Source organism: Streptomyces sp. LaBMicrA B280 (assembly GCF_049222185.1).
In the GTDB taxonomy this organism is placed as follows: Bacteria; Actinomycetota; Actinomycetes; order Streptomycetales; family Streptomycetaceae; genus Streptomyces; species Streptomyces murinus.
This window is the reverse complement of the sequence record NZ_JBMJCT010000003.1, coordinates 57,672-173,014: the sequence shown is the minus strand read 5'-3', so window position 1 is coordinate 173,014 and position 115,343 is coordinate 57,672. Positions and strand designations below refer to the sequence as shown.

Sequence of the window (115,343 nt, the reverse complement as noted above, 5' to 3'; positions counted from 1 at the left end):
CAGGCTGCCCGCGTCCGGCAGCCGCAGCTCGTCGAAGAGTTCGGCTACCGCGTCGACCACCAGCTCGTTCTTGCCGGCCCAGCGGCGGTACAGCGTGGTCTTCGCGACCCCCGCGCGCATCGCCACGTCCTGGAGCGTGAGCTTGGACCAGCCCAGCTCCACCAGCGCCTCCCGGGTCGCGGCCAGGATCGCGGCGTCCGCGGTGGCGCTGCGCGGGCGCCCGGGACGGCTGGCGGGGGTGCGGCTCTGCATCCCCCGACCATAACCGGCCGGTGGCGGCCGGATCCGTGGCGTCGTGAGGGAGATCACCGGAACGCGGTGTCGCGTGACCCCTCATTGCCATTACGCTACGGGTCGTAGCGAAAGCTCGCGACGGACGTACGCGGGCGGACGCGACGGACGTACACGGGCAGAACGGCACGGCGCGGGTGGGGACCCGGCGCCGGACATCGACGCTTTTTTCTTCAGGCGCGGGATCAGGGGAGGATAGACGCATGCAGCCACGGAACATGTCCATGAGCGGCGTGGTCGACCTCGCCGCGGTGAAGGCGGCCCAGGAGGCCAAGGCCAAGGCCGAGCAGGCGCGCGCCGAAGCGGCCCGGCAGGGCGGCACGGGTGCCGTCTCCCCGGCCGATCTCGTCATCGACGTCGATGAGGCGGGCTTCGAGCGGGAGGTCCTCCAGCGCTCCGCCGAGGTGCCCGTCGTCATCGACTTCTGGGCCGAGTGGTGTCAGCCCTGCAAGCAGCTGAGCCCGGTCCTGGAGCGACTGGCCGTCGAGTACGCCGGTCGCTTCCTCCTCGCCAAGATCGACGTCGACGCCAACCAGATGCTGATGCAGCAGTTCGGGGTGCAGGGCATCCCGGCGGTGTTCGCCGTCGTGGCGGGCCAGGCACTGCCCCTGTTCCAGGGGGCGGCCACTGAGGAGCAGATCCGCGGGACCCTCGACCAGCTGGTGCAGGTCGCCGAGGAGCGCTTCGGTCTGACCGGCCTGACCGTCGACCCGGACGCGCAGCCGGGCGGCGTCCCCGGCGCGGGCGCCGAGGCCCCGGTCGGCCCGTACGAGGCGCTGCTGAACGCGGCCGCCGAGGCGCTGGACGCCGGCGATCTGGACGGCGCGGTCACCGCGTACCAGAATGTGCTGGCCGACGACCCGGCCCACCCCGAGGCCAAACTCGGTCTCGCGCAGGCCGAGTTGCTGCGCCGGGTGCAGGGCATGGACCCGCAGAAGGTGCGCCGGGAGGCGGCCGAGAAGCCCAAGGACGCGGACGCGCAGATCGCCGCCGCGGACCTGGATCTGGTGGGCGGTCATGTCGAGGACGCCTTCGGGCGGTTGATCGAGACCGTGCAGCGCACGGCGGGCGACGACCGGGACGCGGTACGCCGTCGGCTCCTGGAGCTCTTCGAGGTCGTGGGCTCCGAGGACCCCCGGGTGATCGGCGCTCGCAGGGCGCTCGCGCGGGCGCTTTTCTGACCAGTCCCTAAACGCCACGGCCTGTGACGCCGGGGTGAAAGGTTTGCCGACAAGGCGTTGAGGCCGCTCCGCTTTACCAAATCTTGGCAATCGGGGCGGCTGTTACTCCGAGTAAATCAAAGCCGTTGATCTGTCTGGTTTCGTACAGAGATCAACGGCTTTGCTCTGCCCTGTGTTGCGACTGAGTGTCGCCCTCTGAGATCACCCGGTCGTTTCTCGGTTATCCGCCCGTTACTAGCCAGTAACGAACCCCCTTGTGCGGGCGGCCAATTTGCACCACGATCGGCGACGCTCGGTCCATTCCCGTACCCCGGCATCCGGTCGGGGCGAGGGAGACTCTGGGTCCCCACCGAGCAGAGCCGGCGGCAGTGGCGCCGGCTCTCGGGCAGGGGGGTCTTCGCCGGCCGGCGAAGCCTGCCCAGCAAGGTTGTGCGTGATGTGTGTCAGGCGCGACCAGTGGTTGTCGCTCGGGGGTGATCGCCGGTGATTCGGGCGCGTAGGCGCCTCCGAGGACGGGCGCTCTCCTTCCCGAGGACGTAGCACTTCTCCCATCCCTGCCCGGCTGGGCCGCCGTACGTGGGCGAGTCCGGGCCAGGAGATGTACGTCCGAGAAGGAGGAAATATGGAGTCCCAGGTGCGTGGCGGGACCAGATGGAAGCGGTTCGCTGTGGTCATGGTGCCCAGCGTCGCCGCCACGGCGTGTATAGGTGTCGCCCTCGCTCAGGGTGCGCTGGCCGCTTCGTTCAGCGTGTCCGGGCAGTCCTTCAAGGTGTCCGCCGACAAGCTGGTCGGTAAGGGCTTCGAGCAGTACGGCGCGCTCGACAACGGCTACACCCTCAGTGGTGACCAGACGACCCACCCGGTCGCGGTCTCGGCCTTCAACTCGGCCGAGATCACGAACATGTGCCAGTCGGTCGTCACGCCGAACATCCCGGTGCTGGGTTCGGTCAGCCTCGTGCTGAAGGCCGGCGCGGACAAGCCGGTCGAGGCCAGCCAGCTGTACATCGACGTCGACGACCTGAGCGCCGACGCCACCTTCAACAACATCGACATCGGTGTTGCCGCCAAGGACGCCGGCAAGGGTCCTGGCATGAAGGGTGGCAAGGAGCAGGCCAACCCGTTCGGCTTCGCGCAGCAGGCCGACTCGGCCACGCTGACCGGTGTGAAGCAGACGGCGTGGGCGACCACGGCCGGCACCTTCAAGCTCAGTGGTCTGCACATGTCCGTGCAGGCGGGCACACACGAGTGCTACTAGGCACTCGTTGACGGGCGGGGGAGCCGACGGCGCCCCCGCCCGCGCCACATCCGCCGCGTCTTCACACGTGGCACACGTCATCACCACAGCAATGCCGCACCAGGGAGCTGTTTTCCATGAGCGCCGAGACCCCTGCCGCCGACCCCGGCCAGTTCAACGTCCGGAGGCAGCAGTTCCGCGCCTGGCGGGGCGCGCGGCCGTTCTGGGCAGGTCTGTTCGTCTTGCTCGGCGGCTTTCCGATCATGTACTTCCCGTACGCCCACCTCCAGCTGGGACACCTCACGCTGGCGATGGCGACCACCGCGGGAGCGGGATCCCTGATCATCGGTGTGCTGCTCGTCGTGCTGGGCGTCAGCCTCTGGTTCCAGAAGCATGTACGGACCTTCGCGGGAGTCGCCGCGATCCTGCTGGCACTGGTGTCCCTCCCCGTATCCAACTTCGGTGGATTCGTCCTCGGCTTCCTGTTCTCCCTCATCGGCGGGGCGATGGCCGTGGCGTGGGCACCGGGCGAGCCCGGCGGTCCGGAGTCGGCGGCCGGTGAGGCCGCACCGGGCGCGGGCGGCGCACCCGATGCCGCGCCGCTGCCCGGCCAGCGCGCGGACGGTACGTACGAGCCGAACGACCTGTCAGGAACGAGCCCGGCCAACGGGGCGAACGGGAGGCACAGTGCCGGCTGACGAGGTGAGCCGCGGGAGTGACGCGGACGAGTCCCGCGGGAGAACCGGAGCCCGCCACGCGGCCCCCAGGAAGCCGCTGTTCACCAGGTTCCATATGCCGGCCGGCAAGGCGATAGCCACCGTGGCGATGCCGACGGCCGTGCTCATGGGCATGGGCTTCACCTCCACGCTCGCCCTCGCGGCGGGCAACGGCGGCGGCCCGGCCTCCTCGCCCGCGGCCAAGAGCCTGACGGCGGACGAGTACAAGGACTGCGTCAAGGCGCTGGACGACAGCAAGGACCCCTCGTCCTCGCCGTCGCCCTCGGCCACCAAGTCCAGCGAGGCGCCGACGCCGACGCCGACGTCCTCGCCGAGCGGCGACGCGACGAAGGACACCGGCAAGGACTCCTCCAAGGACACGTCCGACCCGTCGTCCAAGGACTCGGGCTCGGGCTCCGGCTCGGGTTCGGGCTCGGGTTCGGGCTCTGACTCGGGTTCCGCGGGCAAGACCGCGCCGAAGCCGACCGAGACCTCCGGCTCCGGATCCGGTACGACGACGCCGAGCGCGTCGGCGAGCCAGGGCGGCGGCGGACTCCTCGGCACCATCGGCGACACCCTCGGGAACATCCTCACCGGCGGCAAGCAGGACACCGCCACGCCGTCCGCGAGCGCCACGCCCTCGGCGAGCCCGTCGCCGTCCGCGTCCGGCTCCACGGCGTCGTCGTCCGGCAAGAAACTGTCCGACACCGTCAAGGACACCACCTCCAAGGCCGCCAAGACGGTCGGGGACACGGTGAAGAACACCACCGGCACGGTCTCCAAGACGGTCGACGGCGCGGGCAAGGCCGTCAAGGACACGGCGGACTCGGCGACCCCGGACCCGTCCACCAGCGCGAGCCCCTCGGCGAAGGACTGCCCGGCGGCCACCACCGACGAGGGCGGCGTCGACAACCCGGTGCCGGTGGCGAACGACCCCTGGTACCTCCAGGCCAGCTCGCTGCTGCTCAAGGGCGCCGACTACCAGGGCATCGTCGAGGTGAGGACGGCGGGCGGCACCACCAAGAAGGTGCTGAAGTACGTCATCTCCGACGGCACCGACATCGGCGACCTGCACCAGACGGTGCACGACTCGCTGTCCGGCAAGACGTACCACGTCCAGGCGTCCAAGGGCTCGACGTCGACCATCCGCGACGGCAAGACCGTGATGTACACCGAGTCGATCTCGGGCAACCTGTTCGGTCTGATCCCGATGACGTTCACCCCCGACAGCCCGCCCCCGCTGAACCTCCCGCTGATCTACTTCACCAATGTGAAGGTGACCCAGGCCGCCCAGTTCGGCGGCAGCCTGCACGTGCCCGGGATGCATGTGTACACGACCGGCTGACCGGTCCCCCAGACCCGTCCGGGAGCCGCGACACCGCAGAGGGCGCCCCCTGTTCGCAGGGGGCGCCCTCAGCGCCGTACAAAGCCCGTGCGGGCAGCGTCAGTTGTCGGTGCCCAGGTGGTGCACCCGGATCATGTTGGTGGTGCCCGGGACGCCGGGGGGCGAGCCGGCCGTGATGACCACGGTGGCGCCCTTCTCGAACCGGCCCAGCCTGTCCAGCTCCTGGTCCACCTGGACCACCATGTCGTCGGTGGTGTCCACGAACGGCACCACGTACGGCTCCACGCCCCAGCTCAGCGTGAGCTGGTTGCGGGTGGCCTCCTCGGTGGTGAAGGCGAGGATCGGCTGGGCGGCGCGATAGCGCGAGAGGCGGCGCGCGGTGTCACCGGACTGGGTGAACGCGACCAGGCCGCGGGCGCCGAGGAAGTCGGCGATCTCGCAGGCCGCGCGGGCCACCGAACCGCCCTGGGTGCGCGGCTTCTTGCCCGGCACCAGCGGCTGCAGGCCCTTGGAAAGCAGCTCCTGTTCGGCGGCCTGGACGATCTTCGACATCGTCTTGACCGTCTCGACCGGGTAGGCGCCCACCGAGGACTCGGCGGACAGCATCACCGCGTCGGCGCCGTCCAGGATCGCGTTGGCCACGTCGGAGGCCTCGGCGCGGGTCGGCCGGGAGTTGGTGATCATCGACTCCATCATCTGGGTCGCGACGATCACCGGCTTGGCGTTGCGCCGGCACAGCTCGATCAGGCGCTTCTGCACCATCGGGACCTTTTCGAGCGGGTACTCCACCGCGAGGTCGCCGCGGGCCACCATCACCGCGTCGAACGCGTTGACGACGTCCTGCATGTTCTCCACCGCCTGGGGCTTCTCCACCTTGGCGATGACCGGGACCCGGCGGCCCTCCTCGTCCATGACGCGGTGCACGTCCTGGACGTCCTTGGCGTCCCGCACGAAGGACAGCGCGACCATGTCGCAGCCCATGCGCAGCGCGAACCGCAGGTCCTCGACGTCCTTCTCGCTCAGCGCGGGCACGTTGACGGCCGCGCCGGGCAGGTTGATGCCCTTGTGGTCGGAGACGACACCGCCCTCGATCACGATCGTCCGGACCTGGGGGCCCGCCACGTCCACGACCTTCAGCTCGACATTGCCGTCGTTGATCAGGATCTGGTCGCCGCGCGAGACATCGCCCGGCAGCCCCTTGTACGTCGTCCCGCAGATGTGCCGGTCGCCGGGCACGTCCTCGGTGGTGATGACGAACTCGTCGCCGCGCTCCAGCTCGACCGGGCCCTCGGCGAACGTCTCCAGGCGGATCTTCGGACCCTGGAGGTCGGCGAGGACGCCGATGGGCCGGCCGGTCTCCTTGGACGCGGCCCGGACGCGGTCGTACCGCGCCTGGTGCTCGGCGTGGGAGCCGTGGCTGAAGTTGAAGCGGGCCACGTTCATGCCCGCCTCGATCATGGCGACGAGCTTCTCGTGGGAGTCGACCGCGGGGCCGAGAGTACAGACGATTTTCGAACGGCGCATGGGGCGATCCTATCGGTTTGTTTCGCTACGGAATATTCCGTCTGGCGGAAGATACAAATGAGAGGACTCCTGCTCAGGTGCTGCTCAATTGCTCTTTCCGACCAGTGCGTAGGTCTGCGTCGCGATCTCCAGTTCTTCATCCGTCGGCACCACGGCCACGGCCACTCGCGCGGACGCGGGCGAAATCAGCCGCGCCCCGTCGCCGCGTACGGAGTTCAGCTCCGGGTCGACCGCCGCGCCCAGCCCCTCCAGGCCCGCGATCGCCGCCTGCCGCACGGGCGCCGCGTTCTCCCCGACCCCGGCGGTGAACACGATCGCGTCCACCTTCCCGAGGACGGCGTAATAGGCGCCGATGTACTTCTTGAGCCGGTGAATGTAAATGTCGAAGGCGAGAGCGGCTTCCTGGTCGCCCTCGTCGATCCGGCGGCGGATCTCCCGCATGTCGTTGTCCCCGCACAGACCGAACAGGCCGCTCCTCTTGTTGAGAAGAGTGTCGATCTCGTCCATGGACATTCCGCCAACCCGGGCCAAATGGAAGATGACCGCGGGATCCAGATCACCGGAGCGCGTACCCATCACCAGCCCCTCCAAAGGCGTGAGCCCCATGGAGGTGTCCACGCACCGGCCCCCCTCCACCGCGGACGCGGAGGCGCCGTTGCCGAGGTGCAGCACGATCACATTGACCTCGGCGGGGTCCCTGCCCAGCAGCCGGGCCGTCTCGCGGGACACATAGGCGTGCGAGGTGCCGTGGAAGCCGTAGCGGCGCACCCGGTAGCGGTCCGCGATCTTCGGGTCGATCGCGTAGCGCGCGGCGGACTCCGGCATCGTGGTGTGGAACGCGGTGTCGAACACGGCGACCTGCGGCAGATCGGGGCGCAGCGCGCGGGCGGTGCGGATGCCGGTCAGGTTGGCCGGGTTGTGCAGCGGGGCGACCGGGATCAGCCGCTCGATCTCGGTGATCACCCCGTCGTCGACGACGGTGGGCTCGGTGAAGAACATCCCGCCGTGCACCACCCGGTGCCCGATCGCCAGCAGGTCGGGCGAGTCGAGGCCGATGCCGTCCCGGGCCAGCTCCTCGGCGACCGCCTTGAGCGCGGCGTCGTGGTCGGCGATCGGGCCGTTCTGCTCACGGGTCTCACCGGTGCCGACACAGGTGTGCTTGAGCCGGGAGGTCTGCTCGCCGATCCGCTCGACCAGGCCGAGCGCGAGGCGGCTGGTGTCCCGCATGTCGAGCAGCTGGTACTTCAGCGACGAGGAGCCGGAGTTGAGGACGAGGACACGGGTCGCGGTCACGATGCGGGCACGCTTTCTGCTCGGTCTGCGGAGGTCTGGGCCTGGATGGCGGTGATGGCGACGGTGGTCACGATGTCCGGCACCAGGGCGCCCCGGGACAGGTCGTTGACCGGCTTGTTCAGCCCCTGGAGGACCGGGCCGACGGCGATCGCGCCGGCCGAGCGCTGCACGGCCTTGTAGGTGTTGTTGCCGGTGTTGAGGTCCGGGAAGATCAGCACCGTGGCCTGCCCGGCGACCTCGGAGCCCGGCAGCTTGGTCGCGGCGACCGTGGGCTCCACGGCGGCGTCGTACTGGATCGGCCCCTCGATCTTCAGGTCGGGGCGGCGGGCGCGCACCAGCTCGGTGGCCGCGCGCACCTTGTCCACATCGGCGCCGGTGCCGGAGGTGCCGGTGGAGTACGACAGCATCGCGATCCGCGGCTCCACCCCGAACCGGGCCGCCGTACCGGCCGACTGGACGGCGATGTCGGCGAGCTGCTCGGCGTCCGGGTCGGGGTTGACCGCGCAGTCGCCGTAGACCAGCACCTTGTCGGCCAGGCACATGAAGAACACCGAGGAGACGATCGCGGCCTCCGGGCGGGTCTTGATGATCTCGAAGGCCGGGCGGATGGTGGCCGCCGTGGAGTGCACCGAGCCGGAGACCATGCCGTCGGCGAGGCCCTCCTCGACCATCAGGGTGCCGAAGTAGTTCACGTCCGTGACCACGTCGTACGCCAGCTCCACCGTGACGCCCTTGTGGGCGCGCAGGGCCGCGTACTTCTCGGCGAAGCCGTCGCGCAGCTCGGAGGTGGCCGGGTCGATCAGCTGGGTGTCGCCGAGGTCGATGCCCAGGTCGGCGGCCTTCTTGCGGATCTGGTCGACGGGCCCGAGCAGGGTCAGGTCGCACACGCCCCGGCGCATCAGCACCTCGGCCGCGTGCAGCACCCGCTCCTCGGTGCCCTCCGGGAGCACCACCCGGCGCCGGTCGGCGCGCGCCCGGTCGAGCAGCTTGTGCTCGAACATCATCGGGGTGACGCGGTCGCCGCTGGTCGCCGAGACGCGGCTCGCCAGCTCGGCGGTGTCGACATGGCGCTCGAACAGGCCGAGCGCGGTCTCGGCCTTGCGCGGGGTGGCCGCCGTCATCCGGCCCTCCAGCGAGAACAGCCGCTCGGCGGTGGGGAAGCTGTTGCCGCGCACCGAAAGGACCGGGGTGCCCGGGGCGAGCCGGGCGGCCAGCGTGAGGATCTCCTGGCTCGGCACCTCGTCCAGGGTGAGCAGCATGCCGGCTATCGGCGGGGTGCCGGCGCTGTGCGCGGCCAGGGCGCCGACGACCAGGTCCGCGCGGTCCCCGGGGGTGATCACCACACAGCCCGGGGTCAGGGCGGTCAGCAGGTTCGGCAGCATGGCGCCGCCGAAGACGAAGCCGAGGGCGTCGCGGGCGAGCCCGGAGTCGTCGCCGAGCACCACCCGGGCGTCCAGGGCCTGGGCGATCTGCGCGATGGTCGGCGCGGACAGGGCGGGCTCGTCGGGCAGCACGTAGCAGGGCACCGGCAGCCGGGAGGCAAGCCGCTCGGCGAGCTCGTCGCGGTCCTCGCGGGCCACCCGGTTGGCGATCATGGCGAGGACGTCGCAGCCCAGGCCGTGATAGGCGCGGTAGGCGTTGCGGACCTCCGCGCGCACCGACTCGGCGTTCTGGCCGCGACCGCCGACGACCGGCAGCACGGAGGCGCCGAACTCATTGGCCAGGCGGGCGTTGAGGGCCAGCTCGTCGGGGAGCTGGGTGGCGGCGAAGTCGGTGCCGAGGACCAGCACCACGTCGAAGGAGCGGGCCAGCTGGTGGAAGCGGTCGACCAGGGTCGAGACCAGCTCGTCGGTGCCCTGCTCGGCCTGGATCGCGGACGCCTCCCGGTAGTCCATGCCGATCACGGTCGCCGGGTCCTGGGAGAGGCGGTAGCGCGCCCGCAGCAGCTCGAACAGCCGGTCGGGGCCGTCGTGCACGAGCGGGCGGAAGACCCCCACCCGGTCGACCTGCCGGGTCAGCAGTTCCATGACCCCCAGCTCCACGACCTGGCGGCCGTCGCCGCGGTCGATGCCGGTCAGGTACACGCTGCGCGTCACGTGTCCACTCCGTTTCTCATGTCGCCGTCGATAGGGACGCCATCGATAGGGACGCCGTCGAAAGATCGTCGTCGAAGGGTCGGCATAAAAATCGCCCACCAGGGTGAGCGGAACCCTCTTGACAGTACCCCTCGGCCGGGATAAGGCGCCCGTCAGGATTGCGGGGCTCCCCGGCGGACGTGAAAGAATCGGGGCAGGCTCACGCACGGACGAGACAGCGAGCAGGAGACACAGCACGATGCGCATCGGAGTTCTCACCGCAGGCGGCGACTGCCCCGGACTGAACGCCGTGATCCGTTCGGTCGTGCACCGCGCGGTGACGCAGTACGACGACGAGGTCATCGGATTCGAGGACGGCTACCGCGGTCTGCTCGACCGCCACTACCGCGCCCTGGACCTGGACGCGGTCAGCGGCATCCTGGCCCTCGGCGGCACCATCCTCGGCTCCTCACGGCTGGAGCGGGACCGGCTGCGGGAGGCCTGCGAGCGGGCCACCGACATGGTCGGGGAGTTCGGCATCGACGCGCTGATCCCGATCGGCGGCGAGGGCACCCTGACGGCGGCCCGGATGCTCTCGGACGCGGGGCTCCCGGTCGTCGGCGTGCCCAAGACGATCGACAACGACATCTCCGCCACGGACCGCACCTTCGGCTTCGACACCGCGGTGGGCGTCGCCACCGAGGCGATGGACCGCCTCAAGACCACCGCCGAGTCCCACCAGCGGGTGATGGTGGTCGAGGTCATGGGCCGGCACGCGGGCTGGATCGCGCTGGAGTCCGGGATGGCCGCGGGAGCCCACGGCATCTGCCTGCCCGAGCGGCCCTTCGACCCCGCGGACCTGGTCAAGATGGTCGAGGAGCGCTTCTCGCGCGGCAAGAAGTTCGCCGTGGTCTGCGTCGCCGAGGGCGCGCACCCCGCCGAGGGCACCATGGACTACGGCAAGGGCGCGATCGACCAGTACGGCCATGAGCGCTTCCAGGGCATCGGCACCGCCCTCGCCTACGAGCTGGAGCGGCGCCTGGGCAAGGAGGCCAAGCCGGTCATCCTCGGCCATGTCCAGCGCGGCGGCGTGCCCACCGCCTACGACCGCGTCCTCGCCACCCGCTTCGGCTGGCACGCCGTGGAGGCCGCCCACCGCGGCGAGTTCGGCCGGATGACCGCCCTGCGCGGCACCGACATCGAGATGGTCCCGCTCGCGCAGGCGGTCACCGAGCTGAAGACGGTCCCGAAGGACCGGATGGACGAGGCGGAGTCGGTCTTCTAGACCGCCCCGTCTCCCGGAAGTGGCCCTGTCCCGGCGGGAGTTCTACGGCTCCCGCCGCACGGCCGCCCAGAAGTTCTCCACGATCCGCTCCAGGAACTCCTCCCCGGCGGCCCCGGCCGTGCCCCCGCCGCCCCAGCCCAGGGTGGCGGTCATCCGGCCCTGGTAGTCCCGGTGCAGCCGGCGCAGCGCCTCCTCAAGCACGGGACGCTCCAGGGCCACCAGCTCCCCGACCTGACGCACATACGCCTGCCAGCGGGTCGTCACGGCCCCGCGCAGCAGCGCGGCGAGCGGCTCCGTACGGCCGGTGACGGCCACGACGTCCGGCGGTTCGAGGCGCAGCACCCGCACGAGCTCCAGGACCTGCCGCTCGGTGCCGCGCCAGACGCCGTCCTCCTCCATCCGCAGATACCCGGGCAGGTCCATGCCGACGGCGCGGGCGACGTCCTGCGGTGCGACGCCGCGGGCGATGCGGTGCTCGCGCAGGGTGCGGGGGCGGTCCAGGAGTTCCCCCGGGTCGCACCACAACGCCCCGGCGAGCGCGGCGAGTTCGGTGTGGTCCGGGGCGGCGGTGCCGCGCTCCCAGGCGAGTACGTGTCCGGGCGTGACGTAGGGCAGCCCGTACGCGGACCGCAGGGCGTGGGCGACATGCTCGGGCCCCATGCCGAGGGCGCCGCGCAGCCGCCGGGCGGCCTGGGCGTCGAACGGGGGCGGCGGCGGGGGAGAGGAGGGTGGGCGCACCCCGCACAAGGTAGGCCCGGCGGGGCGCGGGGGATACGGTCCGTTCCGCCAGGATCACGTATTGTCCGAACGCACAGCCCCCGCCCCCTCGCCCGCCTCTTCGTCGGCCCTTGATCGCGTCGTCAGCCCTTGACCGCGCCCCCGAGCGCGAAGCCGTTCCCGAGGCGGCGGGAGACCAGGACGTACAGCAGGATCACCGGGGTCGAGTAGATGACCGAGAACGCGGCGAGCTGGCCGTAGGCGACCATGCCGCGGTTGCCGAAGAAGTCGTTGACGCTGACCGAGGCGGGCATGCGGTCGGGGGTGAGCAGGAGCATGAAGGGGACGAAGAAGTTGCCCCACATCATGACGAACGAGAAGACGGTCACCACGGCGAGGCCCGGCCCCATCAGCGGCAGGACGATGCGCAGCAGCGACTGCAGGGACGAGGCGCCGTCGGTCCAGGCGGCCTCCTCCAGCTCCTTCGGGACGCCGTCCATGAAGTTCTTCATCAGCCAGATGGCGAACGGGAGTTGGGTCGCCGCGAAGAACAGGATCGTGCCCTGGAGGGTGTCGATCAGATTCACCCGCACGAACAGGGCGTACACCGGCACCATGATCGCGGTGATGGGCAGGCAGGTGGCGAAGAGGATGGTCAGCAGGAACGGCCGGTTGAGCCGGGACCGGAACCGGGACAGCGGATAGGCGGCGAGCGCGGCGCACCCGACCGTGAGCGCGGTGGCGCAGCCGCACAGGATCAGGCTGTTGAGCAGCGGGGTGTAGGTGATGTCCGGGGTCAGGACCGCCCGGAAGTTGCCGAGGGTGAGGCTGTCCGGGATCCGGACGCGCAGATCGGCGCCCGGGTCCACACTGGCCAGCACCACCCAGGCCAGCGGCAGCGCGAACGCCGCGGCCACCAGCAGCAGACAGGCGTCGGCGGTGTGCCGCCGTGCGGCGCGTACGCGGGCGCGGGGCCGGGCGCGGGTCCGGCGGGTCCGGGCGCGGGCGCGGGCCATCACACCTCCGTCCGCAGCAGCCGCAGATACCCGACCGAGAACAGCGCCCCCACCAGCAGCAGAAGCAGCGCGACGGCGGTGCCGTACCCGATCATGCTGTTCTGGAAGGCCTGTTCGTACATCAGCAGCGGCAGCGTCTGGCTCCTGTCGCCCGGCCCGCCCCGCGTCATCACCCAGATCAGCCCGAACACCGAGAGCGTCTGGAGGGTGTTGAGCAGCAGATTGGTGCCGATGGACCGGCGGATCATCGGCAGCGTGATGTGCCACAGCCGCCGCCAGCCGCCCGCCCCGTCCACCTCGGCCGCCTCGCTGATCTCGGCCGGGATCTCGTCCAGCGCGGCGGAGTACACCAGCATCGAGAACGCCGTGCCGCGCCATACGTTGGCGAAGGACACCGCGAGGATCGGCAGCGTGTACAGCCAGTTCTGGCGCGGCAGTTGGAGCCAGCCGAGGATCGCGTCCAGGGTTCCCTCCCGGCGGAAGAACGCGTACAGCAGGAACCCGGCCACCACCTCCGGCAGCACCCACGCCGTGACCACCACCGCGCCGGCCACCGCACGCACCGGCCGGGAGGCCCGCTTCAGCAGCGCGGCGAGCGCCAGCCCCAGGGTGTTCTGCCCGACGATCGAGGACAGCACGGTGAACACCAGGGTCAGCCATACGGCGTTGAGGAACGCCGGATCCCCGAACGCCCGGCGGAAGTTGGCGAACCCCACGAAGGAGGAGTGCGCCTGACCGGTCAGCTGGAGGTCGGTGAAGGAGATGAGGACGCAGTAGGCGATGGGCCCGGCGAGGAAGAGCAGCAGCAGGACGACGGCGGGGGCGAGGGGCAGCGCCCGGGTGATCCCGGGCAGCGCGCCCCGGCTCCTCACCCGCCCACCACCCGGCCGCCGGTGACGTCCTTGAGCGCGGCGTCGTAGTCACCCGCCGCCTGCGCCACCGACCGGTCCCCGGTGGTCACGCTCTCCATGGCCTCCTGGATCGCGGTCGACACCTTCGGATAGGCGGGGAACGCGGGCCGGTAGTGCGTCGTGGCCACCAGATCGGTGAAGAACTTGATCCCGGGCTGCGCGCCCACGTACGCGGGGTCCGCCGCCACGTCCTCGCGCACCGCGATACCGGAGTTGGCGATGTACCACTTCCGCGCGTTGTCCTTGGTCTGGAGCGTCCTGATGAAGTCGAAGGCGAGATCCGGATGGGCGGCCCGCGCCGGGATCGACCAGGTCCAGCCGCCCGACATGCTCACCTTGCCCGGCGCCTGCCCGTGCTGGGTGGGCATGTAGGCCAGCCCGATCTCCTTGGACCAGTCCTTCCACGCGTGCCCGCTGCCCGGCAGCCAGTCCTGCGGCAGCCAGGAGCCGTCCAGGTCGATGCCCAGCCTGCCCTGGGGAAGCAGCTCACCGCGCACGGTGGTGGAGTAGTTGGGGTCGAGCGCGTCGGACACGTCCGGGCCCAGCTTCTCCTGGAACACGCGGTGCACGAACGCCAGCGCGTCCTTGAAACCCTGGCCGGCCGCCCTCCACTTCTTGCTCGTGCCGTCGTACAGCGGATCGCCCCGGCCGTCGTTCGTGCCGTACAGGAGTTCCTCGAAGCCCTGCATCGTGGCCTCTTCGCCCGCGGGCTTGCCGGTGTAGACGTTGAGCGGGGTGACACCGGGGACCTTCCGCTTGATGGTGCGGGCGGCGGTGAGGATGTCGTCCCAGGTCCGCGGCTGCCAGTCGGCGGGCAGCCCCGCCTTGCGGAACACCCGCTTGTCGAACCAGAGTCCGCGGGTGTCGGTGCCGTCCGGGACGCCGTACGTCTTCCCGTCCTGCCCCCGGGCCGCGGCCTTCGCGGTGCCGATGAACCGCCCCCAGTCCGGCCACTTCGCGAGATACGGGTCGAGGGGCTTCAAGTACCCGCTGGTGATGTCGGAGTTGATGAGGAAGGTGTCCTCGTAGACCAGGTCGGGCGCGGTGCGCGGGGAGCGCAGCATCTGCTGGAGCTTGGTGTAGTACTCCGAGTCCGGCGCCTTGATCGGCACGAACTCGACCTTCTTCCCCGGGTGTTGGCGCTCGAACTGCTTCTTGATCCCGGCGAGGTAGGTGTCCATCACCTTGATGGAGTTGTCGGTCGACTGCTTGTACGACACCTTCAGGGTGTTGGGCCCCTCGTCGGAGCCGCTGCCGCACGCGGTGAGGGCGGTGGCGGCGAGGGCGGTGGTGAGCAGGGCGGTGAGAGCGGCGGTGGGGCGCACGGGCATGACCTCCTGCGGGCACACGTGGGGGTGGCCTCGGTGGTGTCCGTGAAGGTAAGAGCGGCGGTCCGCTCAGGTCAATGCGTGTGCGGTGAAAGGGAGTTGGCGATCACCGCAGGCTCACGGCGTTTGCGACACCCAGCGGTAGACCAGTTCCGGCCGCCCCACCTGGCCGTACAGCGGGCTGCGGGCGGCCCGGCCGGTGTCCACCAGGTGCTCCAGATAACGGCGCCCGGTGATCCTCGATATGCCCACCGCCTCGGCGACCTTGGCCGCGGTGAGCCCGTCGGCCGCCACCCGCAGCGCGCCGGTCACCCGCTGGAGCGTCGGCCCGCTGAGCCCCTTGGGCAGCGCGGCCGGGGCGGGCGCCCGGAGCGCCGCGAGCGCCCGGTCCACCTCGTCCTGCCCGCTCGCCTCGCCCGCGGCGCCCCGGAACTCCGCGTAGCGCACCAGCCGGTCGCGCAGCGTGGCGAAGGTGAACGGCTTGAGCACGTACTGCACGACACCCAGCGAGACCCCCTCGCGCACCATCGCCAGATCCCGCGCCGAGGTCACCGCGATCACATCCGCGTGATGGCCGGCGGCGCGCAGCGAGCGGGCGAACTGGAGCCCGTGCACATCGGGCAGATGCAGATCGAGGAGGAGCAGATCCACCTCCGTGCGGTCCAGGACGCGCCGCGCCTGCGCGCCCGTGCGGGCCTTGGCGACCGCGACGAAGCCCGGCACCCGGCCCACGTACAGCTCGTGCGCGTCGGCGGCGACCGGGTCGTCCTCCACGATCAGCACTCTGATCGGGTCCGTCATCCGGCACCGCCCTTCGCCGCCACCGGCGCCGGGCGCAGCGGCAACCGCACCTCGAACACCGCGCCGCCCCCGGGGGCCGCGTCCGTGACCGTGAGCGTGCCCTCGTGCCGGGTCACCGCCTGCCGTACGAGCGCGAGCCCGAGGCCCCGGCCACCGGGCCCGGCCGGTTTGGTCGTGAAGCCGCGCTGGAACACCAGGTCGGCGTGGTCGGGGTCGACGCCGGGGCCGGTGTCCGCGACCCGCAGCACCAGCTCGTCCGCCGGGGCGTACGCCGTCACGGTCACCCGCGCCCGCGCGGGGCCCTGCGCCGCGTCCACCGCGTTGTCGATCAGATTGCCGAGGATGGTCACCAGGTCCCGCGCGGGCGGACCGCCGGACAGCAGCTCGTCGTCGAGCCGGCTGTCGGGCGACACCACCAGCTCCACGCCCCGCTCGTTGGCCTGTGCGGTCTTGCCCAGCAGCAGCGCCGCGAGGACCGGTTCGCCGACCGCCGCCACCACCTGGTCGGTCAGCGCCTGCGCCAGCTCCAGTTCGGCGGTGGCGAACTGGACGGCCTCCTCGGAGCGGCCCAGTTCGATCAGCGAGACCACGGTGTGCAGCCGGTTCGCCGCCTCGTGCGCCTGCGAGCGCAGCGCCTGGCTGAAGCCCCGCTCGGTGTCCAACTCGCCCATCAGCGACTGGAGTTCGGTGACATCGCGCAGGGTGACGACCGTACCCCTGCGTTCCCCGCCGGAGACCGGGGAGGTGTTCACCACCAGCACCCGGGAGGCCGTCGGATGCACCTCGTCCACCCGGGGCCGGGAGGACAGCAGCGCGCCCGTCAGCGGCGCGGGCAGGCCCAGCTCGGCCACCGACCGTCCCATCACCCCGTCCTCCTCGCCGACCCCGAGCAGCTCCCGCCCGCCGTCGTTGATCAGCGCCACCCTGTACTGCCCGTCCAGCATCAGCAGCCCCTCGCGGACCGCGTGCAGCGCCGCCTGATGGTAGTCGTGCATCCGGCTCAGCTCGGCGGCGTTCATGTTGTGGGTGTGCCGGCGCAGCCGGGCGTTGACGACGTACGTGCCCACCGCGCCCAGGAGCAGCGCCCCGCCGGCCACCCCGAGCAGCGCCGTGACCTGGTCCTGGAGCCGCTCGCTGATCCGGTCCACGGTGATCCCGGCGCTGACCAGGCCGACGATCCGGCCGCCGTCCGTCACCGGGGTCACCGCCCGCACGGAGGGGCCGAGGGTGCCGGTGTAGGTCTCGGTGAAGGTGCGGCCCGCGCGGGCGGGGGCGGTGGTGCCGAGGAAGCGCTTGCCGATCTGCCGGGGGTCCGGGTGTGTCCAGCGGATGCCGTCCGGGCTCATGATCGTGACGAAGTCGACGTTGGTGTCCCGGGTGACCTTCAGGGCGTACGGCTGGAGCGGCGCGGTCGGGTCCGGGGTGCGGATCGCGGCGCGGACCGCGGGGGAGTCGGCGATCGAGCGGGCCACCCCGGTCGCCTGCCGGGCGGCCGCGTCCTCCGCCTGCCGCCGGTCGCTGACGTACGTGAACAGCGCGTATCCGGCCACGACCACGGCGATCAGCACCGCCTGCATGGCGAACAGCTGGCCCGCCAGGCTGCGCGGGCGGGTCAGGGACGGAAGGCGCATGCCAGCCAGTGTGCCCCTGGTTCTGGCGTGAACTAAATGAACGCAAGCGTGACCGCCCTCACAGGACGGGAGATAGTCACCGCGTTCCCCAGCACCACCCGGACGTGAGCCGCACGCCGGTCGTGCACCGACGACGACGTCGACGAAGACGTCAAGGAGGGCAGTCGTGGCCGCCACCACCCCCGATACGGCAGCTGCCGCACCCCGCGAGCGGCGGGACCGGACCCATTACCTGTACATCGCCGTCATCGTGGCCGTCGCGCTCGGCATCGCCGTCGGACTCATCTGGCCGGATGCCGCCGTCCAGCTCCAGCCACTGGGCACCGGGTTCGTCAATCTGATCAAGATGATGATCTCGCCGATCATCTTCTGCACGATCGTGCTCGGCATCGGCTCGGTGCGCAAGGCGGCCAAGGTGGGCGCCGTCGGCGGTATCGCCCTCGGCTACTTCCTCGTGATGTCGCTGGTCGCGCTCGCCATCGGGCTCGTCGTCGGCAATGTGCTGCACCCCGGCGCCGGGCTCCATCTGACCGGCGCCCTCAAGCAGACCGGACACGCGCAGGTCAGCAGCGACGCGCTGCCGCCCGTCGACTTCGTCCTGTCGATCATCCCGCAGACCTTCGTGTCCGCCTTCACCGAGGGCCAGGTGCTCCAGACCCTGCTGGTCGCCCTGCTCGCCGGGTTCGCCCTCCAGGCCATGGGCACGGCCGGGCAGCCGGTGCTGCGCGGCATCGAGCACATCCAGCGGCTCGTCTTCCGCGTCCTGTCCATGGTCATGTGGGCCGCGCCGATCGGCGCGTTCGGCGCGATCGCCGCGGTCACCGGCTCGGCGGGACTGGACGCGCTGAAGAGCCTCGCCGTGCTGATGCTCGGCTTCTACATCACCTGTGTGCTGTTCGTCTTCGTGGTGCTCGGCGCGGTGCTGCGGATCTTCGCCGGGGTCAACGTCTTCTCCCTGTGCCGCTACCTGGCCCGCGAATTCCTGCTGATCCTGTCCACCTCCTCCTCCGAGTCCGCGCTGCCGCGCCTGATCGCGAAGATGGAGCACCTCGGCGTCAGCAAGCCGGTCGTCGGCATCACCGTGCCGACCGGGTACTCCTTCAACCTCGACGGCACGATGATCTACATGACCATGGCGTCGCTGTACATCGCGGACGCGCTGGGCACCCCGATGTCGGTCGGCGAGCAGATCCCGCTGCTGCTCTTCCTGCTGCTGGCGTCGAAGGGCGCGGCGGGGGTCAGCGGCGCGGGCCTCGCCACGCTGGCCGGTGGTCTCCAGTCGCACAAGCCCGCGCTGGTGGACGGCGTCGGACTGATCGTCGGCATCGACCGGTTCATGAGCGAGGCGCGGGCGCTGACGAACTTCGCGGGCAACGCGATCGCCACGGTGCTGGTGGGCACCTGGACCAAGGAGATCGACCAGGCGCGGGTGGCGCGGGTGCTCTCCGGTGAGCTGCCGTTCGACGAGACGGTGATGGACGTGACGGCGGGTACCGTGGCGGAGGTTCCCGAGCCCCGGGAGGAGCGGCTGGCCAAGGCCTAGTCCCTGGCCGCCCCCAGCTGTCCCGGCCTCCTTCTCCGGATGTCCGGCTCCGCCTGAACCGGGGCCGGGCATCCGGCTGTTCGCGCTACGGGTGCGAACTCACCCTGGTCACCAGGGCGGTGGCCAGCGAGGCGGGTACGCCCGCCGCGGTCAGGACGGTGACCGTGGCGGCGCGGCCCGCCTCCTCTGCCGCCAGGAGCCCGTCGTTGACCGCCTCCATCACCGCGAACAGCGTCTGCTCGTGCACATAGGCGAGCGCGGGGGCGGGCAGCGGCGAGGTGAACACGCCCTCGTCCAGGCCCTGTTGGAGCACCCGGATCTTGGCCGCGCGCACCGGGGCGAGCCGTTCGCGGATGCCCTGCACGGTGACCGTGCGCTGGGCGAGGGCGATCAGCAGCCGGTAGCGGTCGGCGGTCGCCCAGAGCGCCAGCACCGAGCGGGCCAGCGCCTCCGCCGGGTCCGTGACCCCGGTGCGCCCCGCCGCGTCCGCGTCCGCGAGCGCCTGCACGGCCTCGTCGGTCAGGGTGCTGATCAGCGCCTCCCGGCTGGGGAAGTGGCCGTACACGGTCCGTCGTACGACTCCGGCGGCGCGCGCGATCTGGTCCATCGACGCGTCCGGGTCGCGCAGCAGCTCGGCGAGGGCGACGTCGAGGATGCGGCGGCGGTTGGCGTCGGCGCGGCTGGGGTTACCCGTGGTCATGCGGGCCATTCTGCACTTCCTCACCCAACTTGCACAGCACTGTGTAACGGCGTACATTGCACATCGTTGTGCAATTGCACGATGATGTGCAAGTTCCGTCGCGAACCCCGAGGAAGGCAAACCCCTGCCATGCGACTCGTCATGACCGAACCGGTCGAGAAGATGGAGCGCCCCTACGCCCGGCGCTGGTGGGCCCTGCTGGTGCTCTGCCTGAGCCTGCTGATCATCGTGATGGCCAACACCGCCCTCACGGTCGCCGCGCCCGACATGACGAAGGACCTCGGCCTCTCCAGCGCCGATCTCCAGTGGGTGATCGACGGCTACACCGTGCCCTACGCGGCGCTGATGCTGCTGCTCGGCGCGATCGGCGACAAGTACAGCCGGCGCGGGGCGCTCGTGCTCGGCCTGCTGGTCTTCGGCGGCGGCGCCGTCTTCGGCTACCTCGCGGACAGCGCGGCGACCGTGATCGCGGCGCGCGCGGTGATGGGCGTCGGCGCGGCGCTGATCATGCCGGCCACGCTGTCGCTGCTCGCGGCGACCTTCCCGCGGGCCGAGCGGGCCAAGGCGATCGTGCTGTGGACGGCCACCGCGGGCCTCGCCATCGCCGCGGGCCCGGTGGTCGCCGGTGCGCTGCTGCGCGACCACGGCTGGTCCTCGACCTTCCTGATCAACGTGCCGATCGCGCTCGTCGCCCTCGTCGCCGCCTTCGTCCTGGTCCCGCCGTCCAAGGCCGGCCACCACGACCGCATCGACTACGTCGGCGGCCTGCTGTCCGTGATCTGGACCGGCTCGCTGGTCTACATGATCATCCAGGGCCCGCACTTCGGCTGGAGCGGCAAGGCCGTCGCCGCCGCCGTGATCGCGGGCGTGGGCCTGATCGCCTTCGTCCTGTGGGAGCTGCGCCACCCGCGCCCGATCCTGGACGTCCGCCGCTTCGCGCACCGCCGCTTCGCCGGCTCCAACCTGGCCGTCGCCCTGTTCTTCCTGGCCGTGTTCGGCGCGTTCTACTTCCTCACCCAGCACCTCCAGTTCGTCCTCGGCTACGACGCCCTGCAGACCGGTGTGCGGATGCTGCCGCTGGCCGGTGCCGTGTTCGTCGGCTCGGGCCTCACCGGCTGGCTCACCCCGCGCGTCGGCATGAAGTGGACCGTCAGCGCGGGCATGGTCCTCGGCACGGTGGCGCTCGCGCTGCTCACCCAGGTGGACGCGGGCTCGACGTACGGCGACTTCGTGGCCCCGCTGATCATCCTCGGCCTCGCCATCGGCCTCGCCCTCTCGCCCTGCACCGACGCGATCATGGGCGCGTTCCCCGAGTCCGAACTGGGCGTCGGCGGCGCGGTCAACGACACCTCGCTGGAGCTGGGCGGCTCGCTCGGCATCGCCATCCTCGGCTCGCTGCTGGCCACGTCGTACGGCAACCACCTCTCCGACGCCACCGCCCACAGCAAGCTCCCGCCGAGCGCCCTGGAGACCGCCCAGGACTCGGTCGGCGCCGGGTACGCCGTCGCCCAGGGCATCGCCGACAAGGCCCACCAGGTCGCCGCCCAGGCCGCCCACGCGAGCAGCCCCCAGCAGGCCGCCGCGCTCAAGCAGCAGGCGACCGAACTCGCCGCGGGCGCCCGCCAGATGGCCGACGCCGTCGGCTCCTCCTTCTCCTCCGCCGTCGCCCACACCAGCCTGGTCGGCGCGGTCGTCCTCGGCGTCGGCACGGTCCTGGTGGCGTTCCTGCTGCCGCGCCACGCGACGACCGAAGAGGTGAAGGAAGCGGAGAAGGAACTGGCGGAGACCACCACCGGCTGACGCTTTCCCGCCGACATCCATTAGCGTGCCGTTCCGGACGACCGGAACGGCACGCTCGTGCGTGGCGTCTGTACCTGCATGGAGGCACGGGGGACATGAAGATCGACTGGGACCGGCGGACCTGCGCGCGCAAGGGGCATGTGACCTACGCGCCCGACGATCCGCGACTGCGGGTACGGCTGCACGCGCAGACCGGGCTCGGGGACGCGTGGCGCTGTCTGCGCTGCGGGGACTTCGCGCTCGGGGAGCCGCACGGCTCGGGACCGGCGCAGGACGCGCCGCTGGTGCCGCGCGGGAAGGTGCTGCGGGACCTGTTCATCCTGCGGTTCCTCGCCATCGAGCGGGCCGTGCGCGGGGTGTTCATAGTGCTGGTCGCGGTGGCCGTGTGGAAGTTCAGCAACAGCCAGGACGCGGTACGGCGGCTCTTCAACGAGTACCTGACCGTGCTGCGCCCCGTCTTCCGGCACTTCCACTACGACCTCGACCACTCACCCGTGGTCGGCTCCATCCAGAAGGCGTTCGGCTACCAGCACTCCACGCTTCTCCTGGTCGCCGGGCTGCTCCTCGCCTACGCCCTGATCGAACTGGTCGAGGCGGTCGGCCTGTGGCGCGCGAGGCGCTGGGCGGAGTACCTCACGGTGGTCGCCACCGCCGCGTTCCTGCCGCTGGAGATCTACGAGCTGACCGAGAAGATCAGCTACCTCAAGATCGCCACCCTCGCGCTCAACATCCTCGCCGTCCTCTACATCGCCCTCGCCAAACGCCTCTTCGGCCTCCGCGGCGGCCGCCGTAAATTCGACGAGGAACGCCACAGCGCGTCCCTGCTGGAGGTGGAGGAGTCGGCGGGGGTGCTGGTCTGAGGGGGCCGGTCCGCGAGAAGCGGGATGCGCCGGGGCGGGGCGGCAGGCCCCGCCCGTCGGCGCGGTGTTCAGGTACGGCGGAGAAACCGGCCGCCCGCAGGACGCCGATCAACGCCGTCCGCATGAGCAGCACGACCTCGGCATGGTGTTCCCGTTCCGGCGCCGCCGGGTCAGCTCGCTGCGTCACCGCCTTTACGGCTGCCGCCGCCAGACCCGGTGCGCTCCAGCGGACGTAGAGGCCGCCGACATGCTCGCCCTGGCTGTCGTCGGCCTCCACCCGGGCACCGGGCCGTCCCGTCGCCTCCGGACGCATGACGTACGCGGGAATACCGGCGCGGCACAGTTCCCGGCCGACCAGGTCACCGAGTTCGGGCCCGGCGTACGGGATCGTAACCCTGGCAGGCGAAGCCGAGCCCCGCTCTCCGTGCCCGGCGGATGACCGGCGGCGCCCGGCTTGCCCTGACGTCCGCGTCAAGGCCTACCGTCGTGTTCATGCGAATCGGCGAGTTGGCCGCTCGGGCCGGGACCACGGCGCGGGCCCTGCGGTATTACGAGGCGCGCGGGCTGCTTTCGGCGCGGCGGGACGAGAAGGGGTATCGGGAGTACGGCGAGTCGGACCTCAGGCTGCTGGCGCAGATCAGGACGCTCCAGGACTTCGGGTTCGAGCTGGAGGAGACGCGGCCGTTCGTGGAATGTCTGCGGGCGGGGCATCCCGAGGGGGACTCCTGTCCGGCGTCGCTCGCGGTGTACCGGCGCAAGCTGGCCGAGCTGGACGCGCTCGTCGGGCAGCTGACGGCGGTGCGCGAGACGGTCGCCGAGCAGTTGCGGCGGGCCGAGCGGGCCATGGGCGAGCTGGCCGCCGAGGCATCGGTTCCGGGGGGCCCGGAGCCGGGATGCGAACTGGGAGGGCAGCTGTCATGAGCGTGCTGAGCGGACTTGCCGAGGTGACGGACGCGGACTTCGCGGCGAGGTGATCGACGCCGGAGTGCCGGTCCTGGTGCAGTTCACGGCCGAGTGGTGCGGGCCGTGCCGGCAGCTGGCGCCGGTGCTCCGGGACATCGCCAGGGAGGAGGGGGACCGGCTGAAGGTCGTCCAGCTCGATGTCGACCGCAATCCCGGCACGACCCTCGCCTACGGGGTGCTGGCCACGCCGACCCTGATGGTCTTCCGGGGCGGCGAGCCGGTGCGGTCCATGGTGGGCGCCCGGCCCAAGCGGCGGCTCCTGGAGGAACTCGCCGACCTGCTGTAAGTCCACGCCCGCACACAAGAAATCCCCCGGACAATTGCGTCCGGGGGATTTCTGCGCGTATATTCAATGGTTCGTGACTTCACATGACCGCGGTCACGGAAAAGCTTTGTGGGCACAGTATATCCGGGCGGGAGCGGAATTGTCAAACACCGAATTTCCAGACGATGAATTGCGTCAGGAGCAGGAATTCATCGACGGACTGTACGCGCGCGTCGACGTGCTGCGCGGTGACGCCGAGACCTCGGTCGGGGACGCGCTCGCGCAGGGCGACAAGCCCATGCAGGCCCGGCTGGAGCGGGACATCCTGGTCGCGGAGCGCTCGGGGCTGCTCGCCGCGCTGAACGCCGTCGACGGCTCGCTCTGCTTCGGCCGGATCGATCTCGCGAGCGGCGTGACGCACCACATCGGCCGGATCGGACTGCGCGCGGACGACACCGAGCACACACCGGTGCTGATCGACTGGCGCGCCGAGGTCGCCCGGCCCTTCTACCTGGCCACCGGGCACACCCCGATGGGACTGCGGCGGCGCCGGCACATCGCCACCGAGGGCCGTACCGTCACCCATCTGCACGACGAGATCCTGGACCTCGGCGACGCCACCCGCACCGGGCACGAGGACCACAACGGCGACGCCGTGCTGCTGGCCGCGCTGAACTCGGCCCGCACCGGCCGGATGGGCGACATCGTGCGCACCATCCAGGCCGACCAGGACCGGATCATCCGGGCACCGCACCGGGGCGTGCTGGTCGTGGAGGGCGGACCCGGCACCGGCAAGACCGCCGTGGCGCTGCACCGGGCGGCGTACCTCCTCTACGAGCACCGCGAGCTGCTGGCCCGCCGTGCCGTGCTGATCGTCGGGCCCAACCCGGCCTTCCTCGGCTACATCGGCGAGGTGCTGCCCGCCCTCGGCGAGACCGGCGTCCTGCTGGCCACGGTCGGCGAGCTGTTCCCCGGGGTGCGGGCCACCGCCGCCGACACCCCCGAGGCGGCCGCGGTCAAGGGCCGCGCGGACATGGCGGACGTGCTCGCCGAGGTGGTCCGCGACCGGCAGGCGCTGCCCGACCCGGTCCTCACGATCGCGCACGACCGTGAGGTGCTGATGCTCGACGACGGCCTGGTGGGCGTCGCCCGCGAACGCACCCGCGCCGCGAAGCTGCCGCACAACGCGGCCCGCGAGTACTTCGAGGGCCACATCCTCAACACGCTCACCGAGCTGTACGCCGAGCGGGTCGGCACCGACCCCTACGACGGCAGCAGCCTGCTCGACGCCTCCGACATCACGCAGATCCGCGACGAACTCGCCGAGAACCCCGAAGTCTGGTCCGCCATCGACCAGTTGTGGCCCCGGATCACCCCGAAGCGGCTGGTCGCCGACTTCCTCGCCGAGCCCGAGGGGTATCTGAGCGACGCCGATGCCGCAGCGATCCGCCGCCCGGTGACCCGCGCCTGGACCGTCGCCGACGTGCCGCTCCTGGACGAGGCCGCCGAACTCCTCGGCGAGGACGACCGGTTGGCCCGCTCCCGCGCCGATCGCGAGCGCGCGACGCAGATCGCGTACGCGCAGGGCGTGCTGGACGTGTCGTACGCGTCGCGGACGTACGAGTTCGAGGACAAGGAGGACGGCGACCCGGACGGCTCGGAGGTGCTGTCCGCGCACGACATCATCGACGCGGAGCGGTTCGCCGAGCGGCAGGAGGAGGCGGACCACCGCAGCGCGGCCGAGCGGGCGGCGGCCGACCGGACCTGGGCGTTCGGGCACATCATCGTGGACGAGGCGCAGGAGTTGTCACCGATGGCCTGGCGGCTGCTGATGCGGCGCTGCCCGACCCGCTCGATGACCCTGGTCGGCGACCCCGCGCAGACCGCCGAGGCGGCCGGGGTCGGCTCCTGGTCGAAGATCCTCGCGCCGTATGTCGAGGACCGGTACGAGCACACCCGCCTCGGCGTGAACTACCGCACCCCGTCCGAGATCATGGACCTCGCCGCGGCCGTGGTCCGCGCCGAGCAGCCGGACTTCCTGCCGCCCAGCTCGGTGCGCTCCACCGGGGTACGGCCCTGGGTGCGCCGGGAGGACGACGACCTGCCCGGCGCGGTGGCCAAGGCGGCCGCCGAACTCGCGCCGGTGGAGGGCAGGTTGGCGATCATCGCGCCGCGTCGGCTGCACCGCGCGATCGCCGCGCGCCTGGACGGTGTCACCGCCGGTGCCGAACCCGACCTCACCCGGGCGGTCGTCCTCCTCGACCCCCGCCAGTCCAAGGGCCTGGAGTTCGACTCGGTCCTGGTCGTCGAACCGGCCGAGTACGGCACCAGCGACCTCTACGTCGCCCTGACCCGCGCCACCCAGCGACTGGGTGTCCTGCACACCGGGAACCTGCCGCGGGCGCTGGCCCAGCGGGACGAGTAGCGCGGCCGCCGGGCGCTCCCTAGGCCGGTCGCAGCCACACCGTGGCCAAGGGGGGCAGGGTCAGGCGGACGGCGGCCGGGCGGCCGTGGGCGCCGCGGGGCTCGGGTTTCAGCGGGCCCGGGTTGGTCACGCCGCTGCCGCCGTAGCGTTCCGCGTCCGTGTTCAGCAGCTCCGACCAGGCCGGGACGTCCTCGGGGACGCCGATGAGGTAGTCGGCGCGGACCACGGGGGAGAAGTGGCAGACGGCCAGCAGGGGCGAGCCGTCGGCGTCGTGGCGCAGAAAGGCGAGCACGTTGTCGGACGCCGAGTCACCGGTGATCCACTCGAAGCCCGAGGGGTCGGTGTCGCGCTGCCACAGCGCCGGGGTGGCCCGGTAGCGGGCGTTCAGATCGCGGACCAGGTCACGGACGCCCCGGTGCTCGGGGGCGGCGGGGTACGAGGGGTCGAGCAGCCACCAATCGGGCCCGGCCGCCTCGGACCACTCCGCGCCCTGGGCGAACTCCTGCCCCATGAAAAGGAGTTGCTTGCCGGGGTGGGCCCACATGAAGGCCAGGTAGGCGCGCAGATCGGCGCGCCGCCGCCACCAGTCGCCCGGCATCTTGGAGACCAGGGATCCCTTGCCGTGCACCACCTCGTCGTGGGATATCGGCAGGACGTAGTTCTCGCTGTACGCGTACACCATGGAGAAGGTCAGCTCGCCGTGGTGGTAGGAGCGGTGCACGGGGTCGTGGGCCATGTACTGGAGCGAGTCGTGCATCCAGCCCATGTTCCACTTCAGGCCGAAGCCGAGGCCGCCGAACCCGCTCGGACCCTGCACATGGGTCGGCCGCGTCACCCCGTCCCAGGCCGTGGACTCCTCGGCGACGGTCACGACACCCGGGCAGCGCCGGTAGACGGTGGCGTTCATCTCCTGGAGGAAGGCCACCGCGTCCAGGTTCTCCCGGCCGCCGCGCTCGTTCGGCCGCCAGCCCCCCGGCTCGCGCGAGTAGTCGAGGTAGAGCATGGAGGCCACGGCGTCCACCCGCAGCCCGTCCACATGGAACTCCTCGCACCAGTACACGGCGTTCGCCACGAGGAAGTTGCGCACCTCGCGGCGGCCGAGGTCGAACTCCAGCGTGCCCCAGTCGGGATGCGCGGCCCGCAGCGGGTCGGGGTGCTCGTACAGCGGCCGCCCGTCGAACTCGGCCAACGCCCACGCGTCGCGCGGGAAATGGGCCGGTACCCAGTCCATCAGCACCCCGATCCCGGCCTGGTGCAGCCGGTCCACCAGGTACTTGAAGTCGTCCGGGGTGCCCAGCCGGGCCGTCGGCGCGTAGAACCCGGTGACCTGGTAGCCCCACGAGCCGCCGAAGGGGTGCTCGGCGACCGGCATCAGCTCCACATGGGTGAATCCCATCTCCGTGACGTAGGAGGTGAGTTGGTCGGCCAGTTCGCGGTAGGTCGAGCCGGGGCGCCAGGACGGGAGATGGACCTCGTACACCGAGAACGGCGCCTCGTGCACCGGGGTGTCCCCGCGGTGCGCCATCCACTCCGCGTCCTGCCACACATGGTGCGAGACCTGCACGATCGACGAGGTCGCGGGCGGCGCCTCGGTGCGGCGGGCCAGCGGGTCGGCGCGCTGGGTGTGCGAGCCGTCCGGGCGGGTGATCTCGAACTTGTACAGCTCGCCCTCGCCGACGCCCGGCACGAACAGCTCCCAGACCCCCGAGGAGCCCAGCGAGCGCATCGGGAAACCGGTGCCGTCCCAGAAGCCGAAGCTCCCGGTCACCCGGACGCCCCGCGCGTTCGGCGCCCACACCGCGAACCGGGTTCCGCGCACGCCCTGATGCACAAGGACGTGCGCGCCGAGCGCCCGCCACAGCTCCTCGTGCCGGCCCTCGCCGATCAGATGCAGGTCCAGTTCGCCGAGCGCGGGCAGGAAACGGTAGGCGTCCGCCGTCTCGTGGACCGTGTCGCCGTACGCCACCCGTAGTCGGCTCGCCTGCGGTACGGCGTCCGAGGGGAGCAGTCCGGAGAAGAAACCGTCGCCGTCGTCGCGCAGTTCGGTGCGCAGCGGACCGGAGACGACGGTGACCGAGCGGGCGCCCGGGCGCAGGGCGCGGTAGGCCACCCGGCCCGGCACCGGGTGGGCGCCCAGCACGGAGTGCGGGTCGTGGTGGGTGCCGGCCAGCAGCCGTGCGCGGTCCTCGGCTGCCACGGCGGGATCGGTCTGGTGCTTCTTCGACGTCACGAGCGAGTCTCCCGGGGCGAGAGTCGGGTCAGTGAGGGTCGGACACGGCGAGGCGGCGGATCGCCGACAGCGGCACGGGCAGCCAGTCGGGGCGGTGGCGGGCCTCGTACACCACCTCGTAGACGGCCTTGTCGGTCTCGAAGGCGCGCAGCAGCACCGGATCGGTGCGCGGATCGCGGCCGGACACCTCCGCGTACCCGGAGCAGTAGGCCGCCCGGCAGTCGTGCGCCCACCGCGCCGGGGCCGAACTCACCGAGCAGGCCGCGTAGTCGAAGGAGCGGAGCATCCCCGCGATGTCCCGCTCGGTCGGCTGCGGCAGCCGCCGCTCGGCGGGGGGCCGGGCCGGTTCCCCCTCGAAGTCGATCAGCGACCAGTCGCCGGACGGCGCGCGCAGGCACTGCCCGAGATGGAGGTCTCCGTGGATGCGCTGGGCGGTCCAGGTGCGGCCCCCGGCGGCCAGTTCGGCGAGCGCGGTGTAGGCCGACCGCAGCCCCCGCTCGTACGGCCCCAGCGCCGGTACGGCCTGCACCGCCGCCGCCAGCCGCTCGGTCATCCCGTCCACCAGCGGGCCGAGTCCGGCGGGGCCGAGGGTGACGGTCGGCAGGGCGCGGGCCAGCGCGGTGTGCACCTCGGCCGTGGCCCGGCCCAGCGCCCGCGCCTCGGCGCTGAAGTCCTCGCCCTTGGCCAGCTCCCGCAGCGCCAGCTCCCAGCCGTCGGCGGCACCGCTCACAAAGGGCTGCAACACCGCCAGTACGTACGGCTGTTGGTCCAGCTCGGCGCTCAGCCACGCGGTCGGCGCGGGCACCCGGGGGCAGCCCTCGCGGGCCAGCGCCCGCGGCAGCTCCAGATCGGGGTTGACGCCCGGGACGACCCGGCGGAACAGCTTGAGAATAAACGTATCTCCATAGACCACCGAGGAGTTGGACTGCTCGGCGGCCAGCATCCGGGCCACCAGATGGGGCCGGATCTCCTGGCGCGGGTCCCGCTCGAAGCGCAGCCCGCCGACGCGGGCCCGGGTGCGCAGGGCCTCCAGCAGCACCTCGGCGGGCCGGCGGTCGTACAGGGCGTCGTACACCGTGCGTCCGGCGAGCGGGCCCCGGGTCACATGGCCGATCAGCGCGGGCGCCAGCCGGGGTGGCAGCGCCTCGCGCGCGCCTATGAGGAGCTGGTAGCAGTCGCCGGGATGCGCGGGCTCCGGTGGCTGATGGACGCGCAGGAGGACGTGGTACAGGTCCAACCCACCGCCCCGTGGCAGGAGTTGGGTCACGGCCACGGGGGTGAACCCGGTGACCGGGCGGCCCTTGCCCGCGAACCAGCGCTGCCGGGGCAGCCAGGCGCGCAGCAGCGGGGCCAGTGAGTCGAGGGTGGTGCTCGCCGAAGGGGTGACCGCTTCCGTCACGGGCGTCACGTCCTTTCCCCGGATCTGTTCGGGGTGTCACTGATGGGTGCCCGGGGCGGGGCGGCGAAAACGCTCCGCCGCCCCGCGTGGCGGTATTACGCCGGGTCGCGGCGCAGCCGGAACCAGTAGAAGCCGTGTCCCGCCAGGGTCAACAGATACGGCAGTTCGCCCACCGCGGGGAAGCGCACCCCGCCGAACAGCTCGACCGGGTGCCGGCCGCCGAAGCGGCTCAGGTCCAGCTCGGTGGGCTGGGCGAAGCGGGAGAAGTTGTGCACGCACAGCACCAGGTCGTCCTCGTACTCGCGCAGGAAGGCGAGCACCGCCGGGTTGGAGGACGGGAGTTCGTTGTACGAGCCGAGTCCGAAGGCGGGGTTCTGCTTGCGGATCTCGATCATGCGCCGGGTCCAGTGCAGCAGCGAGGACGGCGAGGACATCGACGCCTCGACATTGGTGACCTGGTAGCCGTAGACCGGGTCCATGATCGTGGGCAGGAAGAGCCGCCCCGGATCGCTGGAGGAGAAGCCCGCGTTGCGGTCGGGGGTCCACTGCATGGGGGTGCGGACGGCGTCGCGGTCGCCGAGCCAGATGTTGTCGCCCATGCCGATCTCGTCGCCGTAGTAGAGGATCGGCGAGCCGGGCAGGGACAGCAGCAGGGCGGTGAACAGCTCGATCTGGTTGCGGTCGTTGTCGAGCAGCGGCGCGAGACGGCGGCGGATGCCGATGTTGGCCCGCATCCGCGGGTCCTTGGCGTACTCCGCCCACATGTAGTCGCGTTCCTCGTCGGTGACCATCTCCAGGGTCAGCTCGTCGTGGTTGCGCAGGAAGATCCCCCACTGGCAACGCGAGGGAATAGCGGGCGTCTTGGCGAGGATCTCCGAGACCGGGTGGCGCGATTCCCGCCGCACCGCCATGAAGATGCGCGGCATGACCGGGAAGTGGAACGCCATGTGGCACTCGTCGCCGCCGCTCGGGAAGTCCCCGAAGTAGTCGACCACGTCCTCGGGCCACTGATTGGCCTCGGCCAGCAGCACGGTGTCCGGGTACTGGGTGTCGATCTCCTTGCGGACCCGCTTGAGGAACTGGTGGGTCGCGGGCAGGTTCTCGCAGTTGGTGCCCTCGCGCTGGTACAGGTACGGCACCGCGTCGAGGCGGAACCCGTCGATGCCGAGGTCCAGCCAGAACTTCAGCGCGGAGATCATCTCCTCCTGCACCGCCGGGTTCTCGTAGTTGAGGTCCGGCTGGTGCGAGAAGAAGCGGTGCCAGTAGTACTGCTTGCGTACCGGGTCGTACGTCCAGTTGGACGCCTCGGTGTCCACGAAGATGATGCGGGCGCCCTGGTACTGCTTGTCGTCGTCGGCCCAGACGTAGTAGTCCCCGTAGGGGCCGTCGGGGTCCTTGCGGGACTCCTGGAACCACGGGTGCTGGTCGCTGGTGTGGTTCATGACGAAGTCGATGATCACGCGCATGCCGCGCTGGTGGGCGGCGTCCACGAACTCCACGAAGTCGGCGAGGTCACCGAACTCCGGCAGCACCGCGGTGTAGTCCGAGACGTCGTAACCGCCGTCTCTCAGCGGGGACTTGAAGAAGGGCGGCAGCCACAGGCAGTCCACGCCGAGCCACTGGAGGTAGTCGAGTTTGGCGGTCAGGCCCTTGAGGTCGCCGACGCCGTCGCCGTTGCTGTCCTGGAAGGAGCGCACCAGGACCTCGTAGAAGACGGCACGCTTGAACCAGTCCGGGTCCCGGTCCCGGGCGGGAGTGTCCGCGAAGGTGTCCGGGACGGGCTCGTTGACGATCATATGGTGGGTGACCCTCCGATCTGCGGGTTGGACGGTCGCAGGACGGTGAGGACGTGCGCGGGGCGTCGGCCCGGTTCGAGGCGCACGTAGTTGGCCCTGCCCCAGTGGTAGGTCTCGCCGGTCAGCTCGTCGCGGACCGGCACCGACTCGTGCCAGTCCAGGCCGAGTTGCGGCATGTCCAACGAGACCGTGGCCTCCTGGGTGTGGTGGGGGTCGAGGTTGGCGACGACCAGAACCGTGTTCGATCCGGCACGCTTGGAGTAGGCGATCACCGCGTCCTGGTCGGCGTGGTGGAAGTGCAGGTCGCGTAGCTGCCGCAGGGCGGGGCTGCGCCTTCTGACGGCGTTGAGACGGGTGAGGAGCGGCGCGATCGTACGGCCCTCACGCGCGGCCGACTCCCAGTACCGGGGCCGGAGTTGGTACTTCTCCGAGTCGCGGTACTCCTCGCCGCCCTGGCACAGCGGGGTGTTCTCGCACAGTTCGTAGCCGCTGTAGACACCCCAGGCGGGGGAGAGGGTGGCCGCGAGCACGGCACGCACCTCGAAGGCGGGACGGCCGCCGTGCTGGAGGTAGGCGTGCAGGATGTCCGGGGTGTTGGGGAACAGGTTGGGCCGCATGTAGGCCGCGGTCTCGCCCGCCAACTCGGTGAGGTACTCGGTGAGTTCCCGCTTGGTGTTGCGCCAGGTGAAGTAGGTGTACGACTGCTGGAAGCCGATCTGCGCCAGGGTGCGCATCATCGCCGGGCGGGTGAACGCCTCCGCCAGGAAGATCACATCGGGGTCCCGGTGGTTGATCTCGGCGATGACCCGCTCCCAGAACACCACCGGCTTGGTGTGCGGGTTGTCCACGCGGAAGATCCGCACCCCGTGGTCCATCCAGTGCCGCAGCACCCGGACCGTCTCCGCGATCAGCCCGTCCATGTCGGCGTCGAAGGCGATCGGATAGATGTCCTGGTACTTCTTCGGCGGGTTCTCGGCGTAGGCGATCGTCCCGTCCGGGCGGTGGTGGAACCACTCCGGATGCTTCTGCACCCAGGGGTGGTCGGGGGAGCACTGGAGGGCGAAGTCCAGTGCGATCTCCAGGCCCAACTCCCGTGCCTCGCCCACGAAGTGGTCGAAGTCCTCGATGGTGCCGAGGTCGGGGTGGACCGCGTCGTGCCCGCCCTCGTGGGAGCCGATCGCCCAGGGCACCCCGACGTCGTCGGGACCGGCGGTGAGGGCGTTGTTCGGGCCCTTGCGGAAGGTGCCGCCGATCGGGTGGATCGGCGGCAGATAGACGACGTCGAAACCCATCTCCGCGATCGGCTTCAGACGGCGGGCCGCCGTACGGAACGTGCCGTGCGGCCGGTTCGCCGTGCCCTCGCTGCGCGGGAAGAACTCGTACCAGGAGCCGTACAGCGCCCGCTCCCGCTCCACCAGCAGCGGCATCGGATCGGACGCGGTCACCAACTCCCGCAGCGGGTAACGGTCCAGGACCTCCCGCACGGGGGGCCGTAGCGCCTCCGCGAGCCGCCAGGCGGCCGGGCGGTCCTCGTCGCGCAGCGCGGCCGCCGCGTCCAGGACCTTGCGCCGCCGCGTCTTCGGGATCCCGGCGGCGGCGCGTTCGTACAGCCGCGCGCCCTCCTCCAGCACCAGTTCGGTGTCCAGACCGGCGGGGATCTTGATCCCGGCGTGGTGCCGCCAGGTGGTGAGCGGATCGGCCCACGCCTCGACCGTATACGTCCAGCGGCCGGGCGACCCCGCCGTGACGGTGGCGCCCCAGCGGTCGGTGCCCGGGGCGAGTTCCCGCATCGGCGTCCGGGGTCCCGGCCGGCCCCGGGGATCGCGCAGCACCACATCGGCCGCCACCGCGTCGTGCCCCTCGCGGAACACGGTGGCCGAGACCTCGAACGCCTCCCCGGTCACCGCCTTGGCGGGCCGGCGCCCGTGCTGGACCACGGGGTGTACATCGAGGACCGGGATACGGCCGACGGCGGTGGCCCGCCTGGGTGGAGTCCCGGTGGGGGACTTGGCGCGCTTTCTGGCCGCTGTCTTCTTCGCCGCCGCCGAGGGCGCGCCGCCCGGGGGCGGGGCGTCACCCGGGGGCGGGGCGTCGCCCGGCGGGGAGGACGACGCGGCGCGCGCGGCGGCCGTCGGGGTGTGCGGTGCGGCTGACGAGTGGTGCGTGGCGGGCATGACCGCTCCTGTCCGCGTCAACGTGGGATGACCAGGGGAGGTGGGTCCTGCGGGCGGTGCCGGGTACTGCCTGTGGGGTGGGTACCGGTGGAGCCTTCCCACCCTTTTCGGGTGGGCAATCCGGAACTTTGTTAACTACTCGCGCGTATGTCCACCCACCAGACCGGCCCACTTGTACGGGTGCCCCGGGCCCGTCTCCCCACGCCCGACACCCCCGCCGGCACGTCCCCACCGACGCTCCGGTAACCACTACCGTCGGCAGGGACGACGAGACGTGCGCCGCCGTACGTCTCACCCCGTAACGCGCCCGCCGAGGTGGCATGTGAAGGCGATCCGTCGGTTCACCGTCCGTCCCGTTCTCCCCGAACCCCTCCGGCCGCTGAGCGAGCTGGCGCACAATCTGCGCTGGTCATGGCATGCGGAGACGCGCGATCTCTTCCAGTCCGTGGACCCGGAGGCATGGGCCGGTGCCGGGTGCGACCCGGTGCGGCTGCTGGGCCGGGTGCGGCCCGCGCGACTGGCCGAACTCTCCGGGGACCGGCGCTTCCGGCGCCGTCTGAACGCGGTCGCGGACGATCTGGACGACTATCTGACCGGTGACCGCTGGTATCAGGCGCAGCCCGAGGGACTGCCCCGCGCCGTGGCTTATTTCTCCCCCGAGTTCGGCATCACGGCCGCCCTGCCGCAGTACTCCGGGGGTCTCGGCATCCTCGCGGGCGACCATCTGAAGGCGGCCAGCGATCTCGGCGTCCCCCTCATCGGCGTCGGGCTGCTGTACCGGCACGGGTACTTCCGGCAGACCCTCTCCCGCGACGGCTGGCAGCAGGAGCACTACCCGGTGCTCGACCCCAACGAGCTGCCCCTCACCCCGTTGGCGGAGCCCGACGGGACGCCCGCGCGCGTCTCGCTCGCCCTGCCCGGCGGGCGGGCCCTGCACGCCCGGATCTGGCTGGCGCAGGTCGGCCGGGTGCCGCTGCTGCTGCTCGACTCGGACGTGGAGGAGAACGACCTCGGCGCCCGCTCCGTCACCGACCGGCTCTACGGCGGCGGCAGCGAGCACCGGCTGCTCCAGGAGATGCTGCTGGGCATAGGAGGTGTCCGGGCGGTGCGCGCGTACGGCCGGCTCACCGGGCACCCGGAGCCGGAGGTGTTCCACACCAACGAGGGGCACGCGGGCTTTCTCGGCCTGGAGCGGATCGCCGAACTGTGCGCGCGGGGGCTGGACTTCGACGCCGCGCTCGAATCGGTGCGCGGCGGCACGGTGTTCACCACCCACACCCCGGTCCCCGCCGGTATCGACCGCTTCGAACGGGACCTGATCGCCCGGCACTTCGGCCCGGACGCCGAGCTGCCCGGCATCGAGACGCCCCGGATCCTCGCGCTCGGCATGGAGACGTACCCGGGCGGCGAGCCGAACCTGTTCAACATGGCCGTGATGGGACTGAGACTGGCCCAGCGCGCCAACGGGGTCTCGCTGCTGCACGGACAGGTCAGCCGGGAGATGTTCGCCGGACTGTGGCCGGGGTTCGACACCGAGGAGGTGCCGATCACCTCCGTGACCAACGGGGTGCACGCCCCCACCTGGGTGGCCCCCGAGGTGCTGCGGCTCGGCGCCCGGAAGCTCGGCACCCAGCGGGCCGAGGACGCGCTCGCCGTCGGCGGCTTCGAGCGCTGGGACTCGGTGGCGGACATCCCGGACCAGGAGATCTGGGAGCTGCGCCGCACCCTGCGCGAACAGCTGGTGCTGGAGGTGCGTGAGCGGCTCAGCGCGTCCTGGCGGCAACGCGGGGCGGGGAACGCCGAGTTGGGCTGGATCGACGGGGTGCTCGACCCGGACGTCCTCACCATCGGGTTCGCGCGGCGGGTGCCGTCGTACAAGCGGCTGACGCTGATGCTCCGCGACCAGGGCCGGCTGCGGGAGCTGCTGCTGCATCCCGAGCGGCCGGTGCAGATCGTGGTGGCGGGCAAGGCGCATCCGGCCGACGACAGCGGCAAGCGGCTGGTGCAGGAGCTGGTCCGGTTCGCGGACGACCCCCGGGTGCGGCACCGGATCGTCTTCCTGCCCGACTACGGCATGGCGATGGCGCAGCGGCTCTACCCCGGCTGCGACGTCTGGCTGAACAACCCGCTGCGCCCGCTGGAGGCGTGCGGCACCTCCGGGATGAAGGCGGCGCTGAACGGCTGTCTCAACCTCTCGGTGCGGGACGGCTGGTGGGACGAGTGGTTCCGGCCGGACTTCGGCTGGGCCATCCCGACCGCGGACGGCACCGGCCTTGACGTGGAGCGGCGCGACGACATCGAGGCGGCCGCCCTGTACGACCTGCTGGAGCAGCGGATCGCCCCGCGCTTCTACGAGCGCGGCCGGGGCGGGCTGCCCGACCGCTGGATCCAGATGGTCCGCCAGACCCTCACCCTGCTCGGCCCCAAGGTGCTGGCGGGCCGCATGGTCCGCGAGTACGTCGAGCGGCTGTACGCCCCGGCCGCCCGCTCCCATCGCGCGCTGACCCCGGACACCGCGGGGGAGCTGGCCGGGTGGAAGGCGCGGGTGCGGGGCGCCTGGCACTCGGTGAGCGTCGACCATGTGGAGACGACCGAGACGACGGCCACGGCGGAGCTGGGTACGACGATCGGGCTGCGGGTGCGGGTCGGGCTCGGCGCGCTGACCCCCGACGACGTCGAGGTCCAGGCGGTCTCCGGGCGGGTGGACGCGCAGGACCGCATCACCGACGCCACGATCGTCCCGCTGAAACCGGCCGGGACCCCCGATCTGGAGGGCCACCGTCTCTACGAGGGCCAGCTCTCCCTGGACCGCACTGGCCCGTACGGCTGCACGGTCCGCATCCTCCCCGCCCACCGCCTGCTCGCCTCGACGGCGGAGGTGGGCGTGGTGGCCCTGCCGACGGAGGACGCGGGGCAGGGGGCGGGGGTGCTGCTGCGGTAGCCGACCCGAGGCCCCCGGGTGCGACGGCCGGGGGCCTCGGCGCCGGTTCAGTCCGCGTCGTAGGCCGCGCACATCTTCTTCAGCACGGCCCCGCAGCGCCGCGCGTACGCGTGCTGGAGTCCGCGGGTGGCCGGGCCGCCCGCCCTGGCGTACCACTTGGCCGGTCTGCTGAAGGCGGCGACGGTGAGCCAGACCGTGCCGTCGCCGGTGCGGTCGATCAGGAAGACCTCCTCGCCGCATTCGGGGTGGCTCTCCAGGGTGCCGTAGGCCCAGCCCGCGCGGCGGGGTTCCTCGGCGGTCCATATGATCCGGCAGGGCGCCTTGACCACGCCGGCCAGCGTGACCGTGACGTCCACGCCGGGGGCGGCGCGGTCGGCGGTGGCCTCTATGCCCACGCCGAGCGCGCGGTGCATCTCCCAGGTGAGGACCGCCTCGGCGGCCCGGCTGAAGACCTTGTGGCCCTCGCCGAGACGTGTGCGCACCAGCAGCGGGCGGAACCCGGGCGGGCAGAAGGTCAGGTCGTCGCGGGTCGCTCCGACCGGTTCGTACGTGAAGGGTGCCGAGGACATGGGGCACAAGGGTAGGGCGGCACCCGGAGGAGATCCGCTCCGGGTGCCGCCCTCTTCACATCCCTGCCCTCGTCACCGCCGTACGGGGGTCAGCTGACGTTGACCGCCGACCAGGCCGCCGCCACCGCCTTGTACTCGGCGCTGGAGGAGCCGTACAGGGCGGACGCCGCGGACAGCGTGCCCGTGCGGGCAGACTTGTAGTTGGTGGTCGACGTGAAGTACGTCGTCAGCGCCTTGTACCAGATCTGGAGCGCCTTGTCCCGGCCGATGCCGGTGACCGTGGAGCCGTTGGACGTCGGGGAGTTGTACGACACCCCGTTGATCGTCTTCGCGCCGCTGCCCTCGGACAGCAGGTAGAAGAAGTGGTTGGCGACGCCGGACGAGTAGTGGACGTCCAGGTTGCCGACGGAGGAGGACCAGTAGTCCGCCGAACCGCCGTCCTTGCTGGGCTTGTCCATGTAGCGCAGCGGGGTGCCGTCGCCGTTGATGTCGATCTTCTCGCCGATGAGGTAGTCGCCCTTGTCGGACGCGTTGTTCGCGAAGAACTCCACACCGGTGCCGAAGATGTCCGAGGTGGCCTCGTTCAGACCGCCGGACTCGCCGCTGTAGTTGAGGCCCGCGGTGTTGGAGGTGACACCGTGGCTCATCTCGTGGCCGGCCACGTCCAGCGCGGTGAGCGGGTGGTTGTTGCCCGAGCCGTCGCCGTACGTCATGCAGAAGCAGCTGTCGTCCCAGAACGCGTTCACGTACTGGCTGCCGTAGTGCACCCGGGAGTACGCGCCGACACCGTTGTTCTTGATGCCGCTGCGCCCGAACGTGCTCTTGTAGAAGTCCCAGGTCTCCTGGGCGCCGTAGGCGGCGTCCGCGGCGGCCGTCTGGTCCGTGGTCGAGCTGGAGGCCGCGCCGGTGCCCCAGACGTTGTCCGCGTCGGTGAACAGCGTGCCCTTGCCCGACGTCTTGTGCGCCAGGTTGTAGGTGCTGTGGCCGCCGCGGCTGGCGTCGGTGAGCTGGTACGACGAGCCCGACTGGGTGGTGGTCAGGCTGACCGAGCCCGAGTACAGGGTCTTGCCGGTGCCGGTCGCGTTCTCGATGCCCTGGTACTCGAAGAGCTTCTTGCCCGTGGCCGCGTCGGTGATGACGTGCAGCTGGTTCGGGGTGCCGTCGTCCTGGAGACCGCCGACGACCGTCTCGTAGGCGAGGACGGGGGTGCCGGAACCGGCCCAGATCACCTTGCGGGCGCCGTCCGCGGTGGACTTGGCCGAGCCGAGGGTCTTGGCGGCGGACACGGCCTGCTTCTCGGCCTTGGCCGGGGTGAGCTTCGGCGTGAGCGAGGCGACCTTGATGGTGGCCTTGTTCGCCTTGGTGACGCCCTCGGTCCTGCCGGACTTCGCGGTGTGCACGACCAGGTCGCCGCCGAGGACCGGCAGGCCCGCGTAGGTGCGCTCGTAGCGGGTGTGGACCGTGCCGTCGACGTCCTTGACGACGTCCTTGACGACCAGCTTCTCCTTGGCGCCGAGGCCTATCTGCTGCGCGGTTTCCGGGGCGTCCGCCTGCGCCTGCTTGATCAGCGAGGTGTGGGCGGCGGCGGACAGCGCGGTGGGCGCCGCGGCCAGCGGCTTGGCGGCGGCCGGGGTCTGGGCGGCCGAGGCGCTGGTGGCCAGACCGGCGGAGATGAGCGCTCCGGCGGCGACGGCGGTGGCGATGGCCAGGGTGGTGCGCTGGTGACGCGCGTAGAGGGGGCTCACGCAAGCTCCTTCGTGGGGGAGGCCGGCCAGCGTGGGGTTACTGACCGGGTAGTTCGCTGTGAAGCTGCTGTGCTGCTTGCGGCGTGGAGAGAGAGTGACACCTGGGGCGCGTACATGTCAGGACCCTGAAGTGATGTTGGCTGGAAAGCGACCTCAGGGGAAATGTTGCAGTGGTGTGAACAAGTGGCGCCTGACTGGCTTGTCCACCTCAACTGCCTTGAGTTTCATGAGGTTTGGGAGGCGATTTGCAGGAACGCCACATTCCGTTCTCCTCGGGAAGGCGCCCCATGTGTGGCTTGATGTCGGTCACGGCTGTGCGGTATCCCCGTGCCAGGTCCGCCACAGCGCCGCGTAGGCGCCGCCGGCCGCCACCAACTCGTCATGGGTGCCCAGTTCAGTCAGCCGGCCGTGTTCCATCACCGCCACGCGGTCCGCGTCATGGGCGGTGTGCAGCCGGTGCGCCACGGCGATGACGGTCCGGCCGCGCAGGACGGCGGCGAGGGCGCGTTCGGTGTGCCGGGCGGTCGTCGGGTCGAGGAGGGCGGTCGCCTCGTCCAGGATCAGGGTGTGCGGATCGGCCAGCACGACGCGGGCCAGGGCGAGTTGCTGGGCCTGGGAGCCGTCGGTCGGGTGGCCGCCGGTGCCCAGCCGGGTGCCGAGACCGTCCGGCAGCTCACGCACCCAGGCAGCGGCGCCGACAGCGGTGAGCGCGGCCCACAACTCGGCGTCGGTGGCGGCGGGTTCGGCGATGCGGAGGTTGTCGCGGAGGGTGCCGAGGAAGACGTGGTGCTCCTGGGTGACGAGGACGACCTGGCGGCGCAGCACCTCGGGCGCCAGGTCCGCGACGGGCACCCCGCCGACGGTCACCGCACCGCGGCCGGGCCGGTCGGCGCCCGCGAGGAGCCTGCTCAGGGTGGTCTTGCCGGCGCCGGACGGCCCCACCAGGGCGAGGCGTTCACCGGGGCGGACGGCGAGGTCGACGCCGCGCAGGACCTCGGCGCCGTGGTCGTAGGCGTAGTGCAGACCGCGGACCTCGATCCGGGCGTCGGCAGCGGGGGTGACACCCGCGGTCGTACGGCCGTCCGCCGGGCCGGTGTCCTTCGCCCGGGCCAGCCCCTCCACCCGGGCGAACGACGCGCCGCTGCTCTGGAGTTGCTCCACCCGCATCAGGACCTGGTCCAGCGGATCCACGAACTGCCGCAGATACAGCGCCGCCGCCACCACCGCCCCCACGCCGATCTCGCCCCGCGCGTGCAGCCAGCCGCCGAGCAGCAGCGCGGCCGCCGCCGGGACGGCGTATGTCGTCTCGATGACCGGGAAGAACACCGAGCGCAGGAACAAGGTGTGGAAGCGGGCCCGGCGGGAATGCTCCAGGCTGTCCCGGCTCGCGGCGATCCGCCGCTCGGCGAGTCCGAACGCCTCGACGGTGCGCGCGCCCTCGGCCGTCGCCGCGATGATCTCCGCCACGGCGGAACTCGCCGCGCCCTGGGCGAGGTAGGCGTCCCGGGCGCGCCGCAGATACCAGCGCAGCACCAGCCAGATCGGGGTCAGCGCGAGCAGCGCGATCCCGCCGAGCAGCGGATCGAGCGCGAACACCGCGCCCAGCACGAACAGGCCCTGCACCCCGCTGATGAGCAGCTCGGGACCGGCGTCCCGCAGGGTCGAGCCCACCATCGCCACGTCCGCGGTGCCGCGCGCGGTCAGATCGCCGGTACCGGCCCGCTCCACCACGGCGGAGGGCAGCGCGAGCACGTTCTCGACGTACCCCTCGCGCACCCGGGCGAGGGTCCGCTCGCCGAACCGGTTGCCCGCCCGGCGCGCCCAACGGGCCAGCAGCAGCTGGGCCAGTGCGCACACCAGGATGGACAGGGACAGCCGGTCGACCGCGCCGACCCCGCGGCCGGCCCGCACCTCGTCGACGATCCGGCCGAGCAGCCAGGGCCCGGCGAGCCCGGCCGCCGCGGCGAGCACGTTCAGCAGCAGGGTGCCGGTGAACCCCCACCGGTCGGCGCGCACCAGCCGCACAACGGCCCGTCGTACGCCCGCGCGGTCCGCGACGGGCAGCAGCGTCTCGGCGGCGCTCATGAGGCGGCCCCTTCCTTGTCGATGTCCGCCGCGTCCCGGGCCACCAGCGCCCGGTAGGCGGGCTGTTCGGCCAGCAGCCGGCGGTGCGGCCCGGTCGCGACGACCTTCCCCTCGGCCAGGAACACCACGGTGTCCGCGTGGTCGAGCACCAGCGGGGAGGTACTGGCCACGAGAGTGGTACGGCCGTCCCGGGCCGCCCGCAGCCGCCGGGCCACCGTCGCCTCGGTGTGCGCGTCCAGCGCGGAGGTCGGCTCGACGGCGAGCAGCACCTCGGGGTCGGCCAGCAGGGCGCGCACCAGCCGCAGCCGCTGCCGCTGACCGCCGGACAGGCTGCGGCCCTGCCCGGAAACCGCCGTGTCCAGCCCGTCCGGCAGCCCGTCCACGACATCCTCGGCGGCGGCCGTGTGCACCGCCCGCCGCACGGCGTCGACACCGGCCGGGCGCCGCGCGGCCACGGCCTCCCGCAGCGGCCCGGCGAACAGATCGGCCTCGTTGTCCGCGACGAGGATCCGCCGCCGCACCTCCGTGAGCGGTACGGCGTCCACGCGCACCTCCCCCCAGACGGCGTCGGTCGGCCCGTACCGGCCGAGGCGGTCGATCACGGCGGTGGCGTCGGCGGGCCGGGCGGCGGCCAGCGCGGTCAGCCGGCCCGGCGCCACCCGGGTCCCGGAGCGGGGGTCGCACAGCTCGGCGGGCCGCCCGGGCGCGGGCAGGGTGCCCTCGTCGGGCTCCGGGTCCAGGCGCAGCAGCCGTACGACGCGCCGCGCGGCGACGACGCCCCGGTTGAGTTCGTAGGCCATCTCCACGAAGAAGGCGACGGGGCCGACCAGTACCGCGACATATCCGTACACTGCGACCAACTGGCCGATGCTCAGCTCTCCTTGGGCGGCCATGCGGGCCGCGAGCCAGGTGACGACGGCGAGGAAGAGGGTGGGCAGGCCCACGGCGAGCGCCTGCATCCAGCTGGCCACCGAGGCCACCCGGTACCCCTGTTCGCGCAGCCGCCGCGAGTCCGCGCGGAAGGCGTCCGCGACCAGGCCCTTGCCGCCGAGCCCGCCCAGCACCCGCAGTCCGCCCGCGAGATCACCGATGCGGGCGGTGAGCACGCCCTGCCGCTGCCGGTACTCGCTCTCGACACCCTGGAGTCGCCGGCTGAGGGGCCCGGTGACCAGCGCGATCAGGGGCAGGCCGAGCAGCACGACCAGGGCGAGCGGCGGGGAGACCGAGACCAGCAGCCCGGCCACCACCCCGTAGAACACGATCGAGGCGACACCCGGTCCGACCATGGAGAGCGAGTCCGCGATGGCGTTCACATCGCCGACCCCGACCGTCACCACCTCGCCGGCCTCGGTCCGCCGGGACAGCGCGGCCCCCAGCCGCACCGTCTGCTCCACGACCAGTTTGCTCGTACGGAAACTCGCGTCCATGCGCAGCCGGGTCATCGTCCGGTGCCGCAGAAGGCTCAGCCAGGCGGTCACCGCCCCCACCAGGAACATCGCCGCGCTCCACGCGGCCAGCACCCCGAACCGCCCCGGCACCAGCCCCTCGTCCACGGCCCGCTGCGTCATGTACGGCTGCGCCGCCAGCAGCACCATCCACGCCGTACCCAGCCCGCTCGCCGCCCACGGCCGCGCCCGCTGCCGCGCCACCACCCACCACAGGTACCACCAGCCCCCACGCGTCTGTGCCGTCCCCGGCTCCTCGTACGCGTCGACCATCAAGCCCCCACCCACCGTGCTCCCGACAGAAAGCCCCGACGCTATCGGCGGGCCGCGGCACGGCTCCATCGATTAACGGCGGGGCGGGCGCGGGCGCGGGCTCAGCCCAGGATGCCCCGGTCGTACGCCGCCGCCACCGCGGCCGCGCGGTCCTTGGCGCCCAGCTTGGTGTAGAGGTGGGTGAGGTGGGTCTTGACCGTGGCCTCGCTGATGAACAGTTCGCGGGCGATCTCGCGGTTGGAGGTGCCCCTGGCGACCAGGGTGAGGACCTCGCGTTCGCGGGTGGAGAGCGGCTCGTTGCCGGGGGTGGGGGTGCGCACGGCGCGCACGAGGCGGGAGGCGACGGCGGGGGAGAGGACGGTGCGGCCCTCGGCGGCGGCGCGGACGGCGGTGAACAGCTCGTCGCGCGGGGCGTCCTTGAGGAGGTAGCCGGTGGCGCCCGCCTCGATCGCGGGCAGCGTGTCGGAGTCGGTGTCGTACGTGGTGAGCACCAGGACCTTGGCGCGGGCGCCGCGCCGGGTCAGCTCGCGGATGGCGGCGACCCCCGAGCCGCCCGGCATGCGCAGGTCCATCAGGATCACGTCGGGGTCCAGCTCGGCCGCCCCCGCGACCGCCTCGGGCCCGCTCGCGGCCTCGCCGAGCACCCGGAAGCCGGGCGCCGACTCGAACATGCCGCGCAGACCGTCCCGGACGACCGGGTGGTCGTCGACGATCAGCAGCGTGATGAGGGGTTCAGTGGACATCGCGCACCAACGGTACGCGAGCCGACACCGCGGTGCCGTGCCCCGGTTCCGACTCGACGGCGAAGGTGCCCGCGATCCGCTCGGCGCGCGCCCGCATCCCCGCCAGACCGAAGCCCCCCGCGTGGCTGCGGGCGGGGACGGCGGCCGGGTCGAAGCCGGTGCCGTCGTCGCGGATGTCCAGGATCACCTCCTCGCCCAGATAGGTCAGGGTGACGCCGAGCCGCCTCGCGCGGGCGTGCCGGGCCGCGTTGGACAGCGCCTCCTGGGCGGTCCGCAGCAGCGTCGCCGAGACCTCCTCGTGCAGCGACTCGGCGGTACCGGTGACGGTGAACTCGGCCCGGGCGCCAGTGCGTTCGCCCCAGTCGGCGACCAGCTTCTTCAGCGCCTCCGGCAGCCCGGCGGCGGCCAGTTCGACGGGGGCGAGGTTGTGCACGGAGCGGCGGGCCTCGCCGAGGCTGTGCCGGGCGAGCGAGGAGGCGCGCTCCAGATGGGTGCGGGCGGTGGCCAGGTCCGTCGCGCTGGACACCACCTGGAGCTGGGCGATGATGCCGGTCAGGCCCTGCGCGATCGTGTCGTGGATCTCCGCGGCGAGCCTGCGCCGCTCGTCGGCGACCCCCGCCTCCCGCGCCTGCACCAGCAACTGCGCGTGCAGGGCCGCGTTCTCGTCCAGTGCCTGCTGCAACGCCGCGTTGGTGCGCTCCAGTTCGTCGATGGTGTCCGCCTGGTCCTCGATGCGCCGCTGCTCCTGATCGGCGAACCGGAAGAACAGCCCGACCAGGCCGACGTTGGTGCAGAAGACCGCCGCGAAGATCACCCACATCAGCGGCCCGTGCGGCGGCATCCCGCCGATCTCGCTGCCGGCCATGGTCACCGCGGTCATGAGCAGCCCGAGCGGCATCAGCCGCCGCGCCAGATGCAGGCTTGAGCTGTAGTAGCCGACGGCCGCGTAGATCCCGAAGAACGGGTTCAGCCAGGTCAGCGCGAACGCCATCGCCCAGCGCACGAAGTAGAGGACCGTGGTGACACGGTTCGGCCCCGGTGTGTCCGATGTCACCCGCCCCCACGACAGCTGGAGCAGCAGGGCGGCGACCACCAGCGCCCCGGCCGCCTCCGTCTCGCCCCGCGACATCCCCACCGCATGGGCCGAGGCACCCGCCGTCACCAGGCCCACGGCGAGCAGCGCGTAGGGTCCCCAGCGGTCGAAGGAGGCCCTGCGCTGGGGCCCGGTCGCGTGCGTCATGCACTCAGTGTCCGGCACGGCCGTACTCACTCCCATCGGTGTCCGGCACGGCCGCGCTCACTCCCAGCGGAACCAGCGTGCCGCGCCCGCCGTGAGCAGCACCGCCCACAGCCCGAGCACCCCCAGGTGCTGCCAGCCGGGCCAGTCGCCCGCGGCCGCCTGGTTCAGGGCCTCGGCCGCCGCCCCGAAGGGGGTGCAGCCCACCACCCGGGCCAGCGTGTGCGGCATGTTCTGCACCGGCAGCCACACCCCCGCGCAGAACATCATCGGGAAGAACACCGCCGATCCGATCGCCCCCGCGATCTTCGTGGTCCGCGACAGCGCGGACAGGACGGAGCCGAGGGCGAGCGAGGCCGCCGCCGCGAGCAGCAGCGCCAGCAGATAGCCGCCCGGCTGCTTCGGCAGTCGTACGTCGAACGCCACCCGGCCCACCAGCAGCGCGAGCAGCGCCGAGGCCAGCGCTACCCCGCCCTGCACCGTCATCTGCGCGGTCAGCAGCGCGACCGGCCGCACCGGGGTCGCCGACATCCGGCGCAGGATGCCCCGCTCCCGGTATCCGGTGAGCACCTGCGGCAGCGACTGCGCCCCGCACATCAGCAGCGCGATCAGCACGGCCACCGGCACATAGGCGTCGATGGGCCGCAGCCCGCCCATCGACCGGTCGGCCTGCCGGAACGCGGGGATCGAGCCGAGGATCGCCAGCAGCAGCGTGGGGAACAGGAACATCCAGAACACGGCGGCCGGTTCGCGCCGGAACAGCCGGAACTCGGTACGCAGGACGGCGGTGTTCATGCCGTGGCCTCCTTGGTCAGATCGAGGAACGCGTCGTCCAGGGTGGCGTCCACGACACGGAGCTGATGGGCGGTGACGCGGTGCCGGGCGAGCAGGGTGAGGACCGCGTCGACGGTCTCGTCGGTGCCGGACAGGGTGAGCCGGCCGTTCTGGCGCTCGATCGAGACGAGCGCGGGGAGCGCGGCCAGCTCACGCTCGTCCAGCGGCGCCGACGGGGTGAAGCTGATGACGGTCGCGCCCGCCGAGCGGTGGATCAGCCCGGCCGGGGTGTCCAGGGCGGCCACCCGCCCCTTGTCGATCACCGCGATCCGGTCGCACAGCCGCTGCGCCTCCTCCATGAAGTGGGTGACGAGCAGCACGGTGACCCCGCTCGCGCGGACGTCCTCGATCAGCTGCCAGGTGTCCCGGCGGGCCCGCGGGTCCAGCCCGGTGGTCAGCTCGTCCAGGACCACGATCCGGGGGCCGCCGATCAGCGCCAGCGCGATGAACAGCCGCTGCTGCTGCCCGCCGGACAGCTTCGCGAACCGGGTGCCGAGCTTGTCGGTGAGGCCGAGGCGTTCGGCCAGCGGTCGCCAGTCGGCGGGCCGCGGATAGCAGGCGGCGTACAGCTCCAGCGCCTCCCGGACGGTCAACTTGGCCTGGATCTCGCTCTGTTGCAGCTGGGCACCGAGGATCGAGGCGACCTTCGCGTGGTCGGCGACCGGATCGAGCCCGGCGACCCGGATCCGGCCGCCGTCGGGGACCCGCAGGCCCTCGACGCACTCGACGGTGGTGGTCTTCCCGGCGCCGTTCGGGCCGAGGATCCCGAAGATCTCGCCCTCCTCGACGGCGAAGGAGACGCCGTCCACGACGGACCGGCCGCCGTAGGACTTGCGCAGATCGGTGACTTCGATGACGGATGGCATGCGTCGAGAATCCCGTTCGGGCGGGGTCCGGCACATCGGCCGGCCCGCTCGAAGGCGCATCAGCCGATCGGTTGATGCGGGGGTACGACTCGACGCGTGACCGGGACCGGGGCCGGGGGCGAACCGGCGCGGGACCGGGAGTCGTAGGACCAGCGGCGGAGCGGGGTCCGGCCGAAACTCGGTGGGCGGCGCCGGTGCCGGTCCGTACGCTCGCCTGTGATGCCCACGACACATGCCACCACCCAGGACCGATCCGCCGTCCGCAGCCTGCTGCGGCTGTGGCCCCATGTGCGGCCGGTGCGCGGGCGGCTGCTCACCGCGGCCCTCGTCGCGATCGTCGCCTCGTGCACGGGCCTGGTGATCCCGCTCGTCCTGAAGTGGATGGTGGACGGCCCGGTGGCCGACCGGGACCCGGCGGGGGTCTGGCTCGGCGCGCTGTACCTGCTGCTGCTCGGGATCGCCGAGGCCGCGCTGTTCGGCGTCCGGCGCTGGCTCGTGGCCCGGCCGCTGTCGCGCGTCGAGGCGGGGATGCGGGCCGATCTGTACCGGCATCTCCAGCGGCTGCCCGTCGCCTTCCACGACCGGTGGGCATCCGGTCAGCTGCTGTCGCGGGGCACCACCGATCTGATGCTGCTGCGCATGTTCCTCGCCTTCCCGCTGACGTTCCTGCTGGTCAACGGGGTCACGATCCTGGTCGGCGTGGCCATCATGCTGGCCCAGGACTGGCTGCTCGGGCTTGTCGTACTGGTGCCCGCGCTGCCGGTGCTGTGGACATGCGTGGTCTTCGAGGGCCGGTACGCGCGGGTGGCGCGGCGGGCCCAGGACCAGGTGGGGGACCTGACCACGCTGGTCGAGGAGAGCGTGCTCGGCATCCGCGTCGTCAAGGGCTTCGGCCGCCACCGCAGCCAGGCGCGGGCCTTCGACGCGCTCTGCGCCGACCTGCGCGGCACCGAGCTGCGCAAGGCGCGGCTGCTGGCGACGATCTGGGGCGTCATCGTCACCCTGCCGGAGGTGGCGATCGGGGCGGCGCTGGTGCTGGGCGTGATCCAGGTCGCCGACGGGGACCTCTCGGCGGGCACGCTGGTGGCGTTCCTCAGCACGGCCCTGGCACTGCGCTGGCCCGTGGAGTCGATCGGGTTCCTGCTGGCGATGAGCCAGGAGGCGGCCACCGCCACGGAACGGTACTTCGAGGCGATGGACGAGGCACCGGAGGGGGCGCCGGCCGGGAGCGGGCCACGCGCACCGGCACCCGGGCCGGCCCGGGCACCCGGGCCGACCGTGCTCCAGGACGCCGGGCTCCGCTTCGAGAACGTCCGCTTCCGCTACCCCGACGCCGCCCCCGACTCCCCGCCCCTCCTCCAGCACATCGACCTCCACATCCGCCCCGGCGAGTCCATGGCGCTCGTCGGCGCCACCGGCAGCGGCAAGACCACCCTCACCGCCCTCGTCCCCCGCCTCCACGAGGTCAGCGAGGGCCGGATCACCCTGAACGGCGTCGACATCACCGCCCTGCCCCGCGAGGAACTGCGCGCGAAGGTCGCCGTGGCCTTCGAGGAGCCCACCCTCTTCTCCGCCACCGTCGGCGAGAACGTCCTGATGGGCGCCCCGGACGGCACCGGCGAGGACGACCTCGACCGCGCCCTCGCCATCGCCCAGGCCGAGTTCGCGCACGCCCTCCCGGAGGGCACCGGCACCCGCGTCGGCGAGCAGGGCCTCAGCCTCTCCGGCGGGCAGCGGCAGCGGCTCGCGCTGGCCCGGGCCGTCGTCGGGCGCCCGGAGTTCCTGGTCCTCGACGATCCGCTGTCCGCGCTGGACGTGCACACCGAGGCCGCCGTGGAGGCCGCGCTGCGCCGGGTGCTCGCGGACACCACCGCCCTGATCGTGGCGCACCGCCCCTCCACCGTGCTGCTCGCCGACCGGGTGGCGCTGCTCTCCGGCGGCCGGATCGCGGCCGTGGGCACGCACCAGGAACTGCTCCGCGGCAACGCCGAGTACGCGCACCTCATGTCCGGCGAGGAGGACCCCCGTTGACCGCCCCGAGCCCCGACAACCCGTTCGACCAGGACCTCCTGCCCTCCCCGCCCGGCGCCACCGCCGCCCTGCTGCGCTCACTGCTCGCGCCGATGCGGGCCCGGGTCGCCCTGACCACCGTCCTGCTGCTCCTCCAGCAGGCGGCCGTCCAGGTCGGCCCGCTGCTGGTGGCGTACGCCATCGACCGCGCCGTACCCGCCGTCCGCGACCACCGGTACGGGCCGCTGATCGCGGTGGGCGCCGGCTATCTGGGGTGCGCGCTGCTCTCCGGCGGCCTCCAGATCGCGTTCGTACGGCAGTCCGCGCGGGTCAGCCAGGACGTGCTGCTCGACCTGCGCGGGCGGATCTTCCGGCACGCGCAGGCGCTGAGCATCGACTTCCACGAGCGGTACACCTCCGGGCGGCTGATCTCCCGCTCCACCACCGACGTGGAGTCGCTGCGGGAGCTGATGGAGGACGGGCTCCAGGAACTGGTGACGGTCGTGCTGTCCTTCGTCTACATCTCGGCCCTGCTGCTCTGGCTGGACCTCGGGCTCGGCGCGGTCGCGGTGGGCTCCTTCGTCCCGCTGTACTTCCTGATCCGGCTCTACCAGCGGCGCGCGGGACGGGTGTTCCGGGCGCGGTCCACGGCGATCGCGGCGGTGATCGTGAAGTTCGTGGAGACCATGAACGGCATCCGCCCGGTGCGCGCGTTTCGCCGGGAGGCGGCCAACGACGCCGCGTTCGCCGAGCTGAACCGCGCCCACGAGCGGACCAACGGGGACTCGCTCCTGGAGATGGCCCGCTATGTGGTGGGCTCCCGGCTGGTCGCCAACACGGCGGTCGCGGGCATCGTCCTCTGGGGCGCCTACCGGGTGGCCGACGGCTCCCTTGAGCTGGGCGTGCTGGCCGCGGCGGTGCTGTATCTGCGCCGCCTGTACGACCCGATCGACCGGCTCGGGATGTTCCTGAACTCCTACCAGTCGGCCGCCGCGTCCCTGGAGAAGATCGCCGGGCTGCTCGCCCAGACGCCGTCCGTGCCCGAACCGGTCGCGCCGGGCGAACTGCCGCCGTCCCGAGCCGGGTTCCCGGGCCGCGAGGTGCGGTTCGACGAGGTCAGCTTCGCCTACCGCACCGGCGGCGAGGTGCTGCCCCGCTTCGACCTCACCCTGCCGGCCGGGCAGACGGTGGCCGTGGTCGGCTCCACCGGCGCGGGCAAGTCCACCCTGGCCAAGCTGCTCGCCCGCTTCTACGACCCCACCGAGGGGCGCGTGCTGCTCGACGGGGTGGACCTGCGCGACCTGCCCATGGCCGAACTGCGGCGCGGGGTGGTGATGGTGACGCAGGAGGCGTTCCTGTTCTCCGGCACCGTCGCCGACAACATCGCGATCGGCCGCCCGGACGCCTCCAGGGCGGAGATCGAGCGGGCCGCGAAGGTGATCGGCGCGCACGAGTTCATCAGCACGCTGCCCGACGGCTACGACACCGACGTCCGCAAGCGCGGCGGCCGTATCTCCGCGGGCCAGCGCCAACTGGTCGCGTTCGCCCGCGCGTTGCTCGCCGACCCGGCCGTCCTCATCCTGGACGAGGCCACCAGCTCCCTGGACGTCCCCGGCGAACGGGCCGTGCAGCGCGCCATGTCCACCGTGCTGCGCGGCCGCACCGCCGTGGTCATCGCCCACCGCCTGTCCACGGTCGAGATCGCCGACCGCGTCCTGGTGATGGCCGACGGCCGCGTCATCGAGGACGGCCGTCCCGCCGAACTCATCGCGGGCACCGGCAAGTTCGCCGACCTCCACCAGGCGTGGCAGGACAGCCTCGCCTGAGCGGGGCACCCGTGACCCGGCCGGGCGTCACCCCGGCCGGGCCGGCGGGTCGCCTAGAGGGAACCCACCGAGTAGGTCTCGTAGATCTCCAGGAGATCCTCGTCCTCCGGCACGTCCGTCCGGTCGTACGTCTCCCGGCAGACCAGGGCGGTCAGCCGGACCAGCTCGCGCAGACCCGGGAAGGACGAATCCGTCACGAACCGGGTCCGGTGGCCCTCCGCCCGGCCGGGCAGCCGGGACAGGAACTGCTCCGCCGTGTCGTCGGCCGCCGCCTGCCGGACGTCGCCCCGCACGCAGTGCATGCCCAGCGTCGGCACGGACCGGCACTCCCGCACCAGCCGTCGCCGGGCGTCCGCCGGCAGCTCGAGCCAGGAGGTGAGCCGGGCCGTCCCGCCCAGCGCGGCGGCCGCCCCCCGCTCCGCCGCCTCGGCCCGCTCCCCGCTCACGGCCAGAGTCGTCAACTGACCCGGTGCGGAAGGGATCCAATCGGTGACGCAGATGATCTCGTCGGTTGCTGCCTGACGCACGCCTCGTCCTTGCCTCGTTGAGTTCGAGGCATAGTTGTACACCGTCGGAGTGATCCCGGCGGACCGCCGGGGGCGCACGGCGGCTCTACGGCACCCCCAGTTCGAACAGCGCGTACCCCGCGTACGAACCGGAGGCCAGCGCGGCGAAGGTGAGCACCGTGCACAGCATCGGCGGCGACAACCGGCGCAGGGCCGCGGCCAGCGGGAGGAACAGGGGGAAGCAGGGGAGCAGATAGCGCGAGACATTGGCGAAGATCTGCTGGCTGCCGAGGACCAGGGCCAGGGTGAGGACCGTGTACACGACCAGCACCGCGGGCGGCCGCAGCCGGATCAGCAGCGGCAGCAGCGTGCAGGCGAGCAGCACGACACCGACGCCGATCATGTCCGCGTAGGGGTAGGCGAAGAGATAGTCGCCGAACCGCCCCACCGGTACCGAGCGCAGCACGTCCAGGGTCTGGCTGCCGTAGTCGAAGCGGTGCGCCCACGCGCCCGACTGGAGCTTGAAGTAGCCGCCGAGATCGCCCATCCGGTCGCCGACCCACAGCAGATAGCCGAGCAGCCCGAGCGGGGCCAGCGCCAGCGCGAACAGCGGCCGCCCCACACCGTCCTCGCCCCGGCGCACCGCCAGCAGCGCCGCCACCGCGAGCGCGGCGATCAGCGCGGCGGCCGTGGGCCGGTTGAGCCCCGCCGCGAAGGTGAGCACCCCCGCGGCGAGCCAGCGCCGGGTCAGCACCGCGTAACAGGCCCAGACCGCCAGCGCCACGTAGAGGGAGTCGGAGTAGACCGCCCACTCCACGCCCGAGCCCGGCCACACCGCCCACAGCCCCGCCGCGGCGAACCCCGCGCGGCGGCCGCCGAAGCGTTCCGCCACCGCGTAGACGCCGAGCGCGGCGGCGAAGGACGCGAGGATCGACACCAGCAGCCCGGCGCCGTACGAGCCGAGGCCGGTCACCGCGGAGGTCATCCGGATCAGCGCCGGGTACAGCGGGAAGAACGCCGCCGAGTTGCCCTCCAGCGTGATCATCCCGGTGGCGCCCGGGACGGGGACGAGCTTCGGGTCGTAGCCGTGCAGCGCGATCTGCTGGTACCACCAGCCGTCCCAGGTCGCCAACACGTCCCAGGCGTGCGCCCCGCCGCCGAAGCGGGGGTCCTTGCCCCGGTAGTCACCGGCGGCGGACAGCAGATACATGAAGGAGCAGAAGCCGACCAGCTTCAGCGCGCCGAACACGGCGAGCACCGGGCCGTGCCGGCGGGCGGCCGCGCGCAGGCGGGAGTCGGGCGCGAGGGCCGGGGCGAGGGGCCGCGGCAGGGTGGCGGTCACGCGGTCGTACGGGGACGGCGGGCGCGCGTGCCCGTGGCGGCCAGGGTGCGCCGCATCCGGGCGATCCCGCGCAGGTCGGCCAGCGCGGTGGCGAGGATGTCGACGCTGCTGTCGGGGTCGTCCACCCAGTCCACCGGCACCTCGTGGATCCTGAGCCCGGCCCGCTCGGCGAGCACCAGCAACTCGGTGTCGAAGAACCACTCCTCGTCCCGCACCAGCGGCAGCAGCCGCTCGGCGGCCTCGCGGCGCACCGCCTTGAACCCGCACTGCGCGTCCGAGAAGCCGACGGCCAGCGCCCAGTGCAGCAGCGTGTTGTAGCAGCGCGAGATCACCTCGCGCTTGGGCCCGCGCACCACCCGGGAGCCGGACGCGAGCCGGGTGCCGATGGCCAGGTCGGAGTGGCCGGATATCAGCGGCGCCACGAGCGGCAGCAGCGCCGCGAGCCCGGTGGACAGATCGACGTCCAGATACGCCAGCACCGGCGCCCGGGACCCCGACCAGGCCGCCCGCAGCGCCCGGCCGCGGCCCTTCACCGGCAGCCGCAGCGAGGTCACCTCGGCCAGGTCCAGGGCGAGTCGGGCCGCGATGCGCGCGGTGCCGTCGGTGCTCGCGTTGTCGGCGATCGTGATCCGGAAGGGGTAGGGGAACGTGTCCCGCAGATGCGTGTGCAGCCGCCGGACGTTCGGCTCCAGGTCCTTCTCCTCGTTGAACACCGGTACGACCAGGTCCAGTACGGGCTCGTCGTGGTGGGTGGGCAGCGGGGCGCGCCGGGGCGCGGGGACTTGGGCGGGCGCGGTCGCCCGGCCCGGTCGGATGCTGATCACGAGGTTCCCCGTTCGCTGGGCTCGGTGGTGGTCGTGGTGGTCGAGGTGGTCGAGGTGGTCGCGGTGGGCGGCGGGTACGACGTGGTCGGCGTCGTACGGGGAGCGTCGGGCGGGTACGACGTGCTCGCCGCCGTACCGGGTGCGCCGGGCGGCGCCGAACTCGACGAGCTGGGATACGAGTTCGGAGTCGACGTGGGAGGGAGGGTCGCCGACGTGCTCGGCGCCGTGCGCGGTGTCGTGCTCGGCGACACCGTCGGCGAGGGCGCCGGACTGGTGCTGGGCCGGGGCCCCGGCGTGCCGGGCAGCACCTGGGTGTTCTGGTGCGGCCACAGGAACAGCCCGAGGCCGAGCCCCGCGACCACCGCCGCGGAACCGGCCGCCCGGTACGCCGCGCGCACCCTGCGCCGGGTGCGCACCCCCGCCCGCAGCCGCTCCCGGTGCCGCGGCTCGAACGGCGCGGGCTCCAGCGTCCCGTGCATCAGCCGCGTCAGCCGCTGTTCGAAAGCGTCGGCCCCCTCGGCCGCACCGGCCCCGTCGAGGCCGGTCTCGTCCACGTGATTCCCGAGCTTCATCACTCACCCCACCGGCTCGACGACGTCCGACAGCAGCTGCCGCAGCCGGGCCACCCCGCGCGCGGCATGGGACCGTGCGGTACCGACCGGGCAGCCGAGGGTCTCGGCCACCTGCCGGTCGGGCAGGTCCTGGTAGTAGCGCAGGACCACGGCCGCCCGCTGGCGCGGTGTCAGCCGCGCGAGCGCGGCCTCCAGCCGGGAGCGTTCGGCCACGGTCGCCGACAGATCGCCGCCGGCCGCCACCTCGGGCAGCTCCTCCACGGGCCGCTCGCCCCACCAGCGCCGCCGCGCCGACCGGGCCGCCGCCCGCGCCAGCACCGTGCGCACATACGCCTCCGGCGCCTCGTCGGCCACCTTCGGCCAGGCGAACCACAGCTTGACCAAGGACTCCTGCAACAGGTCCTCGGCCCGATGCCGATCGCCCCCGGTGAGCAGACGGGCCAGATGGACGAGGACCGACCAGCGGGCCGCCACGAACGCGTCGTACTCACCGGCCCGAGCCTGCTCCATTCCCACGGTCCCCGTTCTCGCCGGCGCTCTTCACAAGGGGAAAGGCCCTGGACCCCCTCGGACGCTGCACCCGCGGCACGTGATCCGCGTCACGTACAGCCGCCGCACAGGTTCGGCCCGGCGCCCGGACCCGGACGGGAAGCCGGACTCGGCGCGACCCCGGACTCAGCCGGTCCCCGGCCCCCGAAGGACCCGCAGCAGCAGCACCGACCGCCCCGGCACGGTGAGTTCCGCGCCCGCCGGGTGCGCGGTGCCGTCCGGCGCCGACTGGTCCTCGCGGGAGGTGTCCACCACCACCTCGTACCCCTCGGCCCACGGCGGGCCCGGCAGCACGAAGCCGGTCGGCTCCGCGCCCGCGTGCAGCACGGCGAGGAAGCTGTCGTCCACCACCTGCGCGCCCCGCTCGTCGCGGCCCGGGATGTCCCGCCCGGACAGATACATGCCGAGCGTGGCCGCGGGCGCGTACCAGTCGCCCTCGGTCATCTCCGCGCCCCGCGCCGTGAACCAGGCCAGGTCCCGCAGCCCGTCCGGGGCCTGCGCCCGCCCGGCGAAGAAGGCGCGCCGGCGCAGCACCGGATGCCGGTGGCGCAGCGCGATCAGCCGGGAGGTGAGGGCGAACAGCGCCCGCCAGCCCGGCTCGTCGAGGAGCGACCAGTCGAGCCAGCCGGTCGCGTTGTCCTGGCAGTACGCGTTGTTGTTGCCGCCCTGGGTGCGCCCGAACTCGTCACCGGCCACCAGCATGGGCACGCCGGTGGACAGCAGCAGGGTGGTGAGCAGATTGCGCAGCTGGCGGCGGCGCACGGCCCGCACCTCCGCGTCCGCCGTCTCGCCCTCCGCGCCGCAGTTCCAGGACCGGTTGTCGTCGGTGCCGTCCCGGTTGTCCTCGCCGTTGTCCTCGTTGTGCTTGCGCTCGTACGACACCAGGTCGCGCAGCGTGAAACCGTCGTGCGCGGTGACGAAGTTGACCGAGGCGTACGGGCGGCGCCCGCCCCAGGCGTACAGGTCGCTGGAGCCGGACAGCCGGTAGCCCATCTCGCGCACATCGGGCAGCGCGTGCCGCCAGAAGTCGCGTACGGCGTCCCGGTAGCGGTCGTTCCACTCGGCCCACAGCGGCGGGAAGGCGCCCACCTGGTAGCCGCCCGAGCCGATGTCCCAGGGCTCGGCGATCAGCTTGACCCGGCGCAGCACCGGGTCCTGGGCGATCACCGCGAGAAAGGGCGAGAGCATGTCCACGTCGTGCATCGAGCGGGCGAGCGCCGCCGCGAGGTCGAAGCGGAACCCGTCCACGCCCATCTCGGTCACCCAGTAGCGCAGCGAGTCGGTGATCAGCCGCAGCACCTGGGGCCGCACCACGTGCAGGGTGTTGCCGCAGCCGGTGTAGTCGGCGTAGCGGCGGGCGTCGTCCTGGAGCCGGTAGTAGGCGCGGTTGTCGATGCCCTTCAGGGACAGCGTCGGCCCCAGCTCTCCGGCCTCCGCGGTGTGGTTGTAGACCACGTCGAGGATGACCTCGATGCCGGCCGCGTGCAGCGCGCGCACCATCCGCTTGAACTCGCCGACCTGCTGCCCGGCCGTACCGGAGGCGGCGTAGGCGGCGTGCGGGGCGAAGTAGCCGACCGAGTTGTAGCCCCAGTAGTTGGCGAGGCCCCGGCGCAGCAGGTGGTCCTCGTGCGCGAACTGGTGGACGGGCAGCAGCTCCACGGCCGTCACGCCCAGCTCCACCAGGTGCTCGATCGCGGCCGGGTGGGCGAGCCCGGCGTAGGTGCCGCGCAGCTCTTCGGGGATGCCGGGGTGCAGCTTGGTGAAGCCGCGTACGTGCAGCTCGTAGATGACCGAGTCCGCCCAGGGCGTCTTGGGGCGGCGGTCGTCGGACCAGTCGTCGTCATCGTGGACGACGACACCCTTCGGGACGTACGGCGCCGAGTCCCGCTCGTCGCGCACCGTGTCGGCGGCATGCTGCTCCGGCCAGTCCCGCACATGGCCGTACACCTCGGCCGGCAGGGTGAACTCGCCGTCCACCGCGCGCGCGTACGGATCGAGGAGCAGCTTCGCGGGGTTCCAGCGGGCGCCGGTCCACGGGTCCCAGCGGCCGTCCACCCGGTAGCCGTAGCGCTGTCCGGGCCCCACGCCCGGCACGAAGCCGTGCCAGATCTCGTGCGTCAGCTCGGTCAGCGGGACCCGGGTCTCCCGGCCGTCCGCGTCGAACAGGCACAGCCGGACCGCCCGCGCCCCGGCCGCCCACAGCGCGAAGTTGGTGCCCGCCACCCCGTCCGGGCCGACCCGGAACCGGGCCCCCAGCGGCGTCGGCGCGCCCGGCCACACCGGCGGCCCGGGCACCGGGGAGATCCGGGCGCCGTTCGTCGAGGGCGCCGCGGCCCGCCCTCCGGCCGGTGCCCGCTGCTCGGCTGCGCTCGTCACCTGTCGGCCCCTCTTCCAGTGGCTCGGCCCGGGAGCGGCGCAGCCCGCCGCGCCGGGTCGCCGGGCGGGCCCGAAGGCACCCGGACGGACCCGGTACGGCACGGCGCCCCGGGCCGCCGGCGGACCCGGCCACCCGGTGCGGCCGCGCCCCTCGGCTCCGGTACGGGCGCGGCGATCGGCTCCCCGACGTGTCGTCCTTCCCACAGTTCTGCCCACCGCATGGCTCGCACTCACGTTTCCCCGGAGCGTGCCCGGTCGTTGAGCAGCGCGTGAGGCACGTACATGGGCGCGCACGGCGCGCGGGGGCCGCACTGGCGGCCGTACTGACATGGGCCGGACTGCTGGCCGGATGCTCCGCGGGCGGCTCGGGCCCGCTGGGCCTGGGCGGCAGACCCGGCGGAACCTCGGCACCCCGGGACGCCATCCGGGTGACCCCGAACGACGGCGGCACGGCCGTCCCGCAGAGCCGGCGGCTGCGGGTGCGGGTGCCCGACGGCCGCCTGGAGAAGGTGAAGGTCGTCAAGGAACAGGACGCGCGGGCCACCCCGGTCCCCGGGCACCTCAGCGCCGACGGGCTGACCTGGGCGCCGGACGACGACAAGCTGGCGCTCGCCGCCAGGTACACCGTGGACGCGGTGGCGCTGGACTCGGGCGGGCGCCGCTCGGCCCGGCACGCGTCCTTCACCACCTACGTCCCCGGCAAACGCTTCATCGCCTACGCCACCCCGGAGAACCGCTCCCTGGTCGGCACCGGGGAGATCGTCTCCCTGGCCTTCAGCACGGACATCGTGAACAAGGCCGCGGTCGAGCGCGCGGTGCGGGTCACGGCGCGGCCCGCGGTGGAGATCCGCCCCCACTGGTTCGGCAAGAACCGGCTCGACTTCCGCCCGGAGCGGTACTGGAAGCCGGGCACCAAGGTCACCGTCGACCTCGGGCTGCGGGACGTCGAGGCCGCCAAGGGCGTCTACGGGCTCCAGTCCAAGTCGTTCTCCTTCACCATCGGGCGCAGCCAGACCTCCCTGGTCGACGCGGCGGCGCACACCATGGAGGTGCGGCGCGACGGCCGGCTGCTGGCCACCGTCCCGATCACCGCGGGCGCCCCGGCGAACCCCACCTACAACGGCAAGATGGTGGTGATGGAGATGCTGGAGGAGACCCGGATGAACAGTCAGACGGTCGGCTTCGGCGGTGAGTACGACATCCCGGACGTCCCGCACGCCATGCGGCTCACCGACTCCGGCACCTTCCTGCACGGCAACTACTGGGACCCGACCGCCCCCGGCGTGGCCAACGTCAGCCATGGCTGTGTGGGCCTCAGGGACGTCCAGGGCGGCAGTTCGGACACCCCCGCCGGATGGTTCTTCGACCGCAGCCTCATCGGTGACGTGGTGGAGATCGTCAACAGCCAGGACAAGACCGTCGACCCCGGCAACGGGTTCGGTGGGTGGAACCTGACGTGGGGCGCATGGAAGGCGGGCACCGCGGTGAAATAACCACGTGGGAGGCCACGAAGCGGTGCGCGGGGGGCCGGTGCGGGTGCCGGGCGGAAGTTGCGACGGAACGGTGACATTCGCCTGACACCCCGCTCAAATCCGGGCAGTTAATATTCGCGCACCAACTGTGGTGGGGAGCGGGCCGAGCAGGCCCTGCGAGGGGAGAACGACGTGAACGTGCGGCCGATATCGGGGGCGTCGGTGGCGAGGCGGCGGCGCGCGGCAGGGGGGCTCATAGCCGGCTCCCTGGTGCTGTCGCTGGCGGCGTGCGGCGGGGGCGGCGGGGGTGGCAAGGACGACGGCAAGGGTGCCGCGACCCAGCAGGGCCGGCCCTCCACGGCCGCCGTCAGCATCGCCCCGGAGCAGGGGGCCACGGGCGTCGCCACCGACGGCGCCCTCAAAGTCAGCGCGGCCCGGGGAAAGTTGACCGAGGTCACCGTCAAGGACGCCAAGGGCGCGAAGGTCGACGGCAGCATCACCGGCGACGGCGGCTCCTGGACGCCGTCCGCCCATCTGGCCGCCGACACCAAGTACACGGTGCACGCCGTCGCCAAGGACACCGACGGCAAGAGCACCACCAAGGACTCCAGCTTCACCACCGTCACCCCGAAGAGCACCTTCATCGGCACCTTCACGCCCGAGGACGGCTCCACCGTCGGCGTCGGCATGCCGTTCTCCGTGAACTTCTCCCGGGGCATCACCCACCCGGGCGCCGTCGAGAAGTCCATCAAGGTCAAGACGGAACCGCCGGTCGACGTCGAGGGCCACTGGTTCGGCAACGACCGCCTCGACTTCCGCCCCGAGAACTACTGGAAGGCCGGCACCAAGGTCACCGTCGACCTCGACCTGGACGGCGTCGAGGGCCGCGACGGCGTCTACGGCAAGCAGCACAAGACGGTGTCGTTCACCATCGGCCGCAGCCAGGTCTCCGTCGTGGACGCGAGCAAGCACACGATGAAGGTCACCCGCGACGGCAAGGTGATCAAGACCCTCCCGGTGACCACCGGCAAGCCCGGTTACGACACCTGGAACGGGCGGATGGTCATCAGCGAGAAGCTGTCCGTGACCCGGATGAACGGCGACACGGTCGGCTACGGCGGCGAGTACGACATCAAGGACGTCCCGCACGCCATGCGCCTGACCGGCTCCGGCACCTTCGTGCACGGCAACTACTGGGGCGGCGGCGCCTTCGGCAACTTCAACGCCAGCCACGGCTGCATCGGCCTGCGCGACGTGAAGGGCGGCTACGACTCCTCGACGCCGGCCGCCTGGTTCTTCGACCACTCGATCCTCGGCGATGTGGTGGTCGTCAAGAACTCCCACGAGAAGACGGTGCTCCCGGGGAACGGGCTCAACGGCTGGAACATGTCCTGGGCGGACTGGAAGAAGTAGGTCCGCGCGGCGTGGGGGGGTTTTTTTTTTTCTTTCCCTTTTCCCCCCCCCCCCCCCCCCCCCCCCCCCCCCCCCCCCCCCCCCCCCCCCCCCCCCCCCCCCCCCCCCCCCCGGGGGGAGGGGGGGGGGGGGGGGGGGGGGGGGGGGGGGGGGGGGGGGGGGGGGGGGGGGGGGGGGGGGGGGGGTTGTCTCCCCCCCCCCCCCCCCCCCCGCCGCCGTTAGTCGCCGTTAACCTGAGCCGTATGACCGTCACTCTTGATGTCGCCGAAGGCGTCGGCACCCTGCGTCTCGACCGCCCCCCGATGAACGCGCTGGACGTCGCCACCCAGGACCGGCTGAGGGAACTCGCCGAGGAGGCCACGCGCCGCGACGACGTGCGCGCCGTGGTGATCTACGGCGGGGAGCGGGTGTTCGCGGCGGGCGCGGACATCAAGGAGATGCAGAACATGGACCACACCGCGATGGTCCTGCGCTCCCGCGGCCTCCAGGACGCGTTCACCGCCGTGGCCCGCATCCCCAAGCCCGTCGTGGCCGCCATCACCGGCTACGCCCTCGGCGGCGGCTGCGAACTGGCCCTGTGCGCCGACTACCGCATCGCCGCCGACAACGCCAAGCTCGGCCAGCCCGAGATCCTGCTCGGCCTGATCCCGGGCGCCGGCGGCACTCAGCGCCTGCCCCGCCTGGTCGGCCCCTCCAAGGCCAAGGACCTCATCTTCACCGGCCGGATGGTCAAGGCCGACGAGGCCCTCGCGATCGGCCTGGTGGACCGGGTCGTCCCGGCCGCCGAGGTCTACGAGCAGGCGCACACCTGGGCCGCGAAACTCGCCCAGGGCCCGGCCGTCGCGCTGCGCGCCGCCAAGGAGGCCGTCGACGTCGGCCTGGAGACCGACATCGACACCGGGCTCGCCGTCGAACGCAACTGGTTCGCGGGTCTGTTCGCCACCGAGGACCGCGAGCGCGGCATGCGCAGCTTCGTGGAGGAGGGCCCCGGAAAGGCCAAGTTCCTTTAGGCGACCCGGGGTTGGTGGGAGTCGGCTCGGATTTCCTTTAAAACGCAACTGAACTCCCTTGAGTCCACCAGCAGTTGACGTGTCGTCTCATACGGGTCCCTCGATGGGGCGGATTATGGGAGCCTTAAGGCACCCTTAAGTCTGTCTGGTCGAGGGAGCCCCGCGATTGCCCGGAACTGAGTCGTCCTCGCAGCTCAGCCGGGGTGTACCGGCCAGTGACATGCCATCGGCATATGCCGATCGTCCGGTGCACGGCGGGGGCGTACGGGGGGCGTATTCCTCCGGAACGGCCCCCAAGGCGCCGCGCGACGGCCATCATGGGGGCATGGCGGGGCTGGAGGGCATCGAACAGCCGCGGGGACACAGCCGCGCTTCCGCGGGGCGCTGGTCGCCCACGGTCGAGGACGAACAGGCGCTCAAGGCGCTCGAACTGTTCGGCAATCCGACGGAGCGTGAGGTGCAGCTGCCCTCCCGCCCGGAATCCGCCGCCACCGCCCGTCGCCTCGCCCAGGTCGTGGTCCTGCGCACCTGGCGGCTCACCCCCAAGCTGGCCGAGGATACGGTCCTGCTGGTGTCCGAACTGGTCGGCAACGCGGTACGGCACACCGGCGCCCGCGTCTTCGGGCTGCGCATGCGCTGCCGCCCCGGCTGGATGCGCGTCGAGGTGCGCGACCCCTCCCGGGGGCTGCCCTGTCTGATGCCGGTCCAGGAGCTGGACATCAGCGGCCGGGGCCTGTTCCTGGTCGACAAGCTCTCCGACCGCTGGGGCGTCGATCTGCTGCCGCGCGGCAAGACGACCTGGTTCGAGATGCGGGTGAACGAGCGGTAGCGACGCGCGACGGCGGCGGGCGCGGCACGCCTCCCGACATCAAGTCGGACAAAACGCGCTTTTCTTACCTTTCATCCCTTAAATGGCGCGGGTGACCACCACCAACCGCCGTGCCGCGCTGCGCGCGGGCGCCGGACTCGTCGCGGGCGGCGCGCTCGCCGCCGGCTGCGGCACGGGCCCGAAGACCACTGCCGCCGCGCAGTCCACCACCGCACGGACCACCCCCGACTCCGCCGTGCGGTCCCCGTCTCCCACCCGTCCGGCCCCCGCGCCCCGCGCCTACCCGGGGCAGCCGGCCCAGATCACCCACGGCCCGCGCACCCGCCCCCGGGTCGCGCTCACCTTCCACGGCCAGGGCGACCCGGCCATCGCCCACACCCTGCTGGAGACCGCCGAACGGCACGGCGCCCACCTCACCGTGCTCGCCGTCGGCACCTGGCTGGACGAACATCCCGACATCGCCCGCCGCATCCTCGACGGCGGCCACGACCTCGGCAACCACACGCAGCGGCACATCTCCGTCAACGACCTCGCCGAGGCCGACGCCCGCAAGGAGATCACCGACTGCGCCGACCGGCTCAGCAGGCTCACCGGCTCCATCGGCACCTGGTTCCGCCCGTCCCGCGCGCCCACCGCCTCCGCGCTCGTCGCCGGGCTGGCCCGCCAAGTGGGCTACCCGCACGTGCTGTCGTACGACGTCGACTCGCTCGACTACACCCGTCCCGGCGCCGCCGCCGTCACCCGCAAGGTCCTCTCGGAGGTGCGCGAGGGCTCGGTGGTGAGTTTGCATTTCGGTTATGAGGACACGGTCGCCGCTCTCCCCGGCCTCCTCACCGAACTCGACCGCCGCGAACTGCGCGCCGTCACCACCACGGAGCTGCTGAGCTGATGCGAACCACGAAAGCCGCCCGCCGGCTGGCCGCCGGTGCCGCCCTCACCGCCCTGGCCCTGGTGTCCGCGTGCAGCGGCCAGGGCGCGCACCGCGCGAACGAGGCCGTCGGCAGCAAGCCGCCGGCCCAGCCGCAGGTGGACCAGGCGCGGGTGAACGTGCTGCCCGGCATGCCCCCGGTCGAGGACCCGGCGGACATCTACGCGGCGGACCGGCCGGGGCTGCTCTCCCCGGTGGTCAAGGACTTCCCCTCCCGGGTGTACGTCCCCAACACCAACTCCGACACGGTCACCGTCATCGACCCCGCCACCTACAAGGTCATCGACACCATCCCGGTCGGCCGCCAGCCCCAGCACGTGGTGCCCTCCTGGGACCTGAAGACCCTGTGGGTCAACAACGACCTCGGCAACAGCCTCACCCCCCTCGACCCCCGCACCGGCAAGGCGGGCAAGCCGGTCGCCGTGCACGACCCGTACAACCTGTACTTCACGCCCGACGGCAAGTACGCGATCGTCATGGCCTCCATGGACCGGCAGCTGGTCTTCCGCGACGCCCACACCATGAGGACCGTCAAGGCGGTGCCGGTCAGCTGCTACGGCGTCAACCACGCGGACTTCTCCCGCGACGGCCGCTACTTCATCGTCTCCTGCGAGTTCAGCGGCGAGATCCTCAAGGTCGACACCGCGCGGATGGCGGTGGTCGGCCAGGAGAAGCTGCCCGTGCACGGCTCCATGCCGCAGGACGTCAAGGTCTCCCCGGACGGCAAGCGGTTCTACATCGCGGACATGATGGCCAACGGGGTGTGGGTGCTGGACGGCGACCGGTTCACCAAGCCGACCCTGCTCTCCACCGGCAAGGGCGCGCACGGCCTCTACATCAGCCGCGACTCCCGCGAGATGTACGTCTCCAACCGGGGCGAGGGCACCATCTCCATCTTCGACTTCGCCCGGAACAAGCTCACCAAGAAGTGGGAACTGCCCGGCGGCGGCAGCCCCGACATGGGCGGCGTCTCCGCCGACGGCAAGGTCCTGTGGCTCTCCGGCCGCTACGACGCCGAGGTGTACGCCATCGACACCCGCACCGGCAGGGAACTGGCCCGCATCCCGGTCGGCAGCGGCCCGCACGGCCTCGCGGTCTATCCCCAGCCGGGCCGCTACTCACTGGGGCACACGGGCGTCTTCCGCTGAGCCGGGGAGCAGCAGCAGCTCCGCGCCGACGGCCCCGTACCCGGCCGCCTGGAACGCCCGCAGGCTCCGGGCGTTCCCCGGCGCCACCTGCGCCCAGACGGGCTCCGCGGCGAGCCGCCTGGCCGCGTACGCGAGCCGCCGCCCCAGCCCCTGCTCCCGGGCCCCCTCGTCCACCTCCACCGAGACCTCGAGGCGTCCGGCCGTCCCGCGCCCCGTCACCAGCACCCCGCCGTCCGCCTGCCAGGCCCGCACCTCCTCGCGGCGCTCGCGCGCGTACCTGATCCGGGGATGACCGGCGTCCCGGATCTCCGTCAGCGCGAGCGGGGGGACGCCGGGGAGCGGGCCGGCCACCAGCACCGCGTCCACCGTCTCCGCCCGCCGCCCGGTGCGCTCCAGCAGCGCGGCCAGGAAGCGCGGGTGCAGGGCGGCCGCCAGCGGATCGCAGTCCAGGCCGCGCAGCGTGTCGTACACCCAGGCGGGGTCCTCGTCCGTGACGACGACGGAGTGCCCGGTGAACGCCAGTACGCCCGCATGCCGGGGCCCGGGCTGAGGCAGGACCGTCGTACGGCCGTCCGCCGGCGGGAACACGCCCCGCGCCACACCGTCGAGAATCTCCCGCACGGACTCCATGACGCCACCCCTTGAGTCTCCACCCACTGGAAGGCCCAGACTCCCAGACATGAACGACGACGGCACCGGACTTCTCACCATCGGCGAGCTGGCACGGGCCACCGGACTGACCGTGCGCACCATCCGCTACTGGTCGGACGAGGGCGTGCTCACCCCGGTGACCCGCTCACCGGGCGGCTACCGGCTGTACGACGCCCAGGGCGTCGCTCGCCTGGAGCTGATCCGGACCCTGCGCGAACTGGGGCTCGGCCTGGACGACGTGCGACGTGTGCTGGCGGGAGAGCGGACCGTGGCACAGGTCGCGGCGACGCACGTGGCCGCGCTGGACGCGCAGATCAGGTCGCTGAAGGTGACCCGTGCGGTGCTGTCGTCGGTCGCACGACGTGACTCGACCGCGAAGGAGATGACCCTGATGAACAAACTGGCCCGGCTGTCGGCGGCCGAACGGCAGCGGATCATGGCGGAGTTCGTGGCGGAGGCCCTCCAGGGGCTCGACGCCGTGGACCCCGAGGTGCGGGAGCGGCTGCGCGCCACCACGGTGGACCTGGCGCCGGACCCGACGCCCGAAGAGGTGGACGCGTGGGTGGAGCTGGCGGAGATGCTCCAGGACCCGGAGTTCCGCGCGCAGATGCGCCGGGCGATGGAGCTCAACTCGGCGGACGGGGCACCGGGGGAGGCCCGCGGCCGTTCGCTCTGGTTCGCCAGGCGGCTGGTGGAACTGGCGGCCCCGGCCCGCGAGCGCGGCATCGCCCCGGACTCACCGGAGGCGGAGCCCGTGCTGCGCGAACTCTTCGGCGACGCCCCGCGCGCGGACGTCCTGGAGCGCATGACGGCCGGCTTCAACGACCGCGTCGCCCGCTACCGCGAACTCATCGCCCTGGTCAACCGCGCCCCCGCGCCGCCGCACGCCGAGGACTTCGCCTGGGTGGTCGCGGCACTGCGCGCCCGCACGGACAGCTAATCTGACCAGCGTCAGTACGCCTGCATGGGCACAAGAAACACGAGCAAAAGGGGCGGATCGGTGGCGGACATCGAGGAAGCACGCAAGGAATTCCAGCGGATCGACGTGGACGGCGACGGTTTCATCACCGCCGCCGAATTCAAGTCCGCCCTGGCCCAGGGAGGCGACTGGAATGTCACCGACACGGTCGCCGAAGCCATCATCAAGTCCCGTGACCTCAACGGCGACCAGGTCCTGTCCTTCGACGAGTTCTGGACCTACCTGAACAAGTGACCCGGGTCGGCAGGGGTGCCCCGTTCTCCGGAGCGGGCACCCCTGCGCGCCTCAGCCGCCCGCCCACTCCTTGAGCGCCGCCGTGGAGGCGAAGTCGGCCACGTCCTTGTCATGGGGCTGGCTCGCGTATTGGTGGAAACGCCATTTGGCCTTGATCCGGGGCTTGCCCGCGGTGACGTAGTCGGCGATCCAGAGGCCGTCGCCCGCGTAAGAGGTGCGGTCGATGTTCAGCCAGAAGTCTCTGTTGGTGTAGAGCACGACCTTGTTGTGCGGCCGCAGTTGTTTCAGTTTGCGGATGAAGGAGTCCTTGTCCGCGTTGCTGGCGTGAGTGCCGTCGCTCGTGGGTTCCCAGTCGACGGCCAGGATGTCGCCGGCGCGTTCCGGAGCGTGCTGGAGGAAGTAGTCGGCCTGGGCGGTGAGATTGCCCGGCCACAGGAAGTGATAGAAACCCACGACCAGTCCGGCGTCGCGGCCGGTCTTGGTCTGCGCGGTGAGGCGGGGGTTCACATACGAACGGCCCTCGGTCGCCTTCATGAAGACGAAGGAGAGCCCGTCCGTGTCATATGACGTGGACTGGAAGGAACTTACGTCGATGCCGTGGAGCATGCAGAGTTTGTGCCCCCCGCACGGCCCCCCGGAAACTTGCCCCCGGTCGCGGGGCGGTTCAGACGCCAGATCACATCGATTCCGCAGCCGGACGGAGCCGCCGGCGGTGGCGCCTGCTCACGCCGGAGCTCGGTGAAGCCCAGCCGGCGCGGAACGGCGCGACTGGGGGCGTTCGCCAGGTCGTGCGCGATCTCCAGGTACCCCACGTCCGCCAGCGCGAACATCTCCCGGCCCAGCGCCGCCGTCGCCCTCGTGGCGATGCCCCGCCCCACGGCCGAGGGATGCAGCCAGTACCCCAGCCGGCACCCCCGGGGCTCGGCCCGATACGCCTGGCACATGCCGATGAGCTTGTCATTCTCCGCGACGACGTAGTTGTAGAGTTCGCCGCTCTCCCATTTGGAAGCGGAACTCTCCAGCAGATCCCGGGTGCTCTGCTCGTCATGGCCGTCGGCCCACGGCATCCAGGGCCGCAGATGATCCCGGGATTCCTCTATCAACGTGAACAGTTGAACGAAATCACGCTGCCCCCGTAAACGCCGAAGGAGGAATTCCCCGCACTCGATGAGCTGACTCGGTCGGTCCATGCAACCATGATCGTTCCGCGGACCGGCCAAGTAAATGTCAGCACTCGATGATATTCACCGCGAGCCCACCCCGCGCCGTCTCCTTGTACTTCACGGACATGTCCGCGCCGGTCTCCTTCATGGTCTTGATGACCTTGTCGAGGGAGACCATGTGGGAACCGTCGCCGCGCATCGCCATCTTGGCGGCGGTGACCGCCTTCACCGCGGCCATGCCGTTGCGTTCGATGCACGGGATCTGCACGAGGCCGCCGACCGGGTCGCAGGTCAGGCCCAGGTTGTGCTCCATGCCGATCTCGGCCGCGTTCTCCACCTGTTCGGGCGTGCCGCCCAGCACCTCGGCGAGCGCGCCCGCGGCCATGGAGCACGCGGAGCCGACCTCGCCCTGGCAGCCGACCTCGGCGCCGGAGATGGAGGCGTTCTCCTTGAAGAGCATGCCGATCGCGCCCGCGGACAGCAGGAAGCGGACCACGCCGTCCTCGTCCGCGCCCGGCACGAAGTTGATGTAGTAGTGCAGCACCGCGGGGATGATGCCGGCCGCGCCGTTCGTCGGGGCGGTCACCACCCGGCCACCGGCCGCGTTCTCCTCGTTCACCGCCATCGCGTAGAGCGTGATCCACTCCATCGCCCGTGCCAGCGGCTCGCCCTCGGCCCGCAGCTGGCGCGCGGAGACGGCCGCCCGGCGGCGGACCTTGAGCCCGCCCGGCAGGATGCCCTCACGGGTCAGACCGCGCTGCACGCATGCCCGCATGACCCGCCAGATCTCCAGCAGGCCCGCCCGAATCTCCTCCTCGGTGCGCCAGGCCCGCTCGTTCTCCAGCATCAGGGAGGAGATCGACAGGCCGGTCTCCTTGGTCAGGCGCAGCAGTTCGTCGCCGGTGCGGAAGGGGTACTTCAGGACCGTGTCGTCCAGCACGATCCGGTCCGCGCCGACCGCGTCCTCGTCCACCACGAAGCCGCCGCCGACCGAGTAGTACGTCTTGCTGAGCAGCTCCGCGCCCGAGGCGTCGTACGCCCATATCGTCATGCCGTTGGCGTGGTACGGCAGGGCCTTGCGGCGGTGCAGGACCAGGTCGTCGTCGAAGGAGAAGGCGATCTCGCGCTCGCCGAGGAGCGAGAGACGGCCCGAGTTCTTGATCGACTCCACCCGCTCGTCGGCGGATTCCACGTCGACCGTGCGCGGGGAGGCGCCCTCCAGGCCGAGCAGCACCGCCTTGGGGGTGCCGTGGCCGTGTCCGGTCGCGCCGAGCGAGCCGTACAGCTCGCAGCGCAGGGAGGCGACCGAGGCCAGCAGTTCCTCGTTGCGCAGCCGGTGCGCGAACATGCGCGCCGCGCGCATCGGGCCGACCGTGTGGGAGCTGGACGGGCCGATGCCGATCGAGAACAGGTCGAAGACCGAGATGGCCACGGTCACTCCTTGGGGCAGTGGTGGGGTACTCGTCGGCGAGTACCCCACCGGGGAATTACTTGGACAGACCCGGGTACAGGGGGTGCTTGTCGGCCAGGGCCTTGACCCGTGCCTTCAGTGCCGAGGCGTCGTACGACGGCTTCAGCGCCTCGGCGATCACGTCCGCGACCTCGGCGAAGTCCTCGGCCGTGAAGCCGCGGGTCGCGAGCGCGGGCGTGCCGATCCGCAGGCCCGAGGTGACCATCGGGGGACGCGGGTCGTTCGGGACCGCGTTGCGGTTGACCGTGATGCCGACCTCGTGCAGCCGGTCCTCGGCCTGCTGGCCGTCCAGCTCGGAGGCGCGCAGGTCGACCAGGATCAGGTGCACGTCCGTACCGCCGGACAGCACGTTGACCCCGGCGGCGCGGGCGTCCTCGGCCGTCAGACGCTCGGCGAGGATACGGGCACCGTCCACCGTACGGCGCTGGCGCTCCTTGAAGCCCTCGGAGGCCGCGACCTTGAAGGACACCGCCTTGGCCGCGATCACGTGCTCCAGGGGACCGCCCTGGAAGCCCGGGAAGACGGACGAGTTCAGCTTCTTCGCGAACTCCTTCTTCGCGAGGATGATGCCGCCGCGCGGGCCGCCCAGGGTCTTGTGCGTCGTGGAGGTGACCACGTCCGCGTGCTCGACCGGGTTCGGGTGCAGACCGGCGGCGACGAGGCCCGCGAAGTGCGCCATGTCGACCCACAGGTACGCCTCGACCTCGTCGGCGATCCGGCGGAACTCGGCGAAGTCCAGCTCGCGCGGGTACGCGGACCAGCCCGCGATGATGACCTTGGGGCGGTGCTCCTTGGCGAGCCGCTCGACCTCGGCCATGTCGACCAGGCCGCTCTCCTCGTCCACGTGGTACGCGACCACGTTGAACTGCTTGCCGGAGAAGTTCAGCCGCATGCCGTGGGTCAGGTGGCCGCCGTGCGCCAGGTCCAGGCCGAGGATGGTGTCCCCGGGCTGGGCCAGCGCGAACAGGGCCGCCTGGTTGGCGGAGGCGCCGGAGTGGGGCTGCACATTGGCGTACTCGGCGCCGAACAGCTCCTTGACCCGGTCGATGGCGATCTGCTCGGCCACGTCGACGTGCTCGCAGCCGCCGTAGTAGCGGCGGCCCGGGTAGCCCTCGGCGTACTTGTTGGTGAGGACCGAGCCCTGGGCCTCCATCACCGCGAGCGGCGCGAAGTTCTCGGACGCGATCATCTCCAGCGTGGCCTGCTGGCGGAGCAGCTCGGCGTCGACCGCGGCGGCGATCTCCGGGTCCAGCTCGTGCAGGGGCGTGTTCAGGACAGTCATGCGCTTATGACTCCTCAGCCGGCGATGTGGGCGTCGTACTCGGCGGCGGAGAGCAGGTCGGCCGGCTCGCCCGCGACGCGTACCTTGAACAGCCAGCCGCCCTCGAAGGGCTCGGAGTTCACCAGCGACGGGTCGTCGACGACGTTCTCGTTGATCGCGGTGATCTCGCCGGTGACCGGGGAGTACAGGTCGGAGACCGACTTGGTGGACTCCAGCTCACCACAGGTCTCGCCCGCCTCGACGGTGGAGCCGACCTCGGGGAGCTGGGCGTAGACCACATCGCCGAGCGCGTTGGCCGCGAACTCGGTGATGCCGACCGTCGAGACGCCGTTGTCGGCGGCCGACAGCCACTCGTGCTCCTTGCTGTAGCGCAGCTGCTGGGGGTTGCTCATGGCCTGAATTCTCCTGTACGCGCGGGAGTGCTGATGACGGGGGGACGCTGGTGGCCGCCGGTGGGCGGGCGAATGTGCGCAGGGTCACGTGCCCGCCCGTCGGGGGCGGGGGCGCGACCGGGCTCGCTGTCTACTTCTGGCGCTTGTAGAACGGCAGCGCGACGACCTCGTAGGGCTCGTGCGTGCCGCGGATGTCCACGCCTACGCCCTCGGTGCCGGGCGCCGCGTGCGCCGCCTCGACGTAGGCCATGGCGATCGGCTTGCCCAGGGTGGGGGAGGGGGCACCGGAGGTGACCTCGCCGATCACCTCGCCGCCGGCGACGACCGGGTACCCGGCGCGCGGCACCCGACGACCCTCGGCGATCAGGCCGACCAGGACCCGCGGGGGGTTCTGCGCGGCGCGCTCGGCGGCCTCGACGAGCGCGGCGCGCCCCACGAAGTCGCCCTCCTTCTCGAACTTGACCACGCGGCCGAGCCCGGCGTCGAAGGGGGTCAGCGAGGTGTTCAGCTCGTGCCCGTACAGCGGCATGCCCGCCTCCAGGCGCAGCGTGTCGCGGCAGGACAGGCCGCAGGGCACCAGGCCGACGCCCTCGCCGGCCTTGGTCAGCGCCTGCCACAGCTCGACGGCGTGCTCGGGCTTGACGAACAGCTCGAAGCCGTCCTCGCCGGTGTAGCCGGTGCGGGCGATCAGCGCGGGGACGCCGGCGACGGTGCCGGGCAGGCCCGCGTAGTACTTCAGACCGTCCAGGTCGGCGTCGGTGAGGGACTTCAGGATGCCGGGGGAGGCCGGGCCCTGGATCGCGAGCAGGGCGTAGGCGTCCCGGTCGTCGCGCACCTCGACGTCGAGGCCGGCGGAGCGCTCGTCCAGCGCGTCCAGGACCACCTGGGCGTTGGAGGCGTTGGCGACGACCATGTACTCGGTCTCGGCGAGCCGGTAGACGATCAGGTCGTCCAGGATGCCGCCGTCGGCCCGCACGATCATCGTGTAGCGGGCGCGGCCGACGCCGACGGAGGCGATGTTGCCGACCAGGGCCATGTTCAGGAAGTCGGCGGCCTCGGGGCCCCTGACGGTGATCTCGCCCATGTGGGAGAGGTCGAACAGGCCCGCCTTGGTCCGCACGGCCAGGTGCTCGTCGCGCTCGGAGCCGTAGCGGAGCGGCATGTCCCAGCCCGCGAAGTCGGTCATCGTCGCACCGAGCGAGCGGTGCACGGCGTCCAGCGCGGTGTGTCGGAGTTCGGTACTGCTCATCGGTCGGTCGTCTCCCAGGGCAACAGGGATGGGGCGAGGAACGTTCCTCCCCATCTGTCATCGGAACCTGAGAGGTTCGCCGGGACCGCCACGGAGGCGATCACGGTTTGCACCTTGGGTGGGGCAGCCGTCACGGCGGCCCGCTTTTCAGATGTGCCTCGCCCGCGCGGTAACGGGGCCTGAGAGATTCAAGGGAGGGACTTGCTCCTTCGGCGCCCCAGCGAAGCCTGCTGGGGACTCTCCCGCGCGGATTCAAACGGCCGGTATGCAGTTGGCGGCCACATCATTGCACGTCGCGCCCCCGCCCGTCAGGGGTCGCATCCGTAACCGAGCCGTAGCGGTACGCGCACCCGCCCGTGGCCCACCGGGCATTACCTTCCCTTTACTTCCACCGGGCATGGAGATTGCGAACCACAAGGGGAGGACGATCACGGTGAACAGGACCATGGCGCACGCGACCGGTATCCCGGCGCCGAGAAGCCCCGCGGCCCACGAGCGGGTGGCCGCCCGCCCCGCGCCCGCCGCGCCCGCCGTGCTCGACCTGCGCGGCCGGGCCGCCCGGGGCCCGGACACCCTCCGCTTCGGCCCCCGGGACATCGTGGTGCTCACCGGGCTGCCCGGCAGCGGCAAGTCCACGCTGATGCGCCGCGCGGTCACCGCCCGCCGCGTCGACTCCCAGGACACCCGGGCCCGCTTCGCCGCCCGCCTGCCCCGCTTCCTGCCGTACGCCGTCTACCGCCCCCTGGTGCGCGCCGCGCACTACCGGTCGCTGCGCCGCGCCCTGCGCACGGGGACCGCCCTGGTGGTGCACGACTGCGGCACCCAGCCCTGGGTGCGCGCCTGGCTGGCCCGCGCCGCCCGCCGCTCCGGCGCCACCCTGCACCTGCTCCTGCTGGACGTGTCCGAGGAGACGGCCCGCACGGGCCAGCGCGAGCGCGGCCGCACCGTCTCCCCCCGCGCCTTCGGCCGCCACCGGCGTACGACGGCCCGGCTGCTGGGGGCGGTCGGGCGGGGGGAGGTGCCCGCGGGCTGCGGCTCCGCGGTGCTCCTGGACCGGGCCGCGGCAGACGCCGTACAGCGGATCGTGTTCATGGAGTACGGCTCTGTCACCGGTACCCGTTAGCCTTCATGGTCCCAGCAGTGGTTCCCAGCAGGCGGTAGGCAGATGGACTTCCCGGCGGACGTTCCCGCGGACTTCCCGGCACAGACACACCCCCACCCGCACGGCGGTTGGCCCGGCAATGAACTGGAGGAGGTGCTCTCGGCCTCCCTCGGCATACCCACGGCGGGCGGCCGGATCATCGAGGTCCTCGGCCGCAGCTTCGTCTGGGTGCCGCTGCCGTCCGGCGGCGGACCCGGCAGCGGCCCGCTGGACCTGCCCACCCTGGACATCGAGGGCCAGGCGTACGTGCCGGTGTTCAGCTCGGAGGAGCAGTTCCACCAGGCCGTCGGCTCCCACCTGTCGTACACCATCGCCCCGGCCGTGGAGTTCGCCCGCGGCCTGCCCCCGCAGGCGGGCATCGCGGTGAACCCCGGGGGCACGGTCGGCATCCCGCTCCCGCCGGAGGCCGTCGCCGAGCTGTGCCGCGCCGGACACACCCCGCTGGACGGCCCCGCCGGCGGCGGCCGCGTCCGGCTGTTCGAGCCCGACTGGCAGGACGACCCGGTCGACTTCCTCTCCGCCGCGTCCGCCGAGTTCGCCGCGACCGGCGTGGTCATCACCGCCCGCCGCTGCCTGGCCGTCGTCGAGAACGCCGACCCGGTCATGTTCGTCGGCGTGGAACTCTCCCAGTGGGAGGGCGACTTCCGCGCCCTGCCCCTGGAGGCCCTGGGCCGCGCCCTCGGCCAGATCCCGACCGCCTGGCCGGTCAACCTGATCCTGCTGGACGTGACGGACGACCCGGTGGCCGAATGGCTGAAGTCAAGCGTCCGACCCTTCTACATCCGCTAGGTGCCTGCCCGGCGGGCCCCAGCCGCGGCCTGGGCGAACGGACAACGGGCCCCGCGCCCGTCGGCGCATAAGCTGTCTCCACACGCGGGGCACGAGGGAGAAGAAGGGCATGACAAGGTGAGCGCCACCCACAGCGGAAGCGTCGAACACACGCTCCGCCACGTCACGCCCGGACGCTACGACGCCTACGAGGCCCTGCTTCGCGCGCTCGCCACCCCCTCCGCCGGCCAGATCTGGATGCTGCTGTGGCACGGCCAGGCCGGCTCCCCGGACGCCCAGTACGGGGACATGGAGGTCGGCGGCTGCCACTACGCGCCGTGCGTCACCTCCGCCCAGGAGCTGTCCGCCAGCGGCTGGAACCGCTCGTACGAGGTGGTCGACGGCCTGGACGTCGCCCGCACCCTCTACCCCGACCACTACGGTCTCTGGCTCAACCCGCACGCCCCCGGCGGCGGCGTCGGCATCCCCTGGCTGGACCTGCGCCGCATCGCCACCGGCCTGGACCGGCAGCCCGCGGGCCCCCTCAGGCTGACCGAACCCGGCATCGAGATCCCGCAGTTCTACGCCCTGCTCGCGCAGCACGCCCACCGCACCCCCGCCCTGCGCTCGCTGCGCCGCGCCTGGGTGCAGCCCGCGCTCGGGGCGCCGTACCTCGCCATCGGTCTGGACCTGTACGAGACCTCGCCCGCCGCGGTCGACTCGGTGCGCGCGATGATGCAGCGCTCCGTCGGCGCCGTCCCCGAGGGCCTGCCCGTCTCCACGGTCGCGCTGACCGACGACCACGACCCGGTCGTGATGTGGATGCGCGCCCAGGCCCGGCCGTTCTACGACCGCGAGGCCCACGTCGCCGCCCCGGCCGGCCACCCGGCACCCCAACTCCAGGCCCCGGCGCCGGGTTACGGCTATCCGCCGGTGCACGGCGGTTACTGAGGTTCCGTCGCTTCCGGTGCCGTTCCCGCCCTAATTCCCGAACCGCGGCATTACGGCGTTGTGTCCCAACTGACCCACGTCCGGGGGTCGTTACCCACTGTCCGGATAACGGAATCCTCCGCGGTGCATCACGGTTGCGCATACTTTCACCGTCAGCTCTGGCGAGTGATCGCAAGGACGCTGAAGACTCCCCACTCAGACCACGAGCCTTCCAAACTCGTGTTCGCTTGCAAGTCGACAAAGCCGCAAACCGCGGCAGCGCAGGCCGGTCACCACCGGCGAGAGGGGTCGCACATCGTGACCGCACCGATCGAGACCACCGGGGCGGCAGCCGAGGCGCAGCCTGAGGCTGTGCTCGCGGGAGCCGACAAGGGGCAGATCGAGGGTCGTTCCCTGGGCCAGATCGCCTGGACCCGCTTCAAGCGGGACAGAGTCGCCGTGGCCGGCGGCGTCATCGTGATCCTGCTGATCCTGCTGGCCATCCTCTCGCGCCCCCTGCAGGCCGCCTTCGGCCTCGACCCCAACGCCTTCCACCAGGACCTGATCGTCCCCGACACCTCGCTGCCCAAGGGCGGCCTGGGCGGCATGAGCCTGGACCACCCGCTCGGTGTGGACCCGAAGTTCGGCCGGGACATCGCCACCCGCATCCTGGAGGGCTCCTGGGTCTCGCTGGTCGTCGCCTTCGGCGCCACGATCCTGTCCAATGTGATCGGCGCGATCATGGGCGTGATCGCGGGCTACTACGGCGGCCGGGTCGACTCGATCATCAGCCGGCTGATGGACACCTTCCTCGCCTTCCCGTTGCTGCTGTTCGCCATCGCGATCTCCGCAACGCTCCAGGGCGGCGCCTTCGGACTGAACGGTCTGCCGCTCCACCTCAGCGTGCTCATCTTCGTGATCGGCTTCTTCAACTGGCCCTATCTGGGCCGGATCGTGCGCGGCCAGACCCTGGCCCTGCGCGAGCGCGAGTTCGTCGACGCGGCCCGCGGCATGGGCGCCAAGGCCCCGTACATCCTCTTCCGCGAGCTGATGCCGAACCTGGTCGGCCCGATCATCGTCTACTCGACGCTGCTCATCCCGACCAACATCCTCTTCGAGGCGTCCCTGAGCTTCCTCGGTGTGGGCATCCAGCCCCCGCAGGCCTCCTGGGGCGGCATGCTCCGCGAAGCGGTCACCTACTACCAGGTCGATCCCCAGTACATGATCGTGCCCGGCCTCGCCATCTTCATCACCGTCCTCGCGTTCAACCTGCTCGGCGACGGTCTCCGCGACGCTCTCGACCCGCGCAGCCGCTAGGCAGCCAGAGAGCTCACCCAAGTTTTCCGATCAATGGAGGGGAAGCAGACCATCATGCGAAGGTCAGCGCTGGCCGCGGTCGCGGCCATCGGCTCCGCAAGCCTGTTGCTCGCAGGCTGCAGCAAGGCCGATGACAACAAGGACACTCCGAAGGCGGCCGGCGCCAACGCGGCGACCAAGAGCGTCGTCAACGCGTCCGACAAAAAGGGTGGCACCGTCACCTATGAGATGTCGGACGTGCCGGACTCGTTCGACCCGGGCAACACGTACTACGCGTACATGTACAACTTCAGCCGTCTCTACGCGCGTCCGCTGATGACGTTCGAGCCCGCCCCCGGCTCCAAGGGCAACACCCTGGTCCCGGACCTCGCGGCGAGCAAGGGCGTCTCCAGCGACGGCGGCAAGACCTGGACGTACAAGCTGCGCTCGGGCCTGAAGTACCAGGACGGCTCCCCGATCACCTCGAAGGACGTCAAGTACGCCGTCGAGCGGTCGAACTTCGCGCGTGACGTGCTCTCGCTCGGTCCGAACTACTTCCAGCAGTTCATGAAGGACGGCGACAAGTACAAGGGTCCCTACAAGGACAAGAGCGCCAAGGGCCTGTCCTCGATCGAGACCCCGGACGCCACCACGATCGTCTTCCACCTCAACCGTGCCTTCCAGGAGTTCGACTACCTGGTCGCCACGCCGGAGACGGCCCCGGTGCCGCAGTCCAAGGACGACGGCGTCGACTACGTCAAGCACATCGTCTCCTCCGGCTCGTACCAGTTCCAGAGCTACCAGGACGGCAAGCAGGCCGTGCTGGTCCCGAACAAGAACTGGGACCCGAAGACCGACCCGCTGCGCAAGCAGCTGGCCAGCAAGATCGTGGTCAACCTGAAGGTCAACCCCGACACGATCGACAAGGACCTGCAGTCCGGCGACGCCACCGTCGACCTCGGCGGCACCGGCGTCCAGGCCTCCACCCAGGCGGACCTGCTCAACTCCGCGGACGGCAAGGCCAACACGGACAACACGTACGGCGGCCGTCTGGTCTACGCGGCGATCAACACCAAGCTGAAGCCGTTCACCAACGTCGCCTGCCGCAAGGCCGTCGAGTACGCCATCGACAAGGTCTCCGTGCAGACCGCCATGGGCGGCCCGATCCGCGGTGACATCGCCTCCACCGTCCTGCCGCCGGACATCACCGGCTACGCGAAGGCGGACGCCTACGCGACCCCGGGCAACAAGGGTGACGTCGCCAAGGCCAAGGACCAGCTGAAGGCCTGCGGTCAGAAGACGATCAACACCAACATCTCGGCCCGCTCCGACCGTCCGGGCGAGGTGGACGCGGCCACCGCGATCATCAACTCGCTGAAGAAGGTCGGCATCAACGCCACGCTGAAGCAGTACCCGGCGGGCAAGTACTTCACCGACTACGCGGGCGTGCCGAAGTTCACCGAGAAGCAGAACATCGGCCTGATGATGATGCAGTGGGGTGCCGACTGGCCCTCCGGCTACGGCTTCCTGCAGCAGATCCTGAACAGCAAGGCGATCAGCCAGTCCGGCAACACCGCCCTGTCGCAGTACTCGAACAAGAAGGTCGACGACCTGCTCGCGCAGGCGATCGCCGAGCCGGACACGGCCAAGCGCAACGCCATCTACGCGCAGATCGACAAGCAGGCGATGGACGACGCCGTCCTGGTCCCGCTGACCTACTTCAAGGTTCTGCTGTACCGCTCGCCGTACGCCACCAACGTGGTCTCCACGGCGGCCTTCAGCGGTCAGTACGACTACCTCAACCTCGGCACCACGAAGAAGTAGCAGCCCCGGAAGGCAGGTGAAGGCATTGGTGCCCGCGGGTTTCGCCGCCCGCGGGCACCAGCGCCGGTCCCCGTGATCTCGTACATCCTCCGCCGGACGTTCGCGGCAGTGATCCTGCTGCTGGTCGTCACCGCGGTCACCTTCGCCATCTTCTTCCTGCTGCCACGGCTCGTGGGCCAGTCAGCGGATCAACTGGCGCAGCAGTACATCGGAAAGAGCCCGTCGAAGGCGGACATCGCCGCGGTCAAGCACAACCTCGGTCTGGACCAGCCCCTTTACGTCCAGTACTGGCACTTCATCAAGGGCATCGTGGTCGGCACCGACTACAACCTCGGTCCCAAGACGGTGCACTGCGACGTCCCCTGCTTCGGCTACTCCTTCAAGGATCACGTCGCGGTCTGGTCGCAGCTCACCTCGCGTATCCCGATCACCCTCTCGCTGGCCGTGGGTGCCGCCGTGCTCTGGCTGCTCTCCGGTGTGGCCGTCGGTGTCATCTCCGCGCTCAAGCCGCGCTCGCTGTTCGACCGCACCTTCATGGGCGTGGCCCTCGCCGGCGTCTCGCTGCCCATGTTCTTCACGGGCAACCTGGCGATCCTGCTCTTCACCTACACCTGGCCGATCTTCGGCCGCACCTACGTCCCGTTCACCGAGAACCCCGCGCAATGGGCCAACACCCTGTTCCCCGCGTGGTGTTCGCTGGCGCTGCTGTACTCCGCGATCTACGCCCGGCTCACCCGCTCGGGCATGCTGGAGACGATGAATGAGGACTTCATCCGCACGGCCCGCGCCAAGGGCCTGCCCGAACGCACGGTCGTCGTCCGGCACGGTCTGCGGGCCGCCCTCACCCCGATCATCACCGTCTTCGGCATGGACGTCGGTCTGCTGCTCGGCGGCGCGGTGATCACCGAGTACGTGTTCTCGCTGCCCGGCGTCGGCCAGTACGCGGTGCAGGGCATCACCGACAACGACCTGCCGAAGATCCTCGGCGTGACCCTGCTCGCCGCCATCTTCGTCGTCATCGCAAATCTCCTGGTGGACGTGCTCTACGCCGCCGCCGACCCGCGGGTGAGGCTCTCGTGACCGAACTCTCCAAGACCGAAGCGGGCGAGGAAGCCACCGCCAAGGCGCCCTCGGCCTTCCTGGAGGTCCGCGACCTCAAGGTGCACTTCCCGACCGACGACGGCATCGTCAAGTCCGTCGACGGGCTCTCCTTCTCGGTGGACAAGGGCAAGACCCTCGCCATCGTCGGCGAGTCCGGTTCGGGCAAGTCCGTCACCTCGCTCGCCGTCATGGGCCTGCACCGGCTCGGCGCGCGCGGCAAGAACGTCCGGATGTCCGGCGAGATCTGGCTGAACGGCAAGGAACTGGTCGGCGCCTCCCCGGACGAGGTGCGCAGGCTCCGCGGCCGCGACATGGCGATGATCTTCCAGGACCCGCTGTCCGCGATGCACCCCTACTACAAGGTCGGCGACCAGATCGTCGAGGCGTACCGGGTGCACCACAAGGTCAGCAAGAAGGAAGCGCGCACGCGCGCCATCGAGATGCTCGACCGCGTCGGCATCCCCGAGCCGGCCAAGCGCGTCGACGGCTACCCGCACGAGTTCTCCGGCGGTATGCGCCAGCGCGCCATGATCGCCATGGCGCTGGTCAACAACCCCGAACTGCTCATCGCGGACGAGCCGACCACCGCCCTCGACGTGACCGTCCAGGCGCAGATCCTCGACCTGATCCGCGACCTCCAGAAGGAGTTCGGCTCCGCGGTCATCATGATCACGCACGACCTCGGCGTGGTCGCCGAGATCGCCGACGACGTCCTCGTGATGTACGGCGGCCGGTGCGTGGAGCGCGGCGCCGCCGCCGAGGTCTTCGAGAAGCCGCAGCACCCCTACACCTGGGGCCTGCTCGGCTCGATGCCCCGCATCGACCGGGAGACCTCCGAACGGCTCATCCCGGTCAAGGGCCAGCCGCCGAGCCTCATCAACGTCCCCTCGGGCTGTGCCTTCCACCCGCGCTGCCCGTACGCGGACGTCCCCGCGGAGAACGTCAGCCGCACGGTGCGCCCCGAGCTGCGGCTGGTCGGCGCCGGACACTGGTCCGCCTGCCACCTGCCGGCCGAGGACCGTGAGCGGATCTGGACCGAAGAGATTGCGCCGAAGCTGTGAGTGAGACGAAGAAGACGGACACCGCCGCGCAGGCCGCGGTACCCGAGCAGGCGTCGGCTCCGGACGAGCGCGAGGTGCTGCTCAAGGTCGAGAACCTGACCAAGCACTTCCCGATCAAGAAGGGCATCCTGCGCCGCCAGGTCGGCGCGGTGAAGGCCGTCGACGGCATCGACTTCGAGGTGCGCAAGGGCGAGACCCTGGGCGTCGTCGGTGAGTCGGGCTGCGGCAAGTCGACCATGGGCCGGGTCATCACCCGCCTCCAGGACCCGACCGGCGGCTCGATCTCCTTCGAGGGCCAGGACATCACCCGGCTGTCCACCGGCGAGATGCGTCCGCTGCGCCGCGACATCCAGATGATCTTCCAGGACCCGTACGGCTCCCTGAACCCCCGGCACACCATCGGCTCGATCATCTCGGCGCCGTTCCGGCTCCAGGGCGTCGAGCCGGAGGGCGGGGTGAAGAAGGAGGTCCAGCGGCTGCTCGAACTGGTCGGGCTGAGCCCCGAGCACTACAACCGCTACCCGCACGAGTTCTCCGGCGGCCAGCGCCAGCGCATCGGCATCGCCCGCGCGCTCGCCCTGAAGCCGAAGCTGGTGGTGGCCGACGAGCCGGTGTCCGCGCTGGACGTGTCGATCCAGGCCCAGGTCGTCAACCTCATGGACGACCTCCAGCAGGAGCTGGGCCTGACCTACGTCATCATCGCGCACGACCTCTCCGTCGTCCGGCACGTCTCGGACCGGATCGCGGTGATGTACCTCGGCAAGATCGTCGAACTGGCCGACCGCAACGCCCTGTACGAGGCGCCGATGCACCCGTACACCAAGGCGCTGATGTCGGCGGTGCCGGTGCCGGACACCAAGCGCCGGGGCCACAAGAGCGAGCGCATCCTGCTGCGCGGCGATGTGCCCTCGCCGATCGCCCCGCCGTCGGGCTGCCGCTTCCACACCCGGTGCTGGAAGGCCACGGAGATCTGCCGGACCACCGAACCCCAGCTGGTCGAGCTGAAGCCGGGCCAGCGGGTCGCCTGCCACCACCCGGAGAACTTCGCCGACCAGGCCCCGCAGGACACGGTCCTGCTGTCGGCGGCGAAGGAGGCGTCGGAGCTGGTACCGGACGCGGTCCTGACGGGAGAGCCGGAGGCCGCGGCCGAGCCCGAGGCCGAGCCTGAGACCAAGTCCGAGTCTGAGCCCGAGGCCAAGTCCGAGACCAAGTCCGAGGCCGCGAAGGAGACTTCGTCGGAATCCGCGGCTGACGCCAAGCCGGAGGCCGCGACCGAGACGGCGTCGGAGCCTGCCGCCGAGGAGGCCGAGGCCAAGTCCACGCCCGTTAGCGAGACTTCGCCGGAGCCGGAGTCCGACTCGCAGGCGGAGGTTGCGGCTGAGTCCGCGTCCGAGTCCGAGGGTGTGTCTGCGGCGGAGGCCGAGACCGAGTCGGAGTCGGCGGCCGAGGGTGAGGTCGAGGCCGGATCCGAGGCCAAGTCCGGCGCCCTGGCCGGGACTTCGTCGGCGTCGGACGCGAAGCCGGAGCCTGCGTCCGAGTCCGAGTCCGAGTCCGCGTCCGCTTCCGAGCCGGAGGCGGAGGCGGACGCCGCGCCCGAGGATGAGGTGGAGGCCGCTGCCGAGTCCGGCTCCTCGCCGGAGGGCGCCGCCGCTGACCCGGAGCCCGCCGCCGCCCCCAAGTCCCCGAAGCCGAAGGGCGGGTAGCCGAAAAGGCCCGCCGCCCGAGGCCGGTTCGCGCAAGGGCATGTACATGCCTGAACGGGAGAGTGCAGAGTCGCCCGTGTCCGACAGCTGATCGGTACACGCTCGAAAGGGACGACTCATGGCACTCTCCCGTTCGGCACGTGCGGGGGTCCTGGCCACCGCCGCGGCCTCCTTCCTGCTCATCGCCGCCGCCCCGGCCCCCACCCCCGGCGCCCCCGGCATCGGCGACCCCTACTTCCCCGAGCTGGGCAACGGCGGCTTCGACGCGCTGCACTACGACCTCGACCTGGCGTACGCCCCGGGCACCGGCCGCCTGGACGGCCGTACGACCCTCACCGCCCGCGCCACCCAGAACCTCTCCTCCTTCGATCTGGACCTCCAGCAGCTGGAGATCACCCGGATCCAGGTCGACGGAAGGAACGCCCGGTTCAGCCGGAACGGCGCCGAGGTCACCGTCACCCCGCGCGGCCCCCTCGCCAAGAACCGGCGCTTCACCGTGCGCGTCACCTACGGCGGCGTGCCCCAGCCGCTGACCGGGCCCATCGTCTTCGGCTCCGAGTACGGCTGGATGAAGACACCCGACGGCGTCTTCGTGGCCTGCGAGCCCAACGCCGCCTCCACCTGGTTCCCGTCCAGCGACCACCCCTCCGACAAGGCCACCTACGACATCCGGATCAAGGCGCCGAAGGGCCTGACCGCCGTCTCCAACGGGCGGCTGGTGTCGACCCGCGACCGGGGCGGTTCGACGTACACCCACTGGCGGGAGTCCGAGCCGATGGCGACCTATCTCGCCACCGCCACCATCGGGAAGTTCGACGTCCGCACCGGCCGCACCCCCGGCGGCATCCCGATCTACGTCGCCGTCGACCCGGTGCTGAAGAACTCGAACAAGGTCGATGTGTACGGGGTCACCGCGGAGGCCACCGACTACTGGTCGAAGATCTTCGGGCCTTACCCGTTCGAGGAGACCGGCGCGATCGTGGACGACATGCCCGAGGCCGGGTTCTCGCTGGAGGTGCAGTCCAAGCCGGCGTACTCCGCCGTGCGCAACGAGACGACCATCGTGCACGAGCTGGCCCACCAGTGGTTCGGTGACTCGGTGAGCGTGGCCCAGTGGAAGGACATCTGGCTCAACGAGGGCTTCGCCACCTACGCCCAGTGGCTGTGGGCCGAGCACCGGGGCACCCGCAGCGCCCATGACGCGTTCCTCGCCGACTACGCCGCGTACCCGGCCGACTCGCACTTCTGGCAGACGAAGGTCGCCGACCCGCAGCGGGACACGATGTTCGCCGACGCCGTCTACGACCGCGGCGCCATGACCCTCCAGGTGCTGCGCGAGCGGATCGGCGACAAGGCGTTCTTCAGGCTGCTCCCCGCCTGGACCCGGCTGCACCGGCACGGCAACGCCGACACCGCCGACTTCATCCGCCTCGCCGAGCGGATCAGCGGACAGCAACTCGGCGATCTGTTCGACACCTGGCTGTTCACCACAGGTAAACCCGCCCTGTAAACCTGGCTTTGTAAGGTTCAGCCCGGTCGACAGGTGAGAATGTCAGGGTGCAGCTCCAACAGTTCTTCAGCCCCTCCGTCCAGCACACGCTCGACGTGATCGGCATCTTCGTCTTCGCGATCTCCGGCGCGCTGCTGGCCGTCCGGAAGAACTTCGACGTGTTCGGCATGGCCGTGCTCGCCGAGGTCACCGCGCTGGGCGGGGGACTCTTCCGCGATGTGGTGATCGGGGCCCTGCCCCCGGCCGCCTTCACGGACCTCGGGTACTTCGTCACCCCGCTGCTCGCCACGCTCGTCGTCTTCTTCCTGCACCCGCACGTGGAGCGGATCCAGACGGCGGTGCTGGTCTTCGACGCGGCCGGCCTCGGCCTGTTCTGCGTCAGCGGTACGACGAAGGCGTACGGCTACGGCCTCGGCCTGACCGCGTCGGCGACGCTGGGCCTGGCCACCGCGGTCGGCGGCGGTGTGCTGCGCGACCTGGTGGCCAACGAGGTGCCCTCGCTGCTGCGCTGGGACCGCGATCTGTACGCGGTCCCGGCGATGGTCGGCGCGGGCATGGTGGCGCTGTGCATCCGCTACGACGCGCTGACCCCCCTCACCAGTGGGATCGCGGCCGTCACCGCTTTTGTGCTGCGTCTGCTCGCGATGCGGTACCACTGGCGAGCTCCGCGTGCGTGGAACCGCCGGTCGACGGTGACCGAGGAGTAGTACCGGTGCTCCCGGCCGCGGCCGTCCCGGCGGGGGCGCCGACACCGGTGCCGGGGGTGCCGGGGACGGAGTGGTCCCGGCCCTTGGCGTGGCTCTGGCCCATCTGGAGGGTGAGCCAGCGGAACACGTCGGGCACCTGCGGCCGCCACAGCGCCATCGTGTGACCGCCCGCGCTCTTCGGCAGGAAGACCACGTGCACGGTGGTCGGCGCCTTGGCGACGGACTGCAGCGCCATGCCCGCCTCGTAGCCGTCACCGGACTCGCCGGAGAGGTAGAGCGCGATGGGCGGCGCCACGGTGGCCTTCTTCAGCAGCAGGTAGGGGTTGTTCTCGGCGCGCAGGGTGGGGTTCTGCGCGGCCAGCGAGTTGCGCTCGCCGATCGGGTCGTTGTAGCCCGACATGCTCACCGCGGCCTTGTAGCGGTCCGGGTGCGCCACGGCCAGCTTGACCGCGCACTGGGCGCCCGCCGAGTACCCGGCGATGGCCCAGCCCTGCGGGGCCGGCTGGGCGCGGAAGTTGTCCATGACCATCTTGGGCACGTCGATGCTCAGCCAGGTGTCGGCGTTGACCTGCCCCGGGATGTTGGCGCAGCCGGTGTCCACACCGGCCAGCAGGTTGGTGCGCGGGGCGACCATGATGAAGGGGGCGACCTGGCCGCTCTTCATCAGCGGCAGCAGCTGCTCATGGGCCTTCATCGAGCCGAACCAGGCGCGCGCCGAGCCGGGGTAGCCGGGCAGCACCTCGACCACCGGGAACTTCTTGTGCCGGTACGCCGGGTCGTCGTACTGCGGCGGCAGCCAGACGTAGACCTCGGCGTCGACGCCGGAGACCCGGCCCTTGAGCTGGGTGACGCGGACGCCGCCGGCGGAGTGCATGCCGGGCCCCGTGGCCTGCGCGAAGGTCTGCTTGACCTTGGGCAGGCGCTTGACCGCTATGCCGCCGGTGCCGTCGCGGCCGAGGTCGGCGGCCTGCTCGACATGGCTGCCGGTGCCGAAGAGGTCGGCCCAGTTGTCGTACAGGTTGTTCTGGTTGTTCACCAGCACGAAGACCAGGGTGACGGCCGTGCCCTGGGCGAACAGCAGCATCAGTACGCGGGCGACGGTGCGCAGGTGCTTGGGGCCGCGCATCTTCGACCACAGCAGAAGCGGCAGTATGAGGGCGATCACGGCCAGCACGACGGTCGTGTAGAGGAACGGAGTCCCGGTGAGGCTCATGTCCCGATAGAGGGAAAACAGGGCCCCGGGGTTACGGACGTGTCCTGACACTTACCGAGAAATTGCCGAAACCTCACCTCCCGTAATCCTACCGTGACGGCGAGGGGTGATCAGACAGAAAAGCTACCGCTTAGTAATTGCCTGTTGTACCGTTCAGCCATGGCAGAAGCAGCTTCCGCGTCCTCCTCGTCGCGGGCCGTGACCGGCGACAGCGAGTTCGACCGTGACACCGCCGTCGTCCGCCGCGCGCCGGGGGTCTACGACATCGACCTCTCGTCCGGCTGGACCATTCTCGGCGCCGTCAACGGCGGCTATCTGCTGGCCGTGCTCGGCCGGGCCCTCGGGGACGCCCTGCCGCACCCGGACCCCTTCACCATCTCCGCGCACTATCTGACCGCGTCCCGGCCGGGCCGGGCCGTGATCCGCACCGAGACCGTCCGCACCGGCCGTACCCTCTCCACCGGCCAGGCCTCGCTCTTCCAGTACGACGACGAGGGCAACGAGGTCGAACGCATCCGCGTCCTCGCCTCCTACGGCGACCTCGCCGGCCTCCCCGACGACGTCCGTACGACCGCGAAGCCGCCCGCGATCCCGCCCTACGAGCAGTGCTTCGGCCCGGCCGACGGCCCCGACCCGCTCAAGGGCGTCTCGGCCATCACCGAGCGCCTGCTGCTCAAGCTGGACCCGGCCACGCTCGGCTGGGCGCTCGGGCAGCCCTCGGGCAAGGGCGAGATGCGCGCCTGGTTCGGCCTCGCGGACGGCCGTGACGCCGACCCGCTCTCGCTGCTGCTGGCCGTGGACGCGCTGCCGCCGACCGCCTTCGAGATGGGCCTCAAGGGCTGGGTCCCCACCGTCGAACTGACGGCCCACATCCGGCACCGCCCGGCCCCGGGCCCGCTGCGCGTCGCCATCACCACCCGCAACCTCGCCGGTGGCTTCCTGGAGGAGGACGCGGAGGTCTGGGACAGCGAGGACCGGCTGGTGGCCCAGTCCCGGCAGCTGGCGCGGGTCCGGCTGGCCTGACCCGGGCGCGCCCGGGGCCCGGGGTCAACGGGCGGGCGCCACGAACTCCGGCTGGTCCAGCAGCCGCAGCCAGCTGCCGTCGGGCTGGCGCCTGGCGACCTGGGCGCGGGCGCCGGTCCCGTCCTTCGGCGGGGTCGCGGTGAGCGCGATGTCGCCGCTGACCAGCGTGGGCAGCGGCGGCTCCGGCGCGAACCGGGGCCGGTTCACCAGCACCCTCGCCCACAGTTCCCGGATCGCCTCCCGGCCCACGGTCCGCTCGCCCGGCGGGTACGCCAGCACCGCGTCCTCCTCGTAGAGCGCGGCGACCCCGGCCGCGTCCCCCGCGTTGGACCGCTCGACGAACAAGCGGGTGATGTCCTCGGGGCGCATGGCCTTCTCGTACTCCGGCACGGCTTCCTCCTTGTCCGTGATGTCTGTCCGTGATGTCTGTCGGTGATGTCTGTCGGTGATGTCTGCCCGCGATGCCTGACGACGCTGTCCGCCGACACCGTCTGTCGTCGTCACCGCCTCGCGGCGCCTCCCAGCCTGGTCGCGAGCCAATCAGAAGTCCAACAGATGGAACTTCTCAGAACTAGAATCCAGAGTCATGGAACTGAGGCAGCTGGAGTACTTCGTCGCGGTCGCCGAGGAGCGGAACTTCACCCGGGCCGCCGAGCGGGTGCACATCAGCCAGTCCGGCGTCAGCGCCCAGATCCGCCGGCTGGAGCGGGAGCTGGGGGCAGAGCTGTTCGACCGCTCGGCGCGCACGGTCACGCTCACGGTCGCGGGCAAGGCCGCGCTCGCGCACGCCCGCACCGCGCTCGCCGCGGCCGGGGCGGTCGGGCAGGCGGTGGGTGAGGTGAGCGATCTGATCCGTGGGCGGCTCACCGTCGGGATGGTCGTCGGCTGCACCGTGACCCCGCTGTTCGACGCCCTCGCCGCGTTCCACCGGGACCACCCCGGGGTGGAACTCTCGCTCCTGGAGGACAACTCCGACCGGCTCGTCGAGGGGGTGCGCGCGGGCGCCGTCGACCTGGCGCTGGTCGGTGCCGCGGCCGCCGCTCCGGAGGGCCTGGAGACGCTGACCCTGATCAGCGAACGGCTCGTCGCCGCCGTACCGCCGGGTCATCCGCTGGCCGCGCGGCCCCGGGTCCACCTGTCCGAGCTGGTCGCCCACCCGATCGTGTGCATGCCGCCCGGCACCGGACTGCGCACGGTGTTCGACCAGGCGTGCGCCGCGCGGGACCTCCACCCCGTGATCGCCCTCCAGGCCACCGCCGCCGACGCCGTCGCCGACCTGGCCGCCCGCGATCTCGCCGTCGCCGTCCTCAGCGAGTCCATGGCCGCGCGCTACGGCGACCGGCTCACCGCCCGCCTGATCGAGGACGTCGAGACCCCCGCGCTGCTCGCGCTGATCTGGAAGGGCGGACAGGGCCCGGCGGTGCGTGAACTGCTCGCGTACAGCCGCCGGGCGTTCGCCGGTCCGGCGGACGCTTAGCGCCATGTGGCACCACGTGGCGTCATGCGGTGCCACATGGCCCCGACCGGTGCCACTTTGGTGCCTGAGGTTTCCGTTGGGCGTTTATGCAGGTCAGAGTCATGATGCCAACGATTCCCATGGACTCCCGTACGCGCGACACCATTCTCCCTTGCGTGTGGTGCCACTGTGATGCCATGATGGCGTCATGGACCTGACCCCCTATGTCGACAACCTCCGCCGCGAACTCTCCGTCGCCGCCGAAGCGGGCGGGGAGGACGCCCGGGAGCTGGCCGAGCGGCTGACCGCCCCCCTGGAGTCGGCGGCCCGGTTGACGATGCTCAATGTGCTGTCCGCGGCGATGGACGAGATCACCCGGGACCTGGCGCCCGGCTCGGTCGATGTGCGGCTGCGGGGGCTGGATCCCGATTTCGTGGTGACGCTGCCGGAGACCGGGGGGCCCGTCGAGGCCACCGCCGAGCCGGTCGCGCCGCCGCAGGCGCCCCTCGACACCGACGAGGGCGGCACCGCCCGGGTCAATCTGCGGCTGCCGGCCCAGCTCAAGGCGCGGGCCGAGGAGGCCGCGAGCCGGGAGGGGCTGTCCGTCAACGCCTGGCTCGTACGGGCCGTGTCGGCCGCGGTCGACGGCGGGGCCCGGCCGCGCCCGGCGGAGAAGACCCAGACGTTCGGACAGAGCTTCACGGGCTGGGTGCGCTAGTCGCGAGCCTCGCCCGACCGCTTCACTCAGACCGCGTCCCACCAGCGGGGACGCCCCAAGGACTCATGAGGACGGCACAGCCATGCCTGCTTTCGACACTCCCGAACCCATCTCCGTCACCGCCCATGTGGGCGCCGGTTCCCTCCGGTTCATCGCGAGCGAGCGCCCCGACACCGTCGTGGAGGTACTGCCCGGCGGCAAGCGGAGCAGGGACGTACGGGCCGCCGAGCAGACCGAGGTCAGCTACGCGAACGGCGAACTGAGCGTGCGGACCAAGGAGCGCGCCTTCATCGGACCCAGCGGCACCGTCGAGGTGACGGTCGAACTGCCCACGGGCTCACGCGTCGACGTGGGCGGCTCCTGGGTCCAGGTGTTCGGCGAGGGCGGGCTCGGCGAGGCCCGGGTGAAGACCTCGGTCGGCGATGTCCGCCTCGATACGGCCGGGCCGCTCAAGGTGACCGTCTCCCACGGCTCGATCAGCATCGACCAGGTCGCGGGCGGTGCCGAGATCACCACCAGCTCCGGCAGCCTGCGCATCGGCACCGTCCACGGCCCCGCCGTCCTGAAGAACTCGCACGGCAGCACGGTCGTCGGCATCGTGACCGGCGAACTGCGGGTGAACGGCGCCAACGGCGACATCGACATCGAGCGCGCCGAGGGCGATGTCATCGCCACCACCGCCCACGGCACCCTGCGCGCCGCCGAAGTCGTGCGCGGCAGCGTCCAGTTGGAGACCTCCTACGGCGCCATCGAGGTCGGCGTGCGCGAGGGCACCGCCGCCTGGCTCGACGTCAACTCCGAGCGCGGGCATGTGCGCAACACGCTCACCGCCTCCGGGGCCCCCGAGCGGTCCGAGGAGACCGTCAAGGTCCGCGCCCGTACCCGCTACGGCAACATCGACGTGCGCCGCGCCCGGCGCTGAGCGGCCGCCCCGGCCCCGCGCCCCGCGCACCTCACCCTCGTCCTTCCTCGTCCTTCGCACGCTCCGCCTCACTCCACCTCAGCCTTCGAACGGGGGGCGTCATGCCTTCTTCTGTCATGCCCACGCCAAGGAAGGGCGGCGATGTGCGGCCGCCCGCCGCCGTCTCCGCCTTCGAACTGCGCAAGTCCTACGGCGACAAGACCGTCCTCGACGGCATCGATCTGCGCATCCCGGCCGGGACCGTGTTCGCGCTGCTCGGGCCCAACGGGGCAGGCAAGACCACCACCGTGCAGATCCTGTCCACGCTCGTCGCCGCCGACGGCGGTCAGGCCCAGGTCGCCGGTCATGACATCGGCACCGCCCCGGACCGGGTGCGCGCCGCGATCGGGGTCACCGGGCAGTTCGCCGCGCTCGACGACCTGCTCACCGCCGAGGAGAACCTGCTCCTCATGGCCGACCTGCTCCGCCTCGACAAGCGCGAAGGGCGCGCCCGTACAGGCGAGTTGCTCGAACGGTTCGGCATCGCGGACGTCGCCCGCAAGCGGGCCGCGACCTTCTCCGGCGGTATGCGCCGCCGGCTCGACCTCGCCATGACGCTGGTCGGCGACCCTCAGGTGATCTTCCTGGACGAGCCGACGACCGGCCTCGACCCGCGCAGCCGCCGCACCATGTGGGAGATGGTGCGCGAGCTGGTCGCGGGCGGTACGACGGTCTTCCTCACCACCCAGTACCTGGAGGAGGCCGACCAGTTGGCCGACCGGATCGCCGTGCTGGACGGCGGCCGGATCGTGGCCGAGGGCACCGCCGACGAACTGAAGGCGCGCATCCCCGGCAGCCATGTGCGGCTGCGGTTCACCGACTTCGCCGAGTACGAGCGCGCGGCGGCGGCCTTCCCCGGCGCCGCCCGGGACGACGACGAACTCGCCCTGCGCGTCGCGGGCGACGGCGGACTCGACGCGCTGCGGGCCCTGCTCGACCGGCTCGACGCCGCCGGTATCCGGGCCGCCGACTTCTCCGTGCACACCCCCGACCTCGACGACGTCTTCCTCGCCCTCACCGGCCAGGGCACCGCAGGATCCGGCGCCCCGCTGCACCTCAAGGAGAACCGATGAGCACGCTCGCCCACGCCGTGCACGACTCGCGGACGATGCTGCGCCGCAACCTCAAGCACGCGATCCGCTACCCCTCCGTGGGGCTCGGCGCCGCCATGATGCCGATCCTGATGCTGCTGCTGTTCGTGTACGCCTTCGGGGGCTCGATCGGCGCGGGTATGGGCGGCCGGGACGCGTACATCGGCTACCTCACCCCCGGGATCATCATCATGGGCGTGGCCTCCGGTTCGATGTCGACCTCGATCGCGGTCTGCAACGACATGACCGAGGGCATCATCAACCGCTTCCGCACCATGAACATCACCCGCTCGTCGTTCATGACGGGGCATGTCATCGGCAGTGTCATCCAGACGATGCTCTGCAGCGTCCCGGTCGTGGTCGTCGCCCTCGCCGTCGGCTTCCGCTCCGGGGCGAGCCCGCTTCGCTGGCTCGCCGCGGCCGGTCTGCTCGCGGCCATCGCGTTCGCGGTGACCTGGCTGTCGGTGGCGCTCGGCCTGATCTCCAAGACGGTCGAGTCCGCGAGCAACAAGCCGCTGCTGATCCAGTTCCTGCCGTTCCTCGGCTCGGCGTTCGTGCCGGCCGGGTCGATGTCGCCCGGGCTGCGCTGGTTCGCGGAGAACCAGCCGTTCACGCCGATGATCGAGACGCTGCGCGGACTGCTCTGCGGCACGGCCATCGGCGACAACGGGTGGATCTCGCTGGCCTGGTGTGCCGGGATCGCGCTGATCGGCTACCTCTGGTCGCGCTCGCTGTTCAACAGCGGCACCAAACGCTGACGACCCCGCCGTTCAGTCCAGCCAGTGGTCGCGGCCGATGGTGATGAGCCGCAGCTGCCGGGTGGCCAGCCGGGCCACCCGGTCCCGCTCGTCCGCGGGACCCTCCAGCGCCTCCAGGAACAGGGAGGCGCTGATCAGCATCTGGTCGACGTACAGCCGCGCGAGCATCAGCACGTCGTCGTCGCTCCAGCCCGCCGCCTCGGGGTCCTGGGCGAGGGCGGCCTTCACCTCCTCGGCGAACCGGGCCAGCTGACCGCCGATGGCCTCGCGCACCGGTTGCACCCCGCCGTGCCGCTCGCGGGCGATGAAGCGGACGTGCGAGGGGTGGGCGGCGACGTAGTGGGCGATCAACTCCACGGCGCGCGAGATGCGTTCCTCGCTGTCGCCGGTCGTGGACACCGTCTCGCGCACCATCGGGTGCAGGCTGCCGAGCGCCTCGTCGACCAGGGCGACGCCGAGGTCGGGGATCGAGCGGAAGTGCCGGTAGAAGGCGGTGGGGGCGACCCCGACGGCCCGGGTGACCTCGCGCAGGCCCAGGCTGCTCAGGCTCTGCTCCTCCAGCAGCGCGAGCGCCGCGTCGAGGAACGCCTGCCGGGTCTTCTGCTTCTGGGCCTGCCGGGCGCCGAGAGTGTGACTCATGTCATCCAGTTAACAACTGTTCTCTGGAATTGAAAAGCCGCCGGAGGCGCTAGACTCAAAGTCAGTGAACAAGTGTTACTACAACTGTTCACCGAAACTTTACAGAGCTGGAACGCGAGGCATCCCGGAGGGGGATCCGATCCCATGCTGTTCCTCGTCGCCGCACTCATGCTGCTCGGTGTGGTGCTGGGCACCGTCGCCCACGCGCCGCTGACCGTCACCGGCGCACTGGCCGCCGTCATCGCCGTCTGGCTCGGCGTCTTCGCCGTCCGCGAGCGGCTCGGCCGCCGTCGGCGCACCTCGGCCAACTGACCGCCACCGACCATCGGGAGTCGAGCACCATGCAACTCACCGCACCGGCCGCGGGCCGCACCGAGGCCCCCGCCCCCGCCCGCACCCGCGACGCCGACGGCATGGCCGTCGCGTCCTTCATCCTCGGCCTCCTCGGCCTCCTCGTCCTGAACCTCTTCCTCGGCCCGATCGCCATCGCCCTGGCCGCGGTCTCCCTGTGGCGCGGCACCGTCCGCCGCGGCCGCGCCTACCTGGGCCTGGCCCTGGGCGTCGCCGACCTCGCCGTCCTGCTGATCGCCATCCAGATCTCGAACACGGTGTCCTGGAGCCTGTGACCGGCGGACGGCTCGTACGGTGCCGGGGGACGGCGGGCGCGGCCGACGGAGGGCGCGCCGCCGCGGAGAAGGCCGCGCCGTAGAATCTCCCCACCATGGCTTACCTCGACCACGCCGCGACCACCCCGATGCTCCCGGAGGCGGCAGAGGCTCTGACCGCGCAGCTGAGCATCACGGGCAACGCCTCCTCCCTGCACGCCTCCGGCCGCCGGGCCCGTCGTACGGTCGAGGAATCCCGCGAGTTGCTCGCGGACGCGCTCGGCGCACGGCCCAGCGAGGTCGTGTTCACCTCCGGCGGCACCGAGGCCGACAATCTCGCCGTGAAGGGCCTGTACTGGTCCCGCCGCGCCGCCGACCCCGCCCGCACCCGCGTGCTGTCCAGCCCCGTCGAGCACCACGCCGTCCTGGACGCCGTGCACTGGCTCGGCGAGCACGAGGGCGCCACCGTCGAGTATCTCCCCGTCGACGCCCATGGCCGCGTCCACCCCGACACCCTGCGCGAGGCCATCGCCCGCGCTCCCGAGGACGTCGCGCTGGCCACCGTGATGTGGGCCAACAACGAGATCGGCACGATCATGCCGATCCGCGAACTCGCCGACGTGGCCGCCGAGTTCGGCGTCCCGCTGCACGCGGACGCCGTCCAGGCGTTCGGCCAGGTCCCCGTCGACTTCGGTGCCAGCGGGCTGGCCGCGGCGACCGTCTCGGGGCACAAGATCGGCGGCCCGTACGGCATCGGCGCCCTGCTGCTGGGCCGCGAGTACACCCCGGTGCCCGTGCTGCACGGCGGCGGCCAGGAACGCCATGTGCGCTCCGGCACCCTGGACGTCCCCGCCGTCGCCTCCTTCGCCGTCGCGGGCCGCCTCGCGGCGGAGCGGCGCGGCGCGTTCGAGCGTGAAGTGGGCGCCCTGCGCGACCGGTTGGTCGACGCCGTGCTGGCCGCCGTACCCGACGCGATCCTCGGCGGCGACCCCGCCCCCGGCGGCCGGCTGCCCGCCAACGCGCACTTCACCTTCCCCGGCTGCGAGGGCGACTCCCTGCTGCTCCTGCTGGACGCCCAGGGCATCGAGTGCTCCACCGGCTCCGCCTGCACCGCGGGCGTCGCCCAGCCCAGCCATGTCCTGCTCGCCGCCGGAGTCGATCCCGACCTGGCCCGCGGCACCCTGCGCTTCTCCCTCGGCCACACCTCCACCCGGGCGGACGTGGACGAGGTCGCGAGGGCCATCGGCCCCGCCGTGGAACGCGCCCGCGCGGCCGGCCTCACCTGAACCCGGACCGAAACAGGGCACAAAAAACGACCTACGAGGCGGGTTCCCTTCGCCGGTATGGTCCGGATCAGGTGTCTGGAGGTCGCCTTCCGGTCCGTCCTGCGACCTTCCGGCCTCTCAGCCCGAGCGTCGACGTCGGCACCAGCGGATCCCTCGCGGTCTCACGCTGACGTCGGCTACTCCGCTTGGACTCCCTCACTCGTCTCGTAGGTCTGCAATCAGAGTAATCCCGCCCATACCAGACATAAAGAGCCCGGCCCATGATTTTTCCGCGGCCCGTACCCTGGAAGCGTTATGACTGAGACCCCGCAGCGCCCCCTCCGCGTCCTCGCCGCCATGTCCGGCGGGGTCGACTCCGCCGTCGCCGCCGCGCGCGCCGCGGAAGCCGGCCATGACGTCACCGGCGTCCATCTCGCGCTCTCCGCCAACCCCCAGTCCTTCCGCACCGGCGCGCGGGGCTGCTGCACCATCGAGGACTCGCGCGACGCCCGCCGCGCCGCCGACGTCATCGGCATCCCCTTCTACGTGTGGGACCTCGCCGACCGCTTCCGCGAGGACGTCGTCGAGGACTTCATCGCCGAGTACGAGGCCGGCCGCACCCCCAACCCCTGCCTGCGCTGCAACGAGAAGATCAAGTTCGCCGCGCTCCTGGACAAGGCGCTCGCCCTCGGCTTCGACGCCGTCTGCACCGGCCACTACGCCCAGGTGATCGTCCGCGCGGACGGCTCCCGCGAGCTGCACCGCGCCTCCGACATGGCCAAGGACCAGTCGTACGTGCTCGGCGTCCTGGACGAGAAGCAGCTCGCGCACGCGATGTTCCCGCTCGGCGACACGGTCACCACCAAGGAGGAGATCCGCGCCGAGGCCGAGCGCCGGGGCCTCGCGGTGGCCAAGAAGCCCGACTCGCACGACATCTGCTTCATCGCCGACGGCGACACCCAGGGCTTCCTCGCCCGGCGGCTCGGCAAGGCCGAGGGCGACATCGTGGACGAGTCCGGCGCCCGCCTGGGCACCCACGAGGGGGCGTACGGCTTCACCATCGGCCAGCGCAAGGGCCTGCGCATCGGCACCCCGGCCCCCGACGGCAAGCCGCGCTACGTCCTCGACATCTCCCCGGTGGACAACACCGTCACCGTCGGCCCGGCCGCCGCCCTGGACGTCACCGCCCTCACCGCGATCAAGCCCCGCTGGTGCGGCACCGCCCCCACCGACCCCGGCACCTACACCGCCCAGCTGCGCGCCCACGGCGGCGAGACCGAGGTGCGGGCCGAGCCGGTCGACGGCGGACTGAGCGTCACCTTCACCGAACCGGTCCGCGGCGTCGCCCCCGGCCAGGCGATCGTGCTGTACGACGGCACGCGCGTCGTCGGCTCGGCCACCATCGCCTCCACCACCCGGGCGACGACGGCGGCGTGACCGCCGTTTCAAGCCGCCCTTCCGTCTAAGCGGCGAAGAAGTCGGCCAGCACCGGCCCCAGCACCTCCGGCTCCACCATGTGGGTCTGCCCCGCCAGGACCCGGTACGCGCCGCCGGGCACCGCGTCCGCGATGTCCCGGCCGGCCCGCCGCATCCACTCGGGGCTCGCGCCGCCCGCGACCGCCAGCAGCGGCACGGAGACGGCCGCGAGGCGGGCGCGGGGGAGCAGTCCGTCGCCCAGCACGGCGTCGTCGTGCGCGAGGCTCGGCGCGGCGGCCTCCAGGCCCGGCCACATGGGGGACTGGCGGGCGCGCTGGATCATCTCCTCGCCGAGCCCGGTGAGCCGCAGGAACAGCTCGACCGCGTCCCCGTGCCGACCCTCCGCGAGCGCCTGTCCGAGGTCCCGCTTGTAGGCGGCCTCCCGCTCGGCGCCGCCCGCCAGATGGTCCGCGTACGGCACCTCGTACACCGCCGTACGGGTGACCGGCAGCCCGCTCGCCGCCGCCTCCAGCGCCAGCGCGCCGCCGGAGGAGACGCCGAACAGCGCGGCGTGGCCGCCGACCGCCTCCAGCAGCGCGGCCAGGTCCTCGACCTCGCGGTCCACCGCGTACGGCGGCGTGTCGCCGCTTTCGCCGCGGCCCCGGCGGTCGTAGACGACGGCCGTCACCCGGTCCGCGAGCCGCTCGGCCAGGGGGGCCAGGGTGCCGCCGGTGGACATCGCGCCGCTCACCAGGATCACCACGGGCCCCCGGCCGCTCACCGAGTAGGCGAGGGAGGTTCCGTCGCGTGAAGTCGTCTTCTTGTCCATGTCGGTGCAGACTGCCGCACGACGCCGGACTCGTCGGTCACGACACGTCGACGTCGTAGAAGCAGAGGTGGTCCTTGATCGGCGCGACGTCCGGCTTCGGCTCCGGGTACGCCCAGACCAGGTCCGGCGCGTCCGGCAGCGACCAGTAGGACGCCGTGCCCTTGAACGGGCAGACGGTGTGGGTGTCGGAGGGGGTCAGCAGGTCGAGGCGTACGTCCTCGGCCGGGATGTAGTAGCGCGCCGGGCAGCCGGTCTCGCGCAGTACGAGGGGGCGGTCGGTCTCCGCGAGCACCTGGTCGCCGTGCACCACGCGCACGTGCCGCTCGCCGGCTTCGATGGTGATGATGTGTCCTTCGGCCATACCTGGACAGCGCCGTGGGGCGCCCGGTTCTTCCCGCGTACGGTGGGGACCATGAACATCTGTGTCTTCCTCTCCGCCGCCGACCTCGACGAGCGGTACACCCGCCCCGCCCGCGAGTTCGCGAAGCTGATCGGCAAGGGCGGCCACACCCTGGTCTGGGGCGGCTCCAACGTCGGTCTGATGAAGGTCGTCGCCGACGGGGTGGAGGAGGCGGGCGGCCGGCTGGTCGGCGTGTCCGTGGAGTTCCTGGCCAACAAGACGCGGCCCGCCGCCGACGAGATGGTGATCGCCCCCGACCTCGCCGAGCGCAAGAAGCTGCTCCTGGAGAAGGCCGACGCCGTGGTCATCATGGTGGGCGGCACCGGCACGCTGGACGAGGCCACCGAGATCCTGGAGCTGAAGAAGCACGGCCGCACCCAGAAGCCGGTGGTGCTGCTGAACACGGCCGGGTTCTACGACGGGCTGCGCGAGCAGTTCCGCCGCATGGAGGAGGAGGGCTTCCTGCCCCGCCCCCTGGCCGACCTGGTCTTCTTCGCGGAGGAGCCGGTCGGCGCCCTCGCCTACCTGGAGGAGCAGCTGGGCACCCGCTGATGCGAGCATGGCGGGTATGGCTACACATGTGATCACCGGGGCCGGTTCCGGCATCGGCGCGGCCGTCGCCCGCCGGCTGCACGCGCGCGGGGACGAACTCGTGCTGCACGCACGCGACGCGGGCCGCGCGAAGGAACTGGCCGCCGGGTTCCCCGGGGCGCGCACCCTGGTCGGCGACCTCGCCGAACCGGACCGGCTCTCCTGGGCGTTCTCCCACCAGAGCCCGCCGGAGCGGGTGGACTCCCTGCTGCACATCGCCGGTGTGGTGGACCTCGGCGAGGTCGGCGAGCTGACCCCCAAGTCCTGGCGCCACCAGCTCGACGTCAACCTCATCGCCCCCGCCGAGCTGACCCGTCTCCTGCTGCCCCAGCTGCGCGCGGCCCGCGGCCACGTCCTCTTCGTCAACTCCGGCGCGGGCCTCGCCGCACACGCGGGCTGGGCCGCCTACGCCGCCTCCAAGCACGGCCTCAAGGCGCTCGCCGACGCCCTGCGCCAGGAGGAGCACGCCTCCGGTGTCCGCGTCACCTCCGTCTACCCGGGCCGCACCGCGAGCCCCATGCAGGCGAAGGTGCACCAGCAGGAGGGCAAGGAGTACGACGCCGGCAAGTGGATCGACCCCGAGTCGGTGGCCACGACGATTCTGATGGCCCTCGACCTGCCCCGGGACGCCGAGGTCAATGATCTGACGGTACGACCGGGTCGCTGATCCGACGGTACGACCGGGCCGCCGAGCGGCGCCCGCGGGTTCCGTAGGCTTCTCCGGTGAGCGAAAACAGCGTGTTCAGGTTCGCCGGGGCCACCGGAGTCGGGTCCATGCCGGGCGGGGACGCCCGGGAGGCCGTCAAGACCGTCACCGGATCCTTCGAGGACTTCCCGTACCTGCCCGAACTGCCCGCCCGCGGCCCCGGCGCCGACATGATCGGCCGGACCGCCGGGATGCTGGTCGAGCTGTACGCGCGCGTGGAGCCCAGCGGCTGGCGGCTCGGCGACCGGCCGGGGCGGGACACCCGGCGGGCGCGGGGCTGGCTGCGGGAGGACCTGGACGCGCTGGAGGAGTTCACCCAGGGGTACGAGGGCGACCTCAAGGTGCAGGCGGTCGGGCCCTGGACGCTCGCCGCCGCCCTGGAGCTGCGCAATGGCGAGGCCGCCCTCTCCGACCCCGGCGCCTGCCGCGACCTCGCCGCCTCCCTCGCCGAGGGACTGCGGCTGCATCTCGCCGAGGTCCGGCGCCGGGTCCCCGGCGCCCGCGTCCTGCTCCAGCTCGACGAGCCCTCGCTCACCGCCGTACTGCGCGGCCAGGTCCGCACCGCCAGCGGCTACCGCACCCACCGCGCCGTGGACCGCCAACTCGTCGAGCACACCCTGCGCGACGTCGTCGGCGCCCACCCGGACGGGCCCGTCGCCGTCCACTCCTGCGCCCCCGACGTGCCGTTCGCGCTGCTGCGCCGGGCCGGCGTCGACGCCGTCTCCTTCGACTTCGCGCTTCTCACCGAGCGTGACGACGACGTGATCGGTGAGGCCGTCGAGGCGGGTACCCGGTTGTTCGCCGGTGTCGTGCCCGGCACGGACGGCCCATTGTCAGACCCTGCCGGTAGCGTCATGGGTGTCAGGACGTTGTGGCGCAGGCTGGGCTTGCACCCGGGCCTGCTCGCCGAGGCGGTCACCCTCACCCCGGCGTGCGGTCTCGCGGGCGCTTCCCCCGCCTATGCGCGCCGGGCGCTCGCCCAGTGCGTCCAGGCGGCGAGATCCCTCGCGGACAACCCAGAGTAACGGGAGGACAACACGGTGGCCGGCGACAAGCAGGCGGAGACCACGGCGGTGCCCGCCGAGGCCCGCGACAGGCACGCGCAGCTGGCGGAGCAGATCGAGGAGCACCGCTTCCGGTACTACGTGAAGGACGCTCCCATCGTCAGCGACGCGGAGTTCGACCAGCTCCTGAAGTCCCTGGAGGCGCTGGAGGAGCAGTACCCCGAACTGCGCACCCCCGACTCGCCCACCCAGAAGGTGGCGGGTTCGTACGCGACGGAGTTCACCGCGGTCGAGCACCGCCAGCGCATGCTCTCCCTCGACAACACCTTCAACGACGAGGAACTGGCCGCCTGGGCCGACCGCATCGCCCGCGAACTCGGCGACCAGACCTACCACTTCCTGTGCGAGCTGAAGGTCGACGGCCTCGCCGTCAACCTTACGTACGAACACGGCCGCCTCACCCGCGCCGCGACCCGCGGCGACGGCCGCACCGGCGAGGACATCACGCCCAACGTCCGTACGATCGCGGACATCCCCGACCGGCTCGGCGGCGACGAGGTCCCCGACCTGGTCGAGATCCGCGGCGAGGTCTACTTCCCGATGGAGAAGTTCCTCGAACTGAACGAGCGTCTGGTCGCGGCCGGCGACAAGCCCTTCGCCAACCCCCGCAACGCGGCGGCCGGTTCGCTGCGCCAGAAGGACCCCCGGGTCACCGCCACCCGCCCGCTGCACATGGTGGTGCACGGCATCGGCGCGCTGGAGGGCTTCAGCGGGATGACCCGGCTGTCCCAGGCGTACGACCTGCTCAAGACCTGGGGCCTGCCCACCTCCTCGCACAACCGGGTGGTCGACGACCTGGACGGCGTCCGCGGGTTCATCGCGCACTACGACGGCGAGAACCGCCACTCCGTGGAGCACGAGATTGACGGCGCCGTCATCAAGCTGGACGAGATCCGTCTCCAGGGCCGCCTCGGCTCCACCGCGCGCGCCCCCCGCTGGGCCATCGCCTACAAGTACGCGCCGGAGGAGGTCAACACCAAGCTCATCGACATCAAGGTGGGCGTCGGGCGCACCGGCCGGGTCACGCCGTACGCCCAGGTCGAGCCGGTCACCGTCGCGGGCAGCGAGGTGGAGTTCGCCACCCTGCACAACCAGGAGGTCGTCAAGGCCAAGGGCGTGCTGATCGGTGACACCGTCGTGATCCGCAAGGCCGGCGATGTCATCCCGGAGATCCTCGGCCCGGTGGTCGACCTGCGCGACGGCGGCGAGCGGGAGTTCGTGATGCCCGGCGAGTGCCCCGAGTGCGGCACCCCGCTGCGGCCCATGAAGGAGGGCGACATCGACCTCCGCTGCCCCAACGGGCGTACGTGCCCGGCCCAGTTGCGCGAGCGCGTCTCCTATCTCGCGGGCCGCGAGTGCCTGGACATCGAGCACTTCGGCGGGGTGGCCGCGGCGGCCCTGACCCGCCCGCTGGAGCCGGCCGAGCCCCCGCTGGTGGACGAGGGCGACCTGTTCGACCTGACGGTGGAGAAGCTGCTGCCCATCAAGGCGTATGTGCTCGACCCGGACAGCGGGCTGCCCAAGCGCGACCCCAAGACCGGTGCGGAGAAGGTCGTCACGGTCTTCGCCAACCAGAAGGGCGAGCCGAAGAAGAACACCCTCGCGCTGCTGGAGAACATCGAGGCGGCCAAGTCCCGTCCACTGGCCCGTTTTCTGAACGGACTGTCCATCCGGCACGTCGGCCCGGTCGCCGCCCAGGCCCTCGCCCGCGAGTTCCGCTCGGTCGACCGCATCGAACAGGCCACGGAGGAGGAGCTGGCGGCCACCGACGGCGTCGGCCCCATCATCGCGACCGCGGTCAAGGAGTGGTTCACCGAGGAGTGGCACCGCGAGATCGTCCGCAAGTGGAAGGCCGCGGGCGTCCCGTTGGAGGACCAGGTCAGCGGGGAGGCGGAGGGTCCGCGTCCGCTGGAGGGGCTCACCGTGGTGGTCACCGGCACGCTGGAGCACTTCACCCGGGACGGCGCCAAGGAGGCCCTCCAGAGCCGGGGCGCCAAAGTGACCGGCTCGGTTTCGAAGAAGACCTCTTTCGTGGTCGTTGGTGACAATCCGGGATCGAAATACGACAAGGCCATGCAATTGAAGGTTCCGGTGCTCGATGAGGACGGATTCGGCGTCCTGTTGGAGCAGGGCCCGGACGCCGCGACGGAGGCCGCGCTTCCGACCGAGGAGTAGCGGTTGAAGGCCACCCGTTCGGCGCATACCAGTTGCATACGGGTGGCCCCGGGCGCATTCGGGCAACCGCCGACGACCGGTGCCCGTGGAAGCCCCGCGCGGCCTAGTGTTGAGTTGTGCACCTGCCGTGCCCGGCGGCGGACGGGGGCATTTCCCTGCCCGCCGCGGGCGCGGCAAGGGTTTCTTCAGCGCGAAGCCGTCGATGGTGTCGGACATCGGGCCGCGTGGCGTGGGCACCGCCGGCTGTGAGAGGGACGGGAATGGAACCGACCGAGAGCGTCGCCCCGGACTCACGGCTGCGCCTGCGCCGCCGCGCGCTCGCCTGGCGGGAGACCCTGCGGCCCGTGCGCACCGGCGGCCGTACCCGCCCGCGCGTCCGTCCGGCCGCGACCGTCCGGAGGCGGGCCGCCCGGGACCCTGGCCCGCGCTGCCCGCGGCCGTCACGGCGGCCGCGGCCCTCGTCCTGACCGCCGGTTTCCTGCGCGCCTTCGGCGGCCGGCACGCGCTCTTCCCGTGCGGCACCACCGGCTGGTCGCTGGCCCTGCTCACCGGGATCATCGTCGGCCATCTCGTCATGCTGGGCCGCGCCCGCTGGTGGGGCGGCACCGGCTCGGGCGCCGCCCTCACCCTCGCCGTGCTGCTGCTCTTTGGCTGGGTGCCCGCCGGCCTGGTCAGCCTGACCGTCGTCGTCCTGGTCGGCATCGCCCGCCGGCACCGCTGGCGCCAGGGCGTGCTGCACGGCGCGACGGACATCCTCGGCATCGGCGTGGCCGCCCTGCTGCTCGGCGCGCTCGGCCGGGTGCCCAGCGTGGAGCAGCCCTGGCGGGCGCACAGTTGGAGCCTCGCCACCGCCCCCGAGATCGCGCTGGCCGCCGTCGCCTATCTCGCCGTCAGCCGGGGCCTGCTCTGGTACCTGACCGCGCCGCGCGAGCACGGACTGCCGAGCGTCCCCCGGCCCGCGCTGGTCAGGCAGGGTCTGGTGGCCGTGGCGCTGCTCGGTATCGCGCCGCTGGTGTGCGTGGTCGCCGACGCCCAGCCGGTGCTGCTGCCGCTGTTCGCCATCCCCCTCATCGCCCTCGACTCCGCCCTGTGGATGGCCCGCGCCCGCGCCGAGGAGCAGCTGCGCGATCCGCTGACCGGGCTGCCCAACCGGCAGTGGCTCCAGGAGCGGATCTGGACCGCGCTGGACGACGCGGACCGCATCGGCGCCCGTTCCGCACTGATGCTGATCGACCTCGACCGCTTCCGTTCGGTCAATGACACCCTCGGTCATCTCGCCGGTGACCGGCTGCTGTTGCAGATCGCCGAGCGGCTGCGGCTCGCCCTGCCGCGCGGCGCGGAGGCGGCCCGGCTCGGCGGCGACGAGTTCGCGGTCTTACTGCCCGTCGCCGACTCCATCACCTCGGCGATGCGGGTCGCCCGCGGCCTGGTGACCGCCCTCAGCTCCCCGCTCGACCTCGACGGCCTCACCCTCGTGCTGGAGGCCAGCGCCGGGGTCGCCGTCTTCCCGGACCACGCGATGGACGCGGAGGGGCTGCTGCGGCGGGCCGACGTGGCCATGTACCAGGCGAAGCGGGACCGTACGGGCGTCGAGGTCTACGAGTCCAAGCGGGACTCCAACACCCCGGACCGGCTCGGCCTCCTCGGCGATCTGCGCCGGGCGCTGGACGCGCACGAGGTGCAGTTGCACTACCAGCCCAAGGTGCGCTTCGACGGCCAGGTCGCCGGTCTTGAGGCGCTGGTGCGGTGGGTGCACCCGGAGCGCGGGAAGGTGCCGCCGGACGAGTTCATCGCGATCGCCGAGTCCTCCGGGCTGATGCCCCATCTCACCGAGTACGTTCTGGAGACCGCCCTCGAACAGGTCGCCCGCTGGCGGTCGGGGGGCATCCGGGTGCCGGTCGCGGTCAATGTCTCCCCGCGCGATGTGCACACGCCCGGCTTCGCGGGCTCGGTCGCCGCCCGGCTGGCCCGGCACGGGGTGCCGGCGGGCGCGTTGCAGCTGGAGATCACCGAGCATGTGCTGCTGGAGGACCCGCAGCGGGCCGCCGACACCCTCGCGGCGCTGACCGGGCACGGCGTGAAGATGTCCCTGGACGACTTCGGCACCGGGTACTCCTCCCTGGTGCATCTGCGGCGGCTGCCGGTCAGCGAGCTGAAGATCGACCGCTCCTTCGTGGCCCGGCTCGCCGTGGACACCGAGGACGCGGAGATCGTGCGCTGCACCATCGACCTCGCGCACTCCCTGGGGCTGCTGGTCGTCGCGGAGGGCGTGGAGGACGACGAGACCTGGGAGCGGCTGCGGGACCTGGGCTGCGACGCGGTGCAGGGGTGGCTGGTGGCCGCGGCGATGCCGCCGGAGGAGGCGACGGCCTGGCTGCGCTTCCGCCAGACCAGCGTCGGCTCACCCACGCGCCGCCCCTTGCCCGAGGGCGAGGTGCCCGTCCCCCAGGCAAGCGGCCCGCCTCCGGCGACGGCGGGCGGCCGCAAGCCGCCTCTCGGCCCTTCCTAGTCCCCTCAGCCCCTCCTGGCCCCCTCAGCCCCTCCTGGTTCCCTCGGTCCCTCCTGGTCCCCTCAGTTCCTGGTCGGCCCCGCGAACCGGTCCACCAGCAGCTCCAGGCGCCGTTCGTGCGCCCATTCCGGCAGGCGGCCGCTGCGCATCAGGGTCGCCAGGCCGTGCAGGGCCGCCCAGAAGGTCTCGGTCAGCAGGCCGGCGTCCTCCTCGGTGGTGAGCGGCGCCACCGCGGCCAGCAGCTCGCCGAAGGCGTCCTGGAGCGGGGCCGGGGCCTGCGGGGTGGCGAACGGCAGGTCCACCAGGTGGGTGAACATCGCGTCATACAGGGCGGGCCGGCGCCGGGCGAAGGCGGTGTAGGTCCGGGCGACCGCCGCGAGTGGGTCCCGGACCCCGTCGGCGCCCGCGCGCGCCTGCCGTAGCTCGGTCGCCAGATCGGCGCAGCCGTCGACCGCGACCGCCGCCATGATCGCGTCCTTGCCCTTGAAGTGGCTGTAGAGGACCGGCTGGCTGTACTCGATCTCGGCGGCCAGCCGACGCGTGGTCACCGCGTCCCAGCCCTCCGCCTCGGCCAGCTCCCGGGCCGCCGTCACGATCAGCTGCCTGCGTTCGGCTCGTTCGCGCTCCCTGCGCGTCTGGATCGTCATACCCGGATTCTAGCAACGCTAGGCAATCTATCGGCGCTCTGCTAGCGTCACTCCTGTTCCTAGCATTGCTAGAAATCAGACTGCCGGAAATCGGACCGACGGGAGACGTCATGACCATCGCCGCGTACACGCTGGCCGTCCTGCTCGACCTGTTCTGCCTCTTCCTCGGCTACCGCTTCTGGTTCCGGCCCGCCCCGGCCGCCGCCGGCTACGGCGTCCCCGCCGACCCCGCGGGCGACGCCGGCGCCTATCTGTCGGTCAAGGGCGGCAGGGACGGCGCCTTCGGCCTCGTCGGGCTCGTCCTGCTGGCGCTCGTCGGTGCCCGCGCCGAGGCCTGGTTCATGGTCTGCGTGGCCCTCGTCCCGCTCCTCGACACGGTGATCGTCCTGCGGCACGGCGGGCGCGGGGCCGTCGCGTTCGGGATACATTTCGCCACCGCCGTGGTGGTCCTCGTCTGCGCCGCGCTGCTGTTCGCGGCCTGATCGCACCGCACCTGGGGAGAGGGACATGTCGCTGTTCGTGCCGAGGTTCGATGACACCGCGCTGGTGCGGGAGGCCGGGGCGGAGGTGGTCGGCGGGGACCCCGTCGCCGTACGGCTGCTGGCGGACAGCGGTGCCACCGGCGGCGCCCTGTCCACGGTGCGCGTCACGCTCGCGGCGGGCGCCGACGGGGCCCGGCCGCATGTGCACCACCGCTCCGCCGAGATGTTCTATCTGCTGGACGGCGCCGCCGAGGTGCTCTCCGGCGAGGACGTGGTCACCGCCGAGCGCGGCGATCTGATCGTCGTACCGCCGGATCGTCCGCATGCCTTCGCCGCCGTCCCAGGCTCCACCGCCGACCTCCTGGTCGTCATCGCCCCGGGCGTCGAGCGCTTCGAGTACTTCCGCCATCTCCAGCGCGTCCGCCTCGGCGAACTCGGCCCGGAGAGCCTGCTGGAGGTACAGGAGCGGTACGACAATCACTTCCTGGAGAGTGCCGCCTGGGAGGCCCGGCACCGCTGAGCGCGCGCCCCCGGGGCAAACCGTTTAACGGCCACGCCACCCCGCCCCATAGGATTGGTTCCAAACAACACACTCTCACCCCAGAGGATCGCTGCATGCCTGGCATCACGCGCGAGGAGGTCGCCCACCTCGCCCGGCTGGCGCGTCTGGAGCTGAAGCCCGAAGAACTCGACCACTTCGCCGGCCAGCTCGACGACATCATCGGCGCGGTCGCCCGCGTCAGTGAGGTCGCCGACCAAGACGTACCGCCGACCTCGCACCCGCTCCCGCTGACGAACGTCATGCGGGCGGACGAGGTCCGTCCCTCGCTCACCCCCGAGCAGGCGCTCTCCGGCGCCCCCGCCCAGGAACAGCAGCGTTTCAAGGTGCCGCAGATCCTGGGGGAGGAGTGACCATGACGGACATCATCAAGCTCACGGCCGCGCAGATCGCCGAGAAGATCGCCTCCGGCGAGCTGACGGCGGTCGCGGTCACCGAGGCCCACCTCGCCCGCATCGAGGCCGTCGACGAGAAGGTGCACGCCTTCCTGCACGTCGACCGCGAGGGCGCGCTCGCCCAGGCCCGCGCCGTGGACGAGAAGCGGGCCCGCGGCGAGAAGCTCGGCCCGCTGGCCGGCGTCCCGCTCGCGCTCAAGGACATCTTCACCACCGAGGGCGTGCCCACGACCGTCGGCTCGAAGATCCTCGAAGGCTGGATCCCGCCGTACGACGCGACGCTCACCAAGCGCCTCAAGGCCGCCGACGTCGTCATCCTCGGCAAGACCAACATGGACGAGTTCGCCATGGGGTCCTCCACCGAGAACAGCGCCTACGGCCCGACCGGCAACCCCTGGGACCTCACCAAGATCCCCGGCGGCTCCGGCGGCGGTTCCTCCGCCGCGCTCGCCTCGTACGAGGCCCCCCTCGCCATCGGCACCGACACCGGCGGCTCCATCCGCCAGCCGGCCGCCGTCACCGGCACCGTCGGGGTGAAGCCGACGTACGGCGCGGTCTCCCGCTTCGGCATGGTCGCCTTCTCCTCCTCCCTGGACCAGGGCGGCCCCTGCGCCCGTACGGTCCTGGACGCGGCCCTGCTGCACGAGGTCATCGCGGGCCACGACCCGATGGACTCCACGTCCATCGACGCCCCGGTCCCGCCGGTGGTCGAGGCGGCCCGCAACGGCAGCGTGTCGGGCATGCGGGTCGGCGTCGTCAAGCAGTTCCGCGGCGAGGGCTACCAGGCCGGCGTCATCCAGCGCTTCGACGAGTCCGTCGAGCTGCTGAAGGAGCTGGGCGCCGAGATCGTCGAGCTGGACTGCCCGTCCTTCGACCTCGCGCTGTCGGCGTACTACCTGATCGCCCCCTCCGAGTGCTCCTCGAACCTCGCCCGCTTCGACGGCCTGCGCTACGGCCTGCGGACCGGCGACGACGGCTCGCACTCGGCCGAGGAGGTCACCTCCCTGACCCGCGAGGCCGGCTTCGGCCCCGAGGTCAAGCGCCGCATCATGCTCGGCACGTACGCCCTGTCGAGCGGCTACTACGACGCCTACTACGGCTCCGCGCAGAAGGTCCGCACCCTCATCACGCGGGACTTCGAGAAGGCGTTCGAGCAGGTCGACGTGATCGTCTCCCCGACGACCCCGACCACCGCCTTCGCGATCGGCGAGCGCGCCGACGACCCGATGGCGATGTATCTCGCGGACCTGTGCACCATCCCGACCAACCTGGCGGGCAACGCGGCCATGTCGCTGCCCTGCGGTCTCGCCCCGGAGGACAACCTCCCGGTGGGCCTGCAGATCATCGCCCCGGCGATGCAGGACGACCGCCTGTACAAGGTGGGCGCCGCCGTCGAGGCCGCCTTCGTGGAAAAGTGGGGACACCCGCTGCTTGAGGAGGCACCGTCGCTGTGAGCAAGCTGTCCAAGGCCAAGGACTTCAAGAAGTCCAAGTCCGGTACGTACCTGTCCATGGCCACCACCGCGTTCGGCGCGATCGGTGTCACCAAGCAGATCAAGAAGGCCCGCGCCGAGCACGACACGCTGCGGCTGATCGACGCCACGGTCTCCGCCGTCGCGATCGTGACCGGCCTCGCGATCCTCTACCGCGAGCTGAAGCGGCTGGGCGACGACGACGTCCTGCTGGGCTGAGAGGGAAGTTTTCACCGTGACCACCACGACCGACCTGGTGTCGTACGAGGACGCGCTGGCGTCGTACGACCCCGTCATGGGCCTTGAGGTCCATGTCGAACTCGGCACCAAGACCAAGATGTTCTGCGGGTGCTCCACGGAGCTGGGCGCCGAGCCCAACTCGCAGACCTGCCCCGTCTGCCTCGGCATGCCCGGCGCGCTCCCGGTCGTCAACGCGACCGGCGTGGAGTCGGCCGTCCGGATCGGCCTCGCGCTGAACTGCTCGATCGCCGAATGGTGCCGCTTCGCCCGGAAGAACTACTTCTATCCGGACATGCCGAAGAACTTCCAGACCTCCCAGTACGACGAGCCGATCGCCTTCGACGGCTACCTCGACGTGCAGCTGGAGGACGGCGAGACCTTCCGCGTGGAGATCGAGCGCGCCCACATGGAGGAGGACACCGGCAAGTCGACGCACGTCGGCGGCGCCACCGGCCGTATCCACGGCGCGTCCCACTCCCTGCTGGACTACAACCGCGCCGGCATCCCGCTCATCGAGATCGTCACCAAGCCGATCGTGGGCGCGGGCGAGCGCGCTCCCGAGGTGGCCAAGGCGTACGTGCGGGAGCTGCGTGAGGTCATCCGTGCCCTCGGCGTGTCCGACGCCCGCATGGAGATGGGCCAGATGCGCTGCGACGTGAACCTGTCGCTGATGCCCAAGGGCGCCGAGAAGTTCGGCACCCGCTCGGAGACGAAGAACGTCAACTCGCTGCGCTCGGTGGAGCGCGCGGCCCGCTTCGAGATCATGCGGCACGCGGCCGTGCTCTCCTCCGGTGGCACCATCATCCAGGAGACCCGCCACTTCCACGAGGACACCGGGTCCACGACCTCGGGCCGCGTGAAGGAGGAGGCCGAGGACTACCGGTACTTCCCGGAGCCCGACCTGGTTCCCGTCGCGCCCGCGCGCGAGTGGGTCGAGGAGATCCGCGCGGCGCTGCCCGAGCTGCCGCTGGTGCGCCGTACCCGGCTGCTCGCCGACTGGGGCATCTCCGCCACGGAGATGCAGGCGATCCTGAACGCCGGCGCGCTGGACCCGATCGTCGCCACCATCGAGGCCGGGGCCGACGCGGCCTCCGCCCGCAAGTGGTGGATGGGCGAACTGGCGCGCAGCGCCAACGAGTCCGGCACGTCCCTGGACGAGCTGGCGATCACCCCGCAGCAGGTGGCCCGGGTCACCGAGCTGGTCACCAAGGGTGATCTGAACGACAAGCTGGCCCGTCAGGTCATCGAGGGTGTGCTCGCGGGCGAGGGCACCCCGGACGAGGTCGTCGACAAGCGCGGCCTGAAGGTCGTCTCCGACGACTCGGCGCTCGGCACCGCCGTGGACGAGGCCATCGCCGGCAACCCCGGCATCGCGGACAAGATCCGCGGTGGCAAGGTGGCCGCGGCCGGCGCCCTGGTCGGCGCGGTCATGAAGGCCACCCGCGGCCAGGCCGACGCGGCTCGCGTCAAGGAGCTGATCCTGGAGCGGCTCGGCGTCAGCGAGGGCTGACCGGCGAGAGCTGAGTCACCGTCAACCCGTGGGGGGACGCGCCGCACCGGCGCGTCCCCCCACGGCGTTTTTCTCCCGCTGTGAATAAGCCCACGAACGCGGCAAAGGATCACTTTTGCCTGCGAGAGTGTCCAACGATTGCTCATGCGTTCTTTGCGGGCTGTTCAGTTTATGGACGATCATTCCCGGCCAAAGATCCACAAATCGTCCTTGGGAGCACGTCCGTGGCAGCCCTCGCGCGCTGGTGCGTCCGGCACCGACTGATCGCCGTCCTGCTGTGGCTGTGCGCCTTCGGCGGGGCCACCGCGGCCGCCTCCGTCGCCGGCACGTCGTACTCGAACGACTACTCGGTCCCCGGCACCGAGTCCGGCCGCGCCGCACAGCTGCTCCAGGCGGGCTTCCCGGGCCTCGGCGGCGACAGCGACACCGTCGTCTGGCACACCACGAAGGGCACCGTCCGCGCCGCCGACGTCGAACAGAGCATGACCACCGCCCTCGACCGGATCGACCGGCTGCCCGGCGTCGCCTCCGTGGACGGGCCGTACGAGGGCCAGGGCGGCCGGCAGATCAGCGCCGACGGGCGCACCGCCTACGCCACCGTCACCTTCGCGCGGCAGGCCGAGGACATCGGCAAGGACGAGGCCCGGGCCGTCGTGGGCGCGGCGAAGGCGGCCGAGGGCGACGGGCTCCAGGTGGAGCTGGGCGGCAGCGCCATCGGGCTCACCGAGACCCCGAAGGACCGCACCGCCGAGGTGGTGGGCGTCCTCGTCGCCGCCGTCGTCCTCTTCCTCGCCTTCGGCTCCCTCGCCGCCTCCCTGCTGCCGATCGCCACCGCCCTGATCGGCGTCGGCACCGCCCACGCCGGCATCGGACTGCTCGGCCACGCCATGACGGTCGCCGACTTCGCGCCCATGCTCGGCATGCTCGTCGGCCTGGGCGTGGGCATCGACTACGCGCTGTTCATCGTCACCAGGCACCGGCGCGGACTCAAACGCGGCCTGGACGTCACCGAGGCCGCCGTGAGCGCCGTCGCGACCACCGGACGCGCCGTCGTCTTCGCGGGGGCGACCGTCTGCATCGCCCTGCTCGGCATGCTGATCCTGCGCCTGAGCTTCCTCAACGGCGTCGCCGTGGCCGCCAGCCTCACCGTGATCCTCACCGTCGCCGCCTCGGTCACCCTGCTGCCCGCCCTGCTGTCGTACATCGGCCCGCGCGCCCTCGGCCGCCGCGAACGCCGTCGGCTCGCCGAGCACGGGCCGCGCCCCGAGGTGCCCACCGGCCTCGCCGCCCGCTGGTCCGCCTTCGTGGAGCGGCGGCCCAAACTGCTCGGCGCGCTCGCCGTCGCCGTGATCGCGCTGCTCGCCCTGCCCACCCTCTCGCTCCACCTCGGCACCTCCGACCAGGGCAACGACCCCCGCACCTCCACCACCCGCAAGGCGTACGACCTGCTCGCCGACGGCTTCGGGCACGGCGTCAACGGGCCGCTGACCCTCGTCACCCGGGTGGACGGCGCCGCCGACCGGCTCGCCCTGGACAACCTCGACACCACGCTGCGCGCCACCCCCGGCGTCGCCTCCGCCACCCCGGTCGCCTACGCCACCGGCGGCGAGAGCGCCTACCTCACCGTCGTCCCCGACTCCGCGCCCCAGTCCCAGGCCACCAGCGCCCTGGTGGACCGGCTGCGCGAGACGGTGCTGCCCCGCGCGGAACAGGGCACCTCCCTCGACATCCAGGTCGGCGGCGTGACCGCCAGCTACGACGACTTCGCCGATGTGATAGTCGGCAAACTTCCCCTGTTCGTCGGCACCGTCATCGGGCTCGGCTGTCTGCTGCTGCTCCTCGCCTTCCGCTCGCTCGGCATCCCGGTCAAGGCCGCCGTGATGAACATCGCCGCCGTGGCCGCCGCGTTCGGCGTGGTCGTCGCCGTCTTCCAGTGGGGCTGGGGCAGCGAACTGCTCGGCCTCGGCCGCGCGGGCCCCATCGAGCCCTTCCTGCCCGTGATCATGGTCTCGGTGCTCTTCGGGCTCTCCATGGACTACCAGGTCTTCCTGGTCAGCCGGATGTACGAGGAATGGCTGGCCACCGGCGACAACCGGCGCGCCGTCCGGGTGGGCCTCGCCGAGACCAGCCGGGTGATCAACTCCGCGGCCGTGATCATGATCTCGGTCTTCCTGGCCTTCGTGCTCAGCGGCGACCGCGTGATCGCCATGTTCGGCATCGCGCTCGCCGCCGCCGTCGCCCTCGACGCCTTCGTGCTGCGCACCCTCCTGGTGCCCGCCCTGATGCATCTGCTCGGCGCCGCGAACTGGTGGCTGCCCGGCTGGCTGGAGCGCAGGCTGCCGCACATCAGCATCGAGCCGCCGGAGTGCCGCGCCGCGCATGAGAGGCTCGGGCGGGTCCCGGCCGACCGGATCGGCCCGGACCGGATCCACGAACAGCAGAAGGAAGCACAGCGCGATGTACGCGATATCCCTGGGTGACGGCGCCGAACTGCGCCCGTTGGAGGTCTGGCACGCCGAGGAGATGCTGGCCAATATCGATCGAGGACGCGCCTTCATCGGGCAGCACATCGGACTGCCGGAGGTGGTGGCCGACCTGGAGGGCGCCCGCGCCTACCTGCGCTCGTACGGCGAGAAGCGCGCGACCGACACCGGCGCGCTGCACGGCATCTGGCAGGACGGGACGCTCGTCGGCGGACTGCTCTTCCGCACCTGGGACACGCTGATCGGGGTGTGCGAGGCCGGTTGCTGGCTGGAGCCCGCGGCGGCCGGGCGCGGGCTCGTCACCCGGGGCATGCGGCTCCTCATCGACTGGGCGTTCGAGACGCGCGGCATGCACCGCGTGGAGTGGCGGGTGGCCACCGCCAACCAGCCCAGCATCAATGTGGCCCGGCGACTCGGCATGACCCGTGAGGGTGTACTGCGCGAGGACTATCCGCACGACGGGGAGCGCACCAGCACCGAGATCTGGTCGGTGCTGGCCCCCGAATGGCCCAAGGCACGCGAGGGCGCCGCGCAACACGCCCATTGACGATCATTAAGCGCCCTCTCAGACGGCGTCCGTACGGTTGTTGCCATGGCAACGAAGACATCGGAAGACGCCGCGGCCGGTACGACGGCGGCGCAGCACGACGACGAGACGGCACAGGGGGTCGAGACCGCGGCGCAGGACACCGCGGAGAAGGCGGAGACCGAGGGCGTGAGCGCCGAGGGCACCGAGGGGGCGGCCGACGGCGCGCTCGCCGAGGAGTCGGCGGACGGGCCCTCGGACGGGTTCGAGGACGACGCGGCGCAGGCCAAGGCGCCCACCGGGGTCGGCCAGGGCGCCGGTGCCGTGGTCTCCGCCGCGCTGGGCCTGGTCTCGCTCAGCGGCGGCTGGATCGGCACGGTCGCGGGCGCCCGCCAGCAGCTCATCGGCCAGCTGCGGACGTCCTCCACGGCGGGCGTCGCCACCCAGATCAAGGCGGTCTACGGCGACTCCTGGCACACCACCGCGCTGTGGGCCGGCTTCTTCGCCCTGCTCGCGCTGATCACCGGCGTGGTCGTCCTCGCCCGCCCCGCCTTCGGCACCCCCGGCCGCCCGCAGGCCCCCTGGATCAAGTCGGTGGCCTGGGCGGGCGTCTCGCTCGGCGTCATCGGGCTGCTGCTGGCGGTCCTGAAGTACTCGGACGCGCTGCTGGCGCTGCCGTCGACGAGCTGAGCGGGCGATAGCCTCCGACGCCCGGGAAACTCAGGGGCGTCAGCGACCTCAGCGATCTCAGCGATCCCAGGGGCCTTAGGGAACTCGTGCACATGTCACGGGCTCCCCGAGGCCCCTTACGCATGCGCGGCGCGGACTCTGAGGCCCCCTCAGACGGCGGACCGGGCCGGAAGTCCGCCCGAAGATGCGGAACTCTCCCGATGCGGCGCGCCCGGCTGGGAGCGGAGGGTGGAGGCATCACGCGGAGCCGTCGCGACGAGCGAGGCCCCGCACCACCTCTCTCCCCGCGAAGGCACCGCCATGATCGAGACCGAGAACCACGCCCGGATGCGCACCGAGCGCCTCCTCCTGGAAGCCGAGCGACAGCGCCTGGCCCGCGAACTGACCAGGACCCGCCGCCGCGCCCGCCGCATCGCACGGGCGGCGTGGCCCGGCGGCAAGGGCCGGGGCGGCGAACCGCACCGGAACCCGTCCCGCTGGCCCCGGCCCCTGCGCACCGGGTGACCGCGCCATGGGCACGACACCTCGCGCGACCGGCACGCCCCACTCCACAGTCGGTACGACGATCACACCGAGCCTGTGGAAAACCGGCGACCCGGTCTCCGCGCCCCGTGCGATGCTCGGCCACGTGGAGACCAGATCCCCCAGCCCCGTGTTCATCGGCCGCACCGAAGAACTGACCGTCCTGCACGAAGCGCTCACCCGCGCCGCCGCGGGACAGCCGGGGACGCTGCTGCTCGGCGGTGAGGCGGGCGTGGGCAAGACCCGCCTGGTCGAGGAGTTCACCTCGGCCGCCGCGAGCCGCGATGCCCTCGTCGCCGTCGGCGGCTGCGTGGAGATCGGCGCCGAGGGCCTCCCGTTCGCCCCGTTCTCCGCCGCCCTGCGTGCCCTGCGCGCCGCCCGCCCCGAGGAATTCGCCACCGCCGCCGCCGGCCAGGAGGAGGAACTGGCCCGGCTGCTACCCGAATTGGGCGAGCACCCCGCGGGCCACCATGACGAACACAGCACGGCCCGCCTGTTCGAACTCACCGCCCGGCTGCTGGCCCGGCTCGCCACCGACCACACCATCGCCCTCGTCCTGGAGGACCTGCACTGGGCCGACGCCTCCACCCGCCATCTCCTCGCCTACCTCCTGCGCACCCCGCGCACCGGCAGACTCCTCGTCCTCGCCACCTACCGCTCCGACGACGTCCACCGCCGCCACCCCCTGCGCCCCCTGCTCGCCGAACTGGACCGGCTGCGCACCGTCCACCGGATCGACCTCCCCCGCCTCACCCGCGAGGAGACCGCCCGACTGATCGCCGGCATCCTGGCCCGCGAACCCGACCGCGCCCAGGTCGACGCCGTCTTCGAACGCTCCGACGGCAACGCCTTCTTCGCCGAGGAACTCGCCGTGGCCGCCCGCGAGGGCCGCCGCACCGGACTCGCCGACTCGCTGCGCGATCTGCTCCTGGTCCGGGTCGAGACCCTGCCCGACCCGGCCCAACGGATCGCCCGGATCATCGCCGAGGGCGGCTCCACCGTGGAGTACCGACTGCTCGCGGCGGTCGCCGGACTCCCGGAGGACGACCTCATCGAGGCACTGCGGGCCGCCGTCGGCGCCAACATCCTCACCACCACCCCGGACGGCACCGGCTACCGCTTCCGGCACTCCCTGAGCCGCGAAGCCGTCGCCGACGACCTGCTGCCCGGCGAACGCTCCCGCCTCAACCGCCGCTACGCGAAGGCGCTGGACGCCGACCCCACCCTCGTCCCGGCCGACACCCGCCTGCCCCGCCTCGCCGGATACTGGTACCACGCCCACGAACCCGCCAAGGCCCTGCCCGCCGTCCTCGCCGCCTCCGCCGCGGCCCGCCGCCGGCACGCCTACACCGAACAACTCGACCTGCTGGAGCGGGCGATGGAGCTGTGGGACAGCGCCCCCGAAGCCGTGCGCTCCGCCCTGCGCCCCATCGACCGCACCCCGTACGGCGGCGACCCCACCACCCCGCTGAGCTATCTCGACCTGCTGGCCGAGGCCGCCGTCGCGGGCCGCTTCGGCGGAGAGCGCGAGCGCGCCCTCGCGATCACCAGACGCGCCCTGCGCCTGCTGGAGGACGAACCGGACCCGCTGCGCGCCGCCTGGTTCTGGCTGCAGCGCTCCCGGCTGGTCCAGGCCCAGGCCCAGGGCGACGGCCGACGCGAACTGTCCACCGCCGAGGAACTGGTGCGCGGCCTGCCCCCGTCCGAGGTGCACGCCGAGGTGCTGACCCTGGCCGCCAACTGGTCCATGCGGCACCGGCCGGGCCCCGAGGCCTTCGCCGCCGCCGAACAGGCCGTGCAGTACGCGCGGATGGTCGGCGCCCGCGACATAGAACTGCACGCCCGCCTCACCCTGGGCGGCCTCCAGGTCGACGCAGGCGCCCATGAGCCGGGGCTCACCCAGATGCGGCAGGTCCTGCGGGCCGCCCTCGCCGAGGGCATGCACCAGGTCGCGGGCCGGGCCTATGTGAACCTCCCGTCCGCACTGACCGGCCTCGGCCGGGACCGGGAGGCCCTGCCCCTGCTGCACGAGGGCCTCGCCTTCGCCCGCGGACACGGACTGCCGGACTCCGAGGCCTGGATGTGGGCCGGGCTGGCCGAGGCTTGGTACGCGCTCGGGCAGTGGCCGGACGCCGTCCGGGCCGCCACCCACGCCACCCGGATCGGCCGTGGCACCGAGCCCCGTGCCGCGGGCGCCCTGAAACTGGCCCACCTCGCCCTGGCCCATGGCGACCTCCCCGAGGCCGCCCGCCGACTCGCCACCGCCCGCGACCACTTCGGGGACCACGACCCCATGCCCCACCAGTGCCTCCCACCGGCCCGCGTCGCCCTGGGCATCGCCGCCGGACAGGGCCGCCTCGCCGACGCCCGTGCCGAACTGCTCCGGGCACTGGACGCCGGCCTTCCGACCGGCGCGCACCGCCACGGCTGGCCGCTGCTGCGCGCCGCCGCCACCGCCGAGGCCGACACCCGCACCCTGCCCACCGCCCGGGCGGGCCGCGCCGAGATCCTCGACCGGCTCACCGAGACCGCCCGGACCCTCACCACCGGGGCACCCCTGTGGGACGCCTACGACCAGTGGACCCGCGCGGAACTGCGCAGAGCGGACGGCCGGGACACCGTGGACACCTGGGCCCCGGTGGCCACCGCCTTCGAGCACCTGGACCGCCCCTACGATCTCGCCCGGGTCCGCCTCCGCCTGGCCGGGGCGCTGCTGAGAGCGGGCGGCACGGGCGAGCGCGACCGCGCGCTGGAACTCCTCCGGCTCGCCGCGGCCGTCGCCACCCACATGGACGCCCGCCCCCTCTTGGACACCGTCACCCGCTCCGCCCGCCGCGCCCGCCTGGCCCTGACCCCCGGGCCCGGGCAGACCGCCACCACCCCGGCCGACCCGGCCGCGGAGCTCGGCCTCACCGCCAGGGAACAGGAGGTCCTGCGACGGCTCGCGGCCGGGCGTACCAACCGGCAGACAGCCGAGGAACTGTTCATCTCCCCGAAGACGGTGAGCGTCCACGTCTCCAACATCCTGGCCAAACTCGGCGTCTCCAGCCGCGGCGAGGCGGCCGCCCTGGCCCACCGGCTCGGCCTCTTCCCGGCCCAGGACCGGCTGGCGGCGGGATAATGGCCCCGGGACAACCGGCAAGGGGGAGAAGCCGTGTTCGACGCCTTCAGCGAACTGTTCGCACCGGGTCGCCAACACACCCGCGACGAACAGAACCGCCTGGAACTGACCCGGGAGGAGGTCGGCGACAGCGACCCCGGCCGCGGCCCCATAGACCTCACCTCAGGCAAGGCGGTCATACGCCTGTCCGCCCCGAAACCGGCCACCCCGAAACCGGCCACCACGGAGCCGGAGGGTGAAGGGTCGGAGTAGGGGGGTGCCCCTGTCTGGCCGATGGCGAAGGCCAGTAGGTTCGTGCGGTCGGGAGCGGGGCCGAGCCGTAGGGGTGTGCATGGGTGACGGGCAGGTGACGATCAGGCTCACGAGTGACGAGGCACTGGTGCTGTCGCACTGGCTGGAGAAGCTCCAGATGACGGACCTCGGCCGTGTTGTCGACGATCCGGCGGTCTGGGCGCCGATCCATCGGATCGCCGGAACACTCGACAAGACGCTTCCCGGGCTGTTCGCATCCGACTATGACCAGCGGCTTGAGGCCGCTCGGCAGAGGCTGCGGCCGGAGGAATGATCGAGCGGCCGGCCCCCGGGGACTCGTCGGCGCGGCTAACTCACCTGAAGCTCCAGGACCCTGTCGTCCCCCTTCTTCGGATGCCCCCGCCCGTCCGTGTTGCTCGTGATCAGCCACAGCTTGCCGTCGCCCGCCGGGGCGACCGTGCGCAGGCGGCCGTAGGTGCCGGTGAGGAAGGACTGGG

100 protein-coding genes, 3 pseudogenes and 2 riboswitches (2 of these 105 cut by a window edge) are annotated in these 115,343 nt (G+C 71.8%); of the genes and pseudogenes, 61 read left to right on the top strand and 42 right to left on the bottom strand.

Features of this window, described 5'->3' with window-relative positions; all coding sequences use genetic code 11:
• Positions 1–252 carry the 5' end (the start) of a TetR/AcrR family transcriptional regulator gene (locus tag ACLF5H_RS03155; RefSeq protein WP_421674549.1) on the bottom strand. Its footprint begins 366 nt before the window's first position, so the window shows 252 of its 618 coding nt (coding positions 1–252); the start codon lies at positions 250–252; its stop codon lies off the left edge, out of view.
• A 242-nt stretch (positions 253–494) separates the two neighbouring features.
• Here ACLF5H_RS03155 and ACLF5H_RS03150 point away from each other — a divergent pair, with 242 nt between their 5' ends.
• The 4 genes from ACLF5H_RS03150 to ACLF5H_RS03135 all read left to right on the top strand — a co-directional run bounded on the left by ACLF5H_RS03150 (position 495) and on the right by ACLF5H_RS03135 (position 4,767).
• Complete coding sequence (locus ACLF5H_RS03150; protein ID WP_421674548.1) at positions 495–1,472, top strand: tetratricopeptide repeat protein; 978 nt, start codon at positions 495–497, stop codon at positions 1,470–1,472.
• Positions 1,473–2,094: 622 nt separating this feature from the next.
• Positions 2,095–2,727 carry a DUF6230 family protein gene (locus ACLF5H_RS03145; RefSeq protein WP_361674537.1) on the top strand — a complete coding sequence of 211 codons (633 nt, stop codon included), beginning with the start codon at positions 2,095–2,097 and terminating at the stop codon, positions 2,725–2,727.
• Positions 2,728–2,843: 116 nt separating this feature from the next.
• Positions 2,844–3,404 (top strand): DUF6114 domain-containing protein, encoded by a 561-nt coding sequence (locus ACLF5H_RS03140; protein WP_421674547.1) that lies wholly within the window; start codon positions 2,844–2,846, stop codon positions 3,402–3,404.
• The gene (locus ACLF5H_RS03135; RefSeq protein ID WP_421674546.1) at positions 3,394–4,767 is read left to right on the top strand and encodes a hypothetical protein; all 1,374 of its coding nucleotides are present in this window, start codon (positions 3,394–3,396) and stop codon (positions 4,765–4,767) included. The genes ACLF5H_RS03140 and ACLF5H_RS03135 overlap by 11 nt, the downstream gene beginning before the upstream one ends.
• 99 nt (positions 4,768–4,866) lie before the next feature.
• Here ACLF5H_RS03135 and pyk read toward each other — a convergent pair whose 3' ends face one another.
• From pyk to pta, 3 genes are all read right to left on the bottom strand, one after another.
• Entirely contained in the window at positions 4,867–6,291 is a 1,425-nt protein-coding gene (gene pyk / locus ACLF5H_RS03130; protein ID WP_421674545.1) for a pyruvate kinase, read from the bottom strand.
• An 84-nt stretch (positions 6,292–6,375) separates the two neighbouring features.
• Complete coding sequence (locus ACLF5H_RS03125; protein ID WP_421674544.1) at positions 6,376–7,584, bottom strand: acetate kinase; 1,209 nt, start codon at positions 7,582–7,584, stop codon at positions 6,376–6,378.
• On the bottom strand, positions 7,581–9,680 hold the full coding sequence (gene pta / locus ACLF5H_RS03120; protein WP_421674543.1) for a phosphate acetyltransferase: 2,100 nt from the start codon (positions 9,678–9,680) through the stop codon (positions 7,581–7,583). The genes ACLF5H_RS03125 and pta overlap by 4 nt, the downstream gene beginning before the upstream one ends.
• Before the next feature lie 238 nt (positions 9,681–9,918).
• On the opposite strand from pta, the gene ACLF5H_RS03115 reads away from it, so the two are divergent.
• Complete coding sequence (locus ACLF5H_RS03115) at positions 9,919–10,944, top strand: ATP-dependent 6-phosphofructokinase (protein ID WP_421674542.1); 1,026 nt, start codon at positions 9,919–9,921, stop codon at positions 10,942–10,944.
• Between the two features lie 42 nt (positions 10,945–10,986).
• Here the strand turns inward: ACLF5H_RS03115 and ACLF5H_RS03110 are convergent, their stop codons facing one another.
• The 6 genes from ACLF5H_RS03110 to ACLF5H_RS03085 form a co-directional block, all read right to left on the bottom strand.
• A complete protein-coding gene (locus ACLF5H_RS03110) occupies positions 10,987–11,691 on the bottom strand; it encodes a helix-turn-helix domain-containing protein (RefSeq protein ID WP_421674541.1) in 705 nt (234 codons plus the stop codon).
• 113 nt (positions 11,692–11,804) lie between these two features.
• The gene (locus tag ACLF5H_RS03105; protein WP_421674540.1) at positions 11,805–12,677 is read right to left on the bottom strand and encodes a carbohydrate ABC transporter permease; all 873 of its coding nucleotides are present in this window, start codon (positions 12,675–12,677) and stop codon (positions 11,805–11,807) included.
• Complete coding sequence (locus ACLF5H_RS03100; protein WP_421674539.1) at positions 12,677–13,549, bottom strand: carbohydrate ABC transporter permease; 873 nt, start codon at positions 13,547–13,549, stop codon at positions 12,677–12,679. Before ACLF5H_RS03100 ends, ACLF5H_RS03105 begins: the two co-directional genes overlap by 1 nt.
• A complete protein-coding gene (locus tag ACLF5H_RS03095) occupies positions 13,546–14,919 on the bottom strand; it encodes an extracellular solute-binding protein (RefSeq protein ID WP_421674538.1) in 1,374 nt (457 codons plus the stop codon). The genes ACLF5H_RS03100 and ACLF5H_RS03095 overlap by 4 nt, the downstream gene beginning before the upstream one ends.
• Before the next feature lie 114 nt (positions 14,920–15,033).
• Positions 15,034–15,717, bottom strand: a complete 684-nt coding sequence (locus ACLF5H_RS03090; protein WP_421674537.1) for a response regulator — start codon at positions 15,715–15,717, stop codon at positions 15,034–15,036.
• A complete protein-coding gene (locus ACLF5H_RS03085; RefSeq protein WP_421674536.1) occupies positions 15,714–17,348 on the bottom strand; it encodes a sensor histidine kinase in 1,635 nt (544 codons plus the stop codon). The genes ACLF5H_RS03090 and ACLF5H_RS03085 overlap by 4 nt, the downstream gene beginning before the upstream one ends.
• A gap of 166 nt (positions 17,349–17,514) precedes the next feature.
• Between ACLF5H_RS03085 and ACLF5H_RS03080 the strand changes: the two genes are divergently transcribed.
• Positions 17,515–18,891 carry a cation:dicarboxylate symporter family transporter gene (locus ACLF5H_RS03080; protein WP_421674535.1) on the top strand — a complete coding sequence of 459 codons (1,377 nt, stop codon included), beginning with the start codon at positions 17,515–17,517 and terminating at the stop codon, positions 18,889–18,891.
• 85 nt (positions 18,892–18,976) lie between these two features.
• On the opposite strand, the gene ACLF5H_RS03075 is transcribed toward ACLF5H_RS03080, so the two are convergent.
• A complete protein-coding gene (locus ACLF5H_RS03075; RefSeq protein WP_421674534.1) occupies positions 18,977–19,600 on the bottom strand; it encodes a TetR/AcrR family transcriptional regulator in 624 nt (207 codons plus the stop codon).
• Positions 19,601–19,720: 120 nt separating this feature from the next.
• Here ACLF5H_RS03075 and ACLF5H_RS03070 point away from each other — a divergent pair, with 120 nt between their 5' ends.
• The 5 genes and pseudogenes from ACLF5H_RS03070 (at position 19,721) to ACLF5H_RS03050 (ending at position 25,904) form a co-directional block, all read left to right on the top strand.
• Complete coding sequence (locus ACLF5H_RS03070) at positions 19,721–21,391, top strand: MFS transporter (protein WP_421674533.1); 1,671 nt, start codon at positions 19,721–19,723, stop codon at positions 21,389–21,391.
• Positions 21,392–21,486: 95 nt separating this feature from the next.
• Entirely contained in the window at positions 21,487–22,251 is a 765-nt protein-coding gene (locus ACLF5H_RS03065; protein ID WP_421674532.1) for a DUF2127 domain-containing protein, read from the top strand.
• 492 nt (positions 22,252–22,743) lie between these two features.
• Entirely contained in the window at positions 22,744–23,172 is a 429-nt protein-coding gene (locus ACLF5H_RS03060; RefSeq protein WP_421674531.1) for a MerR family transcriptional regulator, read from the top strand.
• Positions 23,169–23,500, top strand: a pseudogene (locus ACLF5H_RS03055) (thioredoxin family protein). The gene ACLF5H_RS03060 and the pseudogene ACLF5H_RS03055 overlap by 4 nt, the downstream one beginning before the upstream one ends.
• A gap of 169 nt (positions 23,501–23,669) precedes the next feature.
• On the top strand, positions 23,670–25,904 hold the full coding sequence (locus ACLF5H_RS03050) for a HelD family protein (RefSeq protein WP_421674530.1): 2,235 nt from the start codon (positions 23,670–23,672) through the stop codon (positions 25,902–25,904).
• 19 nt (positions 25,905–25,923) lie between these two features.
• Here the strand turns inward: ACLF5H_RS03050 and glgB are convergent, their stop codons facing one another.
• The 4 genes from glgB to ACLF5H_RS03030 form a co-directional block, all read right to left on the bottom strand.
• The gene (gene glgB / locus ACLF5H_RS03045) at positions 25,924–28,134 is read right to left on the bottom strand and encodes a 1,4-alpha-glucan branching enzyme (RefSeq protein WP_421674529.1); all 2,211 of its coding nucleotides are present in this window, start codon (positions 28,132–28,134) and stop codon (positions 25,924–25,926) included.
• 28 nt (positions 28,135–28,162) lie between these two features.
• Complete coding sequence (locus ACLF5H_RS03040) at positions 28,163–29,533, bottom strand: maltokinase N-terminal cap-like domain-containing protein (protein WP_421674528.1); 1,371 nt, start codon at positions 29,531–29,533, stop codon at positions 28,163–28,165.
• Positions 29,534–29,628: 95 nt separating this feature from the next.
• Positions 29,629–31,329: a maltose alpha-D-glucosyltransferase gene (treS, locus tag ACLF5H_RS03035; protein WP_136104376.1), complete on the bottom strand. Its 1,701-nt coding sequence runs from the start codon at positions 31,327–31,329 to the stop codon at positions 29,629–29,631.
• Positions 31,326–33,503 (bottom strand): alpha-1,4-glucan--maltose-1-phosphate maltosyltransferase, encoded by a 2,178-nt coding sequence (locus ACLF5H_RS03030; protein ID WP_421674527.1) that lies wholly within the window; start codon positions 33,501–33,503, stop codon positions 31,326–31,328. The genes treS and ACLF5H_RS03030 overlap by 4 nt, the downstream gene beginning before the upstream one ends.
• Positions 33,504–33,825: 322 nt before the next feature.
• On the opposite strand from ACLF5H_RS03030, the gene glgP reads away from it, so the two are divergent.
• Positions 33,826–36,444, top strand: coding sequence for an alpha-glucan family phosphorylase (gene glgP, locus ACLF5H_RS03025; RefSeq protein WP_421674526.1), 2,619 nt, complete (start codon positions 33,826–33,828; stop codon positions 36,442–36,444).
• Between the two features lie 47 nt (positions 36,445–36,491).
• On the opposite strand, the gene ACLF5H_RS03020 is transcribed toward glgP, so the two are convergent.
• From ACLF5H_RS03020 to ACLF5H_RS02985, 8 genes are all read right to left on the bottom strand, one after another.
• Positions 36,492–37,013, bottom strand: a complete 522-nt coding sequence (locus ACLF5H_RS03020) for a DUF1990 domain-containing protein (RefSeq protein WP_421674525.1) — start codon at positions 37,011–37,013, stop codon at positions 36,492–36,494.
• An 89-nt stretch (positions 37,014–37,102) separates the two neighbouring features.
• On the bottom strand, positions 37,103–38,758 hold the full coding sequence (locus ACLF5H_RS03015; RefSeq protein ID WP_421674524.1) for a M4 family metallopeptidase: 1,656 nt from the start codon (positions 38,756–38,758) through the stop codon (positions 37,103–37,105).
• 306 nt (positions 38,759–39,064) lie between these two features.
• On the bottom strand, positions 39,065–40,843 hold the full coding sequence (locus ACLF5H_RS03010; RefSeq protein ID WP_421674523.1) for an ABC transporter ATP-binding protein: 1,779 nt from the start codon (positions 40,841–40,843) through the stop codon (positions 39,065–39,067).
• Positions 40,840–42,561 carry an ABC transporter ATP-binding protein gene (locus tag ACLF5H_RS03005; protein WP_421674522.1) on the bottom strand — a complete coding sequence of 574 codons (1,722 nt, stop codon included), beginning with the start codon at positions 42,559–42,561 and terminating at the stop codon, positions 40,840–40,842. Before ACLF5H_RS03005 ends, ACLF5H_RS03010 begins: the two co-directional genes overlap by 4 nt.
• Positions 42,562–42,662: 101 nt before the next feature.
• A complete protein-coding gene (locus tag ACLF5H_RS03000) occupies positions 42,663–43,304 on the bottom strand; it encodes a response regulator (protein WP_421674521.1) in 642 nt (213 codons plus the stop codon).
• Positions 43,294–44,544, bottom strand: a complete 1,251-nt coding sequence (locus tag ACLF5H_RS02995) for a sensor histidine kinase (protein WP_421674520.1) — start codon at positions 44,542–44,544, stop codon at positions 43,294–43,296. The genes ACLF5H_RS03000 and ACLF5H_RS02995 overlap by 11 nt, the downstream gene beginning before the upstream one ends.
• Before the next feature lie 57 nt (positions 44,545–44,601).
• Positions 44,602–45,336 (bottom strand): ABC transporter permease, encoded by a 735-nt coding sequence (locus ACLF5H_RS02990; RefSeq protein ID WP_421674519.1) that lies wholly within the window; start codon positions 45,334–45,336, stop codon positions 44,602–44,604.
• Entirely contained in the window at positions 45,333–46,241 is a 909-nt protein-coding gene (locus ACLF5H_RS02985) for an ABC transporter ATP-binding protein (RefSeq protein ID WP_421674518.1), read from the bottom strand. The genes ACLF5H_RS02990 and ACLF5H_RS02985 overlap by 4 nt, the downstream gene beginning before the upstream one ends.
• A gap of 219 nt (positions 46,242–46,460) precedes the next feature.
• On the opposite strand from ACLF5H_RS02985, the gene ACLF5H_RS02980 reads away from it, so the two are divergent.
• Positions 46,461–48,272, top strand: a complete 1,812-nt coding sequence (locus ACLF5H_RS02980; RefSeq protein WP_421674517.1) for an ABC transporter ATP-binding protein — start codon at positions 46,461–46,463, stop codon at positions 48,270–48,272.
• Positions 48,269–50,077, top strand: a complete 1,809-nt coding sequence (locus ACLF5H_RS02975) for an ABC transporter ATP-binding protein (RefSeq protein ID WP_421674516.1) — start codon at positions 48,269–48,271, stop codon at positions 50,075–50,077. Before ACLF5H_RS02980 ends, ACLF5H_RS02975 begins: the two co-directional genes overlap by 4 nt.
• Positions 50,078–50,130: 53 nt before the next feature.
• On the opposite strand, the gene ACLF5H_RS02970 is transcribed toward ACLF5H_RS02975, so the two are convergent.
• The 3 genes and pseudogenes from ACLF5H_RS02970 to ACLF5H_RS02960 all read right to left on the bottom strand — a co-directional run.
• Positions 50,131–50,604, bottom strand: a complete 474-nt coding sequence (locus tag ACLF5H_RS02970; protein ID WP_421674515.1) for a hypothetical protein — start codon at positions 50,602–50,604, stop codon at positions 50,131–50,133.
• A gap of 85 nt (positions 50,605–50,689) precedes the next feature.
• Complete coding sequence (locus tag ACLF5H_RS02965; RefSeq protein WP_421674514.1) at positions 50,690–51,925, bottom strand: hypothetical protein; 1,236 nt, start codon at positions 51,923–51,925, stop codon at positions 50,690–50,692.
• Between the two features lie 38 nt (positions 51,926–51,963).
• Positions 51,964–52,683, bottom strand: a pseudogene (locus ACLF5H_RS02960) (dolichyl-phosphate beta-glucosyltransferase); the annotation flags it as partial.
• 90 nt (positions 52,684–52,773) lie between these two features.
• Here ACLF5H_RS02960 and ACLF5H_RS02955 point away from each other — a divergent pair.
• A complete protein-coding gene (locus ACLF5H_RS02955) occupies positions 52,774–53,307 on the top strand; it encodes a hypothetical protein (RefSeq protein ID WP_421674513.1) in 534 nt (177 codons plus the stop codon).
• 17 nt (positions 53,308–53,324) lie between these two features.
• Here the strand turns inward: ACLF5H_RS02955 and ACLF5H_RS02950 are convergent, their stop codons facing one another.
• Together ACLF5H_RS02950 and glgX are read right to left on the bottom strand one after the other, a co-directional pair.
• The gene (locus tag ACLF5H_RS02950; RefSeq protein WP_037657162.1) at positions 53,325–53,831 is read right to left on the bottom strand and encodes a SigE family RNA polymerase sigma factor; all 507 of its coding nucleotides are present in this window, start codon (positions 53,829–53,831) and stop codon (positions 53,325–53,327) included.
• 165 nt (positions 53,832–53,996) lie between these two features.
• The gene (gene glgX / locus ACLF5H_RS02945; protein WP_421674512.1) at positions 53,997–56,246 is read right to left on the bottom strand and encodes a glycogen debranching protein GlgX; all 2,250 of its coding nucleotides are present in this window, start codon (positions 56,244–56,246) and stop codon (positions 53,997–53,999) included.
• Between the two features lie 269 nt (positions 56,247–56,515).
• Here glgX and ACLF5H_RS02940 point away from each other — a divergent pair, with 269 nt between their 5' ends.
• The 6 genes from ACLF5H_RS02940 to ACLF5H_RS02915 all read left to right on the top strand — a co-directional run bounded on the left by ACLF5H_RS02940 (position 56,516) and on the right by ACLF5H_RS02915 (position 63,046).
• A complete protein-coding gene (locus ACLF5H_RS02940; RefSeq protein ID WP_421674511.1) occupies positions 56,516–57,739 on the top strand; it encodes an Ig-like domain-containing protein in 1,224 nt (407 codons plus the stop codon).
• A 171-nt stretch (positions 57,740–57,910) separates the two neighbouring features.
• Entirely contained in the window at positions 57,911–59,131 is a 1,221-nt protein-coding gene (locus ACLF5H_RS02935; protein ID WP_421674510.1) for a L,D-transpeptidase, read from the top strand.
• Positions 59,132–59,373: 242 nt separating this feature from the next.
• Positions 59,374–60,141 carry an enoyl-CoA hydratase/isomerase family protein gene (locus ACLF5H_RS02930; RefSeq protein WP_086807010.1) on the top strand — a complete coding sequence of 256 codons (768 nt, stop codon included), beginning with the start codon at positions 59,374–59,376 and terminating at the stop codon, positions 60,139–60,141.
• 220 nt (positions 60,142–60,361) lie between these two features.
• Entirely contained in the window at positions 60,362–60,970 is a 609-nt protein-coding gene (locus tag ACLF5H_RS02925; RefSeq protein ID WP_421674509.1) for an ATP-binding protein, read from the top strand.
• Positions 60,971–61,052: 82 nt separating this feature from the next.
• On the top strand, positions 61,053–61,859 hold the full coding sequence (locus tag ACLF5H_RS02920; RefSeq protein WP_421674508.1) for a polysaccharide deacetylase family protein: 807 nt from the start codon (positions 61,053–61,055) through the stop codon (positions 61,857–61,859).
• Entirely contained in the window at positions 61,859–63,046 is a 1,188-nt protein-coding gene (locus ACLF5H_RS02915; protein WP_421674507.1) for a beta-propeller fold lactonase family protein, read from the top strand. The genes ACLF5H_RS02920 and ACLF5H_RS02915 overlap by 1 nt, the downstream gene beginning before the upstream one ends.
• Here ACLF5H_RS02915 and ACLF5H_RS02910 read toward each other — a convergent pair.
• Entirely contained in the window at positions 63,017–63,676 is a 660-nt protein-coding gene (locus ACLF5H_RS02910) for a GNAT family N-acetyltransferase (protein WP_421674506.1), read from the bottom strand. The genes ACLF5H_RS02915 and ACLF5H_RS02910 overlap by 30 nt on opposite strands.
• Positions 63,677–63,725: 49 nt before the next feature.
• On the opposite strand from ACLF5H_RS02910, the gene ACLF5H_RS02905 reads away from it, so the two are divergent.
• Both ACLF5H_RS02905 and ACLF5H_RS02900 read left to right on the top strand, forming a co-directional pair.
• Complete coding sequence (locus tag ACLF5H_RS02905) at positions 63,726–64,637, top strand: MerR family transcriptional regulator (protein ID WP_421674505.1); 912 nt, start codon at positions 63,726–63,728, stop codon at positions 64,635–64,637.
• 60 nt (positions 64,638–64,697) lie between these two features.
• Positions 64,698–64,910, top strand: a complete 213-nt coding sequence (locus ACLF5H_RS02900; protein WP_037657174.1) for an EF-hand domain-containing protein — start codon at positions 64,698–64,700, stop codon at positions 64,908–64,910.
• A gap of 51 nt (positions 64,911–64,961) precedes the next feature.
• On the opposite strand, the gene ACLF5H_RS02895 is transcribed toward ACLF5H_RS02900, so the two are convergent.
• From ACLF5H_RS02895 to gcvT, 6 genes are all read right to left on the bottom strand, one after another.
• On the bottom strand, positions 64,962–65,516 hold the full coding sequence (locus ACLF5H_RS02895) for a glycoside hydrolase family 25 protein (protein ID WP_421674504.1): 555 nt from the start codon (positions 65,514–65,516) through the stop codon (positions 64,962–64,964).
• Complete coding sequence (locus ACLF5H_RS02890; protein WP_421674503.1) at positions 65,495–66,100, bottom strand: GNAT family N-acetyltransferase; 606 nt, start codon at positions 66,098–66,100, stop codon at positions 65,495–65,497. Before ACLF5H_RS02890 ends, ACLF5H_RS02895 begins: the two co-directional genes overlap by 22 nt.
• 37 nt (positions 66,101–66,137) lie before the next feature.
• Positions 66,138–67,505, bottom strand: coding sequence for an L-serine ammonia-lyase (locus tag ACLF5H_RS02885; protein ID WP_421674502.1), 1,368 nt, complete (start codon positions 67,503–67,505; stop codon positions 66,138–66,140).
• A gap of 55 nt (positions 67,506–67,560) precedes the next feature.
• Positions 67,561–68,826: a serine hydroxymethyltransferase gene (glyA, locus tag ACLF5H_RS02880; protein ID WP_421674501.1), complete on the bottom strand. Its 1,266-nt coding sequence runs from the start codon at positions 68,824–68,826 to the stop codon at positions 67,561–67,563.
• Between the two features lie 14 nt (positions 68,827–68,840).
• Entirely contained in the window at positions 68,841–69,218 is a 378-nt protein-coding gene (gene gcvH / locus ACLF5H_RS02875) for a glycine cleavage system protein GcvH (RefSeq protein WP_421674500.1), read from the bottom strand.
• A gap of 130 nt (positions 69,219–69,348) precedes the next feature.
• Positions 69,349–70,467, bottom strand: coding sequence for a glycine cleavage system aminomethyltransferase GcvT (gene gcvT, locus ACLF5H_RS02870; protein ID WP_421674499.1), 1,119 nt, complete (start codon positions 70,465–70,467; stop codon positions 69,349–69,351).
• A 44-nt stretch (positions 70,468–70,511) separates the two neighbouring features.
• A riboswitch (glycine riboswitch) is annotated at positions 70,512–70,624 on the bottom strand.
• Positions 70,625–70,722: riboswitch (glycine riboswitch) on the bottom strand.
• A 178-nt stretch (positions 70,723–70,900) separates the two neighbouring features.
• Between gcvT and ACLF5H_RS02865 the strand changes: the two genes are divergently transcribed.
• The 10 genes and pseudogenes from ACLF5H_RS02865 (at position 70,901) to ACLF5H_RS02820 (ending at position 82,529) form a co-directional block, all read left to right on the top strand.
• The gene (locus tag ACLF5H_RS02865) at positions 70,901–71,590 is read left to right on the top strand and encodes an AAA family ATPase (protein WP_421674498.1); all 690 of its coding nucleotides are present in this window, start codon (positions 70,901–70,903) and stop codon (positions 71,588–71,590) included.
• A gap of 42 nt (positions 71,591–71,632) precedes the next feature.
• Entirely contained in the window at positions 71,633–72,418 is a 786-nt protein-coding gene (locus ACLF5H_RS02860) for an enhanced serine sensitivity protein SseB (RefSeq protein WP_421674497.1), read from the top strand.
• 117 nt (positions 72,419–72,535) lie between these two features.
• Positions 72,536–73,348 (top strand): enhanced serine sensitivity protein SseB C-terminal domain-containing protein, encoded by an 813-nt coding sequence (locus tag ACLF5H_RS02855; protein ID WP_421674496.1) that lies wholly within the window; start codon positions 72,536–72,538, stop codon positions 73,346–73,348.
• Positions 73,349–73,645: 297 nt separating this feature from the next.
• Complete coding sequence (locus tag ACLF5H_RS02850; RefSeq protein ID WP_421674495.1) at positions 73,646–74,644, top strand: ABC transporter permease; 999 nt, start codon at positions 73,646–73,648, stop codon at positions 74,642–74,644.
• Positions 74,645–74,677: 33 nt separating this feature from the next.
• Complete coding sequence (locus ACLF5H_RS02845) at positions 74,678–76,447, top strand: ABC transporter substrate-binding protein (protein ID WP_421674494.1); 1,770 nt, start codon at positions 74,678–74,680, stop codon at positions 76,445–76,447.
• A gap of 72 nt (positions 76,448–76,519) precedes the next feature.
• Entirely contained in the window at positions 76,520–77,527 is a 1,008-nt protein-coding gene (locus tag ACLF5H_RS02840; protein WP_128791781.1) for an ABC transporter permease, read from the top strand.
• A complete protein-coding gene (locus ACLF5H_RS02835; RefSeq protein WP_421674493.1) occupies positions 77,524–78,609 on the top strand; it encodes an ABC transporter ATP-binding protein in 1,086 nt (361 codons plus the stop codon). Before ACLF5H_RS02840 ends, ACLF5H_RS02835 begins: the two co-directional genes overlap by 4 nt.
• Positions 78,606–79,725 (top strand): annotated as a pseudogene (locus tag ACLF5H_RS02830) (ABC transporter ATP-binding protein); the annotation flags it as partial. The gene ACLF5H_RS02835 and the pseudogene ACLF5H_RS02830, both read left to right, overlap by 4 nt.
• Positions 79,726–80,430: 705 nt before the next feature.
• Positions 80,431–81,822 carry a M1 family metallopeptidase gene (locus ACLF5H_RS02825; protein WP_421674492.1) on the top strand — a complete coding sequence of 464 codons (1,392 nt, stop codon included), beginning with the start codon at positions 80,431–80,433 and terminating at the stop codon, positions 81,820–81,822.
• 47 nt (positions 81,823–81,869) lie between these two features.
• A complete protein-coding gene (locus ACLF5H_RS02820; RefSeq protein ID WP_421674491.1) occupies positions 81,870–82,529 on the top strand; it encodes a trimeric intracellular cation channel family protein in 660 nt (219 codons plus the stop codon).
• Here ACLF5H_RS02820 and ACLF5H_RS02815 read toward each other — a convergent pair.
• Positions 82,438–83,742: an alpha/beta hydrolase gene (locus ACLF5H_RS02815; protein ID WP_421674490.1), complete on the bottom strand. Its 1,305-nt coding sequence runs from the start codon at positions 83,740–83,742 to the stop codon at positions 82,438–82,440. The two genes, ACLF5H_RS02820 and ACLF5H_RS02815, sit on opposite strands and share 92 nt — an antisense overlap.
• 159 nt (positions 83,743–83,901) lie before the next feature.
• On the opposite strand from ACLF5H_RS02815, the gene ACLF5H_RS02810 reads away from it, so the two are divergent.
• Entirely contained in the window at positions 83,902–84,765 is an 864-nt protein-coding gene (locus tag ACLF5H_RS02810) for a thioesterase family protein (protein ID WP_421674489.1), read from the top strand.
• A 24-nt stretch (positions 84,766–84,789) separates the two neighbouring features.
• Here ACLF5H_RS02810 and ACLF5H_RS02805 read toward each other — a convergent pair whose 3' ends face one another.
• Entirely contained in the window at positions 84,790–85,155 is a 366-nt protein-coding gene (locus ACLF5H_RS02805) for a YybH family protein (RefSeq protein WP_421674488.1), read from the bottom strand.
• A 196-nt stretch (positions 85,156–85,351) separates the two neighbouring features.
• Here ACLF5H_RS02805 and ACLF5H_RS02800 point away from each other — a divergent pair, with 196 nt between their 5' ends.
• The 5 genes from ACLF5H_RS02800 (at position 85,352) to ACLF5H_RS02780 (ending at position 89,749) form a co-directional block, all read left to right on the top strand.
• Entirely contained in the window at positions 85,352–86,242 is an 891-nt protein-coding gene (locus ACLF5H_RS02800; RefSeq protein WP_421674487.1) for a LysR family transcriptional regulator, read from the top strand.
• 187 nt (positions 86,243–86,429) lie between these two features.
• On the top strand, positions 86,430–86,939 hold the full coding sequence (locus ACLF5H_RS02795; RefSeq protein ID WP_421674486.1) for a toxin-antitoxin system HicB family antitoxin: 510 nt from the start codon (positions 86,430–86,432) through the stop codon (positions 86,937–86,939).
• Between the two features lie 82 nt (positions 86,940–87,021).
• Positions 87,022–87,861, top strand: coding sequence for a DUF4097 family beta strand repeat-containing protein (locus ACLF5H_RS02790; protein WP_421674485.1), 840 nt, complete (start codon positions 87,022–87,024; stop codon positions 87,859–87,861).
• Positions 87,862–87,977: 116 nt separating this feature from the next.
• Positions 87,978–88,973: an ATP-binding cassette domain-containing protein gene (locus ACLF5H_RS02785; RefSeq protein WP_421674484.1), complete on the top strand. Its 996-nt coding sequence runs from the start codon at positions 87,978–87,980 to the stop codon at positions 88,971–88,973.
• Complete coding sequence (locus ACLF5H_RS02780) at positions 88,970–89,749, top strand: ABC transporter permease (protein ID WP_421674483.1); 780 nt, start codon at positions 88,970–88,972, stop codon at positions 89,747–89,749. Before ACLF5H_RS02785 ends, ACLF5H_RS02780 begins: the two co-directional genes overlap by 4 nt.
• Before the next feature lie 12 nt (positions 89,750–89,761).
• Here the strand turns inward: ACLF5H_RS02780 and ACLF5H_RS02775 are convergent, their stop codons facing one another.
• Complete coding sequence (locus tag ACLF5H_RS02775; RefSeq protein WP_421674482.1) at positions 89,762–90,388, bottom strand: TetR family transcriptional regulator; 627 nt, start codon at positions 90,386–90,388, stop codon at positions 89,762–89,764.
• 144 nt (positions 90,389–90,532) lie between these two features.
• Between ACLF5H_RS02775 and ACLF5H_RS02770 the strand changes: the two genes are divergently transcribed.
• From ACLF5H_RS02770 to mnmA, 4 genes are all read left to right on the top strand, one after another.
• Positions 90,533–90,700: a hypothetical protein gene (locus ACLF5H_RS02770; protein WP_421674481.1), complete on the top strand. Its 168-nt coding sequence runs from the start codon at positions 90,533–90,535 to the stop codon at positions 90,698–90,700.
• A 29-nt stretch (positions 90,701–90,729) separates the two neighbouring features.
• On the top strand, positions 90,730–91,014 hold the full coding sequence (locus ACLF5H_RS02765) for a DUF4190 domain-containing protein (protein ID WP_421674480.1): 285 nt from the start codon (positions 90,730–90,732) through the stop codon (positions 91,012–91,014).
• A gap of 95 nt (positions 91,015–91,109) precedes the next feature.
• Positions 91,110–92,279, top strand: a complete 1,170-nt coding sequence (locus ACLF5H_RS02760; RefSeq protein WP_421674479.1) for a cysteine desulfurase family protein — start codon at positions 91,110–91,112, stop codon at positions 92,277–92,279.
• Between the two features lie 294 nt (positions 92,280–92,573).
• Entirely contained in the window at positions 92,574–93,695 is a 1,122-nt protein-coding gene (gene mnmA, locus ACLF5H_RS02755) for a tRNA 2-thiouridine(34) synthase MnmA (protein WP_421674478.1), read from the top strand.
• 25 nt (positions 93,696–93,720) lie between these two features.
• On the opposite strand, the gene ACLF5H_RS02750 is transcribed toward mnmA, so the two are convergent.
• Positions 93,721–94,503, bottom strand: a complete 783-nt coding sequence (locus ACLF5H_RS02750) for an alpha/beta fold hydrolase (protein WP_421674477.1) — start codon at positions 94,501–94,503, stop codon at positions 93,721–93,723.
• 37 nt (positions 94,504–94,540) lie between these two features.
• Positions 94,541–94,864: a DUF427 domain-containing protein gene (locus ACLF5H_RS02745; protein ID WP_421674476.1), complete on the bottom strand. Its 324-nt coding sequence runs from the start codon at positions 94,862–94,864 to the stop codon at positions 94,541–94,543.
• Between the two features lie 51 nt (positions 94,865–94,915).
• Here ACLF5H_RS02745 and ACLF5H_RS02740 point away from each other — a divergent pair, with 51 nt between their 5' ends.
• From ACLF5H_RS02740 to ACLF5H_RS02720, 5 genes are all read left to right on the top strand, one after another.
• A complete protein-coding gene (locus ACLF5H_RS02740; RefSeq protein ID WP_161219121.1) occupies positions 94,916–95,455 on the top strand; it encodes a TIGR00730 family Rossman fold protein in 540 nt (179 codons plus the stop codon).
• Positions 95,456–95,462: 7 nt separating this feature from the next.
• Complete coding sequence (locus tag ACLF5H_RS02735; protein WP_421674475.1) at positions 95,463–96,161, top strand: SDR family oxidoreductase; 699 nt, start codon at positions 95,463–95,465, stop codon at positions 96,159–96,161.
• Between the two features lie 56 nt (positions 96,162–96,217).
• Positions 96,218–97,225, top strand: coding sequence for a methionine synthase (locus ACLF5H_RS02730; protein ID WP_421674474.1), 1,008 nt, complete (start codon positions 96,218–96,220; stop codon positions 97,223–97,225).
• A 15-nt stretch (positions 97,226–97,240) separates the two neighbouring features.
• The gene (gene ligA, locus ACLF5H_RS02725; protein WP_421674473.1) at positions 97,241–99,439 is read left to right on the top strand and encodes an NAD-dependent DNA ligase LigA; all 2,199 of its coding nucleotides are present in this window, start codon (positions 97,241–97,243) and stop codon (positions 99,437–99,439) included.
• A 202-nt stretch (positions 99,440–99,641) separates the two neighbouring features.
• Positions 99,642–101,948 carry a putative bifunctional diguanylate cyclase/phosphodiesterase gene (locus ACLF5H_RS02720; protein ID WP_421674472.1) on the top strand — a complete coding sequence of 769 codons (2,307 nt, stop codon included), beginning with the start codon at positions 99,642–99,644 and terminating at the stop codon, positions 101,946–101,948.
• A gap of 62 nt (positions 101,949–102,010) precedes the next feature.
• Here the strand turns inward: ACLF5H_RS02720 and ACLF5H_RS02715 are convergent, their stop codons facing one another.
• A complete protein-coding gene (locus tag ACLF5H_RS02715; RefSeq protein WP_421674471.1) occupies positions 102,011–102,595 on the bottom strand; it encodes a TetR/AcrR family transcriptional regulator in 585 nt (194 codons plus the stop codon).
• A 110-nt stretch (positions 102,596–102,705) separates the two neighbouring features.
• Here ACLF5H_RS02715 and ACLF5H_RS02710 point away from each other — a divergent pair, with 110 nt between their 5' ends.
• The 13 genes from ACLF5H_RS02710 (at position 102,706) to ACLF5H_RS02650 (ending at position 115,159) form a co-directional block, all read left to right on the top strand.
• Positions 102,706–103,077 (top strand): DUF4267 domain-containing protein, encoded by a 372-nt coding sequence (locus ACLF5H_RS02710; protein WP_421674470.1) that lies wholly within the window; start codon positions 102,706–102,708, stop codon positions 103,075–103,077.
• 25 nt (positions 103,078–103,102) lie between these two features.
• Positions 103,103–103,597, top strand: coding sequence for a cupin domain-containing protein (locus tag ACLF5H_RS02705; protein WP_421674469.1), 495 nt, complete (start codon positions 103,103–103,105; stop codon positions 103,595–103,597).
• A 95-nt stretch (positions 103,598–103,692) separates the two neighbouring features.
• Positions 103,693–103,989, top strand: coding sequence for an Asp-tRNA(Asn)/Glu-tRNA(Gln) amidotransferase subunit GatC (gene gatC / locus ACLF5H_RS02700; RefSeq protein ID WP_006130840.1), 297 nt, complete (start codon positions 103,693–103,695; stop codon positions 103,987–103,989).
• A 2-nt stretch (positions 103,990–103,991) separates the two neighbouring features.
• Positions 103,992–105,485, top strand: a complete 1,494-nt coding sequence (gene gatA, locus ACLF5H_RS02695) for an Asp-tRNA(Asn)/Glu-tRNA(Gln) amidotransferase subunit GatA (protein ID WP_421674468.1) — start codon at positions 103,992–103,994, stop codon at positions 105,483–105,485.
• Positions 105,482–105,721, top strand: a complete 240-nt coding sequence (locus ACLF5H_RS02690) for a hypothetical protein (protein WP_053662973.1) — start codon at positions 105,482–105,484, stop codon at positions 105,719–105,721. The genes gatA and ACLF5H_RS02690 overlap by 4 nt, the downstream gene beginning before the upstream one ends.
• A 16-nt stretch (positions 105,722–105,737) precedes the next feature.
• Complete coding sequence (gatB, locus tag ACLF5H_RS02685; RefSeq protein WP_421674467.1) at positions 105,738–107,252, top strand: Asp-tRNA(Asn)/Glu-tRNA(Gln) amidotransferase subunit GatB; 1,515 nt, start codon at positions 105,738–105,740, stop codon at positions 107,250–107,252.
• Between the two features lie 224 nt (positions 107,253–107,476).
• The gene (locus ACLF5H_RS02680) at positions 107,477–109,732 is read left to right on the top strand and encodes an MMPL family transporter (protein WP_421674466.1); all 2,256 of its coding nucleotides are present in this window, start codon (positions 107,477–107,479) and stop codon (positions 109,730–109,732) included.
• Positions 109,710–110,282: a GNAT family N-acetyltransferase gene (locus ACLF5H_RS02675; protein ID WP_421674465.1), complete on the top strand. Its 573-nt coding sequence runs from the start codon at positions 109,710–109,712 to the stop codon at positions 110,280–110,282. Before ACLF5H_RS02680 ends, ACLF5H_RS02675 begins: the two co-directional genes overlap by 23 nt.
• A 45-nt stretch (positions 110,283–110,327) precedes the next feature.
• Positions 110,328–110,951: a hypothetical protein gene (locus ACLF5H_RS02670; protein WP_421674464.1), complete on the top strand. Its 624-nt coding sequence runs from the start codon at positions 110,328–110,330 to the stop codon at positions 110,949–110,951.
• A gap of 300 nt (positions 110,952–111,251) precedes the next feature.
• A complete protein-coding gene (locus ACLF5H_RS02665; RefSeq protein ID WP_421674463.1) occupies positions 111,252–111,455 on the top strand; it encodes a hypothetical protein in 204 nt (67 codons plus the stop codon).
• Positions 111,456–111,567: 112 nt separating this feature from the next.
• Positions 111,568–114,594 (top strand): helix-turn-helix transcriptional regulator, encoded by a 3,027-nt coding sequence (locus ACLF5H_RS02660; protein ID WP_421674605.1) that lies wholly within the window; start codon positions 111,568–111,570, stop codon positions 114,592–114,594.
• 33 nt (positions 114,595–114,627) lie between these two features.
• On the top strand, positions 114,628–114,846 hold the full coding sequence (locus ACLF5H_RS02655; RefSeq protein ID WP_421674462.1) for a DUF6191 domain-containing protein: 219 nt from the start codon (positions 114,628–114,630) through the stop codon (positions 114,844–114,846).
• Positions 114,847–114,925: 79 nt separating this feature from the next.
• Positions 114,926–115,159 (top strand): hypothetical protein, encoded by a 234-nt coding sequence (locus ACLF5H_RS02650; RefSeq protein ID WP_421674461.1) that lies wholly within the window; start codon positions 114,926–114,928, stop codon positions 115,157–115,159.
• Between the two features lie 35 nt (positions 115,160–115,194).
• Here ACLF5H_RS02650 and ACLF5H_RS02645 read toward each other — a convergent pair whose 3' ends face one another.
• Positions 115,195–115,343, bottom strand: the 3' portion of a protein-coding gene (locus ACLF5H_RS02645) for a PQQ-dependent sugar dehydrogenase (protein ID WP_421674460.1). 1,018 nt of this gene lie beyond the right edge of the window; only the last 149 of its 1,167 coding nucleotides appear in the window; its start codon lies beyond the right edge, outside the window — the gene reads right to left on this strand; its stop codon occupies positions 115,195–115,197.

Coding starts and splice junctions, on each gene's coding strand:
- ACLF5H_RS03150 (WP_421674548.1), top strand. CDS start 495: ATGCAGCCACGGAACATGTCCATGAGCGGCGTGGTCGACCTCGCCGCG.
- ACLF5H_RS03145 (WP_361674537.1), top strand. CDS start 2,095: ATGGAGTCCCAGGTGCGTGGCGGGACCAGATGGAAGCGGTTCGCTGTG.
- ACLF5H_RS03140 (WP_421674547.1), top strand. CDS start 2,844: ATGAGCGCCGAGACCCCTGCCGCCGACCCCGGCCAGTTCAACGTCCGG.
- pyk (WP_421674545.1), bottom strand. CDS start 6,291: ATGCGCCGTTCGAAAATCGTCTGTACTCTCGGCCCCGCGGTCGACTCC.
- ACLF5H_RS03115 (WP_421674542.1), top strand. CDS start 9,919: ATGCGCATCGGAGTTCTCACCGCAGGCGGCGACTGCCCCGGACTGAAC.
- ACLF5H_RS03105 (WP_421674540.1), bottom strand. CDS start 12,677: ATGGCCCGCGCCCGCGCCCGGACCCGCCGGACCCGCGCCCGGCCCCGC.
- ACLF5H_RS03095 (WP_421674538.1), bottom strand. CDS start 14,919: ATGCCCGTGCGCCCCACCGCCGCTCTCACCGCCCTGCTCACCACCGCC.
- ACLF5H_RS03090 (WP_421674537.1), bottom strand. CDS start 15,717: ATGACGGACCCGATCAGAGTGCTGATCGTGGAGGACGACCCGGTCGCC.
- ACLF5H_RS03085 (WP_421674536.1), bottom strand. CDS start 17,348: ATGCGCCTTCCGTCCCTGACCCGCCCGCGCAGCCTGGCGGGCCAGCTG.
- ACLF5H_RS03075 (WP_421674534.1), bottom strand. CDS start 19,600: ATGGCCCGCATGACCACGGGTAACCCCAGCCGCGCCGACGCCAACCGC.
- ACLF5H_RS03070 (WP_421674533.1), top strand. CDS start 19,721: ATGCGACTCGTCATGACCGAACCGGTCGAGAAGATGGAGCGCCCCTAC.
- ACLF5H_RS03065 (WP_421674532.1), top strand. CDS start 21,487: ATGAAGATCGACTGGGACCGGCGGACCTGCGCGCGCAAGGGGCATGTG.
- ACLF5H_RS03060 (WP_421674531.1), top strand. CDS start 22,744: ATGCGAATCGGCGAGTTGGCCGCTCGGGCCGGGACCACGGCGCGGGCC.
- treS (WP_136104376.1), bottom strand. CDS start 31,329: ATGATCGTCAACGAGCCCGTCCCGGACACCTTCGCGGACACTCCCGCC.
- ACLF5H_RS03030 (WP_421674527.1), bottom strand. CDS start 33,503: ATGCCCGCCACGCACCACTCGTCAGCCGCACCGCACACCCCGACGGCC.
- ACLF5H_RS03020 (WP_421674525.1), bottom strand. CDS start 37,013: ATGTCCTCGGCACCCTTCACGTACGAACCGGTCGGAGCGACCCGCGAC.
- ACLF5H_RS03010 (WP_421674523.1), bottom strand. CDS start 40,843: ATGAGCGCCGCCGAGACGCTGCTGCCCGTCGCGGACCGCGCGGGCGTA.
- ACLF5H_RS03005 (WP_421674522.1), bottom strand. CDS start 42,561: ATGGTCGACGCGTACGAGGAGCCGGGGACGGCACAGACGCGTGGGGGC.
- ACLF5H_RS03000 (WP_421674521.1), bottom strand. CDS start 43,304: ATGTCCACTGAACCCCTCATCACGCTGCTGATCGTCGACGACCACCCG.
- ACLF5H_RS02995 (WP_421674520.1), bottom strand. CDS start 44,544: ATGACGCACGCGACCGGGCCCCAGCGCAGGGCCTCCTTCGACCGCTGG.
- ACLF5H_RS02990 (WP_421674519.1), bottom strand. CDS start 45,336: ATGAACACCGCCGTCCTGCGTACCGAGTTCCGGCTGTTCCGGCGCGAA.
- ACLF5H_RS02985 (WP_421674518.1), bottom strand. CDS start 46,241: ATGCCATCCGTCATCGAAGTCACCGATCTGCGCAAGTCCTACGGCGGC.
- ACLF5H_RS02980 (WP_421674517.1), top strand. CDS start 46,461: ATGCCCACGACACATGCCACCACCCAGGACCGATCCGCCGTCCGCAGC.
- ACLF5H_RS02950 (WP_037657162.1), bottom strand. CDS start 53,831: ATGGAGCAGGCTCGGGCCGGTGAGTACGACGCGTTCGTGGCGGCCCGC.
- ACLF5H_RS02930 (WP_086807010.1), top strand. CDS start 59,374: ATGACCGTCACTCTTGATGTCGCCGAAGGCGTCGGCACCCTGCGTCTC.
- ACLF5H_RS02925 (WP_421674509.1), top strand. CDS start 60,362: ATGCCATCGGCATATGCCGATCGTCCGGTGCACGGCGGGGGCGTACGG.
- ACLF5H_RS02920 (WP_421674508.1), top strand. CDS start 61,053: ATGGCGCGGGTGACCACCACCAACCGCCGTGCCGCGCTGCGCGCGGGC.
- ACLF5H_RS02915 (WP_421674507.1), top strand. CDS start 61,859: ATGCGAACCACGAAAGCCGCCCGCCGGCTGGCCGCCGGTGCCGCCCTC.
- ACLF5H_RS02910 (WP_421674506.1), bottom strand. CDS start 63,676: ATGGAGTCCGTGCGGGAGATTCTCGACGGTGTGGCGCGGGGCGTGTTC.
- ACLF5H_RS02905 (WP_421674505.1), top strand. CDS start 63,726: ATGAACGACGACGGCACCGGACTTCTCACCATCGGCGAGCTGGCACGG.
- ACLF5H_RS02895 (WP_421674504.1), bottom strand. CDS start 65,516: ATGCTCCACGGCATCGACGTAAGTTCCTTCCAGTCCACGTCATATGAC.
- ACLF5H_RS02890 (WP_421674503.1), bottom strand. CDS start 66,100: ATGGACCGACCGAGTCAGCTCATCGAGTGCGGGGAATTCCTCCTTCGG.
- glyA (WP_421674501.1), bottom strand. CDS start 68,826: ATGACTGTCCTGAACACGCCCCTGCACGAGCTGGACCCGGAGATCGCC.
- gcvH (WP_421674500.1), bottom strand. CDS start 69,218: ATGAGCAACCCCCAGCAGCTGCGCTACAGCAAGGAGCACGAGTGGCTG.
- gcvT (WP_421674499.1), bottom strand. CDS start 70,467: ATGAGCAGTACCGAACTCCGACACACCGCGCTGGACGCCGTGCACCGC.
- ACLF5H_RS02860 (WP_421674497.1), top strand. CDS start 71,633: ATGGACTTCCCGGCGGACGTTCCCGCGGACTTCCCGGCACAGACACAC.
- ACLF5H_RS02845 (WP_421674494.1), top strand. CDS start 74,678: ATGGAGGGGAAGCAGACCATCATGCGAAGGTCAGCGCTGGCCGCGGTC.
- ACLF5H_RS02825 (WP_421674492.1), top strand. CDS start 80,431: ATGGCACTCTCCCGTTCGGCACGTGCGGGGGTCCTGGCCACCGCCGCG.
- ACLF5H_RS02815 (WP_421674490.1), bottom strand. CDS start 83,742: ATGAGCCTCACCGGGACTCCGTTCCTCTACACGACCGTCGTGCTGGCC.
- ACLF5H_RS02810 (WP_421674489.1), top strand. CDS start 83,902: ATGGCAGAAGCAGCTTCCGCGTCCTCCTCGTCGCGGGCCGTGACCGGC.
- ACLF5H_RS02800 (WP_421674487.1), top strand. CDS start 85,352: ATGGAACTGAGGCAGCTGGAGTACTTCGTCGCGGTCGCCGAGGAGCGG.
- ACLF5H_RS02795 (WP_421674486.1), top strand. CDS start 86,430: ATGGACCTGACCCCCTATGTCGACAACCTCCGCCGCGAACTCTCCGTC.
- ACLF5H_RS02790 (WP_421674485.1), top strand. CDS start 87,022: ATGCCTGCTTTCGACACTCCCGAACCCATCTCCGTCACCGCCCATGTG.
- ACLF5H_RS02785 (WP_421674484.1), top strand. CDS start 87,978: ATGCCCACGCCAAGGAAGGGCGGCGATGTGCGGCCGCCCGCCGCCGTC.
- ACLF5H_RS02780 (WP_421674483.1), top strand. CDS start 88,970: ATGAGCACGCTCGCCCACGCCGTGCACGACTCGCGGACGATGCTGCGC.
- ACLF5H_RS02775 (WP_421674482.1), bottom strand. CDS start 90,388: ATGAGTCACACTCTCGGCGCCCGGCAGGCCCAGAAGCAGAAGACCCGG.
- ACLF5H_RS02770 (WP_421674481.1), top strand. CDS start 90,533: ATGCTGTTCCTCGTCGCCGCACTCATGCTGCTCGGTGTGGTGCTGGGC.
- ACLF5H_RS02765 (WP_421674480.1), top strand. CDS start 90,730: ATGCAACTCACCGCACCGGCCGCGGGCCGCACCGAGGCCCCCGCCCCC.
- ACLF5H_RS02760 (WP_421674479.1), top strand. CDS start 91,110: ATGGCTTACCTCGACCACGCCGCGACCACCCCGATGCTCCCGGAGGCG.
- mnmA (WP_421674478.1), top strand. CDS start 92,574: ATGACTGAGACCCCGCAGCGCCCCCTCCGCGTCCTCGCCGCCATGTCC.
- ACLF5H_RS02750 (WP_421674477.1), bottom strand. CDS start 94,503: ATGGACAAGAAGACGACTTCACGCGACGGAACCTCCCTCGCCTACTCG.
- ACLF5H_RS02745 (WP_421674476.1), bottom strand. CDS start 94,864: ATGGCCGAAGGACACATCATCACCATCGAAGCCGGCGAGCGGCACGTG.
- ACLF5H_RS02740 (WP_161219121.1), top strand. CDS start 94,916: ATGAACATCTGTGTCTTCCTCTCCGCCGCCGACCTCGACGAGCGGTAC.
- ACLF5H_RS02735 (WP_421674475.1), top strand. CDS start 95,463: ATGGCGGGTATGGCTACACATGTGATCACCGGGGCCGGTTCCGGCATC.
- ACLF5H_RS02720 (WP_421674472.1), top strand. CDS start 99,642: ATGGTGTCGGACATCGGGCCGCGTGGCGTGGGCACCGCCGGCTGTGAG.
- ACLF5H_RS02715 (WP_421674471.1), bottom strand. CDS start 102,595: ATGACGATCCAGACGCGCAGGGAGCGCGAACGAGCCGAACGCAGGCAG.
- ACLF5H_RS02710 (WP_421674470.1), top strand. CDS start 102,706: ATGACCATCGCCGCGTACACGCTGGCCGTCCTGCTCGACCTGTTCTGC.
- ACLF5H_RS02705 (WP_421674469.1), top strand. CDS start 103,103: ATGTCGCTGTTCGTGCCGAGGTTCGATGACACCGCGCTGGTGCGGGAG.
- gatC (WP_006130840.1), top strand. CDS start 103,693: ATGCCTGGCATCACGCGCGAGGAGGTCGCCCACCTCGCCCGGCTGGCG.
- gatA (WP_421674468.1), top strand. CDS start 103,992: ATGACGGACATCATCAAGCTCACGGCCGCGCAGATCGCCGAGAAGATC.
- ACLF5H_RS02675 (WP_421674465.1), top strand. CDS start 109,710: ATGTACGCGATATCCCTGGGTGACGGCGCCGAACTGCGCCCGTTGGAG.
- ACLF5H_RS02670 (WP_421674464.1), top strand. CDS start 110,328: ATGGCAACGAAGACATCGGAAGACGCCGCGGCCGGTACGACGGCGGCG.
- ACLF5H_RS02665 (WP_421674463.1), top strand. CDS start 111,252: ATGATCGAGACCGAGAACCACGCCCGGATGCGCACCGAGCGCCTCCTC.
- ACLF5H_RS02660 (WP_421674605.1), top strand. CDS start 111,568: ATGCTCGGCCACGTGGAGACCAGATCCCCCAGCCCCGTGTTCATCGGC.
- ACLF5H_RS02650 (WP_421674461.1), top strand. CDS start 114,926: ATGGGTGACGGGCAGGTGACGATCAGGCTCACGAGTGACGAGGCACTG.